A 115343-nucleotide genomic window follows, 5' to 3' on the forward strand; every position below is an offset into this window, starting at 1 on the left:
TAATTGCAAGAAACTTAGGGTACAACGATTATATGAAAATGAAGCAGTTTCCTATTTTCAAATTAGGTCCCTATAAAGGAGGTTTTATCACAGAGCAAAAAACAGTAAGAGTAAAACCAATCGGAAAAATTGCAGAAAGAACAATTGGTTATGATGATTATCGTGGTGGTGCAGGAATTGAAGGTGCTTTTGCAAAATATTTAGAAGGAGAAAATGGCTGGAGATTAAAACAAAAAATTGCACAAGGTCAATGGAAGCCCATTAATGATGTGAATGAAAAAGAACCTATAGATGGTAGAGATGTTATAACAACAATAGATGTTAATATTCAAGATATTACACACCATGCTTTGTTAAGGCAAATGGAGTTTTTTGAAGCTGAACACGGATCGGCTATTGTGATGGAAACTGAAACAGGTGAAATTAAAGCAATTGCAAACCTTGGAAGAACATCAAAAGGAACCTATTACGAGAAAAGAAATTATGCAGTTTGGGAATCTCATGAACCAGGATCAACTTTTAAACTAGCAAGTTTAATGGCTGCTTTAGATGATAAAGTGATTGATACATCTACAGTTGTTGATACTGGAAATGGAATTTTAATGTTGCACGGAAGTAAAGTTGAGGATTCTCATCGTGGTGGTTATGGAAAAATATCTGCTGCAAGAGTTTTTGAAGTTTCTTCAAATGTTGGAATCGTAAAATTGATTAGAAAACATTACGATGCTGATCCTTGGAAGTTTATCAATAAAATGAAGTCTTTTGGGTTGGATCAAAAATTAGGATTGCAAATTCAAGGAGAAGGAAAACCTTTTATTCCGTATCCAGGAAACACAAGAAACCCTTGGAATAAAATATCTTTAGAATGGATGGCTTGGGGTTATGGTGTTTCAATTACACCATTGCAAATGTTAACATTTTATAACGCTGTTGCAAATAATGGTGAAATGATAAAGCCAAGATTTATCAAAGAGTTGCGAACACAAAATAAAACCGAAAAAGTTTTTGAGAAAGTAATTATTAAAGAAAGAATTGCAAGCCAAGAAACCATAAATAAGATTAGAAAAGTAATGGAAAATGTTGTTGTAAAAGGAACAGCAGATAATATTTATTCTCCAAATTTTTCTATGGCTGGTAAAACAGGTACTGCAAAAAAATGGATTGATGCATATACAGATAAAGAAGGAGAGTTTATAAAAGAACATTATTCAAGTAAATATTATGTTGCGTCTTTTGCAGGTTTTTTTCCTGCGGATAAACCTAAATATTCTTGCATTGTTGTAATTCATGAACCAAACAAAAAGAAAGGTTATTACGGAGGTATAGTTGCTGCTCCTGTTTTTAAAGAAATTGCACAAAAAATTTATACAACTACACCAATTAATGTACAACAAGTAACAGATCAGCCAACAATAACAGGAATAGATACAAAGTATCAAAACTATTATAAAAATGTACAAAAAGAACATGATGTGGTTCCTGATGTAAACGGAATGTCTGGAATGGATGCTGTTTCATTATTAGAAAATTTAGGATTAAAAGTAAAATTTAATGGTGTTGGAAATGTTGTAACACAATCGATACAAAAAGGAACAAAATTTAAAAAAGGAGATACAATTCTCTTGAAATTATCATAAATATATTGAAGAATTTAAAAGACATATTATATAAAGTATCCATTGAAGAAGTTCTTGGGTCAACCGATATTGAAATTAATTCAATTCAATTTGATTCTCGTAAAGTGAAATCGAATGATATGTATGTTGCGCAAAAAGGTGTAACAGTTGATGGCCATTTGTTTATAGAAAAAGCCATTTTATTAGGAGCAACAGCAATTATTTGTGAAGAATTACCTGAAGTAATTTTAGAAAATGTTTCTTACATCAAAGTAAAAGATGCAAAAAGTGCGTTGGCAATTTCTGCTTCAAATTATTTTGAGAATCCTTCATCAAAATTAAAATTAATTGGTGTTACTGGAACAAATGGTAAAACCACAATTGCATCTTTATTATATCAATTATTTAAAAAAGCAGGTTTTAAAGTTGGATTGCTTTCTACCGTTAAAGTTGTTGTTAACGATAAAGAATACAGCGCAACACATACAACTCCAGATTCTATTACCATCAATTGGTATTTAAACGATATGATTAACGAAGGCGTTGAGTATTGTTTTATGGAAGTGAGTTCGCACGGAATTCATCAAAAAAGAACACACGGTTTACATTTTGAAGGCGGCATTTTCACAAACCTTTCTCACGATCATTTAGATTATCACAATTCGTTCGCAGCATATAGAGATGTAAAAAAAGCATTTTTTGATTCCTTGCCAAAAACAGCTTTTGCTTTGGTAAATATTGATGATAAAAACGGAACGGTAATGTTGCAAAACACCAAAGCAACAAAAAGAACGTATGCGTTAAAAACCATTGCAGATTTTAAAGGAAAAGTTTTAGAAAAAAGAATGTCTGGAACTTTATTAACGGTAAACGGAACAGAAATTTGGTCTAAACTCATTGGTACATTTAATGCCTATAATTTATTAGCAATTGTTGGAACTGCAGAATTATGTGGTTTAGAAAAGCTAGAAATCTTAAGATTGGTAAGTGAATTAGAAAGTGTAAGTGGTCGTTTTCAGTATATAATTTCTAAAACAGGAATCACAGCAATTGTAGATTATGCACACACGCCAGATGCATTAAAAAATGTATTAGAAACCATTTCTGATATTAAAACTGGTAAAGAAAAAGTAATCACAGTTGTTGGGTGTGGTGGAGATAGAGATAAAACAAAAAGACCAAAAATGGCAAGAATTGCTTCGCAGTTTAGCAATCAAGCAATTTTTACTTCTGATAATCCAAGAACAGAAAACGCGCAAACGATTATCGAAGAAATGGAAGTTGGAGTTAGCAAAGAAAATATTGCAAAAACCTTGTCGATTGTAGATAGAAAGCAAGCTATAAAAACGGCTTGTAAATTATCTGAAAGTGGAGATATTGTGCTGGTTGCAGGAAAAGGTCATGAAGCTTATCAAGAAATAAATGGAGAACGATTTCATTTTGATGATTTAGAAGTTGTTACCGAATGTTTAATTCAATTAAATAAGTAAGAATGTTATATTATTTATTCGAATATTTAGAAAGTCAATTTAGTTTACCAGGTGCAAGTGTGTTTCAATTTATCACATTTAGAGCTGCTTTGGCATTTATATTTTCGTTGTTATTTTCAACAATCTTTGGGAAAAGAATCATCAACTTTTTAAGAAATCAACAAGTTGGAGAAACGGTTAGAGATTTAGGTTTGGAAGGGCAAGCTCAGAAATCTGGAACTCCAACAATGGGAGGAATTATCATCATTTTGGCAACCTTAATTCCGGTAGTCTTATTAGCAAAACTAGACAACATTTATGTAATCATATTAATCATAACAACCATTTGGATGGGTTTTATTGGTTTTGTAGATGATTATATAAAAATATTTAAAAAAAATAAAGGTGGTTTAAGCGGTAAATTTAAAGTGTTAGGTCAAGTTGGTTTAGGATTAATTGTTGGTTCTATGCTTTATTTTCATCCAGAAGTAACCATCAAAGAACAATTGCCAGTAGAGCAACAAATTGTACAAGAAAACGGAAGAAAACAAGTTTTTGGTGATGCGCATAAATCTACTAAAACAACCATTCCATTTTTAAAAGACAACGAATTAGATTACTCAAAAGCATTGAGTTTTTTAGGTGATGGTTATGAAACCTATGCATGGATTATTTTCATTTTTGTAGTTGTTTTTATTGTAACAGGAGTTTCTAACGGAGCAAACTTAACAGACGGAATTGATGGATTGGCTGCAGGTTCATCCGCAATTATAGTCATAACATTAGCCGTTTTTGCGTGGGTTTCTGGTAATATCATTTTTGCAGATTATTTAGATGTAATGTACATACCAAATTCTGGAGAAATGACTGTTTTTATTTTGGCTTTTGCAGGTTCGTTAATCGGATTTCTTTGGTACAATACATTTCCGGCTCAAGTTTTTATGGGCGATACAGGAAGTTTAACAATTGGCGGAATTATCGCAGTAATTGCTATATCAATCCGAAAAGAATTGTTATTGATTTTTTTAGCAGGAATTTTTGTAGTAGAAAATATGTCGGTGATTTTACAAGTAGGATATTTTAAATATACCAGAAAGAAATTTGGAGAAGGAAGACGCATTTTTAAAATGTCGCCTTTACATCACCATTATCAAAAATCGGGATATCACGAAAGTAAAATTGTAACGCGTTTTTGGATTGTTGGAATTCTGTTAGCCGTATTTACAATTGCAACTTTGAAATTACGATAATGAAAAGGTTAGCGATTCTTGGTGGAGGAGAAAGTGGTGTTGGTACAGCCATTTTAGCAAAGCAAAAAAACTATGAGGTTTTTGTTTCTGACAAAGGAACAATTGCAGAGAAGTATATAAAAGTTCTTTTACTTAATGATATTGAATTTGAAGAAAATCAACATACAGAAGCGAAAATTTTAAATGCTGATTTGGTGATGAAAAGTCCGGGAATTCCTGAGAAAGTTGCGTTAGTTCAAAAATTGTTACAAAAGCAAATTTCTGTGATTTCAGAAATAGAGTTTGCGAGTCAATTTACAGATGCAACGATTATTGGGATTACAGGATCAAACGGAAAAACAACAACAACACTGTTAACGCATCATGTGTTAAAAAAAGCAGGTTTACATGTTGGAGTTGCAGGAAACATTGGAGACAGTTTTGCGCAACAAGTTGCAGAACAGAGCTTTGATAAATATGTGTTAGAGTTGAGTAGTTTTCAGTTAGATGGAATTGAAAAATTCAATTCACATATTGCAATCATTACCAACATAACACCAGATCATTTAGATAGATATGATTATGATTTTAAAAAGTATGTCGATTCAAAATTTAGAATTACAAAGAATCAAACAAAAGAAGATTATTTGATTTATGATGCTGATGATGAAGCTTCAAATCAATGGTTAAAAGAGAATAAAACGAAAGCGCAATTAATTCCTTTTTCAATAGAAAGAGAATTAGAATTTGGTGCTTTTATAAAAGAAAAAAATATAATAACGAAAATAAATACAGAAGAATTTACTATGCCACTATCAAACCTAACCTTACAAGGTAAACACAATGTAAAAAACGCGATGGCTTCTGCTATGGCAGCTCAATTACTAAAAGTAAGAAAGCAAACAATTAAAGAAAGTCTTTCAAACTTTGAAGGCGCAGAGCATCGTTTAGAAAACGTACAAAAAGTAAAAGAAGTACAATACATTAACGATTCTAAAGCAACAAATGTAAATGCTACTTTTTACGCATTAGAATGTATGAATAATCCAACAGTTTGGATTGTTGGCGGAGTTGATAAAGGAAATGATTATCACGATTTATTGCCTTTAGTAAGAGAAAAAGTAAAGGCAATTGTGTGTTTAGGAGTTGATAATAAAAAAATTATTGAAACTTTTAGCAATGTTGTTGATATTATAGTAGAAACTGCTGGAGCAGAAGAAGCTGTAAAAGTTGCAGCAAAACTAGCAACAAGAGGAGACAATGTATTACTGTCGCCAGCCTGTGCAAGTTTCGATTTGTTTGATAATTATGAAGATAGAGGAAGACAATTTAAAAAAGCAGTAAGATCAATTTTATAAATTAAAGTGATACACCTACTCAAACATATCAAAGGAGATAAAACCATTTGGACAATTGTTGCAATATTGGCGATTTTTTCGTTTATGCCAGTGTATAGCGCAAGTACAAATTTGGTATATGTTGTAGGTTCTGGCTCAACATTTGGATATTTAATAAAACATATGATTTTATTAATTATGGGCTTTGTAATTATTTATGGAGTTCATAAAATTCCGTACAGATATTTTAGTGGAGGTTCTGTACTAATGTTGCCAATTATTATCTTATTATTAATTTATACCTTATCTCAAGGAACTACAATTGGTGGCGCAAATGCAAGTAGATGGATTCGTATTCCGTTTGTTGGTGTAGGTTTTCAGACATCAACATTAGCAGGATTAATATTGATGGTGTATGTAGCAAGATATTTAGCAAAGAACAAAGAGAAAAAAATAGAATTTAAAGAAAGTTTATGGCAATTGTGGTTGCCTGTTGCTTGTATCTTAGTGTTGATTTTGCCAGCCAATTTTTCTACCACAGCAATCATTTTTACAATGGTCATTTTGTTGGCATTTATTGGTGGATATCCAGCAAAATATATTGGGTTTATATTAGGAATTGGAGTTGTTTTTCTAACACTATTTATTTTAACAGCAAAAGCCTTTCCTGATGCAATGCCCAACCGTGTTGCTACTTGGGAAAGTAGAATAGAAAACTTTTCAAAAACTGATGGTGTAGAAGGATATCAAGTAAACAAAGCAAAAATAGCAATTGCAACTGGCGGATTAACAGGAAATGGACCTGGAAAAAGTGTTCAGAAAAATTTTTTACCACAATCATCGTCAGATTTTATTTATGCAATTATTGTAGAAGAATACGGGCTTGTTGGAGCATTTTCAGTGCTTTTTATTTATTTTTTATTGCTGTTTAGAATTATGATTGCAGCAAAAAAAGCCAATACAATTTTCGCCTCTTTGTTGGTGATTGGAGTTGGTTTGCCAATTATTTTTCAAGCAATGATAAATATGGCTGTTGCAAGTAATTTATTTCCTGTAACCGGACAAACATTACCGCTTATTAGTAGCGGTGGAACATCGATTTGGATGACATGTTTTGCACTCGGAATGATTTTAAGTGTAAGCGCTTCAAAAGATGAAACAGAAGAAACAATTTTAGATGATAATCCTTTAGATATTTTACATGAAGCAATCGATTAACATCATAATAAGTGGCGGTGGAACAGGCGGACATATTTATCCGGCGATTGCGATTGCAAATGAATTAAAGTTGCGATATCCTGAAGCAGAATTTTTGTTTGTTGGTGCAAAAGATAAAATGGAAATGGAAAAAGTTCCGCAAGCTGGATACAAAATAGAAGGATTGTGGATTTCTGGAATTCAACGAAAATTGACATTCAAAAATCTGTCGTTTCTTTTTAAACTGATTAGTAGTTTATGGAAAGCAAATAGGATTATCAGAAAATTTAAACCAGATGTAGCAATCGGAACGGGTGGTTTTGCAAGCGGACCAACATTAATGGTTGCAAACAGAAAAGGAATTCCGACGTTGATTCAAGAACAAAATTCGTATCCAGGAATTACCAATAAATTATTAGGCAAAAAGGCAAAATCAATTTGTGTGGCTTATGATAATTTAGAGCGTTTTTTTCCTGCTGATAAAATTGTGAAAACAGGAAATCCTGTTAGACAAGATTTATTAACAATTCATAATAAAAAAGAAGAAGCGCTAACTTTTTTCAAGTTAGATGCAACTAAAAAAACAATATTGATTTTAGGTGGAAGTTTAGGCGCAAGAAGAATCAATCAATTAATTGAAGAACAATTAGCTTTTTTTAAAAATCAGGATGTACAAGTTATTTGGCAATGTGGAAAATTATACACTGATGAATATCAAAAATATAGTCAGAAAGAAAATGTACAAGTGCATCAATTTTTAAACAGAATGGATTTAGCTTATGCAGCTGCAGATGTTATTATTTCTAGAGCTGGCGCAAGTTCGGTTTCGGAATTATGTATTGTTGGAAAACCAACAATTTTTATTCCGTCGCCAAATGTTGCAGAAGATCATCAAACTAAAAATGCAAAATCAATTGCAGATAAACACGGAGCAATTTTGTTAAAAGAAAGTGAGTTAGAAACGTTTCCAATTGTTTTTGAAACGTTGATGAAAGATAAAGGGAAACAACAAAGTTTAAGTGAAAATATTAATGAACTGGCGTTACCAAATGCTACAGGTCATATTGTAAATGAAATTGAAAGATTATTAAATAAAGAATGATGTCTCCTCGATCAGACACGTAATATGAATTTAAATACTATACATAACGTTTATTTTATAGGTATCGGCGGAATCGGTATGAGTGCGCTTGCACGTTATTTTAAGGTAAATGGTAAAAACGTAGCAGGTTATGATAAGACGCAAACAAACATTACTGTTGGTTTAGAAGAATTAGGAATTGCTATTCATTTTGAAGATTCAGTAGAAAATATTCCAGCTAATTTTCTGTCAAAAGAAAAAACATTGGTTGTGTTTACGCCTGCAATTCCTAAAGATCATATAGAATATAATTATTTAAAAAATGCAGGTTTTACTATTTTAAAAAGAGCAGAAGTTTTAGGTAAAATAACAGAAAACACATTTTGTTTGGCAGTTGCAGGAACACATGGAAAGACGACAACATCGTCAATTTTGGGGCATATTATGCAACCGAGTAAAGCAACTTCTTTTTTAGGCGGAATTGCAGAAAATTACAACTCGAATTTAATCTTAGGAGAAGATAAGATTTCTGTTGTGGAAGCAGATGAGTTTGATCGTTCTTTTTTACAATTATCGCCAAATATTGCCTGTGTAATATCTATGGATGCAGATCATTTAGATATTTATGGCAGTCATAATGAGTTGATTAATACGTTCAATGATTTTTCAAATAAAGTGTCTGATAAATTAATTGTTGCAAAAGGATTGCCAATTGATGGATTGACGTACGCAATTGAAGAAGATGCAGATTACAAGGCTTTTAACCTTAAAATAGAAAGAGGTAAATATATTTTTGATGTACAAACGCCAACGGAAACTATAAAAAATATTGAATTTTATTTACCAGGAAAACACAATGTAATGAACGCATTGGCAGCATTGGCAATGGCAAATGAATATGGAATTCCGCTTGAATTAATCAAAGAGCAATTAAAAACGTTTAAAGGAGTTCAGCGTAGATTTTCATATAAGATAAACACACCAGAATTAGTGTTGATTGACGATTATGCGCATCATCCAACAGAGATAAAAGTAGTAGAGAATTCGGTTAGAGAAATGTATCCAAAAGAAAAAGTGTTGGCGGTTTTTCAACCACATTTATTTAGTAGAACTAAGGATTTTGCTGATGATTTTGCTACCGAACTTTCAAAATTTGACGAAGTATTGTTGTTGGATATTTATCCAGCAAGAGAATTGCCAATTGAAGGTGTAAATTCTGAATGGTTGTTGCGTAAAATAACTTCAAAAAATAAAAAGTTAGTAACAAAAATCGAAGTAATTTCTGAGATTCAAAAATCATCCGCAAAAGTAATTGTGATGATTGGAGCGGGAGATATTGGAGTTTTAATAAATGATGTGGTAAAAGAATTAAATCAAAAAGAAATATATTAATTGAAAAAAGCAACAACATATCTGTTTTTTGTACTATTAATAGCATCTTTGGTGTTTTTATATAGTTTTTCTTCGGTTAAAAATTCGAACAAAAAAATTAAAAAAATAACTATAGAATTTGCAGAAGGAAATAATGATTTTTTAACTCAAGAAATGGTTAATAAATTGTTAATACAAAATAGTAAAGAGCTTACAAATCAACCAAAATCTGTTATAGATTTACAAGAGTTAGAACATGCTGTGCTTTTAAATCCATATATAGAAAGTGCAACGGTTTTTTACACAATAGATGGTGAGTTAAAAACAATAGTAAAACAGCGTACGCCAATCGCAAGAGTTAATAGTGTTAATTCGTCTTACTACATTGATAAACATGGGTTTAAAGTCCCTTTATCAGATAATTATTCAGCAAGAGTAATACTGATAACAGGCAATATAAATAAAGAAAATTTACAAGAATTTACAAAGTTTGTAAATGTAATTTTAGCGGATGATTTTTTGAAAAAAGAAATTATTGGCATTGATAAAACGCAGAATAATGAATTTATTTTAAGCGTTAGAAGTGGGCAATATAAAATTGAGTTTGGTTTTTTAGAAGATATTAATGTAAAATTTAAAAAATTAAAGGCATTTTATAATAAAGCATTTGTTGATAAAACAATTGAGCAGTACAAAACAATAAATTTAAAATATCACAACCAAGTTGTGTGCGCAAAATAAAACAAGATGGAAAACAATAAAATAGCAGTAGGTCTTGATATTGGTACAACCAAAATTGTTGCCATGATTGGTAAGAAAAACGAATACAATAAATTAGAAATCTTAGGTATTGGTAAAGCTAAAAGTTTAGGTGTAAAAAGAGGTGTTGTAAGTAATATTACTCAGACAATTCAGTCTATTCAGCAAGCGGTAGAAGAAGCAGAAAGCGTTTCTGGACAAAAAATAGAAGAGGTTGTAGTAGGTATCGCTGGGCAACACATTAGAAGTTTACATCATAGTGATTATATCACTAGAAATAATGCTGAAGAAGTTATTGATGTAAATGATATCGATAATTTGGTAAACCAAGTTCATAAATTGGTAATGCTTCCTGGAGAAGAAATTATCCATGTATTGCCACAAGAATTTAAAGTAGATAGTCAAGGAGAAATTAAGGAGCCTATCGGAATGTATGGCGGAAGATTAGAAGCAAATTTTCATGTTGTTGTTGGGCAAGTTTCATCCATTAGAAATATTGGACGTTGTGTAAAAAGTGCAGGTTTAGATTTGTCTGATATTACTCTAGAACCTTTGGCATCTGCATCAGCAGTTTTGAGTCAAGAAGAAAAAGAAGCTGGAGTTGCTCTGATTGATATAGGAGGCGGAACTACTGATTTAGCAATTTTTAAAGATGGAATTATTCGTCATACAGCGGTGATTCCGTTTGGTGGAGGAGTAATTACGGAAGACATAAAAGAAGGTTGTTCAATAATTGAAAAACAAGCTGAATTATTAAAGATAAAATTTGGTTCTGCGTGGCCTGGAGAAAATAAAGAAACAGAAATTGTTTCAATTCCTGGTTTAAGAGGAAGAGAACCAAAAGAAATTACGCTAAAAAATTTATCTAAAATAATTCATGCAAGAGTTCAGGAAATTATTGAGCATGTGTATTTAGAAATTAAAAATTATGGACACGAAACTGCAAAAGGAAAATTAATTGCCGGAATTGTGTTAACAGGTGGTGGAGCACAATTGAAACATTTACGTCAGTTAGTAGAATATATCACAGGAATGGATGCAAGAATTGGGTATCCAAACGAGCATTTAGCTGGTGATTCTGATGAAGCACTTTCTAGTCCAGCTTACGCAACCGCTGTTGGTTTGTTAATGGAAGGTTTAGAAAAAGAAGGAAAAGAGTTTGTTGCAGAAAAAACTGAAGAAGAAATAGCAAACGCAGATGTAGATACTTCAGAAGAACCTGTAGTTGAGGAAAAACCGGTTGAAAAAAGAAAATCTTTTTTCGACAAGTTTACAGAGCGTTTCAAAGAGTTTTTAGACAACGCGGAATAAAAAATTAAAGAATAAAAAATAATATATAAACCCTATAAAATAGAAAAGTTATTATGAGCGATGAATTCGATAACATTTCATTTGAAATGCCAAAATCACAATCAAATACTATTAAAGTAATTGGTGTTGGTGGTGGTGGAAGTAATGCTGTAAACCACATGTTTCAGCAAGATATCAAAGGAGTAGATTTTGTAATCTGTAATACAGATGCACAGGCTTTAGAAAATAGTGCAATTCCAAATAAAATTCAACTTGGAGCAGACTTAACGTCTGGTTTAGGCGCTGGAGCAAATCCAGAGATTGGAGAAAAAGCAGCTCAAGAAAGTTTGGCTGAAATTCAGCAAATGTTAAGTACACAAACCAAAATGGTTTTTATAACTGCCGGAATGGGTGGTGGAACCGGAACAGGTGCTGCACCAATAATTGCTAAAATAGCCAAAGACATGGATATTTTAACAGTTGGTATTGTTACAATGCCTTTTCAATTTGAAGGAAGAATGCGCTCAAATCAAGCTCAAATTGGAATAGATACATTAAGAAATAATGTAGATTCTTTAATTGTAATCAACAATAATAAATTAAGAGAAGTTTACGGTAATTTAGGGTTTAAAGCTGGGTTCTCTAAAGCAGATGAAGTGTTGTCTACAGCTGCAAGAGGAATTGCAGAAGTAATTACACATCATTACAAACAAAACATCGATTTACATGATGCTAAAACCGTGCTTTCTAATAGTGGAACAGCAATTATGGGTTCTGCAAAAGAATCTGGTGTAAACAGAGGCAAAAATGCAATTGTTAAAGCATTAGATTCTCCGTTATTAAACGATAATAAAATTACTGGAGCAAAGAATGTGTTGTTATTGATTGTTTCTGGAGTTGATGAAGTTACTTTAGATGAAATTGGTGAAATAAACGATTACATTCAGATTGAAGCTGGTTATGATGCCAATATTATTATGGGAATTGGTGAAGATGAAGCGCTAGGAGATGCCATTTCTGTAACAATTGTAGCAACAGGTTTTGCAGCAGATCAACAAAGTACAATTACCAATACAGAAGTTAAAAAAATCATTCATACGTTAGAGGATGAGCAAAAGGCAACTTATGATTTCTCTGAAAAAACAGTTACAAAATCAAGTACTTTAGAAACGCCAATAACCAATAAACCAGAAGCTAAAATTGTACATGTTTTAGAAGAAGATGTTGTTGAAGAGAAAGCAACATTGACTCCAACAACAGAATTCATCAATAATATTGATGTAGTTTATGAAGAAATTGAAAACGAAACAGTTTCTGATGATGATTTTATCATTACAGATGCAACGCCCATTGTAGAAGAGTTCGTTGAAGAAATACCAGCTCCAATAAAAATGGAAACCTTGTTTGATTTGCCTTTAAATAGTTATGAAGAAATCAAGCCAGAACAAAAAGAAGTCCGTTTTGATTTATCAATTGATGATGTTAACGAAATTGAAGTAAAAGACGTAACAGAAATTGTTGCAGAAGCAAGTGAAGTTGTTGAAAAAAGATATGTTTTAGAAGATTTTAAAACAGAACCAACTATTGGTAAAAGCTCTTTGTTGAGTCAACAAAAGCAAAACGTTGTTGAAGAAGATGAAGAATTAGTGCTTACTATAAAAACAAAAAAAGTTGAAGATATTGAAACAATTTCAGAAGAAATTTCTCCGTTAAGCATCACAATTTCTGAATTAGAAAAAACGGCAGAATTACGTCGTCAAAAAATGAAAGGATTCAATTATAAATTTGCGGATCAAGTGAATAAAAATATTGATGAAATTGAAAAACAACCAGCTTACAAAAGGTTGGGTGTAGATTTAGATGAAGTAAATTCTGATTTAAGTAAATCTAAAACTACATTAAGCACAGATGCTAATGATGATGCACAATTGCGTTCTAATAATTCTTTTTTACATGATAATGTAGATTAATAATTTTCAAAAAAAAACAATCAACTATTCCCTAAATTATTTGATTATTTTTTAAAAATTCCTAAGAGATTAGGAATTTTTTTTATGCCTATATTTGTAGTCCCAAAAGCGAAAATATGAGTTTAGAGAAATTAATAATGGATCAAATGAAAGCAGCAATGAAATCGAAAGATACGGTTGCTTTACAAGCATTAAGAGCTGTAAAATCTGCTATTTTATTAGCAAAAACAGAAAATGGAGCAGGAAGTGAACTGCCAGAAGATTTAGAATTAAAAATTTTACAGAAACAAGTAAAACAACGTAAAGATAGTGCTGTAATTTTTTTAGAACAAGGAAGGCAAGATTTGGCTGATCCTGAATTGGCAGAAGCAGCAATAATTGAACAGTTTTTACCAGAAGCTTTATCAGAAGAAGAAATAGAAAAAGTTGTTGTAGCAACAATAGAAAAAATTGGTGCTGCAGGAATGAAAGATATGGGAAAAGTAATGGGAATGGTTTCTAAAGAATTAGCTGGACAAGCAGATGGAAAAACGATTTCTACTTTAGTGAAAAAGAATTTAGCGTAAAAAACAATAACGACTTCTTAATTCTAGTGAAGTTGAAGCAAGAAAAAGAGAGAAATACCTTAAATCTAGAATTTGTAGAGATTATTTAAAAGAAATATTAAAAAAGGCTCCATAGTTCAACTGGATAGAATATCAGGTTTCGGCCCTGACGGTTGAAGGTTCGAATCCTTCTGGAGTCACAAAAAAAAGCAAGTAAAATATCTTTACTTGCTTTTTTGTTTTAGATAAATTATGAATTATCTTTTTGTTTGTGTCATGTTATCAGCAACAACAATTGTATAATTTGCAATAGTTGCTTTTTCTTCATCCGTCATTTTATCCCATTCTGATTGCATAACTGTTGTAACTGATGTTATTTTTAATCCAGGTTTTATGTTGTTGATCCACCAAATAATTCCTTGATTGTAATTTGAGTGATAAGAACCTTCTATGTGAAATAAAAAATCTCCTTCATTAAAATTTTTCAAAGAAAAATACGCCATTGTTGCGTCTTTTGCTGCTTGCGCTGTTTGAATGTTTAACATGTTAGGAGGAACGTGTCCGCCCATCATTTTTGCCATTTCTGCATATGCTTTTACTGTTGGGTCAAATAGGTTTTCTAAATCTGGACCAATCATTGCTAAAGCCTGCGGACTTAATTCTTTTAATACTCCAATTCCTTTTTTATTTATCATAGAAGCATATCTTCTAGGAATATTAGTTGCTATAAAACGTAATTTTTTTTCTTTAGCAAACTCAACTAAAGGTTTGTAATCTGTTTGATAATTGCCCCACAATTGTGTAATTTCTGGAAGCATTTTTTTCTCATCATAAAATCCAGCTAAATATTCGTCGAGCACTAATTGGTTACCATTTTCGAACATTTCTGCGCCAAAAAATAATTTATCTCCTTTTTTTTCATAAAAACTTTTAGCCATTTCTATTTGTAACCAATGAGAAATTGGGTTTGTATGATATTCACCAAAAAACACCATATCGCTTTTTGCAAGATCTCTAATCATTTTCTTGTATTTAACAATTTTTCCTTTTTGATCGAATAATTGATATGCAGGTTTGTCTTGAGAAAACGATAAACTAATAAAAGAAATAAGAAAAAAACCTGTTGCTATTATGTGTTTCATATGAAAAATATTTAATTGATGCGTTCTTAATATAACTCAAATTTAAAGGAAATTATGTGATTTTTGTCATATTAAAACCATTTTTTTAGTTGGAAATTAGTACTAGAATTTAAAACCAATTAAAGATGAAAAGAAGAGAATTAGTATCAAAAATTATGTCGACCAACTTAATAACTGTTAATCATACAAACAATTTAGTTGAAGCAGAAAAGTTATTTAATGAGAATAGTATTCGTCACATTCCTGTTGTAAGTGGTGATGATATAATTGGAATGTTAAGTTTAACAGATTTATTGCGTGTTAGTTTTGTAGATGCTTATGGAACTGATGAAAATGAAGTTGATACAGCAGTTTATAATATGTTAACCATTGAGCAAGTTATGGCTAAAAATCTTGTTTCTGTGACTTCATCACAAACAATAAAAGAGGTTGCTGAGATTTTAGCAAAAAATGAGTTTCATGCTTTACCGGTTGTGGACAATAATAAATTGGTAGGTATTGTTACAACAACAGATTTATTAAATTATTTATTAGAGCAATATTAATTGCTTTAAAAAGAAAATCCGAAGCAATTGCTTCGGATTTTTTTTGGTTGTAAATTATAATTTATAAAGCTTTTAAATTAGCAATTGTTGCTGTCGGATTATCACTTTTAAAAACAAAACTTCCAGCAACCAAAACATTAGCCCCAGCTTCTATCAAAGCATTTGCGTTTTGATCTGTTACTCCGCCATCAATTTCAATTTGACAATTTGAATTAGAGAATTCAATTAAATGTTTTAGTTGAGTTACCTTTTTGTACGTATTTTCTATGAATGATTGTCCGCCAAAACCAGGATTTACACTCATAATACATACTAAATCTAAATCAGCAATTACATCTTCTAAAACCGCAATTGGCGTATGTGGGTTTAAGGCAACTCCAGCTTTCATTCCTGCTGCTTTTATTGCTTGAATTGTTCTGTGTAAATGTGTACATGCTTCGTAATGTACGGTTAATATATTGGCGCCTAAATCAGCAAAAGTTTGAATATATCTATCAGGATCTACAATCATTAAATGCACATCAATTGTTTTTGTAGCGTGTTTAGAAATTGCTTCTAGAACAGGCATTCCAAAAGAAATATTTGGCACAAAAACACCGTCCATAATATCAATATGAAACCAATCTGCTTCACTATTGTTTACCATTTCGATGTCGCGTTGTAAATTGGCAAAATCTGCCGCTAAAATTGAAGGTGCAATTAACTTGTTCATTTGTTTATTGTTGTGTTGTTATTTTGCAAAGGTAATTAATTTGTGATTGAAAAAAACGAAGCAACCTCTTAAAAATGGAGCAATAATTTCTAAAATAAATGCGATTAGATAGACAGATAGAAAAATTGACTTTTTTTCTATTTGATAAAGTAAAAAGTTTATTGAAAGGTTTAGCCCTGATTGAAGTGGCATCCTTTTTATAGCCTTTTTTAGTATGCGTGATTATGAGGAATGAAGTAACTTCATGCTTAATATAAGATTTCCGCAGTTTACAAAAAAGTAAACTTGGCAATGACTGCTATAAAAAGATACAATGAAAAGCAGGAAATTGCTTCAAAAAAAAACTCCCGAAATAAATTCGAGAGTTTTAAATTTTATAGTGAGAGTAATGATTAACCTAAGTAAGTCATTAAAATTTTACTTCTTGATGTGTGTTTTAATCTACGAATTGCTTTTTCTTTAATTTGTCGAACACGCTCGCGAGTTAAATCGAATGTTTCACCAATTTCTTCTAAAGTCATTGGTTGATGTTCTCCTAAACCAAAGTATAATTTTACTACATCTGCTTCTCTTGGAGTTAATGTTTCTAACGCTCTAGAAATTTCTACCCGTAAAGATTCGTGTAATAATGCTTTATCAGGATTTGGAGATTCTCCTGAGTTTAATACATCGTATAAGTTAGAATCTTCTCCTTCAATTAAAGGTGCATCCATAGATACGTGACGACCAGAATTTTTCATTGATTCCTTTACGTCATTTACAGTCATGTCTAATTTCTTAGCAATTTCTTCTGGACTTGGCGGACGCTCATTTTCTTGCTCTAAGAAAGCGTACATTTTATTAATCTTGTTAATAGAACCAATTTTGTTTAATGGTAAACGTACAATTCTAGATTGTTCTGCTAGCGCTTGTAAAATTGATTGACGAATCCACCAAACAGCATAAGAGATAAATTTAAATCCACGAGTTTCGTCAAAACGTTTAGCGGCTTTAATTAATCCTAAATTACCTTCATTAATTAAATCTGGTAAAGTTAATCCTTGATTTTGATATTGTTTAGCAACCGAAACAACAAAACGTAAATTTGCTTTTGTTAATTTCTCTAAAGCAATTTGATCACCAGCTTTAATGCGTTGTGCTAATTCTACTTCTTCATCAGCAGTAATTAAATCAACTTTTCCTATTTCTTGTAAATATTTATCTAATGATGCAGTTTCTCTATTAGTAACCTGCTTGGTAATTTTAAGTTGTCTCATTCTATTTTACTGGTTTTATTAAAGAGCAATAGTACTCTACATACCTTTATACGTTTAATTATTAATTTTTGTTACAAAAAATTACAGATATTTTTTTAATAAAGAATATTAACTTTGTTTTTACTGTTGCTCTATTGTGAGTTTTTTCAATTATTTTTTGTAAATTGCTCTCTGATAGGTATTGGGGGATGTCTATCAAAACACAAAAAAGCCATTTACGCTTGTAAATGGCTTTTATTTTTTAAACAGTTTGTTTTAAAATAATCCATTTATTTGAGCATCAATTCTATCAATAATATATCCTAAATCTTCTTGGTTGTCAACAAAATCTAGATTGTCAACATCAATAATTAATAGTTTTCCTTTTTTATAAGTAGAAACCCAAGCTTCATAACGCTCGTTTAATCTGCTTAAATAATCTATACTAATAGAGTTTTCGTAATCTCTTCCTCTTTTATGAATTTGTCCAACTAAATTTGGAATGCTAGAACGTAAGTAGATTAATAAATCTGGTGGAGTTACTAATTTTTCCATCAACTCAAATAAAGAACTGTAATTTTGAAAATCTCTATTTGTCATTAGTCCCATAGCATGAAGATTTGGTGCAAAAATATGTGCATCTTCATAAATGGTTCTGTCTTGAATTATTTTTTTACCAGTTTCTCTTAATTCTAAGATTTGTCTAAATCGACTATTTAAAAAGAAAACTTGTAAGTTAAAAGACCAGCGTTCCATTTCTGCGTAAAAATCATCTAAGTATGGATTTTCATCAACAGATTCAAAATGAGGTTTCCAGTTATAATGTTTGGCTAATAATTTGGTTAAAGTTGTTTTACCTGCTCCAATATTTCCTGCAATGGCTACATGCATAATTTATTTTTTCTATAAGGTTTGAAAAGGGTCGATAAAGTTAATCAAATTTTAGAATTAGCAATGCATTTAGCAAATCAATTTATACCTGAAGTTACTCAGGTTTTAACGTTTTTGTTTAAGTGTAGTTTTTTTAATTCGAATTTGTATGTATTTTTGCAGGATGAATTTTAGAATTGCAACCGCTTTGTTTTCTTCATTTTTTAAAACCTTAGGGTATTTATTTCTATTTATTGTTTTCGGACTTTTTTTAGATAGTACTTACATGTCAACTATTTTTCCACAAACACAACATTTGGCAACTTTTGTAATGTTAATTGGATTTGTAATTCTATATTTTCGTTCTGCTTCAAGATTAAGAGAACAAATGATTTATGCAGTAATTATTGGTTATATTGGTGAGCATTTATTTTCTATTGGGTTAGGAATGTACACATATAGATTAGGAAATATTCCGCATTATGTTCCGCCAGGACATGCAATAGTTTTGGTAGCAACCATCTATTTTTGTAAAGAAGCAATTGTTAAAACATATCGAAAATTACTTGAAAAGATATTTACCATATTCATTCTAATTTATGCCTTATTATTTTTAATTTTTGCTGGTGATGTCTTTGGATTTGTAATGTCTTTACTCGTAATTTTATTATTGAGAAATAAGCCAAGGGAACGTTTGTTTTATCTAACAATGTATATTTCTGTTGCATTTGTAGAAATTATTGGAACCAATTATGGTTGTTGGTATTGGCCAGAAACTGCTTATGATGTTATTCCGTTTTTAAAGAGTGCAAATCCACCAAGTGGAATTAGCTTGTTCTATTTTTTATTAGATTTAGGTAGTTTGTGGTTGTATAAAAAGCGTCATAAAGTAGCTTGGGCAAGAATGAAGAATATAAGAAAATTGAGGGAGAATTAAAGTGTTTCGCTAACTTAAATGATATCGATCGTTTCAATGTATTATATCAGCAGTTAGCGAAGTTATCTAAAGATAAATTTAGAAACAAACTATATTGTTATTTCATAAAAACAAAAAGCCTCAAACAAATTTGTTTGAGGCTTTACTAAATATTTTAAATAAAGAGTTTTAGAAACTAAAAGCTTCTTTAACTTTATCTACGTAATCTAATTTTTCCCAAGTAAAAGTTTCTACTTCTTGCGAAACGGTTTCTCCCATTGGGTTTGTAAAAGTTACTGTTTTTGTTTCTGGAGTTCTTCCCATATGTCCGTAAGCAGCTGTTTCAGAATAAATTGGCGTTCTTAATTTTAAACGTTGTTCAATAAAATAAGGACGCATATCAAAAATACTTTCTACAATTTTACTAATTTCTCCGTCTGTTAAATTTAAGGTTGATGTTCCATACGTTTCAACATTAATACTTGTTGGTTTTGCCACTCCAATTGCATAGGAAACTTGTACTAAAACTTCTTTACAAACTCCAGCAGCAACTAAATTTTTAGCAATATGTCTTGTTGCATACGCTCCAGATCTATCAACTTTAGAAGGATCTTTTCCAGAAAAAGCCCCACCACCGTGAGCGCCTTTTCCACCATAGGTATCAACAATAATTTTACGTCCTGTTAAACCAGTATCTCCATGTGGTCCACCGATAACAAATGTTCCGGTTGGATTGATATGATACGTAATTTTATCTGTAAATAATACTTGAATATTTGCTGGTAATTTTGAAATAACTCTCGGAATTAATATTTCTTTAATGTCTGCATTAATCTTTGCTAACATTTTATCATCATCTGCTTTTTTATTTCCTGTTTTTACAAAATCATCATGCTGTGTAGAAACTACAATGGCATCAATTCTTTGCGGAATATTATCATCAGAATATTCAATAGTTACTTGAGATTTTGCATCTGGACGTAAATAGGTAATGTCTTTATTTTCGCGTCTTAATTCTGCCAATTCAATCAATAAACGATGCGATAATTCTAACGCCAAAGGCATATAATTTTCGGTTTCGTCTGTTGCGTAACCAAACATCATTCCTTGATCTCCAGCGCCTTGCTCTTCTTTATTTGATCTGTCAACTCCTTGATTGATATCTGGAGATTGTTCGTGAATTGCAGAGAAAACTCCACAAGAACTTCCATCAAACATGTACGCACTTTTTGTGTAACCAATTTTGTTAATTACATCTCGTGCAATTTTCTGAACGTCTAAATACGTATTTGATTTTACTTCACCAGCCAACACAACTTGTCCGGTTGTAACTAAGGTTTCACAAGCAACTTTTGATGTTGGGTCAAAAGCTAAAAAATTATCAATTAATGCGTCAGAAATCTGATCTGCTACTTTATCTGGGTGTCCTTCTGAAACAGATTCAGAAGTAAATAAATATGACATAATTATATCTTTATTTTAAAAATTAAAACCTAGAAAAAAGAAAGGATTGCTCTGGTGGGCGAAAGTAGTAGAAATTACTGCTTTAGCTTTTTTTATAGAGGTTGCAATCAGTTCAAATTTTTCCTCGAAAATATTCTCAGCAAAGGTACGTCTTAAATTCAAACAAAAAAATAAAGTGCCTAAAAAATGTATATACGAAGTATATAAAAAAATAAATCAAAATAAATTTGGATATTAAGTTTTTCTTACTGAATATTTGCGCTCAGAAAGTTCATCACTTATTGACAATGTTATCAAGAAAGGCAGAGGGATTAGACCCATTGAAGCCTTAGCAACCCTTTACACTTAGTAATGAAGGTGCTAAATTCTACTCAATTTCAGATTCATTTATCGCGAAATTAGATAGATAACTCAAAAAACAATTACTGACGAGTACTTGTAATAATTCTTTATAACATTTTTCTAGTAAGTACATCAATTTATTGATGCATTTGACTTTTGATTTAATCATTTATTAACTCAAAAAACAAGAAAAATGAGTACACAAAAATTCGCAACCAATGCGTTGCACGCCGGACATGATGTTCAGCAAAACGGAGGAACAAGGGCAGTTCCAATTTATCAAACAACCTCGTATGTTTTTAACAATTCAGAACATGCAGCAAATCTTTTTTCGTTAAAAGAATTAGGGTTTATTTACACGCGATTAAACAATCCTACAAATCAAATTTTACAAGATCGTTTAGCGGCTTTAGAAGGCGGCGTTGGAGCAGTTGTTTTTGCTTCTGGAACCGCAGCAATTTCAACAGGTTTACTTACACTTTTAAAAGCTGGAGATCATATTGTGGCTTCAAGTAGTTTGTACGGTGGAACCTTTAATTTATTAAATGTAACGTTGCCAAGATTAGGTATTACAACCACTTTTGTTGATGCAGATAATCCAGATAATTTTGCAGCTGCTGTCCAGGAAAATACAAGAGCATTTTTTGTTGAATCTTTAGGAAACCCTAAGTTAGATGTGTTGGATTTAAAAGCAATTTCTGTACATGCAAAAGCAGCAAAAGTTCCTTTTATTGTAGATAATACAGTAGCAACTTCTGTGTTGGTAAAACCTATTGAACACGGAGCAGACATTGTCATTCACTCTTTAACAAAATATATTGGCGGACAAGGAACTTCGTTAGGAGGAGCAATTATTGATGCAGGGACTTTTAATTGGGCAAATGGAAAATTCCCAGAATTTACGGAGCCTTCTGCTGGTTATCATGGTTTAAAATACTATGAAACTTTAGGAGCTGCATCTTTTACTTTTAAATTGATTTTAGAAGGATTGCGTGATTTTGGAGCTGCAATAAGTCCAACAAACGCATTTAATATTATTCAGGGTCTAGAAACTTTACCAATTAGAATTCAACAACATTCTCAAAATGCATTAGCATTGGCAAAGTGGTTAGAAACGAAAGAAGAAGTTGCGTGGGTAAATTATCCTGGATTAGAAAGTAGCAAATATAAAACGTTGGCAGATAAATACCTGCCAAACGGACAAAGTGGATTGGTAACTTTTGGAGTTAAAGGTGGATTTGAATCAGCAAAAACAATTGCAGATAATACGAAGCTATTTTCATTATTAGCAAATATTGGCGATACCAAATCATTAATTATTCATCCTGCGAGCACAACACATCAGCAATTATCAGAAGAGGAGCAAAAAAATGCTGGAGTTTCTCAAGATTTAATAAGGCTTTCTGTGGGTATTGAAGATGTTGAAGATTTAAAACTTGATTTACAAGCAGCTTTTGCTAAAATTCAGGATGCAATTTTAGTATAAACTTTAAACCTCACAGGTGTTAAGCCTGTGAGGTTCTTACGAAGAAAGTGAAGATGACACATAACAATTTGCCCTTTATAAATATTCATAGTTATACCACATTAAGTGGAGCTCAGTTTTCAAACATTCCTTTGAGTTATCAATTGTTTGGAGAAAAGTTGGGTACCGCTCCTGTGGTATTGGTAAATCACGCACTAACAGGCAATAGTAATGTTGCAGGAAAAGACGGTTGGTGGATAGATTTAATTGGAGAAAATAAAACGATTGACACGAATAATTATTCCGTTTTAGCTTTTAACATTCCAGGAAATGGTTTTGATGGCTTTGTGATTGATGACTATAAAAGCTTCGTAGCAAAAGATATTGCTAAATTGTTTTTAATGGGGTTAAAGGAATTACAAATTGAGCAACTTTTTGGATTGATTGGAGGTTCTTTAGGCGGCGGAATTGCTTGGGAAATGGTCGTTGTAAATCCAAAAATCACTCAACATTTTATTCCCGTTGCAACCGATTGGAAATCTACCGATTGGTTGATTGCCAATTGTCAGATTCAAGAACAATTTTTAGTAAATTCTAGCAATCCAGTTCACGATGCACGCATGCATGCCATGTTGTGTTACAGAACTCCAACTTCTTTTAAAGAACGTTTTCAGCGATCAAAAAATGAAGATTTGGCAATTTTTAATGTAGAAAGTTGGCTGTTGCATCACGGAAAAAAATTACAAGAACGTTTTCAATTATCAGCTTATAAATTAATGAATCAACTCTTAAAAACAATTGATGTAACTAATAACGGTGAAAAAGGAATTGAAATTTTAGACAGTATTGAAGCTTCAATTCATATTGTTGGTGTGAATTCAGATTTGTTTTTTACTGCGGATGAAAATAAAGAAACACATCAAAAATTAGCAATTACAAAAGCAAATGTTACGTATAACGAAATTAATTCTGTGCACGGACACGATGCTTTTTTGATAGAATACAAACAATTAGAAAAAATTATTGAACCGATATTTAATAAAGGTTTGAACAAAAAGAACATGAAAGTATTAAAATTTGGAGGCAAATCCCTAGCAAATGGGCAAGGATTAGAAAATGCGATAAAAATAATTTCTAAAAAAGTAGCCTTAGGCGAAAATATAACGATTGTGGCATCAGCTAGAGGAAATTCTACTGATGAGTTAGAAGAAATTTTAGAAAAAGCAGCAACAAACAGCGCTTATAAAGAACAATTAGAGGCTTTTAAAAAGTATCAAGTTGAGCCTTTTAATAAGATTGATTTTTCTGAAGAGTTTTCAAAACTAGATAGCATTTTTGAAGGCGTAAAATTATTGGGAGATTATAGCCAAAAAAACAAAGATGAAGTTTTAGCTCAGGGAGAATTAATATCGGTAAAACTACTTGAAAAACTGTTAAATGAACAAGGCGTTAATGCATATGCAACCGATGCCAGAAAGTTAATTATCACTGATGATAATTTTGGAGATGCACAACCAATTTCATCGTTGTCTAAAGAAAATGTGATAGCTCATTTTCAGAAGCACAATGGAACAACTGTACATATTGTTACTGGGTTTATTTCATCAAATAAAAAAAATCAAACGACAACTTTAGGGAGAAATGGTAGTAATTATACAGCTTCACTATTGGCAAATTATTTAGATGCTGAAGAATTGCAGAATTTTACGCATGTAGATGGAATTTTCACTGCAAATCCAGATTTGGTAAGTGATGCCAAAAAAATTGAAGAATTATCTTTTTCTGAGGCTAATGAAATGGCAAATTTCGGTACATCAATTTTACATGCCAAAACCATCATTCCATTATTAGAAAAGAACATTAATTTACGGATTTTAAACACATTTAATAAAGACGATAAAGGAACTTTAATTACTGCGAAAAGCACTGAAAAAGGAATTAAAGCGATTTCGGTTTTAGAACATGTGGCACTCATTAACTTTGAAGGAAGGGGTTTGTTGGGAAAAGTTGGAGTTGATGCAAGAATCTTTAAAGCTTTGAGCGATAGAGATATTAATGTGAGTATTATTTCTCAAGGATCATCAGAAAGAGGAATTGGCTTAATTATTAATAAGAACAAAGCAACTGATGCTATTTTGGCATTAGAAAAAGAATTTGAAAATGATTTTTATTCGCAAGATGTTCATCAAATTTCTGTAATTGATGATGTTGCGGTGATTTCAATTATCGGACAAGATTTAAGTGAATTTCATCATCCTTATAATGCGTTGATAAAAAATCAAATTGTGCCATTATTATTTAACAATACAATCACAGGGAAAAACGTGAGTTTGGTCGTTAAAAAAGCAGAATTGCATAAAGCGGTAAATGTAATTCATGGGCAAGTTTTTGGTATTGCTAAAAAAATAAATATTGCTGTTTTCGGGAAAGGATTGGTTGGCGGAACGTTAATCAATCAAATTATTGAAAACACAAAATCGGTGTTAGAACGACAAAAAATTCAATTGAATATTTTTGCAATTGCAAATTCAACAAAAGTGTTGTTCAATGAAAATGGAGTTTCTGAAAATTGGGAAAACGAATTGTTAGAAAAAGGAGCAGAAAATAGTTCTATTGAATCGGTAATTCAGTTCGCAAAACAACATCATTTAGAAAATTTAATTGCTGTAGATAATACTGCAAATGCCGATTTTGTTTCCAATTATATTCCGTTAGTAGAAGCAGGGTTCGATTTGGTTTCTTCCAACAAAATAGCCAATACCATTTCTTTTTCTTTTTATAAAGAATTGAGAAAAAAATTAAAAGAACACAAAAAAGAATATTTATATGAAACCAATGTTGGTGCAGGATTACCGTTAATTGATACCATTAAATTATTACACGAATCAGGTGAAAATATTACAAGAATTAAAGGTGTTTTTTCGGGGTCGTTAAGCTATTTATTCAATCAATTTTCTTGGGACGACACGCCATTTTCAACTGTCTTACAGGAAGCAATTGATTTAGGATTTACTGAACCAGATCCAAGAGAAGATTTATGTGGAAACGATGTAGCTAGAAAGTTATTAATTCTGGCAAGAGAATTGGATTTAGAAAATGAATTTGAGGATATTGCAATAGAAAATTTAATTCCAACCGAGTTTAGAGAAATCTCTTCAAATGAATTTTTATCAAATTTAGATCGACTAAATAGCACTTTTCAAGAAAAGAAATTAGCGCAAAAAGAAAATCATGTATTGAGATATATTGGAGATTTGTCGGGAGATTTATTTCAAAATAAAGGGCAATTAGAGGTGAAATTAGTGTCGGTTTCTAAAAATTCTCCCTTAGGTTCTTTAAAAGGGTCAGATACTATTTTTGAGATTTACACAGAATCATACGGCGAACAACCCATTGTAATTCAGGGTGCTGGAGCCGGAGCAAACGTAACCGCTCGTGGTGTTTTTGGAGATGTTTTACGATTGGCGAAAAATAATAACTAAAATATTAAAGAATTCAAAAATTGAATCTTTTAATTATTTAAATTTTAAATAAAAATTTATGAATGATATCCATTTCGAAACACAAGCCATCAGAAATCAAACAGAAAAAACGCAATTTTCTGAACATTCTACTCCGTTATATCTAACCTCAAGTTTTGTGTTTGATGATGCAGAAGATATGAGAGCTTCGTTTGCAGAAGAAAAAGAAAAGAATATTTATAGTCGATTCTCAAACCCGAATACAACAGAATTTGTCAATAAAATTGTTGCGATGGAAAATGCAGAAGCAGGTTATGCTTTTGCTACAGGAATGGCTGCGGTGTTTTCAGCATTTGGCGCTTTATTAGATGCAGGAGATCACATTGTTTCTTGTCGCTCTGTTTTTGGGTCAACACATACGTTGTTTACTAAATACTTACCAAAATGGAATATAGAAACGAGTTATTTTAAAGTCAATGAAGTTGATGCAATTGAAAGCTTAATTCAGCCAAACACAAAAATTTTATATGCAGAAACGCCAACAAACCCAGCAGTGGATATTTTAGATTTAAAATTTCTTGGTCAACTTGCAAAAAAGCATAATTTATTGTTGGTTATTGACAATTGTTTTACAACGCCGTATTTACAAAAACCTATTAATTTTGGCGCAGATATTGTCATTCATTCAGCTACAAAATTAATTGACGGACAAGGAAGGGTTTTGGGCGGAATCGCCGTTGGAAAATCAGAATTGATTCGAGAAATTTATTTGTTTTCAAGAAATACAGGCCCAGCAATGTCTCCTTTTAATGCGTGGGTATTGTCAAAAAGTTTAGAAACCTTAGCGGTAAGGGTAGAAAAACATTGTGAAAATGCGTTAAAAATTGCAGAGTTTTTAGAAAGCCATCCAAAAGTAAATTTGGTAAAATATCCTTTTTTAAAATCGCATCCACAGTATAAAATCGCAAAAGTACAAATGCTTTTAGGTGGAAATATTATTGCTTTTGAAGTACAAGGCGGAATTGCAAAAGGAAGAAATTTTTTAAATGCAATAAAAATGTGTTCTTTGTCAGCAAATTTAGGAGACACAAGAACCATAGTTACACATCCTGCAAGTACAACACACAGTAAATTATCAATGGAAGATAGATTAGAGACTGACGGATTAGTTAGAGTTTCTGTTGGGTTAGAACATGTTAATGATATTATAAACGATTTAAAACAAGCTTTAGAAGATGCCTAATATTTATAAAGAACTCCAAAAAAGAATCCTTGTCTTAGATGGCGCCATGGGAACCATGTTACAAGAGTATAAATTCTCTGAAGAAGATTTTAGAGGTGAGCGATTTAGAGACTATCCAACACCTTTACAAGGAAATAACGATTTGCTTTCTATTACACAACCAGAAGCAATAAAAACAATTCACGCTAAATATTTTGAAGCAGGAGCAGATATTATTGAAACCAATACATTTTCTGGGACTACCATTGCAATGGCAGATTATCAACTAGAAGATTTGGTGTACGAATTGAATTACCAATCAGCTAAAATAGCCAAAGAAGTTGCAGTAGAATTTACAAAGAAAAATCCTAAAAAACCACGATTCGTTGCAGGTTCAATTGGTCCCACAAACCGAACAGCAAGTATGTCTCCAGATGTTAATGACCCAGGATTTAGAGCAGTAACTTTTGATGAACTACGAGTTGCATACAAACAACAGGTTGAGGCTTTAGTTGATGGCGGAGTTGATTTGTTGTTGGTAGAAACTGTGTTTGATACTTTAAATGCAAAAGCAGCTTTATTTGCAATTGAACAAGTAAAAGAAGAGAAAAACATAGACATTCCGATTATGTTAAGCGGAACAATTACAGATGCTTCTGGCAGAACTTTGTCTGGGCAAACTGCAGAGGCTTTTTTAATTTCGGTTTCTCATATTCCGTTATTATCTATAGGATTTAATTGCGCGTTAGGAGCAAATTTATTGCAACCGCATTTGGAAGCAATTGCTCATAAAACTGATTTTGCAATTTCTGCACATCCAAATGCAGGTTTACCAAATGCATTTGGTGAATATGATGAAACTCCGGAAGAAATGGGAGCGCAAATTGAAGAATATTTAAAGAAAAACTTAATCAATATTATTGGAGGATGTTGTGGTACTTCACCAGAGCATATTAAAGTTATTGCAAATATTGCAGCTAAGTACAAACCGAGATCCCATCCCTCAATCCCTTCCCAAAGGGAAGTTGGTTTAGGAAAATAAAAAGGAGACCTGTCAGGTTTTTAAAACCTTTCGAGTTTTAAATCATAAAAAAAATAACATCATTTTAAAATGAGCGATAAAGAGAAAAATAAGCAGTTTGAAAAAGCCTCTTACTCTTGGGGAGAGGTTGGAGAAGGGAGAAAATATATGAAATTATCTGGCTTAGAACCATTAGTTTTAAACGAAAATAGTAATTTCATCAACGTTGGTGAACGGACAAACGTAGCAGGTTCAAGAAAGTTTTTAAGATTGATAAAAAACGGTCAGTTTGATGAAGCATTAGACATTGCTCGTCATCAGGTTGATGGAGGAGCGCAAATTATCGACATTAATTTTGATGACGGTTTAATTGATGGAAAAGAAGCGATGGTTCGTTTTTTAAACCTGATTGCTGCAGAACCTGATATTTGTAGAGTTCCAATTATGATCGATAGTTCAAGATGGGAAATCATCGAAGCTGGATTGCAAGTTGTACAAGGTAAATGCGTTGTTAATTCTATTTCACTTAAAGAAGGTGAAGAAAAATTTATTTGGGAAGCAAAACAAATAAAACGATATGGAGCAGCTGTAATTGTAATGGCTTTTGATGAAGATGGGCAAGCAGATAATTACGAAAGAAGAATAGAAATAGTAAAACGTTCTTATAAAATATTGGTGGATATTGTCCATTTTCCTTCTGAAGACATCATTTTTGATTTAAACATTTTTCCTGTGGCTACCGGAATGGATGAACACAAAAGAAATGCAATCGATTTTATTGAAGCTACACGCTGGGTAAGACAAAATTTACCAAATGTTTCTGTAAGTGGAGGTGTTAGTAATGTATCGTTTTCGTTTAAAGGAAATGATGGAGTTAGAGAAGCCATGCATTCAGTTTTTTTATATCATGCTATTCAAGCAGGAATGAATATGGGAATTGTAAATCCGGCTCTATTAGAAGTTTATGATGATATTCCGAAAGATTTATTAGAACACGTTGAGGATGTTATTCTAGACAGAAGAGAGGATGCAACTGAGCGTTTATTAGATTTTGCCGAAACGGTAAAAGGTTCAAAGGAAGAAAAAGGAGTAGATTTATCTTGGAGAGAAAATGCGTTACAAGAAAGAATTACGCACGCATTGGTAAAAGGGATCGATGCTTTTATTATCGAAGACATTGAACAGGCAAGACAAGAAGCTGCAAAGCCAATTGATGTGATTGAAGGGCATTTAATGATTGGAATGAATGTGGTTGGAGATTTATTTGGAGCGGGAAAAATGTTTTTACCGCAAGTGGTAAAATCTGCCCGTGTAATGAAGAAAGCGGTAGGCTATTTAAATCCGTTTATAGAAGCAGAAAAAACAGATAAGCAAGAACCAGTAGGAAAAATTTTAATGGCAACTGTAAAAGGTGATGTACATGATATTGGTAAAAATATTGTAAGTGTAGTATTGGCTTGTAATAATTATGAAATCGTTGATTTAGGTGTCATGGTTCCGCCAGAAAAAATTATTGAAATGGCAATAAGCGAACGTGTTGACGCTATTGGTTTATCGGGATTAATTACACCCTCACTCGACGAAATGGTTTATTTGGCAAAAGAAATGCAACGTCAAAATTTTGAATTGCCATTATTAATTGGAGGAGCAACAACTTCAAGAGCCCACACAGCAGTTAAAATTGATACGCAATATAAAAACGCTGTTGTTCATGTTAATGACGCGTCAAGAGCAGTAACTGTTGTAGGTGATTTATTGAATAAAAAGTCATCAAAAGAATATGTTGCTAAATTGAAAAATGAGTATGATGAATTCAGAACTAAGTTTTTAAAACGAGGCAAAGAAAAATCATACATTTCTATTGATGAAGCAAGAAAAAGAAAATATAAAATTGATTGGAATTCATCAGAAATTAAAAAACCTAACGAATTAGGAATTCAGACTTTAGAGCAATTAAGTTTAAAAGAATTGTTGCCTTTTTTAGATTGGAGTCCATTTTTTAGAAGCTGGGAACTACACGGAAAATTCCCTGACATCTTATCAGATGAGGTTGTTGGAGAACAAGCCACCATCATGTATGATGAAGCACAGCAAATGATTCAAGAAATTATTGCAAAACAATTATTAAAACCTAAAGCTATCTTTGGTTTATTTGAAGCAAATTCTATAAATGATGATGATATTTCCATCCAAAAGAAAGGAAAAGAAATTGCTGTTTTTAGAACATTACGTCAGCAATTAAAAAAACGAGAGGGAGTTCCTAATCATGCGTTAGCAGATTTTATCGCTCCAAAAGAATCAAACAGACAAGATTATATGGGTGTATTTAGTGTTGGTATTTTTGGTGCGCAAGAATTGGCAGAAAGTTATAAAGCAAAAGGCGACGATTATAATGCAATTATGGCACAAGCAATTGCAGATAGATTTGCCGAAGCTTTAGCAGAATACTTACACAAGCAAATACGAACAAAACATTGGGGTTACGCAGCAAATGAAAACTTAACAAATGATGACTTAATTAAAGAAAGTTATAAAGGAATTCGCCCTGCACCTGGGTATCCTGCTTGTCCGGATCATTTAGAAAAAGTAACAATTTGGGAGTTGTTAAATGTAGAAGAAAAAATAGGGATTCAGCTTACAGAAGGGTTGGCAATGTGGCCAGCAGCAGCAGTATCTGGTTATTACTTTGCTAATGTGGAAGCTAAATATTTTGGTGTTGGCAAAATCACAAATTCTCAAGTTGAAGATTACGCACATAGAAAAGGAATTACAAAGGAGAAAGCTAGAAAATGGTTGCATGCAACCATAGCAGATAATTAATATAAAACTATGAAAGTAACAGAACACATAAAAAAAGCAAACGGAAAAACCTTATTTTCTTTTGAAATTGTACCGCCACAAAAGGGTAGAAATATTCAAGAATTGTATAGCAATATAGATCCATTAATGGAATTTAATCCGCCTTTTATTGATGTAACAACTTCAAGAGAAGAACAAATTTATGTAAATAAAGAAGGGTTATTCGATCGAAAAACTACAAGAATGCGTCCTGGAACTTTGGGTATTTGTGCTGCAATAAAGCACAAATATGATGTAGATACTGTTCCGCATGTATTGTGTGGAGGGTTCACAAAAGAAGAAACAGAATATTTATTGGTAGATTGTCATTATTTAGGAATAGATAATTTAATGGCGTTAAGAGGTGACGCCATGAGTCATCAAAAATATTTTGAAGCAACCAAAGGTGGGCATTTATTTGCAAAAGATTTGGTAAATCAGATTCAAAATCTAAACAATGGAAAATATTTGCATGACATGGCGGATGTAGAAGACAAATCAGATTTTTGTATTGGGGTTGCGGGTTATCCAGAGAAACACTTAGAAGCACCTTCAATGCAATCTGACTTAAAACGCTTAAAAGAAAAAGTTGATGCGGGCGCAGATTACGTGGTTACTCAAATGTTTTTTGACAATCAAAAGTATTTTAACTTTGTAGAGGCAGCTAGAGAAATCGGTATTCATGTTCCAATTATTCCAGGGATCAAACCAATTGCAGTAAAACGTCATTTACAACTATTACCACAAGTTTTTAGAATTGATTTGCCTGAAGATTTAATAAAATCAGTAGATGCTTGTAAAAACAATAACGAAGTTAGACAAGCAGGAATAGATTGGACCATTCAGCAATCTAAAGAATTACTGCAAGCAGGTGTGCCTGTTTTGCATTATTATTCTATGGGAAAATCAACTAATATTAAAGCAATTGCCAGCGCAATTTTTTAAAATAAGTTATGTTGATAGTTCTATTGTAAAAAGTAATTTTTTTATAAATGTAAAAGAAAAATATTTGATTACTTTTGTAAAGTACAATCGAATTAAGAACTTAAAAATAAATATAATGGCATTAGAAATTACAGATGCAAACTTTGAAGAAGTAGTATTAAAATCTGACAAACCAGTATTGGTTGATTTTTGGGCAGCTTGGTGTGGACCGTGTAGAATGGTTGGGCCAATTGTTGATGAAATTCATGCAGAATATGAAGGAAAAGCTGTTGTTGGTAAAGTAGATGTTGATGCAAATCAAGAATTTGCTGCAAAATATGGAGTACGTAATATTCCTACAGTTTTAGTATTTAAAAACGGAGAAGTTGTAGACAAGCAAGTTGGTGTAGCACCTAAAAATGTGTACACAAGTAAAATTGATGCAGCAATGTAAAAACAAATTGTTTTAACAATTTATATATAAGAAAAGGTTTGGCGTTAGTCAAACCTTTTTTTACTTTTAGAAATTAAACGAATTTAGATGAAACCAATTATTTCTGTTTTTTTGATTCTCTTTTTTTTTACTTCTTGTGAAAAAGAATCAAATCCGAGTGCTTTTTTAGAAAAAGGAATTTCTTTAGAACTAGCAACATATAGAAAGCAACAAGTCTCAAATGTTAAGTATCAACTAAAATTTGATATTCCAAAGACAAAAGCAGAAGCAATTCCAAGCCAGTTAAAAATTACTGCAACAATATCAGATTTAAAATATGATTTAATCTTAGATTTTAACGAAAAAAAATCAAATATAAAAGCAATTCGTGTAAACGGAAAAGGGACAGAAATAAAGCATGAAAATGAGCATATAATCATCTCTAAAAACTACTTATCTCAAGGAGAGAATAATATCGAAATTGATTTTATTGCAGGAGAATTATCATTGAATAGAAACGATGAGTTTTTATACACATTATTAGTTCCGGACAGAGCAAGTACGTTGTTTCCGTGTTTTGATCAGCCAGATATAAAAGCAAATTATACACTTACAATTGTTGCTCCAAAAGACTGGAAAGTGTTATGTGGCGCTTTTGAAAAAGAGCAAATACGTCAAGACGATTTTACAGAACATCGATTTAACGAAACAGATAAAATGAGTACGTATTTGTTTTCGTTTGTCGCAGGTAAATTTAGTGAAGCCATTCAGAACCCTGGAGCTTTTGATATGCGAATGCTGTTTAGAGAAAATAATGAAGAAAAAATCGCTGAAAGTGTAGATGAAATATTTAAAATTCATCAACAAGCATTAGAATATTTAGAAGATTATACGGCGTATAAATTCCCGTTTCAAAAAATGGATTTTGCTACAATTCCGCCTTTTCAATATGGCGGAATGGAACATGTTGGTGCTATTCAATATAGAGAATCTAGTTTGTTTTTAGATAAAAATGCAACACAAAACAGAAAGTTAGGAAGAGCAAAATTAATTGCTCACGAAACATCACATATGTGGTTTGGAGATTTGGTTACCATGAAGTGGTTTAACGATGTTTGGATGAAAGAAGTGTTTGCTAATTTTATGGCAGATAAAATAATGAATCCAGTTTTTCCGGATGTAAATCACGGATTGCAATTTGCAATGACACATTACCCGAGTGCTTATTCTGAAGACAGAACTCAAGGGACAAATGCGATAAGGCAAGACTTAGCAAACTTAAAAAACGCAGGTTCTTTGTACGGAAGAATCATTTACAACAAAGCGCCAATTATGATGCGTCAGTTAGAAAGTATTTTAGGAAAAGAAGCTTTTAAAAGTGGAATTCAAGAATACATAAAGACCTACGCAAACTCTAATGCAGATTGGAATGAATTGGTAACTATTTTGGATGAAAAATCTCCACAAAACATTAAAGAATGGAGCGAAGTTTGGGTAAATAGTTCTGGGAGACCAATTGTTTCTGATGAAATAAAGTACGAAAACGGAAAAATTACTTCTTTTAAAATTTATCAAAAAGCGGAAGATAGAACAGATAAATTATGGACGCAATCCTTTAAAATTGGATTTGTTTATGATAATGAAATTAAAATATTAGATGTTATAATTTCTGATAATGAGTTTGATTTTAAAGAAGCCATTGGGTTAGAGAAACCAATTCAAATTATTTATAATTATAATGGTTTTGGTTACGGAGTTTTTCCTTTAAATGTAAACACAATTGAAAACTATCAAACCATTAAAGATGATTTAGCAAGAGGTTATGCCTACATCAATTTATATGAAAGTTTTTTAAGTAAAAAAGTGGATGCAAATTCTACTTTTAATACGTTCTTAAATGGATTGTTAATCGAGAAAAACGAATTGATTTCTAATTATCTTTCAGCAAGAATAACAAGCATTTATTGGACATTTTTTACAGAACAACAACGTAAAGACAATCAAAAAATAGTAGAAGAAAGAGTTTTAAAACTTTTAGAATCTAATATTCCTGCAAACATGAAAAGAACTTTGTTTGGGTTGTATCGTTCTATTGCTGTTTCTGAAAACGGAAAAGAAGTTTTATATCAAATTTGGATAAAAAACAAAAAAATAAAGGACCTCTTTTTAAATGAAAATGATTTTGCTGGAATTGCATCGCAATTAGCAATTTATCAACACCCAAAATCAAAAGAAATTTTAACTAAACAATTAACTAGAATTAGCAATCCTGATAGGTTAGAACGCTTTAAATGGTTGTTGCCTTCTTTGTCAGAAGATGAAACTATTAGAGATAATTTTATGGTATCGCTTTTAAATAAAGAAAACAGAGAAAAAGAATCTTGGGTGCAATCAGCTTTAAGCAATATTCATCATCCGTTAAGACAAAAATCTGGACAAAAACATATTAATGCATGTTTAGCAATTTTAGAAGAAATTCAATTAACTGGAGATATTTTCTTTCCTAAAGGATGGTTGAGCAGTTCTGTTGGGCAATATAGTTCAAAAGAAGCTTATGATATTGTTCAAACTTTTTTGAATGAAAACCCAAATTACAATCCGATTTTAAAAATGAAATTGCTACAAACAGTAGATGATTTGTTTAGAGCGCAAGAAATTAAATAATGAATTTAGAAAATCAATTACAACAAAATGCTCTTGGCAACATTGAAATCCTTGCAAAACAAGTAGTTGAAGGTTTTATAACAGGAATGCACAAAAGCCCGTTTCATGGATTTTCTGTTGAATTTTCTGAACATAAATTATATAATAACGGAGAAAGTACACGTCATATTGATTGGAAATTGTTTGCCAAAACAGAAAAATTATATACTAAAAAGTACGAAGAAGAAACCAATCTCCGTTGCCATATTATTATTGACAATTCGGCATCGATGCATTATCCAATAGTAAAAAACCAAACATTAGGAAACTTAAATAAAATAGGCTTTGCTACAGTTGCAGCTGCTTCGTTATCAGAAATTTTAAAAAGACAACGAGACGCTGTTGGTTTAAGTATTTATTCTGATTCTTATGAGTATTATGCGCCAGAAAAAGGAAGTGATCGCCATAGAAAAATGATTTTGCATCAACTAGAAAAATTGTTGAATTCCAATCCAAAATCTACCACAGAAACCTATCGTTTTTTACATGAAATTGCTGAAAAAATTCACAGACGTTCGTTAATTTTTTTATTTACAGACATGTTTCAAACAAATACAGATAAAGATGCTTTATTTGACGCTTTACGACATTTAAAATACAATAAACACGAGGTTGTTTTGTTTCATACTTACGATAAACAGCACGAATTGGATTTTGATTTTGAGAATTCGCCCAAAAAATTTGTAGATGTAGAAACTGGTGATGCGCTTAATATCTATTCATCAAATATTAAAGAAGCTTATCAAAAATCGGTAAATAATTACTTTAATGAGTTGAAATTAAAATGCTTGCAATATCAAATAGATTATGTTGCTGTAAATAGTAACGATGGTTTTGAAACCGTTTTAACAAGCTACTTGATAAGCAGAAGAAAGTTTTTGTAATTTTTTTTCTTTTTCTTTTGCAAATATTAAAATCCGACTTATATTTGCATCCGCTAACAGCAACGGTCTGGTAGTTCAGCTGGTTAGAATACCTGCCTGTCACGCAGGGGGTCGCGGGTTCGAGTCCCGTCCAGACCGCTAAAAGCCTTGATAATCAATTGATTATCAAGGCTTTTTACTTTTTTAATATTTTTTTGTGTCGGTTTTTGTGTCGGTATTTATTGATGTTAATTTACCACTAGATTAGAATAATCAAGAAACAAATGATAAATAGAAAATAAATTATTGTTTATTTTTTGATGATTAGAAACATAAGAACCGTTAAATTTATTTTTTACAGAATAATTTCGAATATTTTTGGTAGTTACAATATTAGTATTTGAAGCTAAATTCTTTTTTACTTTATTACTAACATTTATATAACTCCAGTTTTTATTTTCTATAAACCCTAATTGTCCTTCAAAAGGTAATCTAAATTTAGAATAACTTCGTTTACTAGCCTTTATTGTATCATCAATATACCCAGATATTGAAGTTTTTAACCTTTTACACTCTATTGCAAAATAAGGCTTACTTCCCTGTGACCAAGCATTTTTCAAAGCATAATCAACAATATGAATATCAATTGGGTCATCGTGTAATTGTTTATCTACTAAATTTATATATTCTTCAGATGTCTCTTTATTAATAGTGAAATTATTTGTTCCATTATCAATAACTTCTAACTCATATTCAAGGTAATCATCAACTAAACGATTCCTTAAATAATCTTCCTTTTTTACTTTACCTTTTTTAGAGTAATCAAAAGTAACACCTTTGGCTATAATTTTTTCATAACTAATAATAACACAGGTTAAAATTTTATTAATTCTCTGTTGAGTAAACGAAATAGAATTTGTTCTATTCTTTATAAAAGTTGTTGCGTTTAAACTCATTAAGCAAACTTGTTTGATTCGTCTAATTCAGCTTCTTGAATTGCCTCTTTAAACTCTGCTACATCGTACCAAGCTATTGCTTTGTGCCAACATTTATATTCGTTTGGTTTTATAATGTAAAAAGAATTATCTTCAAATCCTTTTATATCCTTTTGAATAAATAAATTTTTAGTTGGGTCTTTTGTATCGGTAATTTGTGATATGCTTAAATTATTTGCCAATCGTTTTAAAACATCAGCTTCATTCTTTTTATCTTTTGGGTAATTAATTACTTTATTGACTTTAGTTTTTGAAAACACAAAGTTTAATGCAATAAAGTGTTCTAAAGGATAAACTTCAACTTGAATATATTCATCCTTATAAATTTCTTTAAATTCCTCAATATATACACTTGCATATTCATTTAAAACAAACTCTTTATTTCTATAATGATTTTTATTAGTGTAAGTAAAGTCAGAAACTAAAAATTGTTTACTTTCTTGAAACTGATAACGAGAAACATTTAAAGCATAGTTAATAAGGTCTTTTTCATAGCCTTTTACTTTGTATAAAGTATTAATTATATCATTTATTTTAGATAAGATAAACTTGTTTACAGGTAAATTTTGTTGACGAAACTCTTGTTCATAATGTAATTCGAAAGATTGTAAAAATTGATTAACTAGAGTAATTAATTCATTCTTTACCACTTGTTCAGGTTTTACTATTGGAAAAGATAAATACTCTTCTTTCCATCTAATTTGAGGTCTAGTTGATGTTCCCCAAGAACCTGAAACCATAAATATATAATACTCATATAAGTTAGAAATTAAAAAGCTATATATGTGACGAATATCATCAATATTAAAAGAATTAATTCCAAATATTCCTTTCTTAAAAACTACAGGGGAAGAAGTAATTGATATTACTAAATAGGATTCTTTTTCAGCTTGTTCCTTAAATAGTATTTGACTCCCATTATATAATCCATTTATCTTACCACTTTTTAAATGACAATCTTCTGCCTTTAGTAGTCCCAGGTTTTTATCATTAGAATAAAAATGTTTAACTTCTGAGTTTTTAATACATTTCTTTCCTACTATATCACTGTAGACAGGATAAACATCAGGATTACCTTTCATAATTCCAGCCCCCTTTATGTCAAATTCATTTTTTAAAATTGAACCTTTACTATTTATAATTTTGTTAAGCATCAAAAAGTCTAACGTATTACCATAAAGTGCAACTTTAAACATCCAATCGTTTTCTATAAAGAATTTTTGTAAAATATTTTTTTGATCGTACTTTTCAATTACTAAAATTTTAAAGTGCTTTAAAAAATGATTTGATTTTACTGACTGATGATTGATTATATTTTTCAGATAATCTTTTTCTTTTGATAAACTGAAGTAAACAATACTTGCTGGACTATTTTTCTTATCAAATATCAATCTTCTTACAGGAGATAAATCAAAAAACTTCTTAATGCAAAAACTTTTTAGAAAATCATCTTTAAATTCCTTTGTAGTTCCTGAAATATTATAAAAGAGAGTACTCGTTACTATTAATGCAGATTGTGTTTCTGCATTCATAAAATCTTTAGTCCTCAAAAGAAAAGATTGTGCAATTTCTAATTCACCTTTTATTTTTTTTGAATATGTTTTAGTCGAATTTACCCAATCTAAATGATTTTTAGATTTATCTTTTTTCCAAGGTGGATTACCTAATATAAATTTTGGTTTATCTTCTTGAATTAAATTATTAAAAGTGTGATTAGTATCAAAAAAATCAGCTTTAAATAGATTTTCGTTCAGCAAATTAGGAAACTCATAAACATCAATATCTTTTGGGTTTTGATAGTCTAATAATGCAATGTATATAGAAAAACAAGCTACTTTTAAAGCCTCTTCATTTATATCAATTCCAAATAAATTTCTTTTTGCAATATTTCTTATTCGTTCACTAAAATCTTTAGGAGATTGATTTGGATTTAATTCTAGTTCCTTATCAATCATTTTTCTTAAACTCTGTACAAGAAAAATTCCAGAACCAACCGCAACTTCAAAAATTTTACATTCCGAGTTGTTTTCTTTTTCTAAATATTTATCAACGGTATCATTTAAAACATACTCAACTAAAAAAGGCGGTGTATAAACTGCTGAATCTAATTTCCTTGTTTCTTCATCTATTAAAGATTCATAAATTCCTGAAATAACTTCAACAGGAATAATTGAAAAATCAAAAATTTCAAAAAAGAATCCTTCAAATAAATTATCTTCATCTTGCAACTCCCCTTTAAGAACATCAGCTAAAAAATTTGATTTAGTTTGAGTTATTAGAACATCTAATTCTTTGAATAATACTCCATTAAATTTAGTATTCAATTTTTGAAATAATAAATTTAGTTTTGATGGCTCTTTTATTAAATTTATAAAGCTTTTTCTTCTCTCATTTACATCATCTAATTCTCCTGATATAAAAGTTTTATCTATTTTTACTTTTCTATCTATTAAGTATCTTATAAAAATCAATCTTAATATTAGTGAGTTTGCATCATTTTCTGATAAAGGACTTTCAGAACTAATATTAGTTAAGTATTCTCTTACTTCTTTTATATTCTGAAATAATCTTTCATTGACTCTTTTACGAAGCTGTTTCTTTGAGCGATTTTCAAAATATTCATTTTGCAACCATTTCCAAGTAAAGCCACTTTGAAGTTCCCAAAAAGAAAATTTACTCTCTCTTTCTTCTTTGGTTAATTTAATTTCTTCTAAACTTTACTCTTTTTTTGAATAATTAAGAGCATTGTAAACTCTAATTTCATCTCCTTTAATAACAAAAATTACAGGTGAATTATCAAAAGACCAAACTTGTTTATGAATCTCTTTTTCTCTAACCTTATTCTTTTCATCTGTTAAATCAAAAAATAATATTAATGGCTGTTTATTGAAAACATAATAAGCATCAGGCTCAATAATTTCAATTTTTTTTTGAACTTCTGAAATAAAACCATCATAATTCTTTCCGTTTTCTTTAAAGAAAACAGCATCTAATAAATTTAGTTGCTTTAAAAAGTTTTTTAATGGTGTATTCATCTATACTGGCAAATTTAATCTTTTAATTTTGAAGTTGAAATCTTATTTTCATTGAAATTACTTTACCAACAATATTGTTGCAATATTGTTGCAATATTGTTGCAAAGTTGTTGCAAAGTTGTTGCAGTAGTATTTTTAGGCACTTAAACTTCAATGTTTACTGGCTATTTGTGATGTATCTGTAACTGCAACAAAGGTATTTATGTTTTGTTGCTAACTTGTTGCAAAGTTGTTGGTATTCTAGTTTAATTATTTTTTGTATTTTTGTTTTGGAGTTTAGTATCTCCGTTTGCAGATTTATCCTTTTTGGAACTAGCTAAAGATACTGAACTCTTTTTTTTAATATTACCGCAATAAATAATAAATGTTTATTACGGTAATATAAATTAAAAAGGTAAATCATCTGATTCTTCTTGAGTAATTTGCCTTGTTGAATCTCCCCAAATTTTACCATTTCCTAAAAATATTCTTTGAACCTTTTGTCCATTCTCTTTTTCCTTTAATTGATTTTCGGTCAATGGAAGTGATACTGAAAAATGATTTCCGAATTGATCTGGCTCATCGTGGTCATAAGTTGTTAGATTCAAATACATTTTACCATTTGAATGTTTTAAAATTCTGTCTTTAGGTAAATCTGAAAGACAAATCGATAGTGTTCTGCTTTTACTCATAATTGAAATATTTATAATTAAATTAATACTTACAGAATTATACATATATGTATAATTTTATCTGTTTTTTTTTACTCATTTTTTTTATTTGTCATTATACATATATGTATATGGAATCCCGAACATCATTGTTCGGGATTTTGCATTTTTGAAATCTTACAAATCGAGCCTTAAAACTCTCAACATTTGCATACTCTCTTTATTTGCAATTAATCGATGTTTATCGTCTACATTTTCTAATAGATTTATCAATTTTTTTTTCATTCTTGATTTTTCTTGAGGTATGTCAAAAATATTTAAGGATGTATAAATATTTGTTTTGTCAGAACCTCTTGAAATCAATCTATTTATCATTTCTAAAAGCAATCTATCAGTTGGAGATATCTCTTTATATTCTCTAATGATGTTTTTAGCCATTGTATATGCTTTTATACCATTAAAAAAGAAACGCTCTAATGTTTTATGTTGAATTTTAAGGAAATCATCTAAAGATTGATATTTAAGGCTTAAATAGCTTTTATGTTTGGCGTTTTTAATGGTGTATTCGAAACGTCCAAGATTTTGATAATTTATATTTTTGAGATAAGTTTTTGCAAATTCTTCTGATTTTGTTTCTAATTCTGTTGTTTTATGATAAATTTTACAATAAGGTTTTGAAGGTGTTGCTTTTGCTCTATCATTAAACTGTAAACCTGTATTATCTTTTCTTCCAAAAGGTTTGCCAACATATTTGCAACAATGTGGCAACACGCTTTCAAATATTTTTTGATTTGTTTCCTGCATACCTTTTCTAGTAATGTTATAATCATAGCAGATGTCGATATCTGATATTAAACCATTTAAAAATGCTGAATAGTCTAAATAAACTATATTGAAACCCATTAAATAATTGTAAACTGCTTTAATATTTTTTCTGTTAATTCCTTCAAAATATTTCTTTTTAAGTTGTTTAGCATTTATTTGAAACATTACATACTCACTGCCACCATCTGCATCCATAGAGTGTATAATTCCAATTCTTGATGTAATACCATTTTCAATTTTAACTTTATGATTATCTAAATTACTATCCTCGTCAATTTCTCCAGTTTCATATAATTTTTGATATTTTGTTGCAAATTTAGAATCGACAAATTCAACATATAATCGAGGAACTCGCAACTTGAAACTATCTATTTTAATTTTTTCTAAATTCAATTTATTTTTAGTATTTTTGTCATGTTGGCTATGCTGAAGAGCAACCAACAACCTTTTGAAAAAAAGATTAAAAAGAGTTTCTAAAAAGAGGCTCTTTTTTTATTTGAAAACATTTGTTTTAAATTTGATTCTTTCAGGGCTCTGCCCTAAAACCCGAAGTTTTCCTACCCTTTGAAGTCAAGATTTTATTAATTCAACCTTAAACTGAAAATTAATAATCTTAATAACGAATGTAGTTTTGGGAATTATATTTTTTATTGCAAATAGTTTATTTGAAGTAATAGTGTATTGTTTGATTTTACTATCTTGCACTTGATTTTTAACCGAATCAGAATTAAATTGGGTGCTACTTGTAGTGCCCTTTTCTTTTTTTGATTTATCCATAACTAATTTTCAATTTTAGTTAGTGCGTTTTCTACTTCAGTACGCTTAAATCTTTTTTTGTTGCCAATTCGATAGGCTGTAAGAATACCTTTTTTAGTCCAAGCATCAACAGAAACGAGAGAAATTGAAAGAATTTCTCCTACTTCTTTTCTGCTGATCCAAACGGTAGGTTTTTTAGGTTGAAAATTTTCTTTAAATGAGTTTAGCTTTTGTTCAACTCCAGATAAAAATGATTGTAGTAGATCCTCCTGGTTAATATGGTGGACTTGTGTGATTTTTTGATGTTCCATATTTTTTTTATTTAATATGGAACAATGATATTTATATTTTTATTTTTTGTTAGTTCATTGAGTATTCATCTTTCTTCACTCGTTTTTATGTTTGTTTAAAAAATCGTCAACATAGTCATTAAAATCGTCTGTTAGAGTGTTTTTATTTCCAATTTTAAAACCTTTTTTAATTTCTATATTTGCTCTATATTTTTTATTTAGGAATTCCGCAAAATCTGAATTTAAAACCCTTTTTTTTATTATCTGATATTTTAAGGAGTTTTTTATATTAAAAAAATTAGCACAAACATTTTTAAAACCAGTTAGTGCATTATTGTCAATATCAATTACATTTTCTCTGACAAGTAGCGAATGAAACATTGATTCGTAAACTTGAGAGACCCAAATTTTAGATAGGTAGTTATCGTTGTTATCTTTTTTTTGATTAGTCGAAGATTCCTTGTCGATTTTGATATTTATTTCTTCTAATCTTTTTATAAGTCTTTGATTAAAGTCAATTTCATAATATTCCTTGAATAGATCGTGTTCAAAGTAATTCATTTCGTAACCATGAGTTAAAAAATCAATAGCTATTTCTTGATCGAAATCTTGACTAATGCCCTTTTTTATTGTCTTTCTTGAGGAATCACTAATTAAATTAATTTGCTTTTCTTGATTAAATAAATGTTCTGCAAGGTCTGTTTTTGCTATTTTTTTAGCACTTTTTTTAAGGTGTTTTTCTACAATTTCTTTTTTTCTTTCTTGATTGTGTGCCAACTTTATTAACAGTCTAATATTTTTCATTTTGTTTTCGACAAAATCATCAATATATAATGTTTTTTCCCTTAAGAAGCTGTTATAAATTTCATCAATTAACACAGGATTGAGTTGGTATGTGTTTGTAATGATTGGTTTCCTAGCTTCCTCTTTTTGTTTTTCTGTCTCTTTCTTAGATAGAAATTGAGTTAAATTTTCATCGAATTCAATATAGGTTTCAAAAGAAAAGGGGGTGTAAACCTTAGTGTTAATGAATAATTTCTCTAGGTTCATACAGTTCTCAAGATCTTCTTTTGTGAAAAAATAAGCAAAAGATTTTTTTTTCATTTTTTCATTCTTTTTAATTAAGCATACTTTTAAGCCTAGCATTGGTTTCTTTCAATTCCCTTATCTTCGCTAATGCTTCATCATATTTTTTCTTATAGTCAACTTCTTTGATGTTTTCACTAACTTCTTTTATTAATGTGTTGGATCGTTTTTTATCCCAGTATAAATCATGCTCTTTTTCAATAGGTTTTAAGTTGGTTAAAATTTCTCTTAACGAAGTGTAAGTGTCAGAAATTGAAGCAACAACTTTATCTTCTCTATAAAGGTTATCATAGGTAAGCCAGTAAATCATTAATTCATGTAAATTATCTAAATGCTTTTCAATTGAATTATCAAGAAGAAATATAGGCTCAATTAATTTTTTTGGTATTGTGTTTTTTTCCATTTTTATATTATTTATAATTAAACAATTTCTAATTTAGATTTTGGTTGAAAAAAAGGGTTTTCTGCTATTTTTATAGCTCTTTCATCATCGGTTATTTTAATGTAATTTAAGAATGTTTTTTCTGAAGAATGCCCACTTATAGCCATAATATCTATTGTTGACATGCCTGCAATATATGCATTTGTACAAAAACTCCTTCTTGCTGTGTGATTTTTAATTAAATCATATTTTGATATTATTTTGGTAACTTTTTTACCTCCTTTTATGCTGTTGATAGTTATTTTTTCAGAAATTTTTGCTTTTTCCCCTATTTCACTTAAAGCATCATTTATTTTTTGCGAATGCATTTTTTTAGGAGGATGCCCATTGTTTTTTTCTAATATTTTTTCAACCTCTGGATGTAAAGGAATAGGTAAGTACTTTCCGGTTTTTTTAATTGTTAATTTAAAAATTCGTTGGTTTTTGTATGTAGAAATATTATCTTTTGTTAAACCATTAAAATCTGAAACTCTTAAACCAGTAAATGCACCAATTATAAATAAATCTCTTGCATTGTCTAAAATTGGTTCGTCTTTTAGGTCTAATTCTATTATTTGGTTAAGTTCTTTTAAGTTTAAATAAATTTGTTCTGATTTTGCAGTAGGCTTTACAAAGTGTTTGTTTTTAAAACTTAAATTAGTATTACAACCTTGTTCTGTTGCTCCGTTCATAAAAACTTTTAATACTTTTATGAATTTACCTATTGTGTTTACCGAAAAATCTAATTTTTCTAAATAGGTAACAAAAGCGTAATAGAATTCTAAATTTATGGTGTCAAAAGTAATTTCAAATTTTTTCTTTTTCTCAAAAGACTTAATTAGATCAAGAACTCTTTCGTAATCTTGTATAGTTCTTTCAGATATTTTTGCTCCAGTTTTTTCAATGATCCTATTTTTTGATTGTTCAATGAATTTTTGGGTAAATGTATAGAATGTTAATTTTTCTTCTACTTTAATTATTTTTTTACCAAAGAAAATATCTATATCATCTTTTAACAAATTTGCAATATTTTTGTTGCTGTATGTTTTATAGTCATTGATTTTCTCAAAAACGAAAGCATCAAATTCAGAAAGTTTATTATTGATGCTATCCTTTATTGTTGATGCAGCCGCAACACTTCTAACTTTTTGATTTGTTTCGTCCCAAAATTCAGGTAACAATTTAGATTTTGTAGCACCTCTTAACCTATCTGATGCAGATAAATGAATATCATAATAAATAGTTACAGGTTTTGTTGCTTTTTTATTTCGCAATAGAAATTTGACAGATGCCATAAGAAATGATTTTTAACCATTTCAAAGATATGAAATTATTTTTTTGTGTCGGTATTTGTGTCGGTATTTTCTTTGTTAAACTTTTTCTAACTTTCTTTATTTTACACTTAATGTCAATTAAATAAAGGCTTTTAGGCGTTTTTGCATAAAATTAGAATAGTTTGAAATAAATATAATGTAGTCCCGTCCAGACCGCTAAAAGCTTCTCAATTTTTTGAGAAGCTTTTTTTGTTTGTTGAAAACCTATAAACACGTTATTTCTTTTTTTTCTCTTTCTTTTTAGTTTTATCATAATGATTATAAACGGTATTGATAAAACTTAAAATAATTCCAATACCAATAACAATATAAAAAATAGTAAATAATTTACCTTCTGGTGTTGATGGAGTAAAATCACCAAAACCAATTGTGGTTAACGTTATTACAGAAAAGTAAACAGAATCTATCCAGCTCCAACCTTCAAGATAATGATATATTGTGCTGCCAAAAGCAATAATAATTATGGTTGTTAATAATAAATCTCGATATTGTTTGTCTTGAAAATATGCAAAAATGGTTTTAAAAAAGATCATAAAAGATTGATTAAAAATTCAAATATAATTATTTAGAAACAAAATAATCATTGATTTTTCTATTTAAAAATTAGTTATTCGCCTAATAAATTATAAGTTCCTTTTGTTAAAAATTGTGTATTGCTTGAAAAAGATTTTGCGTTTTCAATAATTTTATAACCATCATAACCATCTTTTAGTATTACTTCTTTTTGTTTAAAGTAATACGTATCATCTTTTATTTTATCTAATACAAGAACGTAAGAAACTTCATCAACCAAAACTATAGCTTCACTTGGTAACGCTTTTTCTAAAGATGTATCTGTTATGATCTCTGCATTTACAAACATTCCTGTTAAAAAATTAGCTTTAGACTCGTCTTCTAAATGCGCATGAACTTTAATAGTTCTATTTTCTTCGATCGCAGTTCCAATTAAATGAACTTCTGCTTTATAAATACTAGAAGAAGCTTCAGGGATTTTAAAATTTATTTTTTGCTCTTTTTTTATTTTTAAAATATCTTTTTCAAAAACAGAAAGCTCAAGATGAATATGGTTATTATCAATAATTTCCATAATAATTGTAGCAGGAGAAACATAAGATCCTCTATTTACAAAAACCTTAGTTATGCTTCCAGAAATTGGCGCAAAAATAGTTACTTTAGAAGTAAAATTTCCGTTTACTACATTTTTTGGAGAAATATGTAACATGGTTAATTGTTTTTCTAAACCATTGTACTTTGCTAATGCAGTTTTATAATCGCTTTCTGATTTTAAATAACTTTTTTGTGACGTAATTTTTTCTGCATACATTGTTTTTTGCCTGTTGTAATCAGATTTTAAATACGAAAGTTGTCCATGAATTTCCATATAATTTTGTTGCAACTTAATAAATTCAGGATTTTCTAAAGTAACTAAAACCTGACCTTTGGTAACTTTATCACCGATTAACAAAGGTGTAGTTTTAATATATCCGCCCATTGTTGCATTAACAATTGCCTTTCCTTCTGGCGGAACATCTATCATTCCGTTAACATTTACAATAGTTGGAAAAGATTTTTCTTCTAGTTTTCCTAAAGTCATTTTGGTGTTTTCAAATTGAACTTTTGTAACTTCAATTAGATTTTTTGTAGTGTTTTCTTCTATTGATTCTTTTGGTGTTGCTTTTTCTGAATCAGCACAACTAAATAGAGAAATAATAATACTTAGACTTATAATTTTATATGATATACGTTTCATAACGATGTGTTTAAAGTGTTAAATAATTGATAGCAATTACGGTTTGGTTGTACTCATTTAGCTTGTCTAGATAATCCAATTGAATTTCATAAACACTTTCTAAACTTTGTATGTATTGGTAGAAATTTATTTCTCCGTTTTTAAAACTTCCGTTTGCAGTTTTTAAAATCTCTTCAGAAAGTAGTTTGCCATTTTTCTCATAATAAGCAACAGTTTTTTCTAGTTGTTTTAATTTTAATTTTAGAGAATTATATTTAGAATTTAATAAAATTGAATACTCTTTAGATTCTGATTCGGCAACTTCTTTAGCAATTTTTGCTGCTTTAATTTTTGCTGATTTTCCTCCAAATAAAATCGGAATTTTTAATCCAATTTGATACCCATTTAAATTGCCGTTTAAAGCCGAATTAGTTCCTTGAAAATAATGAAGACTAATATCTGGCAGCAATTGTTGTTTTTCAAAATTTTGTTGAGCTTCAAATAAAGAAACTCTGTTTTGATAGTATTTAATTTCTGAACTAGTATCAATATTTAAAGAAGCTAGCGAAACTTTTACAGTAATTTCATCAGCAATAATAACAGAATCTTTAGATTGAATAATTTGCATCAAATCTTTATACGCCAAAGAAACATTTTGGTTTGCTTGGCTGTATTTTAAATGAATTTGTTGTTGCTTAGAAGCCGCTGTAATTTTTTCTAAATAATTGGTTTCGCCAAGCTCAAAACGTCTATTTGCAGTTGTTGTAAAATTTTGATATAGACTATCTAATTTTTTAAATAATAACTGTTTTTTTCTGCTAATTTGATATTGATAATAACTTGCAGTTAATTTTCTTTCCAATCCTTTTTTCTGAATTTCATAATCGCTCGAATTCATATTAAAACGAGCTTTAAGAACTTTCTTTTCTGAAAAATATGCAGTTGGAAAACGAAAGTCTTGTTGAATTCCAAAAACTTTTAAAGGTAAATTATTAGGTGCTAAATTGTTTTCATTAAAATCGTAATACACGTGTGTTTTATCAAACAACAAAGCGCTATTTATTAAAGCATCAGCTTCTAAAACTTTTAATTTGTAAGCTTTTAAATTAGCATTATTATGTATTGCAACTGGAATTAAATCAGCAAGATTCATTTCCTTTTTTTCTTGACTAAAAACACTTAAAGAAGAAATTATGAAGAGAACACTCAATACACCTTTAGAAGATAATTTTATTTTCTTTTTCTTCTCTTCTTTTGGTTGATTAAAAAGAGCATAAAGCACCGGAAGCACAATTAAAGTTAATAAAGTTGCCGTTACCAAACCGCCAATAACTACAGTTGCTAAAGGTCTTTGAACTTCTGCGCCTGCGTTGGTAGAAATTGCCATTGGTAAAAATCCTAATGCAGCAGCAGATGCTGTTAATAAAACAGCTCTTAAACGATCTTTTGTGCCTTGTTTTATTAATTCTTCCATGCTTTCAAAACCTTTACTTTTTAATTCTTTAAAATGTTCTATTAATACAATTCCGTTTAAAACGGCAATTCCAAATAATGCAACAAAACCAACTCCGGCAGAAATGCTAAAAGGCAAATCTCTAAACCATAATAATAAAACTCCACCAACAGCCGCAAGCGGAATTGCAGAGTAAATCATTAATGCTTCTTTTATAGAATTAAAAGCAAAATACAATAAGATAAAAATTAAAATTAGTGCAACCGGAACTGCAATTAACAATCTAGATTTTGCACTTTGTAGATTTTCAAATTGTCCGCCATAAGTTATCGAATACCCAGTTGGAAGCTTAACATTATCATTAATTAGTTTTTGAACATCATCAACTACAGATTGTAAATCTCTATTTCTAACATTTACACCAACCACAATTCTCCTTCTTGTATTGTCTCTAGAAATTTTTGCTGCACCTTTTTTATAGCTAATTGTTGCTAATTCGCTTAATGGAATTTTTTCTCCATTGGGAACATCTATATATAAATTTTTAAGATTATCAATATCTAGTCGTTTATCTTTTTCTAATCTTAAAACTAAATCAAAACGTTTTTCTCCTTCAAAAACACTTCCTGCAGTTTTACCAGCAAATCCCATAGATATCATATCGTTTAAATCTTCAATATTTAAACCATAACGAGCAATTTTAGCACGATTATATTGAACACTCATTTCAGGTAATCCTGCAATTTTTTCTAATGAAATATCTGCAGCTCCCGGAACATTTTTAATCAACTCACTAATTTCACTTCCTTTTTTAGCAAGTACATCTAAGTTGTCTCCAAAAATTTTAATTGCGATGTCTGCTCTTACTCCAGTAATTAATTCATTAAAACGCATTTCTATCGGTTGTGTAAATTCTACTTCCATACCTGGAATTATTGATAGCGCTTCTTTGAATTTATCAGCTAATTCATCTTTAGAATTTGCAGAAGTCCATTCTTTTTTAGGTTTCAGAATAATAATTACATCACTTTCTTCCATAGACATCGGATCTGTAGGAACTTCCGCAGCACCAATTCTTGTAACTACTTGCTTTACTTCAGGAAAATTATCTAATAATATTTTTTCAATTTCTGTTGTTATTTTTACCGTGTTTGTAAGTGAAGTTCCTGTTTTTAAAACGGGCTGAATAACAAAATCACCTTCGTCTAACGTAGGAACAAATTCGCCACCCATTGTACTAAATAAATACACAGAAAAAGTTAAAAGAGTAATTGCAATTGTAAGTACTAGTTTTTTACTTTTTAATGCCCAAACAATAATTGGTTCGTATTTTTTATTTAACCATTTCATTAATCGAACAGAAATGTTTTTATCCGTTGTGTCCGATGGCTTTAAAAACATTGAAGCCACAACAGGAACATAGGTAAAACAAAAAAGCATTGCGCCAATTAATGCAAAGCTAAATGTTAACGCCATCGGTTTAAACATTTTTCCTTCAACTCCGCTTAGCGATAATATTGGAATAAAAACAATAAGAATAATTAGCTGACCAAAAATGGCAGAATTCATCATTTTTGATGCTCCTTTAAACGTAATTTCATCTTTAAGAGTTTGTTGTTCTTCTTTGTTTGCCTTATTAATTTCTACATGTTTTTTTGTGATTTGAAAAGCAATATATTCAACAATAATTACTGCTCCGTCTATAATTATTCCGAAATCAATTGCGCCTAAACTCATTAAGTTGGCATCTACACCAAAAATGTACATTAAAGAAAGTGCAAACAATAAACAAAGCGGAATTACAGAAGCTACAACTAATCCAGAGCGAAAATTTCCTAATAATAAAACCACCACAAAAATTACAATTAAACAACCTAAAATTAAGTTTTCTGTTACTGTGTAAGTTGTTTTAGCAATTAAATCGCTTCGATCTAAAAAAGCATTTATATAAACTCCTTCTGGTAATGATTTTGAAATAATTGCAACTCTTTCTTTAACAGCATCAATTACTTTTTTAGAGTTTGCATCTTTTAACATCATTACTTGACCAAGTACTTTTTCTCCTTCGCCATTTCCAGTAATTGCGCCAAAACGAGTAGCACTTCCAAAGCCTACATTTGCAACATCTTTTACAAGAATCGGAACATTATCTACACTTTTTACAACAATGTTTTCTATATCATCTAAAGAAGAAATGAGTCCTTCTCCTCTAATAAAAAATGCTTGATTTACTTTTTCAATATATCCGCCTCCAGAAATACTATTATTTTTTTCTAATGCAGTAAATACTTCACTAGCTGTAATGTTCATTGCATTTAGCTTTTCGGTATTAATTGCAACTTCATACTGTTTAAGAAAACCTCCCCAAGTATTAACTTCAACAACTCCAGGTATTCCAGAAAGTTGTCTTTTTACAATCCAATCTTGAATAGTACGTAAATTTTGCGGCGAATATTTGTGTTTAAACTCTGGCTTTACATCTAGAATATATTGATAAATTTCTCCTAAACCTGTAGTTATTGGTCCCATTTCTGGAGTTCCAAAACCTTCAGGAATTTTTTCTGAAGCAGATTTAATTTTTTCAGCAATAAGTTGTCTTGGTAAATAAGTGCCCATATCGTCTTCAAAAACAATAGTAACCACAGAAAGTCCAAATTTAGAAACAGATCTAATTTCTTTTACACCAGGTAAATTTGCCATTTCTAACTCAACAGGATATGTAATAAACTGTTCCATATCTTGAGTAGAAAGATTTCTAGATGTAGTTATAACTTGTACCTGATTGTTTGTAACATCTGGTACGGCTCCAATAGGAATTTGAGCTAATGAGTATAACCCAAAACCAATAATAAAGGTTGTAAATAATAGAACAATAAACTTGTTCTTTATACTAAAATTTATAATTCGTGATAGCATTCTTTCATAAAATAATCAATATTAATATTTTCCAAAGTCATAAAAATGATTTGGAACGTACTTTAATAACTAAAACTATTTATGAAAAGCGTGGTGGTTGTAGTATTTTTTCTGAATGTGAAGTAGAAAAAGTATCTTGGTAATAAAAATTTGAAGGAGAATAATCTACAAACTCTAAAGTATTAATCTCTAACTGATTTGTATCTAAAGTAAATACCGTTATTGTAGTCGGAGATTGTTCTTGAAAAGGTAATTTTTTGTGCTCGTTTTTTTCATCTTGATGTTTTTCATCGTGATCTTCTTTAAGTTCGCCGTAATGTTTAGAAATAAAAACAAACACATTATCTCCATGTTGTTCATTATGAAAAATGGCATGCTCAATAAATTCGTCTATTTGAGCAATGTCATTAAAGTTTAATCCTAAACTTTGTAAGAGGATTATTAATGATAACGATATAGAAAATAATTTATTCACCACTGTAAATATAATAATTATAATATTATTTGTTTATTAAAATTTAATTTTTAGATTTGTCACGTACAACAAAAACTACAATGAAGTTACAAAACGTTTGGCAAGGTTTCTATTTTTACTTTTATTTTTTTTATAAGAGTTGAGACTTTGTACCATATTGTTAACACAAATAATATATTATAAAGTCTCGAAATTCGAGACTTTTTTTTATGCTTAAAATGAAAGAAATAATCGCCATACAAGGAGCCGAAGGTTCAAATCACCATAAAATAGCTAGAGATTTCTACGGAGAAACCATCAAGTTAAAAGAATGTTTGTCTTTCGATGCTTTGGTTGATAGCTTGCTAGACGCAACGGCTGATAAAGGAATTATGGCAATAGAAAATACAATTGCAGGTTCAATCATCCCTAATTATGCTTTAATTGATGCCAATAATTTACATATTTGTGGCGAGCAATATTTAAACATTCATCATCATTTAATGGCGTTATCTGGTCAAAAAATTGAAGATATTAAAGAAGTATGTTCACATCCAATGGCACTATTACAGTGTAAGAAGTTTTTTAAAAAATATCCGCATATAAAATTAGTAGAAGATGTTGATACTGCAGAAGTTGCTAAGAGAATTTCAAAAAATCAATTAAAAGGAATTGCTGCAATTGCGCCAAAATTAGCCGCTGAAATTTTTGGATTGGAAGTTTTGGAAGATAGTATTCAAACCATGAAAGACAATGCAACTCGATTTGTAATTGTGCAAACTGAAAAACCAAATAACGGAATTGATGAAATAAATAAAGCATCATTAAAATTTCAGTTAGATCATAAAAGGGGAAGCTTGGCAGCAATTTTAAATGTGCTGAGCGATTGTAAAATGAACTTAACTAAAATCCAATCGTTGCCAGTGATAGAAACACCTTGGAAATATTCTTTTTTTGTTGATGTAACTTTTGATGAGTATAAAGATTATGAAAAAGCAATTGCAATTATAGAAATTATGGCTGAAGAATTTAAAGTTTTAGGAGCTTATAAAAACGGAAGAAAATGATTGAAGCAGCGAAAAGATTAAATACTGTTGAAGAGTACTATTTTTCAACAAAACTTAGAGAAGTTAGAGAATTGGCTGTATCTGGAAAACCGATTATTAATATCGGAATTGGAAGTCCAGATTTATTACCACCAACAAAAGTAATCGATGCTATTCAACAAAGCTTTAACGATGCTTCTGCACATAAATATCAGAGTTACCAAGGTTTGCCAGAATTGCGAAGTGCAATTTCAAAATTTTACAAGCATAAATTTAAAGTTACTTTAAATCCAGAAAATGAAGTGTTGCCTTTAATGGGAAGTAAAGAAGGCGTAATGCATATTTCAATGGCTTTTTTAAATGAAGGTGATAAAGTGTTAATTCCAAACCCTGGATATCCAACCTACAGTTCAGTTACAAAATTAGTTGGAGCAACACCTGTTTTTTATAATTTGGATGAAGCGCATCATTGGCAACCGAATTTTGATGAATTAGAACAACAAGATTTATCGAAAGTAAAAATTATGTGGATTAATTATCCGCACATGCCAACAGGAACAAATGCACTAAAAGAAACTTTTGAAAAGTTAATAGCATTCGGTAAAAAACATCAAATTCTCATTGTAAATGACAATCCGTATAGCTTTATTTTAAACGAAAATCCAATTAGTATTTTAGAGGTTGACGGTGCAAAAGACATTGCGTTAGAGTTAAATTCGTTGAGTAAAACTTTTAATATGGCTGGTTGGCGAGTTGGAATGGTTTTGGGAAACTCTAATTATATAAATCAGATTTTAAAAGTAAAAAGCAATATGGATTCTGGTATGTTTTACGGAATTCAAAAAGGTGCCATTGAAGCATTACATTTATCCGATGATTGGTTTAATAATCAAAATATTGAATATAAAGAACGTAGAGATTTAATTTGGGAATTAGCGGATAAGTTGCAATGTACTTATGATAAAAATTCAACAGGATTGTTTGTTTGGGCAAAAATTCCTAAAGGAAAAACATCCGAAGAAATTACCGACAACATTTTATATAATAACGATATTTTTATTGCGCCAGGAACTGTTTTTGGATCAAACGGTGAAGGTTATATTCGATTCTCATTATGTGTGTCAAAAGAAATAATTAAAGAAGCTATTAGTAGGTTTACTTAAAAGTAGGCAGTAAGCAGTTGCAGTTTGCAGCTGGTTTGGTTAAAAATAAATTAACAAATTCCCTTTCCTTTGGAAAGGGTTAGGGATAGGAAAAAATGAATGTATTTGTAATAGGAATCGGATTAATTGGCGGTAGCATGGTGTTGGATATAAAATCTAAATATCCAGAAGCAATTATTTACGGAATTGACAATAACGAAAGTCATTTAGACAAAGCGTTAGAACTTGGTGTAATTGAAGAAAAATCAAATTTTAATGCGCTTGAAAATGCAGATATTGTTGTTGTTTCAATTCCGGTTGATGTACAATTACAGGTAATTCCGAAAGTATTAGATGCAATTAATGAGGATTGTTTATTGATGGATGTTGGTTCTACAAAAGAACAAATTTGTAAAGTGTTAGAAAAGCATCCGAAAAGAAGAAATTACTTAGCAACACATCCAATTGCAGGAACAGAATTTTCTGGTCCAACTGCTGCACATTTAGGATTGTTTCATCAAAAAACAAATATTATTTGCGAAGTAGAAAAAACAGCTTTTAAATTACAAGAAAAAGCGTTGGAAATTTTTGCTAAATTAGGAATGCGTATTCGGTATATGGATCCAAAATCGCACGATAAACACATTGCTTATGTTTCGCATTTATCACATATCAGTGCATTTATGTTAGGAAAAACAGTCATCAATAAAGAGAAAAATGAACGTGATATTTTTGACATGGCTGGTTCTGGATTTGCATCAACAGTTCGTTTGGCAAAAAGTTCGCCAGCAATGTGGGCACCTATATTTGAGCAAAATAAAATAAATGTTATTGAAACATTAGATGAATATATTAACAACCTTCAACAATTTAAAACGTTGATGGAACAAAACGATTTTACCGAAATTTATAACGAAATGGAAAGTACAAATCACATTAAACAAATATTAAACGGCATAAAATAACGCCAAAACAAGTAGAAAAATGGAAAATACAAAAGAATTAAAAACATGGTTGGATGATATGAAGCTTACGCATCCACTAGTAATAGCAGGGCCTTGTAGTGCAGAAACCGAAGAACAGGTTTTAAAAATTGCACATGAGTTAAAAGATTCTGATGTAAATTATTTCCGTGCGGGAATTTGGAAACCAAGAACAAGACCAGGAATGTTTGAAGGTGTTGGAGCAATCGGATTAAAATGGTTGCAAAAAGTAAAAGAAGAAACAGGAATGAAAACCTGTACAGAAGTTGCAAATGCTGCTCATGTAAAATTAGCATTAGAATACGATATAGATTTGTTATGGATTGGTGCACGATCTGCGGTTTCGCCTTTTATTATGCAAGAAATTGCAGATGCATTGCAGGGAACAGACAAAATTGTGTTGGTTAAAAATCCTGTAAATCCAGATTTAGCATTGTGGTTAGGCGGAATTGAAAGATTATATACTGCTGGAATTAAAAATTTAGGAGCAATTCACAGAGGTTTTTCTACATACGAGAAATCAAAATATAGAAATATCCCAGAATGGCAATTAACAATTGAGTTTCAAAACAGATTTCCAGACTTGCCTTTAATTTGTGATCCGTCGCATATTACCGGAAAAAGAGATATGGTTTTTGATGTTTCTCAAACAGCTTTAGATTTAAACTTTGATGGTTTAATGATTGAAACACATACAGATCCAGAAAATGCATGGAGCGATGCAGCACAACAAGTAACTCCAACTGCTTTAATACAAATGATGGAAGATTTAAAAATTAGAAAAATTACCGATAACGAATCTGATTATAGAGAATCTTTGGATAATTTACGTGCTCAAATAAATGTTGTAGATGGTCAACTAATTGAAATGTTAGGAAGAAGAATGAAAGTTGCTGATAAAATAGGAGAACTTAAAAAAGAGAAAAACGTAGCGGTTTTACAATCGAGACGTTGGAACGAAATTTTAGGAAACATGATTTTAGAAGGAGAAAGCAAAGGCTTAAGTGAAGAATTTGTTTTAAAAATGTTTAAAGCAATTCACCAAGAATCTATTAATCATCAAGAAAAGATTATTAAAGGATAATTTTTTAAATAAACTATTTAGCCACAAATTCACGAATAATTAGTGAAACTGTGGCTATTTTTTTTTAATCATTTTTTTATTCTCATCTTTGTAGCAATGACAGGAATAGTGTACAAATCTACAGGAAGTTGGTATCTGATTAAAGCAGAAAATGGATCGTTTTACGAATGTAGAATGAAAGGTAAATTTAGGATTCAAGGAATTAAAAGCACCAATCCGGTTGCTGTTGGCGATGTGGTAGATTTTGAAATAGAAACCAAAAATGATACGGAAACTGGAGTGATTTCTTCAATTCACGAACGTAAAAATTACATCATCCGTAAGTCTGTAAATTTATCGAAACAAACACATATAATTGCGGCGAATTTAGATTTGGTGTTTCTACTAATTACGATTGATAATCCGCCAACTTTTACAACATTTATAGATCGGTTTTTAGTAACTGCAGAAGCGTATTCTGTTAACACTGTTTTAGTTTTTAATAAGATAGATTCTTACGAGCTAGAACAAAGAGCTGAAGTGATGTATCTGAAAGATATTTATGAAAAAATTGGATATACTTGCATAGAAGTATCTGCAACAAAAAACAAAAATGTAGACCTTGTAAAAGAAATGATGACTGATAAAATAAGCATGTTTATTGGTCATTCTGGTGTTGGAAAAACAACATTAGTAAATGCAATTGAACCAACTTTAGATTTAAAAACCAAAGAAATATCAAATCAACATAAGCAAGGACAACACACTACAACATTTGCAGAAATGTTTGATTTAAGTTTTAATGCATCCATTATTGATACACCAGGAATTAAAGGTTTTGGTGTTGTAGATATGGAAAAAGAAGAAGTTGATGATTATTTTCCTGAGTTTTTAGCAGTTAAAAATGATTGTAAATTTAACAATTGTTTACATGTTGAAGAACCAAAATGCGCTGTAAAAGACGCTGTTGAAAACGAAGAAATCTCTTTTTCTCGTTATAAAAGTTATTTGCAAATTATTGCCGGAGAAGAAGAACATTATAGAACCGATTTTTGGGAAAATGAAGATTAACTTCATGTTTTTAAATGAACAAAACTAAAAGACAAAGTAGATTAGCAATAATCTTCCTTTCCTTTGGAAAAGATTAAAGATAAGAATATGAAAGCTGTAATTCAAAGAGTAAAACATGCAAGTGTAACTGTAGATAATATTAAAATTTCTGAAATTAAAAATGGAATTTTATTATTATTAGGAGTTGCAGAAAATGATTCATCTGAAGATATTAATTGGTTATCAAAAAAAATTGCAAATCTTAGAATTTTTAATGATGAAAATGACGTGATGAATAAATCTCTTATAGATATTAAAGGAGAAGCAATTGTTGTAAGTCAGTTTACATTACAAGCAAGTACCAAAAAAGGAAACAGACCAAGTTATTTAAAAGCTGCAAAACCTGAAATTGCAACTCCGCTTTACAAACAATTTGTTCATCAATTTGAAAAAGAAATTGAAAAAAAGGTGCAAACTGGTAAGTTTGGAGCAGAAATGAAAGTAGAATTATTAAACGATGGTCCTGTTACAATCATTATAGATACCGAAAATAAAATTTAGGTTTTTAGCTTTTATTTTTTATGAAAATTTTAAGTAAAAAATAAAATATTTTCCATGGGAAATAAATTTAAAAAACTTATATTTGCACCTCATTAAAAATAACATAATAAAACAACCAAAAATGAAAAAATTATTAATTTTAGCAATTGCGTTTTCTACAGTATTGGTTTCTTGTAAAGAAAATAAAAAAGTAGAGGTAAAAGAAGAAGTTGAGGTAGTTAAAACTATTTCAGATTTAAATAATGTAGATTTAACTACATCAGTATTAAACTGGAAAGGAGCAAAGCCAACAGGAGAGCACAACGGAACAGTTGCGTTAAAAAGCGGTGGAATCTTAATTGAAGACGGTGTAATAACTGCAGGAGAATTTGTAATTGATATGAACTCAATTATAGATTTAGATATGAAAGGTCAAGAAGGAGCTGCAAAATTAGAAGGTCATTTAAAATCTGCAGATTTCTTTGATGTTGCAGAATATCCAACAGCAAAATTTGTAATTACAAAAGTTGAAGAGAACGAAGGTAAATTATCTGTAACTGGAAACTTAAACATTAAAGATGTAACAAAAAGCATTACAATTCCGGCAACACTTTCTGAGGTTGATGGAGTACATGTTTTTAAAAGTGAAGACTTTAATATCAATAGAGCTGATTTTAACGTTAAGTATGGTTCAAAATCTTTCTTTGACAACTTAAAAGATAAGTTTATTAACGATTTAGTAGAAATGTCTTTCGAGGTAAAAACTACAAAATAGTTTCATAAAAAAAATCTTTAAAAGCCGTAAATTATATTTGATTTACGGCTTTTTTTTATAACTTGCATTTTGGTTTATAGAATGCTATGAAAAAATCCTCCCCAAAAATTTCAGTACTTTTTTTACTGTGTATTGTGCAGCTTACTTTTGCACAGAAAATTGAACATTCTTCAATATTAATTCCGGCTGAATTATTAAAAAACGCAAATGCAGTTGTTAGAAACAATGCAACAGCAATTGATGTTTACTCTACAGATGAAATGACTGTTAAAGTAGATAGAGTTGTTACTGTGTTAAATAAACTTGGTAATGGTAAAGTTGGAGCCTATGTGGGTTATGATGACAATTCTAAAATAACAAAATTATCAGCAAAGATTTATGATGCAGCTGGTAGAGAAATAAAAAAAGTATCTAAGAATAAGTTTGTAGATGTAAGTGCTTTTGATGGCGGAACATTATATTCAGACTCGCGGGTAAAGTATTTAGATTATACGCCAATTACATATCCTTATACGGTTCATCTTCAATATGAATACAATACATCCTCGACTGGGTTTTTACAAAACTGGAGCCCTTTAGAAGGATATTTAGTAAGTATAGAAAATAACTCTTATGTAGTAAATTTAAACAACGGAAAAATTAGAGTAAAAGAACTCAATTTTGATGGATATGAAATAGAAAAAACGGTTTCAGATTCTAAAGTTTACTACTCCGTTAAAAATATTTCAGCTATTAGGAACGAAAGTTTGAGTCCTTCTTTAACAGATTATAAACCAAAAGCATTGGTGGCGTTAAATAATTTTAAAACAGATGGCGTTGATGGATATTATACCAATTGGGATGAATTTGGAAGATGGATGTACAGTTCATTATTAGACGGAAGAGGAATTGTTGATGGTGCTACAAAAATTAAAATTTTAGATTTAGTAAAAGGAGTTGAAGATCCAATAGAGAAAGCAAAAATTGTCTATAATTTTATGCAAAATAAAACCCGCTATATAAGTGTACAAGTTGGTATCGGTGGCATTCAACCAATTCCGGCAAACGAAGTAGATAATGTTGGTTATGGCGATTGTAAAGGGTTAACTAATTACACAAAAGCATTATTAGATATTGTTGGCGTAACCTCATATTATACACATGTAGAAGCAAATAGTTTTGAACCTGTTTCTTTTGAAAAAGATTTTGCTTCCTTAGAACAAGGCAATCATGTGATTTTAAATATCCCTAATAATGGAAATGATATTTGGTTAGAATGTACAAGTCAAGTTACACCTTTTGGGTTTTTAGGCGATTTTACAGATGATAGAGATGTGCTTGTTATTACACCAGAAGGCGGAGTTTTAAAGCGTACAACTTCTTATAAAAACGAACAAAATTTACAAAAAACAAAAGCAACTATTGTTTTAAATGCAAACGGATCTTTAAAGGCTGATGTTTTAATAAAATCAGAAGGAACTCAATACGGAAGTAAATACGAATTAGAAACTTTAAATCTAAAAGAGCAAAAAAACTTCTATAAATCTAATTTGTGGAGCTATAATAACAATACAACAATAGATGAAATAGAATTTACAAACGATAAAGATAGTGTTGTTTTTACTGAAAAAATTGCTGCTACAATAAAAGATTACAGTTCAATATCTTCTGATAAAATTTTGTTTAGAGTAAATGTATTTAATAGAAATAATAACACACCTAAAAGGTATAGAAATAGAGTTTTGCCTTTAAAAATTAGACGCGGTTATAAAGATGTAGATGAATATACAATAACGTTGCCGGTTGGTTTTAAGATAGATGGAGTGTTGATGAACGAAAAAAAGATTGAAAATAGATTTGGGTTTTATTCTATCTCAATAGAAAAAATAAACGAAACGCAAATTAGATACAAACGAACTTTATTAATAAAAGAAGGAACACATCCAAAGGAAGATTACAAAAAATACAGAACTTTTAGAAGAAATGTTTCTAAAAACGATAACTTAAGAATTGCACTCGCAAAAACTAACTAAACCCCTAAAAAAATGAAAAATCAATTGCTAATACTATTATTGTGTTTTTACGCAACAACAATTTTTTCTCAAGATTTTAAATTCGGAAAAGTATCTGTTCAAGAATTACAAGAAAAAGTACATCCATTAGATTCTACTGCAGATGCTTCTTATTTGTATAAGTATAGAAAAACAGCATTTAATTATACAGAAAGTCAAGGTTTTACCGTTGTTACAGAAATTCATGAAAGAATTAAAATTTATACAAAAGCTGGTTTTGAAAAAGCAACACAAAGTATTAAATATTATAAACCAGATTCTGGAAGTAAAGAAAAAGTAATTGCAATTAGTGGCTATACTTTTAATCTGGAAAAAGGGAGAGTAAAAAAAGAAAAATTAGCTAAGAAAAATATCTTTGACGAAAAAACCAGCAAGTTTAGAAGTGTCAAAAAAATTACGATGCCTAAAATAAAAGTAGGAAGCGTAATAGACTTAAAATACAAAATTGTTTCTCCTTATTTTGATATTAAGGATTTAGAATTTCAAAAAGATGTTCCTATTAAGGAATTATCTTATTCCGTTTCAATTCCTGAATATTTTAAATTTAAAAGTAGTCCCAAAGGATATTATTACATTACCCCAATAATTGAAAAAGGGAAAGGTGTTATTACAAGTACAGTAAAAATTCGTGAAAATAATGATACAAGTTATTATGGAAGCAGTAATAACAAAACTGTCGTAAATAAAAACAGAATGGAGTATTTAACGGCTATAACTAATTACAATGCTAAAAATATTCCAGGATTAAAAAACTCAGAGCCTTATGTTAGTAATATTAATAATTATAAAGGTGGCTTAAAGTTTGAATTAACTGCAATTCAATATCCGAATTCTATGCCTAAATATTATTCTACAACTTGGCCAGATGTAGCACGTAGAATTTATGATTCTTCTAATTTTGGTGAAGAATTAAAAAGAACAAGTTATTTTAAAAATGATTTAAAAGCTATTCTTTCTAAAGCAACAACTCCATCACAAAAGATAGCCTCTATTTTTAATTTTGTAAAAATGAAAGTAAAATGGAATGGTTATTATGGTTTGTATTCAGATATTGGTGTTAGAAAAGCGTATAGAGAAGGATCTGGAAACACTGCAGATATCAATTTAATGTTAATTGCTATGTTAAATGAAGCTGGTATAGAAGCGAATCCGGTTTTAGTAAGTACAAGAGACCATGGAGTTCCATTTTTTCCAACAATTGATGGTTTTAATTATGTTATTGCGGCTGTTAATTTACCAAATGGATATATTCTTTTAGACGCAACAGAATTTTATAGCATGCCAAATGTATTACCCTTAAGAGCATTAAATTGGAAAGGTAGATTAGTTAAAAAGGATAAAACATCGAGTTGGTTAGAGTTAACTTCGAAAGCACATTCTGTAGAAGATAATTTTATGTCTATAAAGATAAACGAAGATTTTACAGTAAATGGAAGGCTAAGAACTACATATAAAAACCTAGATGCAATAAATTTCCGCTCTAGAAATAATCATTTAAAAGAGGAAGGTGTTATCACTTCTTTAGAAGATAGGTTTGGTGTAGAAATAGAAGATTATAAAGTTGTAAATAAAACAGAGATTTATAAACCAGCAATTAGAAATATCTCTTTTGTAGGAGAAGATTTTATTGAGGTTATAAACGATAAAGTATATATTTCGCCGTTACTTTTTTTAACATCTAGAGTAAATCCATTTAAACTAGAAGATAGAAAATTTCCTGTAGATTTTGGTGCGCCTTTTAAGAATAAGAATTCAGTTTTTATGCAAATACCTGAAGGATATAAAGTAGAGACAATTCCAGAATCATCAACAATCGGAATTAGAGATAACTTAGGTGTTTATGGTTATAAAGTTGTTGTTTCTGAGAGTAAAATCAATATTATTTCTCAACTACAAATTAATTCTGGGCTGATTACACCAGAATATTATAAAGAATTAAAAGAGTTTTATAACCTAATGGTTAAAAAACAAACTGAAAAAATAGTTTTAGTTAAAGAATAAATCTAAAAACCCAAAACGAAAGTTTTGGGTTTTTATTTATAAGCTAATTGCAGTTGTGTTTTTTACTTCGCCAATTGTAAAAATGCTGTGCGTACTTCCAATATGTTTAATTGCGGTTAGTTTGGTAATCATAAAATCTCTGTAAGATTCCATATCTTTTACATAAATTTTAAGAATGTAATCATAATCTCCACTTACATGAAAACATTCCGATACTTCGGGTAATTTTAAAACTTCAGACTCAAAATTGCTTACATATTCTTTGGTATGTTGAATCAATTTTATGTGGCAAAAAACTAAAAAGGAACGTTCAATTTTGTTTTTGTTGATAATTGCTACATAATGCTTAATTACATTTTCTTTTTCCAGTTTTTTAATTCGTTCGTAAACGGCTGTTACAGATAAATTTAACTGTAAAGAAAGTTGTTTTGTAGTCTGTTTACTGTCTTTTTGTAAAAGGTGAATCAGTTTTTTATCTATTGTGTCTAAAGTCATTCCGAAAATTTTTCTAGTTGATGTTGATAAGAACACCAATTATAGTTTTAAAATTTATTTTATAATGTAAATATAGAATAATAATCTATATATGATGAAATCAGTTGATTAATAATCGGTGATGTTGTTCCTTTGTGTAACAAAATAAATATATCATGAAATTTAAACCTGCAAACAATATTCAAGATTTACAATATTTCGGAGAATTCGGAGGCGTAAATCCATCAATTTCAGATTCATCAACCTATACCTTTTTATCTGCAAAAACAATGTTCGATACTTTTGAAGGAAATACTGATGGATGTTATTTATATTCTCGCCATTCAACACCAAGTAATTTATATTTAGGTGAAGCATTGGCTGCAATGGAAGGAACAGAAACAGCAAATGTTGCAGCTTCTGGAATGGGCGCAATTACACCAACAATTTTACAGATTTGTGGCAATGGAGATCACATAGTTTCTAGTAGAACAATTTATGGAGGAACGTACGCATTTTTAAAGAATTTTACGCCAAGAATGGGCATTGAAACATCGTTTGTAGACATTACAAAAATTGATGTGGTTGAAGCAGCAATTACTAAAAATACAAAGATGATTTATTGCGAATCTGTAAGCAATCCTTTATTAGAAGTTGCAGACATAAAAGCATTATCCGTTTTAGCGAAAAAACACAATTTACAATTGGTAGTTGATAATACGTTTTCTCCTTTGTCAATTTCTCCTGCGCAATTAGGCGCAGATATCGTTTTACATAGTTTAACAAAATTCATCAATGGATCTTCAGATACAATGGGCGGCGTTGTTTGTGGTACAAAAGAATTTGTAAACTCTCAAAAAAGTGTGATTGACGGAGCAAGTATGTTATTAGGAGCTTCTATGGATTCTTTGCGTTCTGCATCGATTTTAAAGAATATGAGAACCTTGCACATCAGAATGAAACAGCACAGTAAAAACGCAAGTTTTTTAGCTGAAAAATTTGAAGCAGACGGATTAAAAACAGTATACCCAGGATTAAAATCGCATCCTTCTCACGAAGTTTTTAAATCAATGATGAACGAAGAATATGGTTTTGGAGGAATGTTAACAATTGATGTTGATTCTTTAGAAAAAGCAAATACATTAATGGAATTAATGCAAGAAAAAAATCTTGGTTATTTAGCGGTAAGTTTAGGTTTTTATAAAACGTTGTTTTCTGCACCAGGAACTTCTACGTCATCAGAAATTCCGTTAGAAGAACAAAAAGAAATGGGATTAACAGATGGATTAATTCGTTTTTCAATAGGATTAGATAATGATATTGAAAGAACGTATGAAACAATGAAAGCTTGTATGAAACAAGTTGGAGTTTTGTAGCTAACATTTCTTTATTTCGAGTCTAAAATGAATTAAAAATTATTTGAAGGACTAACATTATTTATGGGTTTCGTTTAAAAACGAAACCCATTTTTGTTGTTTGCTGTTTTTTTATCGAGATAATTTATTCATAAGTAGCACTTAAATCAATCGTGAAATAACAAATCAATGATAACAATTGTTGTAAACGAAATTGATTTGCATAGCTTCTTCTAAAATCGTAACATTACAACACAAAAATTTTACATAATGCAAGACGATAAAAATATTTCTGAAATTAAGATTGAAGACCAGAAAATAATTGAAAACAAAGAACTGAATATTTGGGAAGCTATTTTTCCTGTGTTGATATTAATTGGAATGTTAGCGTACAATGTTTTTATTTTTGGTGACGATTCTTTAAGTGGTTCTAATCAATTTATTTTATTGATGGGTGGAGCAGTAGCTGCAGTTGTTGGTTTTAGAAATAAAGTTTCTTTTGATAGAATGATTGAAGAAGTTTCGGAGAATATTAAATCTACAGCTGGCGCAATTTTAATTTTATTATTAGTTGGTGCTTTGGCAGGAACTTGGTTGATAAGCGGAATTATTCCTGCAATGATTTATTACGGATTGCAAGTATTAAATCCAACGATATTTTTAGCTGCTTGTTTAATTATTTGTGCTGTAATTTCTATTGCAACAGGAAGTTCTTGGACAACTTCTGCAACAGTTGGTATTGCATTAATTGGAATCGGTGAAGCCTTAGGAATATCTTTAGGAATGACAGCTGGAGCAGTTTTATCTGGAGCATATTTTGGAGATAAAATGTCTCCAATGTCAGATACAACAAATCTTGCGCCAGCAATGGCAGGAACAGATTTATTCACACATATTAGATATATGGCATACACAACAGTGCCAACAATTATTGTTGCGTTAATTGTATTTATCATTCTGGGGTTTACTCAAAACACAACAGGACAAGCAGATACAAATTCGCTTTTAGTTGATATTGATAAAGCATTTAATATTACACCTTGGTTATTTTTAGTTCCGGTTGGTGTAATTGTTTTAATTGTGAAAAAAACGCCACCTTTAATTGCATTATTAATTGGTACTTTATTAGCAGCAGTTTTTGCGTTGATATTTCAACCAGAAGTGGTTGCGCAAGTTGCAGGAGTTAAAGAATTAGATTTAAATTCTGCTTATAAAGGAATTATGCAATCGATAACCGTTGAAACTTCTGTAGCAACAGAAAATAAAGCTTTAGCAGATTTATTTACCGCTGGCGGAATGGCAAAAATGCTTGGAACTATTTGGTTAATTATTTGTGCTATGGTTTTTGGTGGAATTATGGATGCAATTGGTGCATTGGCAAGAATTAGTAGTTTTATGCTAAGCCTTTTTGATTCAGTTTTTGGATTGTTTGCAAGTACAGTAGCTACATGTATTGGATTAAACTTTACAGCATCAGATCAATATTTAGCAATTGTAGTTCCAGGAAAAATGTATGCAAAAGCATACGCAGATAAAGGATTAGCTCCAGAGAATTTAAGTAGAACTTTAGAAGATTCTGGAACCGTAACTTCAGTTTTAATTCCTTGGAACACTTGTGGTGCATATCATTCTGGTGTATTAGGCGTTTCGGTGATAGACTATGCTTTTTACGCAATTTTTAACTGGTTAAGTCCGTTTATGACATTGTTATTTGCAGCCTTTAATATTAAAATAAAACAATTAGTTAAAAAATAAATGATTGTTAATGCTGTTCCTTCTGATGCCAAAACTCTAACACAAATTGCGTTAGAATCAAAAGCATATTGGGGTTATTCTTCAGAACAAATAGAAAGTTGGAAATCAGATTTAACAATTCTTCCAGAAACCTTTAAAGACTGGAGAGGTTGTAAATTTATGATGGATACTGAAATTGCAGGTTTTTATATATTAAATAGAGTAAACTCAAGAACTTGTTTTTTAGAATTCTTATTTGTAAAACCAAAATTTATAGGAAAAAATATCGGCGGACAATTAGTAGAACATGCAATTACAAATTGTAGAACAAATAGTTGTGAAGTATTAAATGTGCTTTCAGATCCAAATGCAGCTTCTTTTTATGAGAAGTATGGATTTAAAACAATCTCTTTAAAAGAAAGTTCTGTTCCGGGCAGATTTTTACCTGAAATGGAAATTGAATTTCCAGAAAATATGTAAATTATTTTTTTTTCGTAAGATGTAAAACTCCAGAAACAAGTAAAAGAACCCAAGGAGAGCCATGCATTAAAACATCAAAATAATCTTGAAACTGCATTGCATTTTCTCCGAAAAAAGCATTTCCACCAGCAATCCATTGAATTTTACCCCAAATATGTGGCGGATTAAATGGTGCTAAGCCTAAAGTTAAACTTGCTATTAAAAAGAGTTTCCAGTTGTTTCGTAATTTTTGTTTCATTTTTTTGTTTAGGTGTAATTACATCTCGACTCCGCTCGATGTGACAGTAAAACTGGCCTATGCTTATTTGCCACATTGTGGCTATATAAACCAATTCCAAACCAAACCAAATCGGATTACAAAATCTCTGTATGGATAATTTGGAGCAGAAAAATAATTCTTCTTTAAAAACATCGAACTTAAGTTATCTGCTTTTAAATAAATACGTGTTCTTCTAATTTGTGCATTTACAAAAACATCAAAAGTTGGATACCCAATTTCTGATGAATTCTGAATTGTAAATTCGTTTAATAACGGATTAAATGCATTTGCTTTGTACTTCGAAAAAAAGTTAAATGTAATTCCAGTTTGTAAAAATAATGGCTTTTTTTCAAAGAAAAAATCTGAATAATATAAGGTATTTCTAGAGACCAAATTCGGAACTCTAAATGCGTCTTTTCCGCTACTTACTTGTTGATAAAGTATTGTGTTGTTCAACGCAAATTTCCCAAATTTGAATTCATTATTCGCTTTTACTTTTAAATATGTAACGTTTTCTCCAGATTGTTGCGGTTTGGAGTTGTCATCAAAATAGGTGTAGTTTTCAATGTTTGTGATGCTAGCGTTTAGGTTTATCAATTTAGATTGTAAACCAAAAGCAATATTTCTTGTATTGATGTTTTTAAACGAATCATTCTGCCAATTGTACTCGTCGTATGCACTTTGATATAAAATGGTATTAAAGTTTGGCGATTTAGAATTGATAGAAATACTTCCTTTAAAAGTAGTTACACTATCCTTTTTGAAAATGGCTTCACTATAAAAATTTGAACCAGAAATCCGTCCAGATCCTGGTCTAAGATTTACATCTGTATTTAATTGAAAGTTTTTAATTGTTGCATTCCAGTTTCCGCCAAAAGAAATAGCAGAACCTTTAATTTCTGGATTTGTTATGGTGTTTATTGTTGAATTTAAAACTGCATTATATCCGTAATTATAGTTTGTTAAACTTGTTTTAAACCTAAAAGTTCCTAAAATATATTTCGAATTAAATTCTAAAAATAATTGATTGTTAATGATTTTGTTTTCAACCGCATCTGTAAATCCAGAACTCACATTTGCATTTCCGAAAAAAGCAGTGTTTAAACTGGTTTCTGTAAACTCGTAAGTCTTAACTTCGTGAGTAAATACATGTCCGAATTTTAAATTGGTAAAGTTGTTTTTAATGCTGTCTTTAGTTGAAAATAATTTATAATCGTGTTCAACAAAAAATCGATTTCCTTCTAAAATTGTTTCTGTTCCTTCTAAATTTACATCCAATCTTCCTCTGTCAGAAAAATTAGGATCATCAGTTGTAAAAGCAGTTAAAGAAGTTGTGGTTAATCCGCCATTTTCTTGATTCATCAAATCTTGCGTTGCAATATGTCCTCTAATTTCGTATCGATTATTTTTAGTTTGATAACTAAAAACGGTTCTAAAATTTCCTTGAGAAGCCAATGAATTTCTGTAGTTTCCTAAAGAACGCAATCCTTTGTAAAGAACCCCAACATTAAATCGCTCAGAAAAATTTAGTGTAAATAATGTTTCTAAAACTTGACCTTGTTGTAAACCGGTTCTGTATAAAATTTCTGAAGTTGGTGTCGGAACTTTATAATAATCAATGTCTTCTTTTGACAAATAATTAAAATGTTTTGCATTCATTCCGATTATTGGAAGTGAACTTTGATGTGTAAAATCGTATCCTAAATTATTAAAAGTTTGTCCTTGATTGTGAAAAGCAAGCAATTCAAAATTATCTTTTCGCAAAAAATTATAGGTGTATTCTTTTAAAATTGTTAAGGTTGTATCAATATAAGTGGTGTCTTTTTTAAAAGAAATAATCTTGTAATCTTTGTAATTGGTTTTACCGTTTAATTTTACAATCGTTGTTGTTTTATTGATAAATGTAGAGTCTAATTGGTTTCTTCCATCCGAAGTACTAATTTGAGAATGGATTAAATGCACGCTAAAAAGCATGATTAGCAAGAAACTAAAAAAACGGTTTTTCATGTAAAATGATTGATACAGCAAATGTAAAATTTTTAAACGGAAATAAAGATGAATAATTTCTTCTAAAACTGTTAATTTGTAGTGATGTTAAAAAGTAATTACAGCGGAAAAATTTTAGAAGCAGGAACAGATGAAGCCGGAAGAGGTTGTTTGTGTGGTCCGGTTGTAGCTGCTGCTGTTATTCTGCCAGCAGATTTTGAACATCCGTTTTTAAATGATTCTAAACAATTATCAGAAAAACAGCGGAAAGAATTAAAACCAATTATAGAACAAAAAGCAATCGCTTTTGGTGTTTGTTTTGTGGATGAAAAAGAAGTGGATACAATCAACGTGTTACAAGCTTCAATTACAGGAATGCAACGTTCTATTGCGCAATTAAACCCGCAACCAGAGTTTATAATTGTTGATGGAAATAAGTTTAAAACCTATAAAGAGATTCCGCACAAAACCATTGTAAAAGGCGATTCGAAATACTTAAGTATTGCCGCAGCTTCTGTGTTAGCAAAAACATACAGAGATGAGTTTATGGAGAAAATTCATCAAGAATTTCCGATGTATCATTGGAAACAAAACAAAGGGTATCCAACAAAACAACACAGAAACGCCATACGGGAATTCGGAATTACGAAGTATCACAGAAAAACATTTCGTTTGCTTCCAGAGCAATTAAAGTTGGAGTTGTAATTGTTAATAATCAACAAGAATATTCTTGCTTACTTTTAAAAACTTCAACTATTTTAGCCACTCTAATTTTACAAGATGATAAAAAGAACACGTGCAGAAATTACCAAATGTATCATTCATAAAGTAGCGAATAAATACAATAGTGGACAAAATGTTTTTTCAGAAAGCGTCATCCGATTTGATGAAGATAGTTACAATTTAATGGTTCCTTTTTTACTAAAACCATTTGTAAATCTGTCGCAAAGTTTTCGTTTTAGCCATCATGCAGATATTCGTTTAAACGAAATTAATAATTATGCAACAAACGTTTTTAAAGAGGAAAGTACTTTTATAGAAAATTCTAAAAACATTGTCAATCATTTGTACGAGCAATCAAATTCTGCTCAAATTAAAAAAGGTGATGTTATTATCGCGTTGATTGAAGGCATAGAATATCAAGATGTGTTAACCGAAGCAATTGGTATTTTTAAAGTTGAAAATAAAACAGATTTTTTTCAAACCTATTTAGAAGAAAATAGTTTTGATGTTGCTGTTCAGCAAGGAATTAGCACCAAAAAAATCGACAAAGGCTGTTTAATTTTAAATACAACAGACGCAGAAGGGACGGTTGTTTTGAGTGTAGATAATAATCAATACGATGCGCAATATTGGATTAAAAATTTCTTGTCGGTAAAATATGCAGATGATAGAAATCAACATACACAGAGCTATTTAGAATTGTGTAAAGAGTTTTCAGAAGAAGTGATAAAACCTGAATTTGGCAAACAAGAGCAGAGTCAGTTTTTAGCAAATACCGTAGATTATTTTAAAGAAAATGAATCGGTAGATTATCATGCATTTAAAGAAGAACTGTTTGAAGAAGACAAGCAAAAAGGCATGTTTGATGATTATAAAAAGCATTTCGAAACTTTGAATGACGTGTTAATTAGAAATAATTTTGAAGTTTCTGATGTGGTATTAAAGAAAGAAAAAAGCAAGATTAAAAACATTATTAAATTAGATACCAATATCGAAATTAAACTAGATGTTGATGCGCCAGATGCTGCTTCAGAATACTTAGAACGTGGTTATGACGAAGAGAAGAAAATGAAATATTACAAAATATATTTTAACGAAGAAAAATAGTATCTTTACGTAAACCAATTTTTACGACAGACATGAAAAAAATACTACTAACAAGTGTTTTGCTGTTTTTTGGACTTCATTTAGTAGCGCAAGAAAAGGCACAAACATACACATCAGAATTAGGTAAATTTTCTATGATTTCTTACGGAGAAGTTACAGAAGATGTTAAAGAAGATAAAGCCAGCACTATTTATAGAGCAGCATACAGACATAACGAAATGCTTTTTGCTATTTCTAGTAGTTTACAAGAAAATAAACCGAATAAAGTTTCAGATTTGTTAAACGCCTCTGTTATAACTTTTAAAACAGCGCTGAAAGGAACAGTAGTTGAGCAAAAAAAAATCAAAGAAAATAACCTCAATGGTATTTATGCATCATTAACGATGAGTAATGACGTTAAGGTTGAATACAAGGTTTTTTCTAAAGGATTGTATCTCTATCAAGTAATGGTGTTTGCAAAAAAAGACAAATATAAAAACGAAGTTGCGGAGGCATTTTTTAAATCGTTTGCAATTACAAAGTAAAAACTTATAGAAAAGTTTTTACTTCAAATAATTCGGTAAAATGTTTTAAAATTTTTTGTTGAACTTCTTCAATTAGAATTTTTTTACCCAATTCAACTTCCATTGAAGCAACAGCTTTTCCTCTGATTCCGCATGGAATAATATTATCAAAATAACCCAAGTTTACATTTACATTCAATGCAAAACCGTGCATAGTAACCCAACGTGTAGATCGAATTCCCATTGCGCAAATTTTACGTGCAAAAGGTGTTCCAACATCAAGCCAAACTCCAGTTTCACCATCGCTTCTTTCAGCTTTTAACCCATATTCTGCCAACGTTAAAATAATAACCTCTTCTAAGAAACGTAAGTATTTATGAATGTCTGTAAAGAAATTTTCTAAATCTAAAATAGGATAACCAACAATTTGTCCTGGTCCGTGATAGGTAATATCTCCACCACGATTTATTTTATAAAAAGTAGCACCTTTTTCTTTTAACTGTTTTTCATTCAGTAATAAATTACTCAAGTCTCCACTTTTTCCTAAGGTGTAAACATGCGGATGCTCAACAAAAAGAAAATGGTTTTTGGTCTCTTTTTCTTCATTATTTTTTCTGTTGCTAATTTTTTGATCAACAATTTCTTGTAATAATTCGGTTTGATAATCCCAAGTTTCCTTGTAGTCTTTAACCCCTAAGTTTTTAAGTAGAATGTTTTTATTCATAATTGTAGAGAACAAAGATAAATATTTAATTACATTTGTTAGAGATATTTATAAATATCACTAACTAATTTTAGATAGATTTAATGATGAAAAAGTACTGTAAAATTTACTTGTTATTTTTCTTTTTTGTTTCAGTTTCTATGTTTTCGCAAAACATTTGGACTAAGCAAGATTCTAAATCAAGAGTAATTGGAGAAGAATTAGAATATAGAGAAACACCACCAACATCTTACGAGTTGTATACTCTTAATAGAATAGAAGTTGATAATAAACTAACGATTTCTAAAAATCAAGAAACTATTATGGAGTTGCCAACTCCAAACGGAATTCAACGTTTTTTAGTAAAAGAAGCATCAGTTTTTTCAGATGAATTAGCGCTAAAATATCCTTCAATAAAATCTTATGTTGGTGTTGGAATTGATGATGCAACAGCAAGAGTTCGTTTAAGTAAATCTAACGTTGGTTTTCATGCTATGATTACATCCGGAAAGTATCCAATGTATTTAATTGATCCGTATACAAAAGATAAAAAAACAGCGATTGCCTACTTTAAAAATAAGGTCGTAAAATCTAATTTTGAATGTTTGGTTGAAGAAAATGTATCTAAAGTGCATCAAAAAAGTTTTCAGAAAACCACAAATGCAAACGATGGAAAATTAAGAACGTACAGACTCGCAGTTGTTGCAACAGGCGAGTATTCTCAATTTCATATAAACAATCAAAACATTTCTGCCACTGCAACAGATGCAGAAAAGAAAGCTGCAGTTTTAGCAGCTATAAATACAACTATGACACGTGTAAACGGAATTTTCGAAAGAGATTTAGGAGTTACAATGAAACTTGTTAGCAACAATGAAAATATTATTTTTTTAGACGGAGTTACTGATGGTTTAGCAGATGATGATGCAGATACTTTAATTGGTCAAACACAAGCACTTTGCGATAATACTATTGGTGCGCCTTCGTACGATATTGGTCATGCATTTAGTACAGGCGGAGGAAGTGGAGCAGGATTAGCAGGCGGAGGAGTGGTTTGTCTTCCAGGAGAAAAAGCACAAGGAGTAACAGGTTCTGCATCGCCAATTAATGACACTTATGATATTGATTTTGTTGCTCATGAAATGGGGCATCAATTTGGTGCAAATCATACACAAAATAATGACTGTAATAGGTATAATGCTACTGCTGTAGAGCCCGGAAGTGCTTCTTCCATTATGGGTTATGCAGGAATTTGTGACCCAAATGTACAATCTAATAGTGATGCATATTTTCATTCAGTAAGTATTGCAGAAATGTGGGCAATTGTAACTTCAACAGCAACTTGTGGAGTAGAAACACCAACTAATAATAATGCTCCAGTTGCAAATGCTGGTAACGATTTTTCAATTCCGAAATCAACTCCATTTGTGTTAAAAGGTGCTGCAACAGATGTAGATGCTGGAAATAATTTGACATATAATTGGGAGCAAATAGATAACGCAACTGCAACAATGCCGCCAGTTTCTACAAATACTGTGGGGCCAATGTTTAGAACGTTACCTTCTTCAACTTCACCAAATAGATATATGCCTGTAATTGCAACAGTTTTAGCGGGAACTACTTCATCAACTTGGGAAGTTGTACCATCTGTTGCTAGATCAATGAGTTTTTCTTTAACCGTTAGAGATAATGTTTTAAATGGTGGAGCAACAAGTAGAGATGATGTTAAAATTACAGTTGATGGTAATTCAGGACCTTTTGTTGTAACTTCTCAAAACACAGCAACTACATTAAATGGAAATTCAACTCAAACCATTACTTGGGATGTGGCAAATACAACTGCATCACCAGTAAATGCAGCTAATGTAAATATTTTACTTTCTACTGATGGCGGAATGACTTTTCCGAATGTATTAATTTCAAATACTCCAAATGACGGAACTGAAGATGTTGTAATAACGAATAGTACAACAACACAAGCAAGAATAAAAGTTGAAGCTGCTGATCATATTTTTTATGCAGTAAATAGCACTAATTTTTCTATTGATAAAGTGGCATCTGTAAATGATGAATTGTTTACAAATTTTAATTTGTATCCAAATCCTTCAAAAGGAATTATTACAGTGAGTTTTGATTTGCAATCTTCTGATAAAGTACTTGTTGAATTGTTTGATATTAGAGGAAGAAAAATCAACGGAACAGTATATGAAGCATCTGGATCAACATTTACCAAAACATTAAATTATCAATCGGTTGCGAAAGGTTTGTACATTTTAAAAATTGAAAATGGCCAAAATCATATTTCTAAAAAAATTGTGATTGATTAATTATTTTTCTCAACAACTAAATCAGTAATTTGTTCGTTATTTTAAAAAAGATTCAATTAAAATTATGTCGATAGAAGTTTCTTCAGTAACAAAAAAATATGATTCTCAAAAAGCGGTAAACAACATCAGTTTTTCTGTAGAAAAAGGTTCTATTGTTGGTTTTTTAGGCCCAAATGGCGCCGGAAAATCGACCATGATGAAAATCTTAACAGGTTATATCAACCCTACAGAAGGAGTTGTTTTAGTCAACGGAATAAATGTGTTAGAAAATCCGATTGAAGCGCAAAAAAACATTGGTTATTTACCAGAAAACAATCCGTTATATACAGAAATGTATGTGAAAGAATATTTGCAATTTCAAGCATCAATTTATAAAGTAGCAAAAGAAAATGTTGCGGAAATTATTGAAAAAGTTGGTTTAACTCCAGAAGTTCATAAAAAAATTGGGCAATTATCTAAAGGATATCAACAAAGGGTTGGTTTGGCTGCTGCGTTATTGCACAATCCTGATGTGTTAATTTTAGACGAACCAACAACAGGTTTAGATCCAAATCAATTGGTAGCCATTAGAACGTTAATCAAAGAAATTGGAAAGGATAAAACCGTGTTATTTTCAACTCACATTATGCAAGAAGTAGAAGCGGTTTGCGATCGTGTTATTATCATCAAAAAAGGAGAAATAGTTGTCGATAAATTATTGAAAGATGTTCGTTCTAATCAACAGCAAGTCATAGAAGTTACGTTTGATTTTAAACTAGAAGAACAATTTATTAAAAAATTACCCAACTTAGTTTCCTATAAAAATAACTTTGACAATACGTGGTTTTTAACTTTTAATTCAGACAAAGATATGCGTTCAGAGGTTTTTGATTTCGCACAAGAAAACGGACTCAAAATTCTAGGATTGAACACACAGAATCAAAATTTAGAAGTGCTTTTTAGAGAAAGTACAAATTAATTTTCTTTGTGGTATACATCTTTCCAAAAAATTGTTTTTCTAAATTCTCCTGGTTTTTTATTGTTTAATAATTCAAGTTTTCCTTTTTCTTTTATCAATTCATCAAAGTGTTTTTCTCTAGCTTCAAACTGAGTTTTATTTTTATATGTTGTAATTAACATAAAACTAAAAGGTGCTTCTTTATTTGGAGTTGTTTCTAACAACTGATAAGAATCTATGTAGCTTTTTTTAATTGCCATTTTGCGTAACACCTCCCAATTGTTTTCGTAATAATAAACAACCTCTTTTTTGTTGTTGTTAAGGATCTGAACAAAATCTATCGTTGAAATTTTTGTGTTTTGTTGAGAAAAAATTGTTGAGTAAAAACAGTATAAAATGATTGAGAAAAAATAATTTTTCATTTGAAATTATGCTTTAGAATTCGAAAAATTGGCGGCTAATAATGCCATTGGAATATAAGCAAAAATAAGATCCACTGCATTAAACCACATTGGTGCAGGTAATACAAATACATTTATAGTTCCGAAAACTAGAAAGATACAACCAACAATTAAAGCCATTGTTTTTTTCTTGTTTGCAGCAATCTTATAAGCAACAATTGCTCCAACTAAAGTGCCTAATGCATGTGCTAAAAACGGAAACAAAAAATGTTTTGGCTCAAATAAATGCAACGATTCTTTTTAGCCTTCCATCGTTGTAGCATCTGCTCCGTTTGGAGGTGGAATTACAGAGCCACTTATCATAATAATTCCCATATTCACAATACTTCCTATAACCAAACCTGCAATAACTGCAAGTATATTTCTTAACGTAGAATTCATAATCAAAAAATTTAATGAATGATAAATATACTAAATATATCAAAAAGCAATTTTTGTAAAGAATTGAAAGACTGCGTATAAATAAGTATATTTGATTGTGAGAATAGATTTGAACGTAACTATAAAAAACAAACTAATGGAAAATTTATCAGAACAACAAGGTACTACGACAATGTCTTATAAAGAATGGGCATTAACCATATTTTTAGCTTCATTGCCGATTATAGGATTGATTTTGGTTCTTATATGGGCATTTGATTCTAATACAAGAATCAACAAGAAAAACTGGGCAAAAGGAACATTACTCTTAATGGTAATTTACTTTATCATAACAATGATTTTTTTATTTATGTTTGGTGGTTTGGCATTATTAGCCGGATTGACTAGTTAATTCAACTTAAAAGTAATTTGCTCTTTTTCTAATTGAGTTAGCAACTCATTTGTGATTTTTATTTTTGGTATTCTACTTGGTAAACTCAGTTCTATTTTTTCATTTTTATCCCAAATTGTAAAATACAGACTTTGTTTACCAGGATTTGTTACTAATAATTGCTGCAAGTTGTTAATTCTGTTTTCTGTAATTTCTTCAACAGGAATTTGAATGGTAATTTTTTTACACATTTCATCCATTGTATCGTGCAATAATTTGAATTCTGTAAACTGTAACCTTGGCTCACCAACGATTCCTGTATTTTTATTTGCCCAACCTGCTTTGATAACTGTTTTTACATACAAAAACGAATTTGGAACTAAAAAATGTCTAAATTTTAAATATTCTTCTCCAAAAATTCTAAACTCATTATTATTGTTGTAATCTTCTATAATAAAAGTAGCCCAACCTTTTCCAGCTTTAGAAACGCGATGTTGAACATCGGTAACAATTCCTGCAAAAGATAGATTCATGCCCACATATTTAGTTAGATCTTCTTTAAAATGAGATAAATTAGCATTACAAAAAGATAATTCATTTTTAAAATCATCTAAAGGATGCGCAGAAATGTAAATTCCGACTACTTCTTTTTCTTTCCCAAGTGTTTCCATAGTACCCCAAGTTTCACATTCTGGGATAATAGGTTCTGGTAGCTGGATATCAGAAGCTTCTCCAAACAAAGAAACTTGCGAAGAATTTTCTCCTTCTTGATATTTATTTCCGTAACGCAAAGCTTTCTCAATAAAAGTTTGTCCTTTTTCATCTTTAGTAAAATATTGTGCTCTGTGAGAATCTTTAAAAGAATCAAATCCGCCAGCTAAAATCAATCCGTCAAACGCTTTTTTATTGGCAACACGTAAATCTACACGTTTTGCAACATCAAAAATCGACACAAAATGTCCATTTTTTTTACGTTCGTCAATAATTGCTTTTACAGCAGAACTACCAACGCCTTTAATTGCCGCCATTCCAAAACGGATATTTCCTTCTTTATTTACAGAAAACTTAGAATACGATTCGTTAATATCTGGACCTAAAACTGTGATTCCAGAACGTTTGCATTCTTCCATAAAAAATGAAACAGATTTAATATCGTTCATATTATTAGACAACACCGAAGCCATATATTCTGCTGGATAATGTGCTTTTAAATAAGCAGTTTGATACGCAATCCAAGCATAACAAGTAGAGTGAGATTTGTTAAAAGCATAACTTGCAAACGCTTCCCAATCTTTCCATATTTTTTCTAATTTTTCTGCATCATGACCATTTTTACTCGCTTGCTCAATAAATTTTGGTTTCATTTTAGCAAGCACAGAAGCTTGTTTTTTTCCCATCGCTTTACGCAATACATCAGCTTCACCTTTTGTAAAATCTGCTAACTTTTGCGATAACAACATTACTTGCTCTTGATAAACCGTAATTCCGTAAGTTTCTGCCAAGTATTCTTCCATCGCTGGTAAATCGTACTCAATGTCTTCTGTACCGTGTTTTCTGTTGATAAACGACGGAATATATTCCATTGGTCCAGGTCTATACAACGCGTTCATTGCAATTAAATCTGCAAAAACAGTTGGTTTTAATGCGCGCATATGTTTTTGCATTCCGGGTGATTCGTATTGAAAAATCCCAACCGTTTCTCCACGTTGAAACAATTCGTATGTTTGTTCATCATCCAACGGAAAATTTTCTGGATCTAATTCAATTCCGTGTTTTGCTTTTACAATTTTTACGGTATGTTTAATTAGGGTTAACGTTTTTAACCCTAAGAAATCCATTTTCAGCAAACCAGCACTTTCTACAACCGAGTTGTCGAACTGCGTAACATACATGTCAGAATCTTTGGCAAGTGTTACGGGAACAAAGTTTGTAATATCTGATGGCGTAATAATTACACCACAAGCATGTATTCCGGTATTACGAACAGAGCCTTCTAAAACTCTTGCTTTGTTGATGGTTTCTGCGCTTAAATCATTTCCATCAGATAATTTTTTAAGTTCGTTTACGAGTTCAATTTCTTCAGAACGCAGTTTTTCTTTTAGCTCTTTTTCATCTAATGAAAAGATTTTACTTAGTTTCATCCCTGGAATTAACTTTGCAATTCTGTCGGCTTCAAAAAGTGGTAAATCTAACACTCTAGCTGTATCTCTAATAGAAGATTTTGCAGCCATCGTTCCGATAGTAATAATCTGCGCAACCTGATTGGCTCCGTATTTATTGATTACATAATCCATTACTTTTCCACGTCCTTCATCGTCAAAATCGATATCGATATCTGGCATCGAAACACGTTCTGGATTTAAGAAACGCTCAAAAAGTAAGTCATATTTAATTGGATCTAAATTGGTAATCCACAAGCAATACGCAACAACAGAACCGGCAGCAGAACCACGACCAGGACCAACTGCAACATCCATATTTCTGGCTTCTCTAATAAAATCTTCTACAATTAAAAAATATCCAGGATAACCCGTTTTTTCAATTACAGATAATTCAAAATCTAAGCGTTCTCCAATAGTTTCCGTTATTTCTCCGTAGCGTTTTTTTGCGCCTTCGTATGTTAAATGGCGTAAGTAATTATTTTCTCCTCTTTTTCCGCCATCTTCGGCATCTTTTTCGTCTTGAAATTTTTCAGGAATATCAAAGGCAGGTAATAAGACATCTCTTGCCAACGTGTAAGATTCTACTTTATCAACAACTTCTTGAATGTTCGAAATTGCTTCTGGTAAATCTGCAAATAATTGCTTCATTTCATCCGAAGATTTAAAGAAGTATTCATCGTTTGGTAAACCATAACGGTAACCTCTTCCTCGACCTTTAGGGGTTGCTTGTTTTTCTCCATCTTTTACACATAGTAAAATATCATGTGCATTGGCATCTCCTTTTTCTAAATAAAAAGTGTTGTTTGTGGCAACGGTTTTTATGTTGTGTTTTTTAGAGAATTTTAATAAGGTTTCATTAACAATTTTTTCATCTTCTTGTCCATGACGCATTAACTCGATGTAGAAATCATCTTTAAAAACAGATTTCCACCAAATCAAGGCTTCTTCTGCTTGTTTTTCTCCGATATTTAGAATTTTACTTGGAACTTCTCCATATAAATTTCCAGTAAGTACAATAATATCTTCTTTGTATTTTTCTACGATAGCTTTATCTATTCTAGGAACATAATAGAAACCATCTACAAATGCGATGGAAGACATTTTAGCTAAATTGTGATATCCTTTTTTGTTTTTCGCTAATAAAACAACTTGATATCCGTTGTCTTTTTTACTTTTATCTAAATGATTTTCGCAAATATTAAATTCGCAACCAACAATGGGTTTTAAAATAGTTTCGGTAGGTGTTTTTCCTTCAGTTTCTAATTCTTTATTTTTTGCTTTTGCAGTTTTATTATGATTTAAAACAGCGCTTACAAAATGAAAAGCTGCCATCATATTTCCTGTGTCTGTTAAAGCAATCGCAGACATATTGTCTTTTGCAGCAGTTTTAACAATGTTGCTAATTTGCATCGTAGATTGCAGTACAGAAAATTGTGTGTGATTATGTAAATGTGCAAATTGAACACCTTCTAAAGAAGCAATATTTTTAGTAGAAATAGCTGTAGTTTCGACATCTTTTTTAGCTTCATCACGTTTTCTAATTTTTTTGCTTTCCTTTTTTAGATTGATGTGTTTTAAACCAATTATTTGAATTGGCTTTGGATTTGCTTCAGAGAAATTTTGAAAATAACTTTCATCTACATCTAATTCTTCTTTGGTAAATTCTCGTAAACGAATCAATTCTAAAAAACAACGTGTAGTTGCTTCAACATCGGCAGTTGCGTTGTGTGCTTCTGCAAAATCTTGTCCAAATAAATGTTTGTGCAATTCTGTTAACGTTGGCAATTTAAACTTACCATATCTTCCGCCAGGAAGTTGACACATTAAAGCAGTTTTTTCAGTACACGTGTCTAAAAGCGGTAGTTTGGTTAAATTATTATTAATACCTAAACGATGAAATTCACAACCCATAATATTGATATCGAAACCAACATTTTGACCAACAATAAATTTTGTTTTTTGTAAAGCCTCATTAAATAATTGCAAACTTTCTGCTAAAGAAATTCCTTGTTCTTGTGCTAGCTCAGTAGAAATTCCGTGAATTCTTTCTGCATCATACGGAATATTAAATCCGTCTGGTTTTATTAAGAAATCGTTATGCTCAATTAAATGACCAAGTTCATCATGCAACTGCCAGGCAATCTGAATGCATCTTGGCCAATTATCTGTATCAGTAATTGGTGCATTCCAGCTTTTAGGTAAACCAGTTGTTTCGGTATCAAAAATTAAGTACATAAAGTGAAATTTCTTTGTTGAGTTAAGAACCTTAAAAGTATAAAAAACTCCTCAATTTAACAGTAAGAGTTAGCCTTGTTTTATCAACAATTAAATTCTTGTTTTTATGGATTTTAAATCCTTTATTTTTAATTATTTTTCTAATTTATTTTGAAAAAGATTTTTGTATATTTGCACCCGCTTATTACGAGATAATAAGAATTTTAATAATCAAGGTCGAGAACCTTAAAAAATTAACAATAAATGTCAGTAAAAATTAGATTACAAAGACACGGTAAAAAAGGAAAACCATTTTATTCAATCGTAGCAGCAGATGCTCGTGCAAAAAGAGATGGTAAATTTTTAGAAAAATTAGGAACTTATAATCCTAATGTAAACCCAGCAGCTATTGAATTAGATGTTGATGGTGCTGTAAAATGGTTACAAAACGGAGCACAACCTACAGATACTGCGAGAGCAATTTTATCTTACAAAGGTGTAATGTTAAAAAACCATTTAGCTGGTGGAGTTCGTAAAGGAGCTTTAACTGAAGAGCAAGCAGAAGCTAAATTTACTGCTTGGTTAGAAGAAAAAGCAAATAGGATTACTGCTAAAAAAGAAGGATTAACAAAAGAGCAAGAAGAAGCAAAAGCTTCTGCATTAGCAGCAGAAAAAGCTGTAAACGAAGCTCGTGTAAATGCTGTTAAAGAAGCTGAAGCTGCAGTTATTGCAGAAAAAGAAGCTGCTGAAGCTGCATTAGAGGCAGAAAAAGCTGCTGCAGAAACTGCAACAGAAGAAACTACAACAGAAGAAACTACTGAAGAGAAATCTGCAGAGTAATTCAAAAAAATAACGATTTATGATGCGTAAAGAAGATTGTTTTTATTTAGGCAAAATCGTTAGAAAACATAGTTTTAAAGGTGAAGTGGTTATCAAGTTAGATACCGACGAACCAGAACTGTACCAAGAAATGGAATCAATTTTTGTCGATTTAGGCAATAATCTGATTCCATTTTTTATTGAAAAAAGTTTACTTCAAAAAGGAAATCAATTACGTGTTCAGTTTGAAGATGTGTACACCGAAGAAGAAGCTGACAGCATTTTAAAAGCAGATGTATATTTGCCGTTGGATTTATTACCAAAATTAACAGGAAATAAGTTTTATTTTCATGAAGTAATTGGCTTTAAAGCTGTTGATATAAACTACGGATTGGTTGGAGTTATTGAAGGAATCAACGATAAAACTGCACAACCTTTATTTGAGATCAAGAATGGAGATAAAGAAGCTTTTATTCCGATGATTGATGATTTTATCAAAAAAGTTGATAGAGAAAATAAAGTTATTGAAGTTGAAACTCCAAAAGGGTTGATTGAACTTTATTTAGAAAATTAATTTTAGAGAGGTGGCCGAGTGGTCGAAGGCGCACGCCTGGAAAGTGTGTATGCGGCAACGTATCGAGGGTTCGAATCCCTTCCTCTCTGCGAGAAAGTAAAAAAAAATTAAAAGTTCTGCGTAAATTTTCGCAGAATTTTTGTTTTAAAATTAAAATTATTTTGAATAAACCATTTCAATTTAAAAAATTTACAATTCATCAAGATAAAACTGCTATGAAAGTTGGAACTGACGCGGTGTTACTTGGCGCATGGTGTTCTTTAAAAAAACTTCCAAATACAATTTTAGATATTGGTGCAGGAACTGGAATTATTGCGCTAATGTTTGCACAACGTTCTGATGCATCTACAATTGATGCGATTGAAATTGATGAGGATGGTTATGAGCAATGTGTCGAAAATTTTGAACAAAGCGATTGGGCAGATAGATTGTTTTGTTACAATTCTTCTTTTGAAGAGTTTGCAAAGGAAATGGAAGCTGAAGAAGAAACATATGATTTGATTGTTTCCAATCCGCCATTTTATACTGATGCATTTGAAACCAATAATGAATCAAGAAACAAAGCACGATTTACATCATCGCTTACTTTTGATAATTTAATTAAAGGTGTTTCAAAAACACTTTCAGAATCAGGTGAGTTTTCTGTGATAATTCCGTTTAAAGAAGAAGAAAGCTTTATCCAAATTGCACATCAAAACAACTTATTTTTGAATAGAGTTTGTCATGTAAAAGGAACAGCTAGCTCAGAATTAAAAAGAAGTTTGTTAACTTTTTCTTTCGAAAAAAAAGAACTACAAAAAGAAACTTTAGTAATTGAAAAAGAAAGACACCAATACACTGATGAATACATCAATTTAACAAAAGATTTTTATTTAAAAATGTAATGAATTTTTGATACTCATTGCGGGTTTATTAGTTGAAAAGCTCGCAATGATAATACTTTACCCAATTACATTCTCAGGATTATATCCCAAATACGTAACTTCTTTTTCAGTAAAAGAAACACCGAAGCTTTCTAACTCTTTTAAAATAGGTTCATACACTTCTTTAGAAATTGGTCTTAAAACACCTGGAGTTTTTATTTCTCCGTTTAGTATTTTTAATGCTGCAATTGCAACAGGCAAACCAACAGTTTTAGCCATTGCAGTATACGTTTGGTTTTCGCCAAGTGTAACCATGCTACTTTCTATTTGTTGCTTTTTACCATTTAATTCGTATCCAAATTTATGATGCATTACAATCATATCTTTATCATCCTCAGAAAGTGTCCATTTGTCCATTAATATTTTCTGTAGAATTTGAGCTGGAGTAGCATTCTTTAATCCGATTATTTTCTTTGGATTAAAAAGATCTAATTCAATTAATTTTTCCCACATTACATCATCTTGATCAATTTTTAAATAAGAACGCAACTTTAATTCTACAGAATCTGTTGGGCTATACGCTAAAAATAAATTAACAAAATCACGGTAACTCATGTTTTCTGAGTTTTCAATTGTGTATGTATCATCAGTCATTCCTAATTGAATAAAAATATTCCAAGCTCTAGAAAAACCAACTTTTCTAATGGTTCCTCTGTACATTGTTGGAATGTCTTCTAAACCGTAAATAGATCTATATTTTAATGAATCTCTGTTAGCGTATGCTTCAAATTTTCCGCTTCCATTTATTTGCAAAAATTCTGTTCTTCTAAATAGTTTATGATACGGAATGTATTTGTAAGTTCCTTCTTGGATAAACATTGCTGCACCGCCTTGACCAGCAGTTACAACATTTCTAGGGTTCCAAGTAAATTTATAATTCCATAAATTAGTATCACTTTCTGGAGCAACTAATCCGCCAGTAAAAGACTCAAATAATAACATTTTCCCTCCTTTTGCATGAATCTTATCAATAACCTGCATGGCGCTCATATGATCAATTCCTGGATCTACACCAATCTCGTTCATAAAAACCAACCCATTCTTTTTAACTTCTGCATCCAATGCTTTCATTTCGTCTGAAATGTAAGAGGCAGTTACCATGTTTTTTTGAAATTGAATACAATCTTTTGCAACTTCTAAATGAAATCTTGCGGGCAACATAGAAATCACAATATCTGCCTTTTTTATTGCGGTTTCTCTTTCAGCTTTATTAAAGACATCAAGCTGAATAACAGTTAGATTTTGGTGTCTTTTAATTCTTTTATTGATGTCTTCTATAGAAATATCTCCAATAGTTATGTGTAAATTTTCTTCGGTAGAAGTATCAAGCAAATATTTTATAAGTGAAGAACTAGATTTACCAGCTCCAATAATTAATAGGTTTCTCATTTTGGTATTTTATAACTAATTTTACGAATGTTAATCGTGTAAATATTGTTTAGCTAAAATACACAATTCAAAGCAAAAAGTTTAAAATAAAACAAAAATCAAGCAAATGAATAAAAATCTAACAATTACTTCAGTATTAGGAATCTTAACAATCGTTTTAGGTGCTTTTGGAGCGCACGCTTTGTCAGAAATATTAACAGTAGACGGAATGAATAGTTTTGAAACTGCAGTTCGTTATCAGATGTATCATATAATTGTACTATTGTTTGTAAACACTTATCATGGCTTTACTATAAAGCAAAAGAATCGAATAAGCTGGCTATTTTTTATTGGAATTTTGTTCTTTTCTGGTTCTATTTATGCAATCCAATTATTAGATGTTTCTGCTAAAAGCATTTGGTTTATTACTCCGGTAGGAGGTTTCCTTTTCATGTTAGGCTGGTTGTTAATGGCAATTAGTTTTGCTAAAAGTAATGAACAATAAAAAGTTGATAAAAATTTGAAAAGAATAAATCATTGTGAAAATAATCAGTATTTTTGTTCTTTATTATTTAACACAACTAAATAAATAACTTAAAATTTAAACATGGTAAATTTTGATTCAAAATCAATTTCACTAGATAGTTTAGGAATTAAAAATGCAACAACTCATTACAATTTAACTTCTGATGAATTACATGCATCAACTATTGAAAAAGGACAAGGAGTAGAGGCTTCTTCTGGAGCTTTAGCCGTTAACACTGGAGAATTTACAGGAAGATCACCAAAAGATCGCTTTATAGTAAAAGACGATATAACAAAAGATGAAGTTTGGTGGGGAAATATCAATATCCCTTTTGAAACAGACAAATTTGATAAATTATATAAAAGAGTAACAGATTATTTATCTGGAAAAGAAATTTTTGTTAGAGATAGCTACGCTTGTGCTGATGAAAATTACAAACTCAATATTAGAGTTGTAAACGAATATCCTTGGAGTAATATGTTTGCTCACAATATGTTTTTAAGACCAACAGCTGAAGAATTAAAAACGTTTTCTCCAGAATGGACTGTAATTAATGCGCCAGGTTTTATGGCAGATCCAGCAATTGATGGAACAAGACAACATAATTTTGCGATTCTTAATTTTTCAAAAAAAGTAGCTTTAATTGGTGGAACTGGTTATACTGGAGAAATTAAAAAAGGTATTTTTTCTGCTTTAAACTTTATTTTACCAGTTGATAAAAATACGTTACCAATGCACTGTTCTGCAAATGTTGGTAAAGACGGAGATACCGCTATTTTCTTTGGATTATCTGGGACAGGAAAAACAACTTTATCTGCAGATCCAGACAGAAGATTAATTGGAGATGATGAACATGGTTGGACAAATGAAAATACGGTCTTTAATTTTGAGGGCGGCTGTTACGCAAAAGTAATTGACCTTACTGAAGAAAAAGAACCAGACATTTTTAAAGCAATTAAAAAAGGAGCAATTCTAGAAAACGTTGTTTTTAAAGAAAATGGAGAAGTAGATTTTGAAGATACTTCAATTACACAAAACACTAGAGTTAGTTACCCAATTTATCATATAGATAATATTCAACCAGGATCAATTGGAAAAAATCCAAAGAATATATTTTTCTTAACAGCAGATGCATTTGGTGTGTTACCTCCAATTTCAAAATTAACGCCAGGTCAAGCTGCGTATCATTTTATTTCAGGTTATACAGCAAAAGTTGCAGGAACTGAAGCAGGAATCGATGAGCCAACACCAAGTTTTTCAGCGTGTTTTGGTGCACCATTTATGCCATTACATCCAACACGTTATGCAGAAATGTTAAGTAAAAAAATGAAGGATGCTAACGTAAATGTTTGGTTGATAAATACTGGTTGGACTGGTGGTTCTTACGGAACAGGAAGTAGAATGAAATTGAAGCATACGCGTGCAATGATTACTGAAGCTTTAGAAGGGAAGTTAGACAATGTTGAGTTTATTCAGCATCCAATCTTTGGATTAGCTATGCCAACAAATTGTGAAGATGTACCAAATGAAGTTTTAAATCCAAAAGATACTTGGGCAGATAAAGCTTCTTATGATAAAAAAGCATTAGAGCTTGCAAATTCATTTAGAAAAAACTTTGCGCAATTTGAAGACTACGCAAATGAAGAAATTATGGCTGGTGGACCACTAGTATAATTTTAAAAATAATAAGTAAATAGAAAGCATCTCAACTGAGGTGCTTTTTTTATGGATTGTTTTTCCTATTTTTATAGAGCATCAACTAGACTACTTATATGATTAAAAATTGGTTTAAAAATATTGGTCCAGGAACTTTAATTGCAGCAGCTTTTATTGGTCCAGGAACGGTTACACTTTGTACAATTGCAGGAGTTAATTTCGGATTTAGTTTATTATGGGCAATGGCACTTTCTATTTTTGCAACCATAGTTTTACAAGAAATGGCAGCGCGATTAGGAATTATTTCTCAAAAAGGTTTGTCAGAAATTATACGAGAAGAAATTAAAAATCCGTTTTTTAAACAATTTGTAACACTATTAATTTTAGCAGCAATTGTAGTTGGTAATGCATCTTATGAAGCTGGTAATATTAGTGGTGGTGTTTTAGGTTTAGAAACTATTTTAGGCGAAACATATTTTAATGTTGGTTCATTTTCTATCAATGGTATTAGCATCCTTATTGGTATTATTGCATTTACTTTATTGTTCTTTGGTACTTATAAAATGCTTGAAAAAGCATTGGTTTCGTTAGTTTTATTAATGAGTGTATCATTTATAATAACAGCAATTATTACCAAACCAAATCTTGCAGAAATCTTTAAAGGAGCTTTTATTCCTAGTTTTCCTAATGATAGTTTATGGACAATCATTGGATTAATAGGTACAACTGTTGTTCCGTACAATTTGTTTTTACATGCTTCATTAGTAAAAGAAAGATGGAAGAAAAAAGAAGACCTTTCGTTTGCTAAAAAAGATACTATTATTTCGATTATTTTAGGAGGATTGGTTTCTATGGCAATTATTGTTTCTGCTGCAGGAATACAAACGAGCACAATTTCCAACGCATCAGATTTAGCGAAAGGGCTAGCCCCGTTGTACGGAGAATTTTCAAAATATTTTCTTTCAATCGGTTTATTTGCAGCAGGAATTACTTCTGCTATTACCGCTCCGTTAGCCGCAGCTTATGTTGCTAAAGGATGTTTGGGTTGGAAAGTTGGATTAAAATCTAAACAGTTTAGAGCTGTTTGGATTATTGTTTTAGTATTAGGAATTTTCTTTTCATCACTTGGAATAAAACCTATAGAAATTATCAAATTTGCGCAAGTTGCAAACGGAATGTTATTACCAATTATAGCTGGAATCTTATTGTGGATAATGAATAAAAAAGCAGTTCTTGGTACTTTTGTAAATTCAAGACTTCAAAATATTTTTGGGCTTATTATTGTTATCGGGACTGTTTTTCTTGGATTAAAAGGAATCCTTAAAGTTTTTAATTTGTTGTAAATGAAAATTGTTGATTTTAATTGTGATGTTGGAGAAGGAGTAGAGAATGAGCGTTTATTAATGCCCTATATTTCGTCTTGTAATATTGCTTGTGGAGGTCATTTTGGAGATAAACAAACAATTGATAAATCCATACAATTAGCAATTGACAATCAGGTTAAAATTGGTGCACATCCTTCATTTCCAGATAAAGAGAATTTTGGTAGAAAAACAATGAACATTTCCGATAAAGAATTGCAAAAAAGTATTGTTTTTCAAATGAAATTGTTTCAAGAAAGATTGCAAAAAAAGAATACCAAATTGCATCATGTTAAAGCGCATGGAGCTTTATATAATTTGATTGCTAGAGATAAAAAAGCGGCAATAGTTTTTATCAATGCGATTAAAAAATACGTTGAAGGAGCATATTTGTTTGTTCCTTATAATTCGGAAATTGAAAAAGTAGCTATTAAAAATAATATCAATATTAAATATGAAGCTTTTGCAGATAGAAATTATAATGACGATTTGTCTTTAGTTTCTAGAACTAAATCAAATGCAATTATTACAAATTCAACAGAAGTTTATCAGCATGTTTTACTTATGATTGGACAGAAGCAAGTTAAAACAATCTCAAATTCAACAATCAAAATAAAAGCAGAAACGTTTTGTGTTCATGGCGATAATTTAAATGCGCTCGAAATTTTAAAAGATGTAACATTCTTGTTAAAAACTCAAAATATACACGTTGCCTAATTTTAAACTTTCATATAAAACCTTCGGAGAAAATGCTATTTTAATTGAATGGCCTTCTGAGATTAGTGAAATTATTTTAAATGATATATTAGATTTTAAAAATAAAATTGATAATGAATTAGACCTGAAAGATTGTATTGTTGGTTATAATTCAATATTACTTGTGTATCGTTTTATACTTCAAAATTCAGATTTTAAAATTGAATTCTTAAAAGAATTATATCATCAAAAATCTATTGAAAAAAATCAAAAAATAACGCATTGGAAAATTCCTGTTTGCTACGATTTAAGTTTTGGAATTGATTTAGAAGACATTTCTAAAACCATAAAAATAAGTCCAAAAGAAATTATCCAACTACATACAAAAGCAATTTATACCGTTTATTTTATTGGTTTTTTACCAGGTTTTTTATACTTGGGTGGATTGGATGATCAGATTGCAATTCCAAGAAAAGCAACTCCTAGATTAAAAGTTGCAAAAGGTGCAGTAGCAATTGGTGGAAACCAAACTGGTATTTATCCAAATGAAAGTTCTGGCGGATGGAATATTATTGGCAATTCGCCAATTTCATTTTTTGATGTAAAAAATCAACATCCTTGTTTTGCTAAAACTGGAGATAAAATTACTTTCGAACCAATTTCGCTAGAAGAATATACAAATATTAAAAATCAAGCAGAAAGTAATGCTTATCAAATAAAAATGATAGAATGATTACAGTTTTAAATCCAGGAATATATAGTACAATTCAAGATCTAGGAAGATCAGGTTTTGCACATATTGGCGTTCCTGTTTCTGGAGTTATGGATTCTTATGCTGCTAAAATTGGGAATCAATTATTACATAATAATTTAGATGAAGCTGTAATAGAAATTACTTTTGGTGGTTGTAAATTTTTGTTTGAAGAGAATTTGGAAATATGTATAACTGGCGCAAACTTCACTCCAACAATTGATGGTAAAGAAATGCAAATGAATTCAGTTTTAGAAATTGAAAAAGGTGCAGTTTTATCATTTGGTAAAAAAACTTTTGGTATTAGAACTTATCTATGTATTAAAGGCGGAATTTCATCAGAAGTTGTTCTAAAAAGCAAAAGTTTTTATAAAGGAATAACTGCTAATTTTGTGCTTAAGAAAGGAGATCAATTTAAAATAAATTCAATTACCTCAGAAAATAAAAGGACTTTATCAAAAATTAAAATTGATGAAGAATATTTTAAAGCAAATACCATTGAATGCTGCAAAGGATCAGAATTTGAGTTGTTGCCTAAACAACAACAAGAGAAATTATTACAAGGCAAATACACTATTTCTAATGATAATAATAGAGTAGGTTATCGGTTAGAAGAATCTTTTGAAAATCAATTAAAACCGATTTTAACATCTGGAGTTTTACCAGGAACAGTGCAATTAACTCCATCAGGAAAAATAATTGTGTTAATGAAAGATTGTCAAGTAACTGGAGGTTATCCAAGAGTATTGCAACTTACAGAAAACGCTTTAAATATATTGGCTCAAAAAAGTACCAAAGATAAATTACAGTTTAGATTAAAATAAAAAAGCATCTCAATTGAGATGCTTTTTTATGAATTGAATTCAAGAATTAATTATCACGTTTTTCTTTATGAATTTCTTTCTTGATAATTTTTTTCATTTTTGTATGGTTTTCAGATTTCTCTCCATATAATTCATCAATCTTAGCTTTAACTTCAGATTCTGTTCCTTTAATATTTTGAGTTGTCTTAACTTTTTTTCCTTCAACAGTAGTAATAACTGAAACGGTAGCAGTAACTAAGTTGCCTTCACCTTTTTTCATTTCTACTTTAACTTCTTTAGAGTTGTGATTTGCATCATTATTAGCAATAAAAGTTGCATTGTTTTTTATTTCATGTTTAGCACCATCTTTGTCAATCCAAATTTTAACATTTACATCAGAATGATCTGTATCAGAAGTGTGTCCTCCTAAAATCGGAGCGATTACCAATCCAATTAAACAAGTTAATTTAATTAAGATGTTCATTGATGGTCCAGAAGTATCTTTAAAAGGATCTCCAACTGTATCACCAGTTACGGCAGCTTTGTGCGCTTCAGAACCTTTGTATGTCATTTCTCCATTAATTTCAACTCCAGCCTCAAAAGATTTCTTAGCGTTATCCCAAGCTCCACCTGCATTGTTTTGGAAGATTGCCCAAAGTACACCAGAAACCGTAACTCCAGCCATATAGCCACCTAACATTTCTGCAATTGCTAAATTATCCATTCCAAAGATCATTGGAACAAAAGCTATAATTAATGGAAATCCAATTGTTAATAAACCTGGCAGCATCATTTCTCTTAAAGAAGCTTCAGTAGAAATAGCCACACATTTATCATATTCTGGTTTTCCAGTTCCTTCCATAATTCCAGGAATATCTCTAAACTGACGACGCACTTCTTGTACCATTTCCATCGCAGCTTTACCAACAGCATTCATTGCCAAAGCAGAAAATACTACAGGAACCATTCCACCAACAAATAACATTGCTAAAACTGGAGCTTTAAAAATGTTAATTCCGTCAATTCCAGTAAAAGTAACATAGGCAGCAAATAATGCTAAAGAAGTCAATGCAGCAGAAGCAATTGCGAAACCTTTTCCAGTTGCTGCAGTTGTATTACCAACTGAATCTAAAATATCTGTACGTTCTCTAACGATTGGTTCTTGTTCGCTCATTTCAGCGATTCCGCCAGCGTTATCAGAAATTGGTCCGAAAGCATCAATTGCTAATTGCATAGCAGTTGTTGCCATCATTGCAGAAGCAGCTAAAGCAACTCCGTAAAACCCTGCAAAAGCATAAGAAGCCCAAATTGCACCAGCAAATAATAATACTGAAGGGAAAGTTGAAATCATTCCAGTCGCTAAACCAGCGATAATGTTTGTTCCTGCTCCAGTTGAAGATTGTTGTACAATTTTTAAGATTGGAGCTTTTCCTAATCCTGTATAATATTCTGTTACCGATGAAATAACTGCACCAACAACTAATCCTACTAAAGTAGCGTAGAAAACACTCATTCTAGAAACTTCTTGTAATCCTTCACCGAAGAATTCCATATTCATTGTTTCTGGCAACATATAATAACACAATGCAAAACAAGAAATAGCAACTAAAACAATAGATGTCCAGTTACCAATATTTAAAGCTCCCATTACTTGAGATTCTTTAGCATCGTTACTTTTAATTTTTACCAACATTGTACCGATGATAGAGATAATAATTCCTGCACCAGCAATTGCCATTGGAAGTAAAATTGGTCCAATTCCTCCGAAAGCATCTTCAATACTTCCGCCCATATCTTTAATTACATAATTTCCTAAAACCATTGCAGCTAAAACTGTTGCTACATAAGATCCAAATAAATCTGCTCCCATTCCAGCAACATCTCCAACATTATCTCCAACATTATCTGCAATTGTTGCAGGATTTCGAGGATCATCTTCTGGGATTCCAGCTTCTACTTTACCAACTAAATCAGCTCCAACATCTGCAGCTTTTGTGTAAATTCCTCCACCAACTCTTGCAAATAATGCGATTGATTCAGCTCCTAAAGAGAATCCAGCTAAAGTTTCTAGAACAATAGTCATTTTATCTGTTGAAACCCATTCGCCTCCCATAAAATAATTATAAAAGATGATAAAAAAACCAGTTAACCCTAAAACTGCTAAACCAGCAACACCTAATCCCATTACGGTTCCACCACCAAAAGAGATTTTTAATGCGTTTGGTAAACTAGTTCTTGCTGCTTGTGTTGTTCTAACATTTGTTTTGGTTGCTATTTTCATTCCAATATTTCCTGCGAAAGCAGAAAAGATTGCTCCAAAAATAAATGCAACTACAATTAGCCAATGTGTAGTTGGTACTATAAAGGATACTGCGGCTAATAAAATACTTACGATTAATACAAAGATTGCTAAAAGTCTATATTCAGCATTTAAAAAAGCGAGAGCTCCTTCGTAGATGTGGTCAGAAATTTCTTTCATTTTTCCATCACCAGCATCTTGTTTCATTACCCAAGATTTTTTGATTAACATGTAAATTAATCCTAATGCAGCCAATGCTATTGGCATGTAAATCATCATTGATCCCATATTTTAAATTGTTTTGATTAGTTTTTAACGGGCGTAAAGATAACAAAATCAAATAGAAAGAAAAAGCCTTACAAATAGATTGTAAGGCTTTTTAATTTTATGGTAAAATGGATTGATTTAAATAGTAAAATTTCCATTTTTTTTATGCTCGCTATTTTCATAACGTTCAATACATTTGTCAACAATATCGAAAGCTTCAGAAGCATTACCCCAACCGCCAACATCAACTTTTTTCTTTTCTAAATCTTTGTAAACTTGGAAAAAATGTGTAATTTCTTTTACTTGATGTGGATTCATGTCAGATAAATCGCTTAGTTCATTCCAAATTGGATCAGAAACAGGAACACAAATAATTTTTTCATCTGGTCCTTTTTCATCAGCCATATGAAAAACTCCAATTGGTTTTACTTCCATGACACACATTGGAAAAGTTGGCTCTGAGCCTAAAACTAATACATCTAAAGGATCACCATCTAAAGCAAGAGTTTCTGGAATAAATCCATAATCTGCAGGATACATCATTGAAGAAAACAACATTCTATCGAAACGAATTTTATGTAATTCAAAATCGTATTCGTATTTATTTCTACTTCCTTTAGGTATTTCGATTAATACATCAAATGTTTTTTTTTCTTTTGCAGTCATATCTAGGTATTTCTATGTTTTTTTCGGACGACAAAAGTAGTAATATTTTAAGGTTTTTAAACTATAAAATAATGCTTATTTTTTATTAAAACCCAGCTTTTATACCAATACGAACAGCAAAACTCGGAGAAGGTAATCCGTTTACACTTGTATGTTTTCCACGCCAAATAAAATCTACTCTTAAAGGACGGATGTCTTTATAACCAATATTTTCTAATCCAACACCATATTCGTAATATAGTTTATCTGTTGGAGCAGCATAAGTAATATTCGATTTGTTGATAGCAATATTTTCATCAGAAATGGTTCCGTAAACTGTTTTAAAAGTAATTAAACTTCTGATTTTCAAATGCTTAATTAATGGCATTCTATTTAAAATAAATCCGTTAAAATGATGTTCGAAATGTCCAGAAATATATGTGTCTGTTACAAAATCGTAATAATTCATTAACGAAAAAGTGTTTTTAGTTAACCAATAGGTTTGATTTGCAGGAATTGGACTTAATAATGTAATAGGAACTTTTCCGAAAGTTTTTCCACCGTCAACCGTTGCAATTAGCATTCCTATTTTACCTAAAAGTATTGGCTGACTGTATTTAAATTGAATTTTATCATAATTAAAATCACCATTTAAAAAGCCTTTGTAGCCTCTGTGATAATTTACAACTAATGAAGGAAAAAGGTTTTTCCCCATTTTTTGTTCTACGCCAAATCCGTATTCATATCTACCTGGAGTATAAGCAATATAAACATCTGTGCTTACATCTGTAACTTCAGACTGAATGTTATTATTATCGTCTAAGTAATCTATTGTAAAATATGCAGGCGAAGCACTTTTTATGACATTGTGTGCAGCAGAAATTCCGAAATGAAGATTTTTCTTAATTTCAATGTCAAACTTTAATGCAGTTCTGTTTACATCAGACAAGAAATAATTGTCTCCTCTAGAAAATAATGCATTTGGATCAAAAACATTTGCATTTAATCCGTTAGTATTTAGTAATTTACCTCCTAATTGCTCTATGTCTTTTAAGTAAGAAACGCCAACTGCAATTCTTGGTTTATAATTGACTAAATATTTTACTTCTGTACCAAATTTATACCTTTTATCTTTTGTTCCGTAACCAACAAATCCACTTACTCTAAAACGATCATCGGTGGTTGTAAAAGTTCTGTAGCCTAATTTTATTTTTAATCCTTCTACACTGTTTTTTACGATGGTATTCCAATATTGACCAAACTGTAATGTTGGTCCAATATTAATATATCCGGTAGAAAGAGTGTTTAAAACTCCGCTTATTTGCTTTATTTTCTTTTTGTTTTTTACAGAACTAATCAGATCATAAGTGCTTTTTTTATTGGTAGTTTTATTAATGCTATCCCAATAAATTTCGTTTTTACTAAACTGTTTTGGCTTAAAGCGGATGATTTTTTCTGAATAAAAATTGTCTGATAATTTTTGATCAAAAATGTAATCGGAATACAAGCTTGTTTTCTTTATGGTTAAGCCTTTATTGTCATCACTTTTATCAGTAAGTGTAAAATCGCCAGTATAAATATCTTTTTTGGGTAGATAAATACTATCATCTTTAATTGTAAATTCTTTTTCAAAAGATAGTCTTCTAACAAAATTAAGATTGATGTCTTTATGAACTTTCATTTTAATTTTTGTAACAGAAAAATTCTTGTCTGCAACCCATAAAAATCCTTCAAAAGCTAAATCTCCATTTCTTCTTGGAAAAAAATAAATAGCATAAGTTTTTTTATTATTTACAGAAATACTATCGTGTAAAACATAATCGTAGGTTTCAAAACCAGTTGTAGAAATCGGACTAACAAATGATTTTTTTAAAACTTCAATATTGTTTTTATGAATGTCTATCTCATTAAAAGTGTTAGACATTCTTTCGAAAACAAAACCATCTTTATTTACACCATCATTTTTTTCGGCTTCAATATCTTCTCGTTCTAGATTTAAAGAATTATTTCCGTAAATATTTTTTACAGTTTCACTTAAAAAAAGCGGAATATAATAATTGATTCCATCATGATTTGGTGGTAATTCTTTTAAAACTTCTTTGTATTCTTTTTTAAAAATATTTTTTAAAAAAAGCGAGTCTAAGTTGTTTAAGCCAACTTCTGTAGTTTGTATTTTTTTATACTGATACGCTTTTACAAGCTTTAAACCATTTTTCTTTTTACGACTCCACACTTCTTTTAAAATTCTGTATGCCGGGTTTTCTTTCTTTTTAAGTCGTTTTTTTGGTTTAGAAACAATTACAACTTCATCAAGAACATTGCTTGATTCTTTTAAAATAATTTTAAAATATGTTTTTTTTGGATTGTATTTTAAAGAAAGTGTCTCAAAACCTACAGAAGAAATTTCTAAACTGCCACGTTTTTTAGAGGAAGTTAATTGAAATCTACCATCAAAATCTGTAACAACACCATTTGTTGTGTTTTTAAAATAAACATTAACGTAAGGTATTGGCTCGTTATTGATATCAACTATTTGTCCAGAAATTTTTAATTGTGCATTACAGACAAAACACGTAAATAATAATAAAATTTGGACAAGTATTTTCATGGCAAAAAAAAATCCTTTTTATCAAATTGTATTAAAAAGGATTTTAAAAGTGATTAATTTTTTTCTAAATATACAAAACTTCTTTTACTGCTTTAATAACATCGTTAGAATTTGGCAACCAAGCTTCTAATAATACTGGCGAATACGGTGCAGGTGCATCTGCAGTTGTAATTCTTTTTATTGGAGCATCTAAATAATCAAATGCTTCATCTTGAATTCTATATGTTATTTCTGAAGCAACACTTGCAAATGGCCAAGCTTCTTCTAAAACAACCAATCTGTTAGTTTTCTTTACAGATTTAATAATTGTATCGTGATCCATCGGACGAACAGTTCTTAAATCGATAATTTCTACAGAAATATTTTCTTTTGCTAACTCTTCAGCAGCTTTGTATGCTTCTTTAATAATTTTTCCGAAAGAAACAATTGTTACGTCTGTTCCTTCTCTTTTTATTTCTGCAACTCCAATAGGTAAAATATATTCTCCTTCAGGAATCTCCATTTTATCACCATACATTTGTTCAGATTCCATAAAAATTACAGGATCATCATCTCTAATTGCAGCTTTTAATAAACCTTTTGCATCATAAGGATTTGAAGGAACAATTACTTTTAAACCTGGTGTATTTGCAAACCAATTTTCAAAAGCTTGAGAATGTGTTGCGCCTAACTGACCAGCAGAACCAGTTGGTCCACGAAAAACAATCGGGCAATTAAATTGTCCGCCAGACATTTGTCTAATTTTTGCAGCGTTATTTATTATTTGATCAATTCCAACTAAAGAAAAGTTAAACGTCATGTATTCTACAATTGGTCTGTTTCCGTTCATGGCAGAACCAATAGCGATTCCTGCAAAACCAAGTTCAGCAATTGGAGTATCAATAACTCTTTTAGCACCAAACTCATCTAGCATTCCTTTACTAGCCTTATAAGCTCCATTATATTCTGCAACTTCTTCACCCATTAAATAAATGCTTTCATCTCTGCGCATTTCTTCGCTCATTGCTTCGCAAATGGCTTCTCTAAACTGAACTGTTTTCATTTTATTGTTTGCTTCTTAAAATAATTGAAAAGCAAAAATATGAAAATTTAAAAGAAATAAATCAGTAATTTTACTTCAAAAGAAAAATCATTGATTGTTATTTTAGAAAAATTTAAAAAAAAGAAACTATTTTTTGTGTTAGCACTAATAGTTTTTCTTTTAATAAACACTCTTTTTGTTTTAAAATATACTGAAAGACAGAGCTTTGTGTCAGCTAATTTATTGCTTTTCACCTATTTGTTAATTGTGTGCTTTGGGCTTTTTGTTTTATCTAAAGCGAAAACTTTTTTAAACAAGATGAAGTATTTTAATTACTACTTCTTAGTAGGTTCTTTTTTAGTGTTTCTTATTTTTATTTTTGTCAATATTTATGTTGATGGTAATTCTTTAAATACCGATAGATGGTCTGCAATGGATGTAACTATTCAGGCTATATTAAACTCAGAATATCCATACGTAATAGAAGATCATTTGGGGCAAACTTCTTCAAATTTACCAGGATTATTTTATGTTGGCTTACCTTTTTATTTGCTGGGCGATGTCGGTTTTTTACAACCGTTTGTTTTTTTAATTTCTTGTGTTTTTCTTTCTAAAATAAAAATACAGCAAAGTTCTAAGCTTTTAATTCTGTTTTTATTTTTGACATCTCCTGCTTATTTGTGGGAAATATTTGCAAAAAGTGATTTGATGAGTAACCTTATTTTATTGATACTTTTTATCTTTTTTTGGAAGTCTAAATTTCAAGGAAATTATTTTAAGAGAATAATATTATTATCATTTATTTGTGCTTTCTTTTTTTTAACACGCGGAATTGTTGTTATTCCTTTGATCTTATTTTTATTTAGCGGTTTTATGAAAATAGATATAAAACTTCAGTTAAAATTTGTATTATTTTTCTTGCTTTCAATTTTGTTAATTTCTTTTCCTGTTTTAATAACGGTACCTGATATTAACACTTTAATTAAGTTTAACCCTTTCAGTCATCAAACAAGGTATGCTCCAAAAATCTTGCAAATTTTAGTTATAGTTGTAACTTTTGGTATTGCTTTTAAAGTTAAATCGTTTGGTATAGCTATTAAAAGCACATTCATATTATTTTCATTACTACTTTTTATAACTTTTATTTTAAATAGTATTGAAGAAGGTTTTGTTGATAATTTATATGGAAACCTCTTTGATATTTCTTATTTGAGTATGATTTTACCTTTTGCTATCATTTTAATTGCAGATTCATTAAAAATAAATACTATGCATGCATAATAAATTGAAAAAATTGTCATAAATTCGTAGCGTTAAATAATGAAATAATTTTCAAAAATATAATTAGATGAAGATATTAGTTTGTATCAGTCATGTACCTGATACCACATCCAAAATTAACTTTACAGATAATGATACAAAGTTTGATACAAACGGAGTACAATTTGTAATAAACCCGTATGATGAATTTAGTTTAACGCGTGCCATGTGGTTTAAAGAAAAACAAGGAGCAACTGTTACAGTTGTAAATGTAGGAAACGCAACTACAGAGCCAACATTACGTAAAGCTTTAGCAATCGGAGCAGATGATGCAATTAGAGTAAATGCAGATGCTACAGATGGATTTTTTGTTGCAAAACAATTGGCAGAAGTTGTGAAAAACGGAAAATATGATTTGATTCTAGCAGGAAGAGAATCTATTGATTATAACGGCGGAATGGTTCCAGGAATGTTGGCAGCAATCTTAGATTTTAATTTTGTAAACGGTTGTACTGGTTTAGAAATTGAAGGAAATACAGCAACTGCTGTAAGAGAAATTGATGGTGGAAGTGAAAAAGTTTCTGCAGATTTACCTTTAGTTGTTGCAGGTCAAAAAGGATTGGTTGAAGAAAAAGATTTAAGAATTCCGAATATGAGAGGAATTATGATGGCGCGTAAAAAACCATTATCAGTTGTTGAGGCAACAGATGTTACAGTGCAAACATCTACAACTTCATTTGAAAAACCAGCAGCAAAAGGAGCTGTTAAATTAGTAGATGCAGATAATATTGATGAGTTAATCAATTTATTGCATAATGAAGCTAAAGTAATTTAATAACGCTTAAACAAACAAAAAATATGTCAGTTTTAGTATTTGCCGATTCGTCGGAAGGAAAATTTAAAAAATCTGCTTTTGAAGTCGTTTCTTACGGTAAAAAAGTAGCAGAACAATTAGGTTCTAATATAGTAGCTGTAACTATTAATGTTGCAGATGCATCAGAATTATATAAATATGGAGCAGAAAAAGTAGTTGCTGTTTCTAATGATCAATTAACAACTTTTAATGCAAAAGCTTTTGCTTCTGTTTTAGAACAAGTGGCATCAAAAGAAAATGCAAACGTTGTAATTATAGATTCTAGCGTAAACGGATTGTATTTAGCGCCAATTGCAGCAGTACATTTAAATGCAGGTTATGCATCAAATGTTGTTGCATTACCAAGTTCTACAAGTCCATTTACAGTTAAAAGAAAAGCGTTTTCTAATAAAGCTTTTTCTAACACATCAATTGTAACAGAAACTAAAGTTATTGGTTTGGCAAAGAATTCTTTCGGAATTCATGAGAATGCTGTAAGCGGAACAACAGAAAATTTTGATGTTCAGATTTCTGATGCTGATTTAGGAGTAAAATCTGTAAGTATAGATAAAGCTTCTGGGAAAGTAACCATTGCAGATGCAGATATTGTTGTTTCTGCCGGACGTGGATTAAAAGGTCCAGAAAACTGGGGAATGATTGAAGAATTAGCAGAAGTTTTAGGGGCAGCAACAGCGTGCTCTAAACCTGTTTCTGATTTAGGTTGGAGACCACACGGAGAACATGTTGGTCAAACAGGAAAACCAGTTGCGTCTAATTTATATATTGCAATCGGAATTTCTGGAGCAATTCAGCATTTAGCAGGAATTAACGCATCTAAAGTAAAAGTGGTAATCAATACAGATCCAGAAGCACCATTTTTTAAGGCTGCAGATTACGGAATTGTAGGAGATGCTTTTGAAGTTGTACCAGCTTTAATAGAAAAATTAAAAGTTTTTAAGCAATCATAAATAACTACTATTTAATAAAAATCGAGTTGTATTTTTTTCTTTTAAAATAAATTAGAAGTCAACTCAATATTTTTAGTAAATTGTGCCCATAAAAGGGCTGTCTAAAATTAGGTTTTGCCAATTTAGACAGCCCTTTTTCTTTTAATGAAGATTGAAATTAAATGAGTTTGATAAAACTAACAATTAAAGGAATTTCTTATAGTCAGACACAAACCGGAGCTTATGCTTTGGTTTTGAGTGAAATAGATGGAAGTAGAACCTTGCCAATAATTATTGGTGCTTTTGAAGCACAATCTATCGCAATCGCTTTAGAAAAAGAGATTAGACCTCCAAGGCCATTAACACACGACTTATTTAAAACTTTTGCCGACAGATATTTAATCAATATCAAGCAAGTAATCATCCATAAATTAGTTGATGGTGTTTTCTTTTCTAGTTTAATTTCAGAAAAAGATGGCGTTGAAGAAATTATTGATGCAAGAACTTCAGATGCAATTGCAATTGCAGTAAGATTTAATGCACCAATTTATACTTATGAAACTATTTTAGATAAAGCAGGAATTTATTTAAAAGTAGAAGAAGAGTTGGCTTTAGATGAGCCAGAATTAGATACTGATGATTTTATGGCGGATATTATTTCAGAAACCACCGAAGAAGAATCAACTCAAAAAACCCTAAAAGAATTATATAAAGAATTAGATGCTGCTGTAGCAAATGAGAACTACGAACTTGCAGCAAAAATTAGAGATGAAATAAGTAAACGCTCTTAAAAAAAATCAACCCATTATGAAAAAAATATTATTTATCATTTTTTGCTTTGTTTCAGTTTCAATGTTTTCTCAAACAACACCAGAAATAGCATCAGAAATAATACCAAGCCAAGGATTTTCATTTAATAACTTATGGCGAGGTATTTTAGGAATGATTTCTTTAATAGTAATTGCATTTTTGTTTTCAAGTAATAAGAAAAATATCGATTGGAAAACAGTTGGAATTGGTTTGTCGGCACAATTATTAATTGCTATTGGAGTATTAAAAGTAACTTTTATACAGAATATATTTGAATGGGTTGGCGGTTTATTTGTTAGCGTTCTAGATTTTACAAGAGCAGGAAGTAAATTTTTGTTTGAAGGTTTGGTGGTTGATATGGATAAATTTGGATACATTTTCGCTTTTCAAGTATTACCAACTATTATCTTTTTCTCTGCTTTAACATCCGTTTTGTTTTATTTAGGTTGGATTCAGAAAATTGTAAAAGTATTGGCTTGGTCTTTAGCAAAAGTGTTAAAAATATCTGGAGCAGAAAGTTTGTCTGTTGCAGGGAATATTTTTCTTGGTCAAACTGAAGCACCATTATTGATTAAAGCGTATTTAGAAAAAATGAATAAGTCAGAAATGCTGTTGGTGATGATAGGTGGAATGGCTACAGTTGCAGGAGCAGTTTTGGCTGCTTACATTGGGTTTTTAGGAGGAGATGATCCGGTGTTAAGATTGCAATTTGCAAAACATTTATTAGCCGCATCTGTAATGGCAGCGCCAGGAGCAATTGTGATTTCAAAAATATTATTTCCGCAGGTTGAAGAAGTAAATACTGATGTAAAAGTTTCTAGCGAAAAAATTGGTTCAAACATTTTAGATTCTATTGCAAACGGAACAACAGAAGGATTAAAACTGGCAGTAAATGTCGGTGCAATGTTATTAGTTTTTGTTGCATTTATAGCAATGATGAACGGAATTTTAGGCTGGATTGGAGATATTACTTCTTTGAACGATTGGGTTGCAGGAAACACTTCCTATAAAAGTTTTTCTTTAGAGTTTATGTTAGGATATCTTTTTGCACCTTTAATGTGGTTAATTGGTGTTGCAACTGATGATATGGCAATGATGGGACAATTACTTGGAATTAAATTAGTAGCAAGTGAATTTGTTGGTTATATACAATTGGCAGAATTAAAAAATGCGGCGAACGTAGTTCATTTGAATTACGAAAAGTCAATTATTATGGCAACTTATATGTTGTGTGGTTTTGCAAACTTTGCATCTATCGGAATCCAAATTGGTGGAATAGGTTCTTTAGCGCCAGGTCAAAGAAAAGTGTTGTCAGAATTTGGAATGAAAGCGTTAATTGGTGGAACAATAGCTTCTTTAATGTCAGCTACAATTGCAGGAATGATTATTGGGTAAAATTATCATCTGTTTAAACGTATATACGTTTAAACAGATTAACAAATAAACGAATAAACAATGCGTCAATATTTAGATTTGGTGAAGCACGTTTTAGAAAACGGGAACGAAAAAGGAGATAGAACAGGAACAGGAACTAAAAGTGTTTTTGGACATCAAATGCGTTTTGATTTAGGTGAAGGCTTTCCGATGGTAACAACCAAAAAATTACATTTAAAATCGATTATTTATGAATTATTATGGTTTATAAATGGAGATACAAACATTAAGTATTTACAAGAAAACGGCGTTAAAATTTGGAACGATTGGGCTGATGAAAACGGAGATTTAGGTCCAGTTTACGGACATCAATGGCGTAATTGGAATAGCGATGATATAGATCAATTGCAAGATGTAATTACTACGTTAAAAAAGAATCCTAATTCTAGAAGAATGATGGTTTCTGCTTGGAATCCATCCGTTTTACCAGATACTTCTGTTTCATTTTCAGAAAATGTAGCCAATGGAAAAGCAGCTTTGCCGCCGTGTCATGCATTTTTTCAATTTTATGTTGCAGACGGAAAATTATCTTGTCAGTTATATCAACGTAGCGCAGATATCTTTTTAGGTGTTCCGTTTAATATTGCAAGTTATGCCTTGTTTACAATGATGATGGCGCAAGTTTGCGGTTACGAAGCAGGAGAATTTATTCATACTTTTGGTGATGCTCATATCTATAATAATCATGTTGAGCAATTAGAATTGCAATTATCAAGAGAATTACGAACGTTACCTAAAATGAAAATCAACCCAGAAGTTACATCAATTTTTGATTTTAAATTTGAAGATTTTGAATTGGTAGATTACAATCCGCATCCGCATATTAAAGGAAAAGTTGCCGTTTAAAATTAAAAGCTATGAAAAACTTAATTTTAATTGCTGTTTTATTTTTTGGTGTATTAAATATTCAGTCACAAGAGAAAATTTATACGTTAACAGAAGTTGATGTTGCTCCTGAAATTTTGAAATATCCAATTATTGATTCTTTAACTTCTAAGCAAAATTTTAAAAAGAATTTAAAAAGGTTTATTGCAATGAACCTTAATCTTATGGAGTATTTTGAGACTAACAAAGAAAAAACAAGGGTGTTTGTTGAATTTGTTGTGCAAAGGAACGGAAAAATTAAAGTCTTAAGAACTAAAGGAAAATCAAAGAAGGCTAAATCTTTAGCGGCAAACGTTATTAAAAAAATTAAAAAGATGAAACCAGCAAAAGTGATGGATAACAATGTTGACATGAAATTTATTATCCCAATTACTTTTGGAGGAGTAATCCTTATAGACACAACACAGAAAAACAGATGATAACAATCATTGCTGCAATTGCAAATAACAACGCATTAGGAAAAGACAACGATTTAATATGGCATTTACCGGCCGATTTAAAACGCTTTAAAAAAGTAACTACTGGTCATCATATTTTAATGGGAAGAAACACGTTTGAATCTATCGGAAAACCATTACCAAATAGAACAACAGTTATTATTACGAGAAACAAAAATTACAAAGCAGAAGGTTGTATTATTGTTGATAGTATTGAAAAAGCAATTGAAGTTGCTAAAGAAGATGAACATATCTTTATTATTGGAGGAGCGCAAATTTACAAACAAGCAATCGCTTCTAATTTAGTAGATCAATTAGATATTACACAAGTACATTATTCTTTTGATGCCGATGTTTTTTTTCCAGAAATTGATGCTAAAATTTGGCAAGAAATTTCTAGAGAAGATTTTTCTCCTGATGAAAAAAATAAATATAAGTATAGTTTTATCAGCTATAAAAAGAGAACATCTTAGTGATTAAGTTTCATTCTATATTTTTCTTCTGCAAATTTAAAATACCAAAAAAGCTTATAGTTTACATCTAAACCGTAATCAACATTTGTTTGATAATCAATTATGTTTTCATAAATACTAGAATCAAATCTTTGCGGGTTTCTAACTCTACTATTCCAAACATTTACATACACTCTGTTTTTATTTTTTAAATAAGATTCAGAATAATATTCTTTTGGTCTGGCTTGGGTATTTAAAAAAGAGGTAAAGCCCGGGTCTATAATAATTATTTCGTATTCTAAAGTTTCATTAGAAATTACTACAGGTTGTTCCTTTACATTTGTATTGTATTTTGTTGGATAAGATCCACAACTAACAATAAAAAAGGTAAAAGTAAAAAAATACACATAAAATTTTAGTTGTTTCATAATCAGTAATTTATTTAGTGAAGGTCGAAAAAATAATTTAAAAAACATAGATTTATTCGAGTTTTAACATTAATTTTCAGCATCAAACTTATATACCATGCGTAAAATTATTTTCCAATTATTTATAGTATCAGTATTTATTTCCTGTAATCAACCAGAAATAAAAAAATCTAACTACAATATCTTAGACGAAAAAGATAGAGCAATATTACGAGACGAAATTATTGAAGATAGGTTTAATAACTTGCTTCCAAAATTAATGGACGAAACCGATATTGATATGTGGGTTGTAATTTCTAGAGAATACAACGAAGATCCAGTAATTAAAACCATGTTGCCTTCGGTTTGGTTAAATGCACGTAGAAGAACCATTTTAGTTTTTTATCGAAATAAAGAAAACAATACTATTGAAAAATTGGCTGTTGCAAGATATGATGTTGGTAAAAACATAAAATCTGCTTGGAATAAAGAGAAGGAACCAAATCAATGGAAAGCATTAAATAGGATTATTGAAGAAAGAAATCCGACTAAAATAGGTATCAATATTTCTAAACATTTTGCATTGGCAGACGGTTTGGTAAAAACTGATTATGATGAGTTTGTAGAAAATTTATCGAAAGCAAATCAGCAAAAAATTGTATCTGCAGAAAAATTAGCCATTGGTTGGGTAGAAACTAGAACTCCAAAAGAAATGGAGTTGTTTAGAAAACTAGTAAAAATTACACACGATATTATTGATGAAGCTTTTACAAATAATGTGATAAAACCAGGAGAAACTACAACGGATGATGTTGTTTGGTGGATGCGTCAAAAAGTTACAGATTTAGGATTAGAAACATGGTTTCATCCAACAATAGATGTTCAGAGAAGTAAAGAACCTTTAAAATCACATATTTATTCGTTTTCAAAAACCAAAGACAATCAGGTAATTTTTCCAGGAGATTTGTTGCATTGCGATTTCGGAATAAGTTATATTGGATTAAATACAGATTGCCAACAACACGCTTATGTTTTAGGAAAAGATGAAACTGAAGTTCCGGCTTTTTTAGCGGATGCTTTTGCAAAAGGAAATCGTTTGCAAGACATTTTAACAACAAATATGCAAACAGGAAAAACTGGAAACGAAATTTTGGCAGCATCATTACAACAAGCAAAAAAAGAAGGATTACAACCATCCATTTATTCCCATCCTTTAGGACTTTTTGGTCATAGTGCCGGAACAACAATTGGAATGTGGGATTCTCAAGGTGGTGTTCCTGTTCGTGGAGATTATCCGTTGCATAACAATACGGTATATGCAATAGAATTAAATGTTACAGTACCAATTAAAGAATGGCAAAAAGATATTAGAATTATGTTAGAAGAAGCAGGTTTTTTTGGTGATGGAAAACATGAATATGTAAATGAAAGACAAGAAGCAATTAAGCCAATAAAAATTAACTATTAATGCAAAAAAGATGCTTTTGGGTAAATAACGATCCGTTATATATAGAATATCATGATAATGAATGGGGAAAACCTGTATTTGATGATGAAACCTTGTTTGAGTTTTTAATTTTAGAATCTTTTCAAGCGGGCTTAAGTTGGATAACCATTTTAAAAAAGCGAGAAAACTTTAGAAAAGCATTTGATAATTTCGATTATAAAAAAATAGCCAATTACCAACAAGATAAATTTGATGAATTGCTAGTAAATGAAGGAATTATTAGAAATAAGTTAAAAATAAAATCTGCCATTACAAATGCGCAATTGTTTCTAGAAATTCAGAAAGAATTTGGCTCGTTTTCTAAATTTATTTGGAAGTATGTTGATGGAAAACCAATCAAAAATTCTTTTAAAACAAGAGAAGAGGTTCCAGCTAAAACAGCCCTTTCTGATGCCATTTCTAAAGAGTTGAAAAAACGCGGATTCAAGTTTGTCGGTTCAACCATTATCTACGCTTTTATGCAAGCAACTGGAATTGTTAATGATCATACAACAGATTGTTTTTGTTATTAAGCCACTTGTAAATTAACTTTTACTATAAATACGAATCGCACTAAAAATAGCAACGGCAATAAATATCCAAAAACCAACTTTTAACGCTGTGTTTTTATAGTATTTTTTATGGTTGGCAATGTCTTTTCTGTAACTCCAAACCATTAGAATAATAAAAGAAAAAGCAAAAACGCCAGCAAAAATTAATTGACCTTTGGTAAACATAAAATCGTATTTTTAAGCAAAAATACAAATTAAACTAAGACTGTATTTCTTTTTAAGATAACATCTGTAAATAAATGTCATTTCAACAGAACGACAATTGGTGAGACGAGAAATCGCGTAATTTTTCACTAAAATATTTTTCAATTATATCTTATTTAGAAAAGACAATCTTTAATACATATAAAGTTAAAAAATAAATAAACTCATGAAAAAAAGAATCGCAGCAGTACACAAATTTCACACAGCATTTAAATTAGGAATAAATAATTCGCCGACAGCAAATATAGGAGCAGACAGAAACCTATTGCGTTTTAATTTAATGAAAGAAGAAAATGAAGAATATTTTGAAGCTGCTCAGAACAATGATTTAGTTGAGGTTGCAGATGCACTTGGAGATATGTTGTACATTTTATGTGGAACAATTATAGAACACGGAATGCAAGATAAAATTGAAGAAGTTTTTAATGAAATTCAAAGATCTAATATGAGCAAATTAGGTGAAGATGGAAAACCAATTTATCGCGAAGACGGAAAAGTATTAAAAGGGCCAAATTATTTTAAACCAAATATTGCTGAGATTTTAGAAAGTTAAATCTAGTATTTTTTAAAAATGGTAACCAACTTTCATTCCGCCAGAATACAATAAGCCAAAAGATTGTAATTCCATTTCAAAACGGATTGTAAATCCATCATGATTTAAGTATTGAAACCCAAACGGAATATAAGCTCCACTTTTTTTATAAGGAAGCTCACCTTGGTCATTCAAATAAGGATATTCTTTAAATTTATGACCAAGAAAAAAACCTAAATATGGAGTCCATTTTTTATCTGCTTTATCTCCTGAGAAATGATATGCACCGCCTAAAGTAACTCCAGACATACCAATTCCAGCTTCTAAATTTATTTTTGGAGTAATAAAATAATCAAGAGTTAATCCCAAAATAGAAGGACTTGCTAAATCAAAATTTAATCCCATCGGTCTACTTATTCTTGAGTTTTTACTTGTTATAATTGTTTCTTGTGCAATTACTTGATTAGAAATAATAAGTAATACTATAAATAGTAATTTTTTCATGTTTTTTTAATCAAAAATGATAACCAAATTTAAGACCGCCATATAATTTAATAATAGTTCCTGTAGCTAGTTCAATTCTAAAAGTTATTCCATCTTCATTTAGATATTGTAATCCTAAGGGAATATATATTCCATTTCTAATATCATCATTAGTAGAGTTTTCATTACTGAAACCAATTTCAAATACATGCTGTGCAAAAAGACCAACATAAGTAGTCCATTTATAGTTATTAGATTCTTTAAAATGATAAGTTCCACCACCAAATAAGCCAAATAATCCTATTCCTAACTCAATATTTGTTTTTGGATTAACATAATAATCCGCAGATAAACCAAGAATTGATGGGCCGAAAAAATTTAAATTTAATCCAAACGGATGATTTGTTCTTGGATTGTAGTTTTCGGTATTGTTTTCTTGAGAATAAGCCTGACAAGAAATAACACAGCAAACTATTAGCAGTATTTTTTTCATTTTCTTTTTTAGCAATTTATAAGTATCTAATATAAGGATAATAAAATTACAACTCATAATTCTGTCCTTCAGAAGCAAATCTAAAACCTAATTTTTCTATTTCTTTTCGCTCTTTGCTATTTTCTTGTAATGTAGGATTTGTGTGATTAAAATGGATAAAAATAACTTTATTTTTTGTTGCTAAAGTTTCATTTTTAAATAAAGCAACGGTTTCAGAAGTAAACGGATGTGGAATTTCAGACATCGGTCTGCTTAATTCTCCATCTTTTAAAAAGGAAGCATCTAAAAAAGCGTAATCTACTTTTTTTACTTCTTCAATAATACTTTTTTTCCATTTGTGCCATTTATCAATATCTGGAATAAACAACGCAGTTTTGTTTTTTCCTTCAATTTTATAACCAACTGTTTCAGAAAATTCATCTCTATGCGGAACTAAAAATGGCGTAACTTTTAAACTATTATTTAACACGATAGTAGAATCGTTTTGTAATTTTTTCAATGCAATATTTTGTAAAGAAACCAATTGACTCCACGGTCCGTTTGTTTCTAAATAGTTTTTCATTTTTGGCATTACAAAAACAGTAATGTCCTTTTTTCCAAATGCTTCTCTACCAAAATACATCAACCCAGTATAATGTCCAATATGTGCGTGAGTAAGAAAAACACCATCAATAATATTCTCTTTCTTTAAATGATTTTGCTCTAAATCTGCTAATTGTGTGTGCATATCTGGAGTTGCCTCAAAGATCCATTTTTGCTTGTTTTGTTGATCAACCAAGCCTAAAGAAACAACACTTTTTCTTTTATTTGTTCCGTTGTAATAATTTGCACAACATTCTTTTTGACAACCAATATGAGGATAACCACCATCTTGAGCAATTCCCAAAACAGTAATGTACTGTTGTACTTTTTTTGGTTCAATTATTTCTGTTGATTTGTTTTCTATTTTACAGCCAAAAGCAAATACAATAAAAAACAATAAGAATATTTTTAATTTCATTTAAAGTGAATTTTAAAAATTGAAAGCTACAAAAAAAGCATCAATCTAAGATTGATGCTTTTTACTATTTTTAAGAAACTATCAACTATAATTGAACTCTCCATCCGTAAGGATCTGCTGTTTTATTAGTTTGTATGTCTGTGATTTTCTTTTTTAATTGAGCAGCGTAACTATTTTCTAATTCTGGCAACTCAAAATCTTCTCCTTTAAAACCGAAACCAGAAATTGGTGAAATTACAGCTGCAGTTCCTGCTCCAAATAATTCTTTTAAGCTACCGTTTTTTGCAGCTTCTACAACTTCAGTTACTGTAATTTTACGAACTTCAACATTAATTTCGCTGTCTTCAGCAATTTGTAAAATACTTTTTCGTGTAATTCCGTCTAAAATTCTATCAGAAGTTGGGCTAGTAATTAAGGTGTCGTTTATTCGAATAAAGATATTCATTGCTCCAGCTTCTTCAATATATTCATGACTGGTATCATCTGTCCAAATAACTTGATTGTAGCCTTTTTCTATTGCTAATTGAGTTGGATAAAATTGCGCAGCATAATTTCCGCCAGCTTTTGCAAATCCAACGCCACCATTTGCAGCTCTTGCGTATTTTTCTTCAATTAAAACTTTTACTTTTCCAGCAAAATAAGCGCCAGAAGGAGCTGTTGCAATAATGAATTTATATTCTGTTGATGGAGAAGCATGAAAGCCGTTTCCTGATGCAAAAATAAAAGGTCTTATGTATAAAGAGCTTCCGTCATTAGTTGGAATCCAAGCGTTATCAATCTCTAATAATTTTTTTAAACCATCCATAAAGATATCTTCTGGTAACTGCGGAATTACCATTCTTTCTGCTGATTTATTTAAGCGTTTACAATTGTCTAAAGGTCTAAATAACAACGTATTTTTATCAGCGTCTTTGTAGGCTTTCATTCCTTCAAAAATTGATTGTCCGTAATGAAAAATCTTTGCTGATGGATCTAAAGAAATTGTAGCGTAAGGCTGAATTGTTGGGTTTTGCCATTTTCCATCTTTATAATCACATACAAACATGTGATCAGAAAATACAGAACCAAAAGGTAAATTGTTAAAATCTACTGAATCTATTTTAGAGTTTTTAGTGAGCTCTATTTTTATATTTGAATTCATTTTAAGTCAGAAATTTAATGGCGCAAAGGTACATAATTTATCACATTGTTATCTTAGAAAATAGTGAATATTATTGTTTAAATTCTTACATTTGTGATAAATACATTAAAATTAAAACAATGAAAAATTTATTAAAAGTATGTGTTGTTTTCTTATTAGTTTTTACAGCTTGTAAAGAAAATTCAACAGAAAAAAAAGACAAAAATACTACAGAAGCGGCAACAAAATTTGATTCTTTTGGTGCAATGATTTCAAATGATGGCGCTATTGATTCTAAAGCGATGTTAAATAAGTTTAAATCATTAAAAGCTGGTGATACAATCAATGTAAAATTTGCATCAAAAATTGATGAGGTGTGTTCTAAAAAAGGTTGCTGGATGAAGTTAGATTTAACAGACGAAACACAAACTATGGTTCGTTTTAAAGACTACGGATTTTTTATGCCGCTAGATGCTAAAGACAGAGAAGTAATTGTAAATGGAAAAGCATTTGTACAAGAAACTTCTGTTGCAGATTTAAAACATTATGCTGAAGATGCTGGAAAATCGAAAGAAGAAATTGCTAAAATTACAATGCCTAAATTAGAGTTTGTATTTGAAGCAGACGGAGTTTTAATGAAGAAATAATGAGAAAAATTATTTTTATATGTTCTCTTTTTCTTTTTATTGGATGCAATTCTAAAAAAGAGGAAAAAGTAGAAATTACTCCAAAAGGAAACTTTTATAAGCAGTCAGAAATGGCTGCTTTAATGTTATTGATGTATGAAACAAATGCACAAAACAAGCAATTAATTTTAGACGGAAAACAACCAAAAGAGTTTCCTGAAGAATTTTTAAAAATTCATACGGCAGAATTAACTGATTCAACAGATAGAACAGCAGATTTTAAAACGTTTTCGAATTTCTATTTAAATAATATGAAATTAGTTTTTGAAACTTCTGAAGAGTCCTTAATTTCTAAACACAACAACACAATTAATAGTTGTATTACTTGTCATCAAACAACGTGTATTGGTCCAATTCCGAAAATAAAAAAACTATTGATTCAGTAATTTGAAAAGAGAAATCGTGATTACTTCAGATGGTTCTACAACGATCCATTTACCAGATTGGAATGAAAATTACCATTCAACTCACGGTGCAATTCAAGAATCAAAACATGTATTTATTTCTAAAGGATTTGATGTGATTTCTGCATCAGAAATTTCAATTTTAGAAATCGGTTTTGGAACAGGTTTAAATTGCTTTATCACTTTTTTAGAAGCGCAAGCAAAAGAAAAATCAATCAACTATGTTGGAGTAGAAGCGTTTCCTGTAACAAAAGAAGAAGTTTCTAAACTCAATTATGTTTCAGAATTAAAAGTGGATAATCTACAACTGGTTTTTGATAAAATACATAATTGCACTTGGGAAGAAAAACATCAGATTCAGTCTAATTTTTGGTTGACAAAAAGGAAACAATTTTTTAAAAATATTATTGATATAAATCAGTTTGATGTTGTTTATTTTGATGCTTTCGCAGCAGAATATCAACCAGAATTATGGACAGTTGCTATTTTTAAAAAAATGTATAAAGCTTTAAAAGTAAACGGAATTTTAGTAACTTATTCCGCCAAAGGAAGCGTTCGAAGAGCGATGCAAGAAGTTGGTTTTTCTGTAGAACGACTCGATGGCCCGCCAGGAAAAAGAGAAATGTTGAGGGCAACAAAACGCTAAAAATAAATCATATGGAAGAAAAAAGAATAAAATTTAGAAGAATAAGAGGAAGAAAAAAACCAAACCCTAAGAGAGGAGTTATCTTCGTTATTTTATTAATAATTATGGTGTATTTATGGATGAACGCAGAAGCAATCCTTTCAAAAGTATTGCCGTAAATTATTTTTTAAAAGTCCGTTCTTTCCATTGATAATTGCTGAATATTGATTTCAAAAAAACCAACAAAGTAAAATACGGATACACAAAACTACTTTTAAGATAAGTTTTAAAATATATTTTCTTGTTTTCAAAAATCGCCATTCTTTCTAGCAATAAATAGTCAAACAAAAACTTTAAGAAAAAGTAGAAAATTAAAGTTTCAAACCTCATTATTTTTGATATAACCAATACAGGAGTAATTGCTATTATTACATTTGCTGACAAAACAAAAATTCCAATTAATTTGCCAATTAATAATTTATAACTTGAGGTTTTTGAAGCCCAACGAATACGCTGTTCTATCAATTCTTGTAAAGAATTTTCAGGAAATGTTTTTACAATTACATCTTCAGATTTTAAATATTGTACTTTTTCTTTATAAAACGCAATAAATTTTTCTAATAAAAAAACATCATCTCCACTTGCAATATTGGTGTTTCCATCAAAGCCATTTAGCTTTTCAAAAACATCTTTTCTGTACATAAAATTCGCTCCATTTGATAAAAACGGAATTCCAGCACCAAAACTACCAATAGTTGTGGCTTGTAAACTCATAAAATCTAGCTCCTGAAATTGATGTAAAAAGGTTGAGTTTCCTTCATAAGAAACCGGCGCAACAATCATGTTGCAATTGTTTAGTTGGATGAAATTATCGATGGTTTTTAACCAGTTTTCAGGTAAAACACAATCTGCATCTGTAGTAATAATCCAATTGCTTTTTGCGCTTTTTAAGGCTGTAATAATGGCGTCTTTTTTTGGCGAATTAGAAGCTCTACTATTTCTTAAAATTCGAATATCTGGTAGAACATAGTCGAAATTTATCTGTGAGATTTCTCGGCTACGCTCGAAATGACAATTGATAATGTCAACAGAATTGTCAGTTGAATCATCATCAACAAAAATAAACTCTACCAACTCTTTTGAATATTTTAATTGTTGAATTGAGTCCAATAATTTTGGTAAATTTTTAGCTTCATTTCTAAACGGAATAATCACAGAAAAAGCGATCTTTTCTGAAGTATTTGTGCTTTTGAATTCTTTCACTTTATAAAAACCAATTACAAAAATAAATATGAAAATGATGTAGCTATAAAATAAAATACTAATGAGAATCATTCTTTTTTCTGAATTAATTTATTGGTATTAAAAGTAAGCACAAAATAGCTTCCAACAATACTTGGAAGTACAAAATTGAAAATCCACATGAGTAATACAATTGCTAAAATACTTGTTTCATTAACTTGAAATAATGAAAAAATAAATAACGCAACAGAGCCTTTTAAAACGACATCAAATAAAGACAACATCGGAATAATTGATGCAATTACATACATTGAAAAAATACACATCATTGCGTCTAAATAAAGAATATCAACATTAAAAATAAGTGCTAAAAAATAAAATTGATGTGAAAAAATAAGATACCGAAGTACAGAAAGTAGCATGACTTTTTGCAATGTCTTTTTAGAAAAATTAGTTGCTTTTAATTTAAAATACTGTATTGAATACCCTTTAATTGTAACATTGTTTTTATCAATAAACCAGAAAATGATACATAATAGAATTAAAAAAATTACAACGAAAATTACATTCGTAAAATCAAATTGAATCTTAAAATTGAAAAACAAATACAAGCAACCAATAATTCCAAAAGCAATAGTGATAATTAATTGAGATACATTTCCAACGATATTTAATGCTACAATTTTTTTTCGCAATGCTTTTTTAAAATACAAAGCTTTTGCTCCGTATTCTCCAATTCTGTTCGGAGTAATTAACGACGTAGTTAAAGAAGCTAAACTTTGAATTGCAGCTTCAGAAAATGAAGTTTTTTGTGCCTGATTTGCTAATATTTTCCATTTTGATATTTCTAGAAACCAATTAAAAAAGGTGAAAATCAATAAAAAAAGTGCATTTTTTAATGAAAAAACATCATTTTTTGTCAATATTGATAAAAAATTAGAAATTGACTGTTGTTGGTTTGTGAAGATTTTATCATAAATATAATATCCACAACCAATAACAATAAAAAGTTTTACGACTAGCGCTAAGAATTGCTTAGATTTGTATGAAACTGATTTGAACATTATAACAAAGAACGTTAAAATTTGATGGTAGAAAAAATCATATTAGGAATTGACCCAGGAACCACGATTATGGGTTTTGGTGTGATTAAAATTATGGGCAAGAAAATGGAATTCATTCAAATGAACGAATTGATTTTAACTAAATACACGGATCATTACCTAAAACTAAAACTAATTTTTGAAAGAACTATCGAATTGATTGATACTTACAACCCAGATGAAATTGCAATTGAAGCGCCTTTTTTTGGAAAAAATGTACAATCAATGTTGAAATTGGGAAGAGCTCAAGGAGTTGCAATGGCAGCAGGTTTATCGAGAGAAATTCCTATAACAGAATATCTACCAAAGAAAATTAAAATGGCAATCACCGGAAACGGAAACGCCAGCAAAGAACAAGTAGCATTGATGTTAAAATCCTTATTAGACTTAAAAACATTACCAAAAAATTTGGATGCTACAGACGGATTAGCAGCAGCAGTTTGTCATTTTTACAATGCAGGAAAAGTTGTTGGCGGAAAAAGTTATACAGGCTGGAGTGCCTTTGTAAAGCAGAATGAAAAACGAGTGAAGAATTAGTGTTCAGTTGGCAGTAGCAGTATTCAGTAGCAGTTGCATTTGTAGTATTTTAAAAATAAATAATTATGGGGTTTAAAGAATTATTGGCTTTTAAAAAATCTTTTGATTTGGCAATGCGAATTTTTGAAATATCTAAATCATTTCCAAAAGAAGAAAAGTACTCATTAACAGATCAAATTAGAAGATCATCAAGAAGTGTTTCTGTAAATATATCTGAAGCGTATAGAAAAAGATTGTATCCCAAACATTTTGTAAGTAAATTA

105 protein-coding genes, 3 tRNA genes and 1 riboswitch (2 of these 109 cut by a window edge) are annotated in these 115343 nt (G+C 30.4%); of the genes, 69 read left to right on the top strand and 39 right to left on the bottom strand.

Features of this window, described 5'->3' with window-relative positions; all coding sequences use genetic code 11:
- The 12 genes from ABDX67_RS03690 to ABDX67_RS03745 form a co-directional block, all read left to right on the top strand.
- Window positions 1-1637, top strand: partial view of a penicillin-binding protein gene (locus ABDX67_RS03690; protein ID WP_430438036.1) — the 3' portion only. Its footprint begins 385 nt before the window's first position; 1637 of the gene's 2022 nt are visible here — the last part of the coding sequence; its start codon lies off the left edge, out of view; its stop codon occupies window positions 1635-1637.
- 5 nt (window positions 1638-1642) lie between these two features.
- On the top strand, window positions 1643-3106 hold the full coding sequence (locus ABDX67_RS03695) for a UDP-N-acetylmuramoyl-L-alanyl-D-glutamate--2,6-diaminopimelate ligase (RefSeq protein WP_347173607.1): 1464 nt from the start codon (window positions 1643-1645) through the stop codon (window positions 3104-3106).
- 2 nt (window positions 3107-3108) lie between these two features.
- The gene (mraY, locus tag ABDX67_RS03700) at window positions 3109-4335 is read left to right on the top strand and encodes a phospho-N-acetylmuramoyl-pentapeptide-transferase (protein ID WP_347173608.1); all 1227 of its coding nucleotides are present in this window, start codon (window positions 3109-3111) and stop codon (window positions 4333-4335) included.
- Window positions 4335-5672, top strand: a complete 1338-nt coding sequence (gene murD / locus ABDX67_RS03705; RefSeq protein WP_347173609.1) for a UDP-N-acetylmuramoyl-L-alanine--D-glutamate ligase — start codon at window positions 4335-4337, stop codon at window positions 5670-5672. Before mraY ends, murD begins: the two co-directional genes overlap by 1 nt.
- A 6-nt stretch (window positions 5673-5678) precedes the next feature.
- The gene (locus ABDX67_RS03710; protein ID WP_347173610.1) at window positions 5679-6869 is read left to right on the top strand and encodes an FtsW/RodA/SpoVE family cell cycle protein; all 1191 of its coding nucleotides are present in this window, start codon (window positions 5679-5681) and stop codon (window positions 6867-6869) included.
- Window positions 6853-7950: an undecaprenyldiphospho-muramoylpentapeptide beta-N-acetylglucosaminyltransferase gene (gene murG / locus ABDX67_RS03715; protein WP_347173611.1), complete on the top strand. Its 1098-nt coding sequence runs from the start codon at window positions 6853-6855 to the stop codon at window positions 7948-7950. The genes ABDX67_RS03710 and murG overlap by 17 nt, the downstream gene beginning before the upstream one ends.
- A 24-nt stretch (window positions 7951-7974) precedes the next feature.
- Entirely contained in the window at window positions 7975-9321 is a 1347-nt protein-coding gene (gene murC / locus ABDX67_RS03720; RefSeq protein ID WP_347173612.1) for a UDP-N-acetylmuramate--L-alanine ligase, read from the top strand.
- Window positions 9322-10041, top strand: coding sequence for a cell division protein FtsQ/DivIB (locus ABDX67_RS03725; protein WP_347173613.1), 720 nt, complete (start codon window positions 9322-9324; stop codon window positions 10039-10041).
- Between the two features lie 6 nt (window positions 10042-10047).
- On the top strand, window positions 10048-11370 hold the full coding sequence (ftsA, locus tag ABDX67_RS03730; protein ID WP_347173614.1) for a cell division protein FtsA: 1323 nt from the start codon (window positions 10048-10050) through the stop codon (window positions 11368-11370).
- Between the two features lie 53 nt (window positions 11371-11423).
- A complete protein-coding gene (gene ftsZ / locus ABDX67_RS03735) occupies window positions 11424-13319 on the top strand; it encodes a cell division protein FtsZ (protein ID WP_347173615.1) in 1896 nt (631 codons plus the stop codon).
- Between the two features lie 116 nt (window positions 13320-13435).
- Window positions 13436-13885: a GatB/YqeY domain-containing protein gene (locus ABDX67_RS03740; protein WP_347173616.1), complete on the top strand. Its 450-nt coding sequence runs from the start codon at window positions 13436-13438 to the stop codon at window positions 13883-13885.
- 105 nt (window positions 13886-13990) lie between these two features.
- Window positions 13991-14064, top strand: a tRNA-Arg gene (locus ABDX67_RS03745).
- Window positions 14065-14121: 57 nt separating this feature from the next.
- Here the strand turns inward: ABDX67_RS03745 and ABDX67_RS03750 are convergent.
- Complete coding sequence (locus ABDX67_RS03750; RefSeq protein ID WP_347173617.1) at window positions 14122-15006, bottom strand: ChaN family lipoprotein; 885 nt, start codon at window positions 15004-15006, stop codon at window positions 14122-14124.
- Between the two features lie 125 nt (window positions 15007-15131).
- On the opposite strand from ABDX67_RS03750, the gene ABDX67_RS03755 reads away from it, so the two are divergent.
- Window positions 15132-15551 (top strand): CBS domain-containing protein, encoded by a 420-nt coding sequence (locus tag ABDX67_RS03755; protein ID WP_347173618.1) that lies wholly within the window; start codon window positions 15132-15134, stop codon window positions 15549-15551.
- Window positions 15552-15612: 61 nt separating this feature from the next.
- Here the strand turns inward: ABDX67_RS03755 and rpe are convergent, their stop codons facing one another.
- The 3 genes from rpe to ABDX67_RS03770 all read right to left on the bottom strand — a co-directional run bounded on the left by rpe (window position 15613) and on the right by ABDX67_RS03770 (window position 18389).
- Complete coding sequence (gene rpe / locus ABDX67_RS03760; protein ID WP_347173619.1) at window positions 15613-16263, bottom strand: ribulose-phosphate 3-epimerase; 651 nt, start codon at window positions 16261-16263, stop codon at window positions 15613-15615.
- Window positions 16264-16655: 392 nt separating this feature from the next.
- Window positions 16656-17519, bottom strand: coding sequence for a sigma-70 family RNA polymerase sigma factor (locus ABDX67_RS03765; protein WP_347173620.1), 864 nt, complete (start codon window positions 17517-17519; stop codon window positions 16656-16658).
- 255 nt (window positions 17520-17774) lie between these two features.
- A complete protein-coding gene (locus tag ABDX67_RS03770; protein ID WP_347173621.1) occupies window positions 17775-18389 on the bottom strand; it encodes a deoxynucleoside kinase in 615 nt (204 codons plus the stop codon).
- A gap of 163 nt (window positions 18390-18552) precedes the next feature.
- Between ABDX67_RS03770 and ABDX67_RS03775 the strand changes: the two genes are divergently transcribed.
- Window positions 18553-19305, top strand: a complete 753-nt coding sequence (locus ABDX67_RS03775; RefSeq protein ID WP_347173622.1) for a hypothetical protein — start codon at window positions 18553-18555, stop codon at window positions 19303-19305.
- A 168-nt stretch (window positions 19306-19473) separates the two neighbouring features.
- On the opposite strand, the gene metK is transcribed toward ABDX67_RS03775, so the two are convergent.
- Window positions 19474-20748, bottom strand: coding sequence for a methionine adenosyltransferase (metK, locus tag ABDX67_RS03780; protein ID WP_347173623.1), 1275 nt, complete (start codon window positions 20746-20748; stop codon window positions 19474-19476).
- 287 nt (window positions 20749-21035) lie between these two features.
- Window positions 21036-21161, top strand: a riboswitch (SAM riboswitch).
- A 122-nt stretch (window positions 21162-21283) separates the two neighbouring features.
- On the opposite strand from metK, the gene ABDX67_RS03785 reads away from it, so the two are divergent.
- The 10 genes from ABDX67_RS03785 (at window position 21284) to ABDX67_RS03830 (ending at window position 36179) form a co-directional block, all read left to right on the top strand.
- Window positions 21284-22576, top strand: coding sequence for an O-acetylhomoserine aminocarboxypropyltransferase/cysteine synthase family protein (locus ABDX67_RS03785; RefSeq protein WP_347173624.1), 1293 nt, complete (start codon window positions 21284-21286; stop codon window positions 22574-22576).
- A gap of 53 nt (window positions 22577-22629) precedes the next feature.
- Entirely contained in the window at window positions 22630-26037 is a 3408-nt protein-coding gene (gene thrA, locus ABDX67_RS03790; protein ID WP_347173625.1) for a bifunctional aspartate kinase/homoserine dehydrogenase I, read from the top strand.
- 58 nt (window positions 26038-26095) lie between these two features.
- Window positions 26096-27259, top strand: a complete 1164-nt coding sequence (locus ABDX67_RS03795; protein WP_347173626.1) for a trans-sulfuration enzyme family protein — start codon at window positions 26096-26098, stop codon at window positions 27257-27259.
- The gene (locus tag ABDX67_RS03800) at window positions 27252-28280 is read left to right on the top strand and encodes a homocysteine S-methyltransferase family protein (protein ID WP_347173627.1); all 1029 of its coding nucleotides are present in this window, start codon (window positions 27252-27254) and stop codon (window positions 28278-28280) included. Before ABDX67_RS03795 ends, ABDX67_RS03800 begins: the two co-directional genes overlap by 8 nt.
- Before the next feature lie 147 nt (window positions 28281-28427).
- Window positions 28428-31079 (top strand): methionine synthase, encoded by a 2652-nt coding sequence (gene metH, locus ABDX67_RS03805; RefSeq protein WP_347173726.1) that lies wholly within the window; start codon window positions 28428-28430, stop codon window positions 31077-31079.
- A gap of 9 nt (window positions 31080-31088) precedes the next feature.
- Entirely contained in the window at window positions 31089-32042 is a 954-nt protein-coding gene (gene metF / locus ABDX67_RS03810) for a methylenetetrahydrofolate reductase [NAD(P)H] (protein WP_347173628.1), read from the top strand.
- A gap of 115 nt (window positions 32043-32157) precedes the next feature.
- Window positions 32158-32475 carry a thioredoxin gene (trxA, locus tag ABDX67_RS03815; protein ID WP_347173629.1) on the top strand — a complete coding sequence of 106 codons (318 nt, stop codon included), beginning with the start codon at window positions 32158-32160 and terminating at the stop codon, window positions 32473-32475.
- 87 nt (window positions 32476-32562) lie between these two features.
- A complete protein-coding gene (locus ABDX67_RS03820) occupies window positions 32563-35118 on the top strand; it encodes a M1 family metallopeptidase (RefSeq protein WP_347173630.1) in 2556 nt (851 codons plus the stop codon).
- Window positions 35118-36041, top strand: a complete 924-nt coding sequence (locus tag ABDX67_RS03825; protein WP_347173631.1) for a DUF58 domain-containing protein — start codon at window positions 35118-35120, stop codon at window positions 36039-36041. Before ABDX67_RS03820 ends, ABDX67_RS03825 begins: the two co-directional genes overlap by 1 nt.
- 64 nt (window positions 36042-36105) lie before the next feature.
- Window positions 36106-36179 (top strand) — tRNA-Asp (locus ABDX67_RS03830).
- A gap of 89 nt (window positions 36180-36268) precedes the next feature.
- Here ABDX67_RS03830 and ABDX67_RS03835 read toward each other — a convergent pair.
- The 13 genes from ABDX67_RS03835 to ABDX67_RS03895 all read right to left on the bottom strand — a co-directional run bounded on the left by ABDX67_RS03835 (window position 36269) and on the right by ABDX67_RS03895 (window position 51985).
- On the bottom strand, window positions 36269-36976 hold the full coding sequence (locus ABDX67_RS03835; protein WP_347173632.1) for a hypothetical protein: 708 nt from the start codon (window positions 36974-36976) through the stop codon (window positions 36269-36271).
- Window positions 36976-39645 (bottom strand): Eco57I restriction-modification methylase domain-containing protein, encoded by a 2670-nt coding sequence (locus tag ABDX67_RS03840; protein WP_347173633.1) that lies wholly within the window; start codon window positions 39643-39645, stop codon window positions 36976-36978. Before ABDX67_RS03840 ends, ABDX67_RS03835 begins: the two co-directional genes overlap by 1 nt.
- Window positions 39646-39732: 87 nt before the next feature.
- On the bottom strand, window positions 39733-40050 hold the full coding sequence (locus tag ABDX67_RS03845) for a hypothetical protein (RefSeq protein WP_347173634.1): 318 nt from the start codon (window positions 40048-40050) through the stop codon (window positions 39733-39735).
- A 386-nt stretch (window positions 40051-40436) separates the two neighbouring features.
- Complete coding sequence (locus ABDX67_RS03850) at window positions 40437-40721, bottom strand: hypothetical protein (protein ID WP_347173635.1); 285 nt, start codon at window positions 40719-40721, stop codon at window positions 40437-40439.
- A 156-nt stretch (window positions 40722-40877) separates the two neighbouring features.
- The gene (locus tag ABDX67_RS03855; RefSeq protein WP_347173636.1) at window positions 40878-41918 is read right to left on the bottom strand and encodes a hypothetical protein; all 1041 of its coding nucleotides are present in this window, start codon (window positions 41916-41918) and stop codon (window positions 40878-40880) included.
- Between the two features lie 386 nt (window positions 41919-42304).
- Window positions 42305-42592, bottom strand: a complete 288-nt coding sequence (locus ABDX67_RS03860) for a helix-turn-helix domain-containing protein (protein ID WP_347173637.1) — start codon at window positions 42590-42592, stop codon at window positions 42305-42307.
- Between the two features lie 75 nt (window positions 42593-42667).
- The gene (locus ABDX67_RS03865) at window positions 42668-43675 is read right to left on the bottom strand and encodes a hypothetical protein (RefSeq protein WP_347173638.1); all 1008 of its coding nucleotides are present in this window, start codon (window positions 43673-43675) and stop codon (window positions 42668-42670) included.
- Window positions 43676-43688: 13 nt separating this feature from the next.
- On the bottom strand, window positions 43689-44060 hold the full coding sequence (locus ABDX67_RS03870) for a hypothetical protein (protein WP_347173639.1): 372 nt from the start codon (window positions 44058-44060) through the stop codon (window positions 43689-43691).
- A gap of 17 nt (window positions 44061-44077) precedes the next feature.
- Window positions 44078-45373 (bottom strand): site-specific integrase, encoded by a 1296-nt coding sequence (locus tag ABDX67_RS03875; RefSeq protein WP_347173640.1) that lies wholly within the window; start codon window positions 45371-45373, stop codon window positions 44078-44080.
- 254 nt (window positions 45374-45627) lie between these two features.
- A complete protein-coding gene (locus tag ABDX67_RS03880; protein WP_347173641.1) occupies window positions 45628-45945 on the bottom strand; it encodes a potassium channel family protein in 318 nt (105 codons plus the stop codon).
- A 74-nt stretch (window positions 45946-46019) separates the two neighbouring features.
- Window positions 46020-47162, bottom strand: coding sequence for an efflux RND transporter periplasmic adaptor subunit (locus ABDX67_RS03885; protein WP_347173642.1), 1143 nt, complete (start codon window positions 47160-47162; stop codon window positions 46020-46022).
- Between the two features lie 10 nt (window positions 47163-47172).
- A complete protein-coding gene (locus ABDX67_RS03890) occupies window positions 47173-51510 on the bottom strand; it encodes a CusA/CzcA family heavy metal efflux RND transporter (protein ID WP_347173643.1) in 4338 nt (1445 codons plus the stop codon).
- A 79-nt stretch (window positions 51511-51589) separates the two neighbouring features.
- Window positions 51590-51985, bottom strand: a complete 396-nt coding sequence (locus tag ABDX67_RS03895) for a hypothetical protein (protein ID WP_347173644.1) — start codon at window positions 51983-51985, stop codon at window positions 51590-51592.
- A 218-nt stretch (window positions 51986-52203) separates the two neighbouring features.
- Here ABDX67_RS03895 and ABDX67_RS03900 point away from each other — a divergent pair, with 218 nt between their 5' ends.
- The 9 genes from ABDX67_RS03900 (at window position 52204) to ABDX67_RS03940 (ending at window position 62615) form a co-directional block, all read left to right on the top strand.
- The gene (locus ABDX67_RS03900) at window positions 52204-53031 is read left to right on the top strand and encodes a prephenate dehydratase (protein WP_347173645.1); all 828 of its coding nucleotides are present in this window, start codon (window positions 52204-52206) and stop codon (window positions 53029-53031) included.
- The gene (locus ABDX67_RS03905; protein ID WP_347173646.1) at window positions 53028-54173 is read left to right on the top strand and encodes a pyridoxal phosphate-dependent aminotransferase; all 1146 of its coding nucleotides are present in this window, start codon (window positions 53028-53030) and stop codon (window positions 54171-54173) included. The genes ABDX67_RS03900 and ABDX67_RS03905 overlap by 4 nt, the downstream gene beginning before the upstream one ends.
- Before the next feature lie 95 nt (window positions 54174-54268).
- On the top strand, window positions 54269-55117 hold the full coding sequence (locus ABDX67_RS03910) for a prephenate dehydrogenase (protein ID WP_347173647.1): 849 nt from the start codon (window positions 54269-54271) through the stop codon (window positions 55115-55117).
- A gap of 19 nt (window positions 55118-55136) precedes the next feature.
- Entirely contained in the window at window positions 55137-56219 is a 1083-nt protein-coding gene (locus ABDX67_RS03915; RefSeq protein ID WP_347173648.1) for a chorismate mutase, read from the top strand.
- 96 nt (window positions 56220-56315) lie between these two features.
- Window positions 56316-57269, top strand: a complete 954-nt coding sequence (gene rsgA / locus ABDX67_RS03920) for a ribosome small subunit-dependent GTPase A (RefSeq protein ID WP_347173649.1) — start codon at window positions 56316-56318, stop codon at window positions 57267-57269.
- A gap of 87 nt (window positions 57270-57356) precedes the next feature.
- Entirely contained in the window at window positions 57357-57809 is a 453-nt protein-coding gene (dtd, locus tag ABDX67_RS03925) for a D-aminoacyl-tRNA deacylase (protein WP_347173650.1), read from the top strand.
- Between the two features lie 121 nt (window positions 57810-57930).
- A complete protein-coding gene (locus ABDX67_RS03930; protein WP_347173651.1) occupies window positions 57931-58563 on the top strand; it encodes a YceI family protein in 633 nt (210 codons plus the stop codon).
- Window positions 58564-58649: 86 nt separating this feature from the next.
- Window positions 58650-60575, top strand: a complete 1926-nt coding sequence (locus tag ABDX67_RS03935) for a DUF3857 domain-containing protein (RefSeq protein ID WP_347173652.1) — start codon at window positions 58650-58652, stop codon at window positions 60573-60575.
- A 12-nt stretch (window positions 60576-60587) separates the two neighbouring features.
- Complete coding sequence (locus ABDX67_RS03940) at window positions 60588-62615, top strand: transglutaminase family protein (RefSeq protein WP_347173653.1); 2028 nt, start codon at window positions 60588-60590, stop codon at window positions 62613-62615.
- A 36-nt stretch (window positions 62616-62651) separates the two neighbouring features.
- On the opposite strand, the gene ABDX67_RS03945 is transcribed toward ABDX67_RS03940, so the two are convergent.
- The gene (locus ABDX67_RS03945; protein ID WP_347173654.1) at window positions 62652-63110 is read right to left on the bottom strand and encodes an Lrp/AsnC family transcriptional regulator; all 459 of its coding nucleotides are present in this window, start codon (window positions 63108-63110) and stop codon (window positions 62652-62654) included.
- A 155-nt stretch (window positions 63111-63265) separates the two neighbouring features.
- Here ABDX67_RS03945 and ABDX67_RS03950 point away from each other — a divergent pair, with 155 nt between their 5' ends.
- The 3 genes from ABDX67_RS03950 to ABDX67_RS03960 all read left to right on the top strand — a co-directional run bounded on the left by ABDX67_RS03950 (window position 63266) and on the right by ABDX67_RS03960 (window position 66658).
- On the top strand, window positions 63266-64465 hold the full coding sequence (locus ABDX67_RS03950) for an aminotransferase class I/II-fold pyridoxal phosphate-dependent enzyme (RefSeq protein ID WP_347173655.1): 1200 nt from the start codon (window positions 63266-63268) through the stop codon (window positions 64463-64465).
- 249 nt (window positions 64466-64714) lie between these two features.
- On the top strand, window positions 64715-66199 hold the full coding sequence (gene nhaC, locus ABDX67_RS03955) for a Na+/H+ antiporter NhaC (protein ID WP_347173656.1): 1485 nt from the start codon (window positions 64715-64717) through the stop codon (window positions 66197-66199).
- Window positions 66200-66658, top strand: a complete 459-nt coding sequence (locus ABDX67_RS03960; RefSeq protein ID WP_347173657.1) for a GNAT family N-acetyltransferase — start codon at window positions 66200-66202, stop codon at window positions 66656-66658.
- Between the two features lies 1 nt (window position 66659).
- Here the strand turns inward: ABDX67_RS03960 and ABDX67_RS03965 are convergent, their stop codons facing one another.
- The gene (locus ABDX67_RS03965; protein WP_347173658.1) at window positions 66660-66896 is read right to left on the bottom strand and encodes a hypothetical protein; all 237 of its coding nucleotides are present in this window, start codon (window positions 66894-66896) and stop codon (window positions 66660-66662) included.
- Window positions 66897-66977: 81 nt separating this feature from the next.
- Window positions 66978-68924 carry a putative porin gene (locus ABDX67_RS03970; protein ID WP_347173659.1) on the bottom strand — a complete coding sequence of 649 codons (1947 nt, stop codon included), beginning with the start codon at window positions 68922-68924 and terminating at the stop codon, window positions 66978-66980.
- An 84-nt stretch (window positions 68925-69008) separates the two neighbouring features.
- On the opposite strand from ABDX67_RS03970, the gene rnhB reads away from it, so the two are divergent.
- From rnhB to ABDX67_RS03985, 3 genes are all read left to right on the top strand, one after another.
- The gene (gene rnhB, locus ABDX67_RS03975; RefSeq protein ID WP_347173660.1) at window positions 69009-69608 is read left to right on the top strand and encodes a ribonuclease HII; all 600 of its coding nucleotides are present in this window, start codon (window positions 69009-69011) and stop codon (window positions 69606-69608) included.
- A gap of 75 nt (window positions 69609-69683) precedes the next feature.
- On the top strand, window positions 69684-70733 hold the full coding sequence (locus ABDX67_RS03980; RefSeq protein WP_347173661.1) for a nucleoid-associated protein: 1050 nt from the start codon (window positions 69684-69686) through the stop codon (window positions 70731-70733).
- A 32-nt stretch (window positions 70734-70765) separates the two neighbouring features.
- Window positions 70766-71257: a hypothetical protein gene (locus tag ABDX67_RS03985; protein WP_347173662.1), complete on the top strand. Its 492-nt coding sequence runs from the start codon at window positions 70766-70768 to the stop codon at window positions 71255-71257.
- A gap of 4 nt (window positions 71258-71261) precedes the next feature.
- Here the strand turns inward: ABDX67_RS03985 and lipB are convergent, their stop codons facing one another.
- Window positions 71262-71960 carry a lipoyl(octanoyl) transferase LipB gene (gene lipB, locus ABDX67_RS03990; RefSeq protein WP_347173663.1) on the bottom strand — a complete coding sequence of 233 codons (699 nt, stop codon included), beginning with the start codon at window positions 71958-71960 and terminating at the stop codon, window positions 71262-71264.
- Window positions 71961-72043: 83 nt separating this feature from the next.
- On the opposite strand from lipB, the gene ABDX67_RS03995 reads away from it, so the two are divergent.
- Both ABDX67_RS03995 and gldA read left to right on the top strand, forming a co-directional pair.
- Window positions 72044-74266: a zinc-dependent metalloprotease gene (locus ABDX67_RS03995; protein WP_347173664.1), complete on the top strand. Its 2223-nt coding sequence runs from the start codon at window positions 72044-72046 to the stop codon at window positions 74264-74266.
- A gap of 64 nt (window positions 74267-74330) precedes the next feature.
- A complete protein-coding gene (gene gldA, locus ABDX67_RS04000; protein ID WP_347173665.1) occupies window positions 74331-75224 on the top strand; it encodes a gliding motility-associated ABC transporter ATP-binding subunit GldA in 894 nt (297 codons plus the stop codon).
- Here gldA and ABDX67_RS04005 read toward each other — a convergent pair.
- From ABDX67_RS04005 to ABDX67_RS04015, 3 genes are all read right to left on the bottom strand, one after another.
- Window positions 75221-75463, bottom strand: coding sequence for a hypothetical protein (locus ABDX67_RS04005; RefSeq protein WP_347173666.1), 243 nt, complete (start codon window positions 75461-75463; stop codon window positions 75221-75223). The two genes, gldA and ABDX67_RS04005, sit on opposite strands and share 4 nt — an antisense overlap.
- A 168-nt stretch (window positions 75464-75631) precedes the next feature.
- Window positions 75632-75895: a hypothetical protein gene (locus tag ABDX67_RS04010; protein WP_347173667.1), complete on the bottom strand. Its 264-nt coding sequence runs from the start codon at window positions 75893-75895 to the stop codon at window positions 75632-75634.
- Window positions 75896-75904: 9 nt separating this feature from the next.
- Window positions 75905-76045, bottom strand: coding sequence for a hypothetical protein (locus ABDX67_RS04015; RefSeq protein ID WP_347173668.1), 141 nt, complete (start codon window positions 76043-76045; stop codon window positions 75905-75907).
- A 97-nt stretch (window positions 76046-76142) separates the two neighbouring features.
- On the opposite strand from ABDX67_RS04015, the gene ABDX67_RS04020 reads away from it, so the two are divergent.
- A complete protein-coding gene (locus tag ABDX67_RS04020; RefSeq protein WP_347173669.1) occupies window positions 76143-76436 on the top strand; it encodes a hypothetical protein in 294 nt (97 codons plus the stop codon).
- Here the strand turns inward: ABDX67_RS04020 and dnaE are convergent.
- On the bottom strand, window positions 76433-80812 hold the full coding sequence (gene dnaE / locus ABDX67_RS04025; protein WP_347173670.1) for a DNA polymerase III subunit alpha: 4380 nt from the start codon (window positions 80810-80812) through the stop codon (window positions 76433-76435). The genes ABDX67_RS04020 and dnaE overlap by 4 nt on opposite strands.
- A 243-nt stretch (window positions 80813-81055) precedes the next feature.
- Here dnaE and ABDX67_RS04030 point away from each other — a divergent pair, with 243 nt between their 5' ends.
- The 4 genes from ABDX67_RS04030 to ABDX67_RS04045 all read left to right on the top strand — a co-directional run bounded on the left by ABDX67_RS04030 (window position 81056) and on the right by ABDX67_RS04045 (window position 83068).
- Window positions 81056-81631, top strand: coding sequence for a 30S ribosomal protein S16 (locus ABDX67_RS04030; protein ID WP_347173671.1), 576 nt, complete (start codon window positions 81056-81058; stop codon window positions 81629-81631).
- A gap of 22 nt (window positions 81632-81653) precedes the next feature.
- On the top strand, window positions 81654-82184 hold the full coding sequence (rimM, locus tag ABDX67_RS04035) for a ribosome maturation factor RimM (protein ID WP_347173727.1): 531 nt from the start codon (window positions 81654-81656) through the stop codon (window positions 82182-82184).
- Window positions 82185-82188: 4 nt separating this feature from the next.
- Window positions 82189-82273 (top strand) — tRNA-Ser (locus tag ABDX67_RS04040).
- A gap of 72 nt (window positions 82274-82345) precedes the next feature.
- Window positions 82346-83068 (top strand): tRNA1(Val) (adenine(37)-N6)-methyltransferase, encoded by a 723-nt coding sequence (locus ABDX67_RS04045; RefSeq protein ID WP_347173672.1) that lies wholly within the window; start codon window positions 82346-82348, stop codon window positions 83066-83068.
- A gap of 57 nt (window positions 83069-83125) precedes the next feature.
- On the opposite strand, the gene ABDX67_RS04050 is transcribed toward ABDX67_RS04045, so the two are convergent.
- The gene (locus ABDX67_RS04050; protein WP_347173673.1) at window positions 83126-84496 is read right to left on the bottom strand and encodes a saccharopine dehydrogenase family protein; all 1371 of its coding nucleotides are present in this window, start codon (window positions 84494-84496) and stop codon (window positions 83126-83128) included.
- A 106-nt stretch (window positions 84497-84602) separates the two neighbouring features.
- On the opposite strand from ABDX67_RS04050, the gene ABDX67_RS04055 reads away from it, so the two are divergent.
- The 6 genes from ABDX67_RS04055 to ABDX67_RS04080 all read left to right on the top strand — a co-directional run bounded on the left by ABDX67_RS04055 (window position 84603) and on the right by ABDX67_RS04080 (window position 90289).
- Entirely contained in the window at window positions 84603-84980 is a 378-nt protein-coding gene (locus ABDX67_RS04055) for a DUF423 domain-containing protein (protein WP_347173674.1), read from the top strand.
- A gap of 102 nt (window positions 84981-85082) precedes the next feature.
- Window positions 85083-86675 (top strand): phosphoenolpyruvate carboxykinase (ATP), encoded by a 1593-nt coding sequence (pckA, locus tag ABDX67_RS04060; protein ID WP_347173675.1) that lies wholly within the window; start codon window positions 85083-85085, stop codon window positions 86673-86675.
- A gap of 98 nt (window positions 86676-86773) precedes the next feature.
- Window positions 86774-88000: an Nramp family divalent metal transporter gene (locus tag ABDX67_RS04065; RefSeq protein WP_347173676.1), complete on the top strand. Its 1227-nt coding sequence runs from the start codon at window positions 86774-86776 to the stop codon at window positions 87998-88000.
- Window positions 88001-88735, top strand: coding sequence for a 5-oxoprolinase subunit PxpA (pxpA, locus tag ABDX67_RS04070; protein ID WP_347173677.1), 735 nt, complete (start codon window positions 88001-88003; stop codon window positions 88733-88735).
- Entirely contained in the window at window positions 88728-89447 is a 720-nt protein-coding gene (pxpB, locus tag ABDX67_RS04075; protein ID WP_347173678.1) for a 5-oxoprolinase subunit PxpB, read from the top strand. The genes pxpA and pxpB overlap by 8 nt, the downstream gene beginning before the upstream one ends.
- Window positions 89444-90289 carry a 5-oxoprolinase subunit C family protein gene (locus ABDX67_RS04080; protein WP_347173679.1) on the top strand — a complete coding sequence of 282 codons (846 nt, stop codon included), beginning with the start codon at window positions 89444-89446 and terminating at the stop codon, window positions 90287-90289. The genes pxpB and ABDX67_RS04080 overlap by 4 nt, the downstream gene beginning before the upstream one ends.
- 46 nt (window positions 90290-90335) lie before the next feature.
- Here the strand turns inward: ABDX67_RS04080 and ABDX67_RS04085 are convergent, their stop codons facing one another.
- The 4 genes from ABDX67_RS04085 to ABDX67_RS04100 form a co-directional block, all read right to left on the bottom strand.
- Window positions 90336-92855 (bottom strand): sodium-translocating pyrophosphatase, encoded by a 2520-nt coding sequence (locus tag ABDX67_RS04085; protein WP_347173680.1) that lies wholly within the window; start codon window positions 92853-92855, stop codon window positions 90336-90338.
- 117 nt (window positions 92856-92972) lie between these two features.
- On the bottom strand, window positions 92973-93500 hold the full coding sequence (locus tag ABDX67_RS04090; protein WP_347173681.1) for an inorganic diphosphatase: 528 nt from the start codon (window positions 93498-93500) through the stop codon (window positions 92973-92975).
- Between the two features lie 85 nt (window positions 93501-93585).
- Window positions 93586-96087: a DUF5686 family protein gene (locus tag ABDX67_RS04095; RefSeq protein ID WP_347173682.1), complete on the bottom strand. Its 2502-nt coding sequence runs from the start codon at window positions 96085-96087 to the stop codon at window positions 93586-93588.
- 64 nt (window positions 96088-96151) lie between these two features.
- Window positions 96152-97129 carry a pyruvate dehydrogenase complex E1 component subunit beta gene (locus ABDX67_RS04100; protein ID WP_347173683.1) on the bottom strand — a complete coding sequence of 326 codons (978 nt, stop codon included), beginning with the start codon at window positions 97127-97129 and terminating at the stop codon, window positions 96152-96154.
- Between the two features lie 90 nt (window positions 97130-97219).
- On the opposite strand from ABDX67_RS04100, the gene ABDX67_RS04105 reads away from it, so the two are divergent.
- The 8 genes from ABDX67_RS04105 to ABDX67_RS04140 all read left to right on the top strand — a co-directional run bounded on the left by ABDX67_RS04105 (window position 97220) and on the right by ABDX67_RS04140 (window position 104207).
- Window positions 97220-98389 carry a hypothetical protein gene (locus ABDX67_RS04105; protein WP_347173684.1) on the top strand — a complete coding sequence of 390 codons (1170 nt, stop codon included), beginning with the start codon at window positions 97220-97222 and terminating at the stop codon, window positions 98387-98389.
- Between the two features lie 67 nt (window positions 98390-98456).
- Window positions 98457-99203 (top strand): electron transfer flavoprotein subunit beta/FixA family protein, encoded by a 747-nt coding sequence (locus tag ABDX67_RS04110; RefSeq protein ID WP_347173685.1) that lies wholly within the window; start codon window positions 98457-98459, stop codon window positions 99201-99203.
- A gap of 23 nt (window positions 99204-99226) precedes the next feature.
- Window positions 99227-100189, top strand: coding sequence for an electron transfer flavoprotein subunit alpha/FixB family protein (locus ABDX67_RS04115; RefSeq protein ID WP_347173686.1), 963 nt, complete (start codon window positions 99227-99229; stop codon window positions 100187-100189).
- A 161-nt stretch (window positions 100190-100350) separates the two neighbouring features.
- Entirely contained in the window at window positions 100351-100959 is a 609-nt protein-coding gene (locus ABDX67_RS04120) for a bifunctional nuclease family protein (RefSeq protein ID WP_347173687.1), read from the top strand.
- 61 nt (window positions 100960-101020) lie between these two features.
- Window positions 101021-102373: a NupC/NupG family nucleoside CNT transporter gene (locus ABDX67_RS04125; protein ID WP_347173728.1), complete on the top strand. Its 1353-nt coding sequence runs from the start codon at window positions 101021-101023 to the stop codon at window positions 102371-102373.
- Between the two features lie 60 nt (window positions 102374-102433).
- Window positions 102434-103258, top strand: a complete 825-nt coding sequence (locus ABDX67_RS04130) for a thymidylate synthase (protein ID WP_347173688.1) — start codon at window positions 102434-102436, stop codon at window positions 103256-103258.
- Between the two features lie 11 nt (window positions 103259-103269).
- Window positions 103270-103716, top strand: coding sequence for a hypothetical protein (locus ABDX67_RS04135; RefSeq protein ID WP_347173689.1), 447 nt, complete (start codon window positions 103270-103272; stop codon window positions 103714-103716).
- Window positions 103713-104207, top strand: a complete 495-nt coding sequence (locus ABDX67_RS04140; protein WP_347173690.1) for a dihydrofolate reductase — start codon at window positions 103713-103715, stop codon at window positions 104205-104207. Before ABDX67_RS04135 ends, ABDX67_RS04140 begins: the two co-directional genes overlap by 4 nt.
- Here the strand turns inward: ABDX67_RS04140 and ABDX67_RS04145 are convergent.
- Window positions 104204-104614, bottom strand: coding sequence for a DUF6146 family protein (locus tag ABDX67_RS04145; protein ID WP_347173691.1), 411 nt, complete (start codon window positions 104612-104614; stop codon window positions 104204-104206). The two genes, ABDX67_RS04140 and ABDX67_RS04145, sit on opposite strands and share 4 nt — an antisense overlap.
- 97 nt (window positions 104615-104711) lie before the next feature.
- Here ABDX67_RS04145 and ABDX67_RS04150 point away from each other — a divergent pair, with 97 nt between their 5' ends.
- Together ABDX67_RS04150 and ABDX67_RS04155 are read left to right on the top strand one after the other, a co-directional pair.
- Window positions 104712-106061 (top strand): M24 family metallopeptidase, encoded by a 1350-nt coding sequence (locus ABDX67_RS04150; protein WP_347173692.1) that lies wholly within the window; start codon window positions 104712-104714, stop codon window positions 106059-106061.
- Window positions 106061-106612 carry a DNA-3-methyladenine glycosylase I gene (locus ABDX67_RS04155; protein ID WP_347173693.1) on the top strand — a complete coding sequence of 184 codons (552 nt, stop codon included), beginning with the start codon at window positions 106061-106063 and terminating at the stop codon, window positions 106610-106612. Before ABDX67_RS04150 ends, ABDX67_RS04155 begins: the two co-directional genes overlap by 1 nt.
- Window positions 106613-106624: 12 nt before the next feature.
- On the opposite strand, the gene ABDX67_RS04160 is transcribed toward ABDX67_RS04155, so the two are convergent.
- The gene (locus ABDX67_RS04160) at window positions 106625-106816 is read right to left on the bottom strand and encodes a hypothetical protein (protein WP_347173694.1); all 192 of its coding nucleotides are present in this window, start codon (window positions 106814-106816) and stop codon (window positions 106625-106627) included.
- Between the two features lie 205 nt (window positions 106817-107021).
- On the opposite strand from ABDX67_RS04160, the gene ABDX67_RS04165 reads away from it, so the two are divergent.
- Window positions 107022-107408, top strand: coding sequence for a pyrophosphohydrolase domain-containing protein (locus ABDX67_RS04165; RefSeq protein ID WP_347173695.1), 387 nt, complete (start codon window positions 107022-107024; stop codon window positions 107406-107408).
- A gap of 12 nt (window positions 107409-107420) precedes the next feature.
- On the opposite strand, the gene ABDX67_RS04170 is transcribed toward ABDX67_RS04165, so the two are convergent.
- From ABDX67_RS04170 to ABDX67_RS04185, 4 genes are all read right to left on the bottom strand, one after another.
- A complete protein-coding gene (locus tag ABDX67_RS04170; RefSeq protein ID WP_347173696.1) occupies window positions 107421-107891 on the bottom strand; it encodes a hypothetical protein in 471 nt (156 codons plus the stop codon).
- Between the two features lie 10 nt (window positions 107892-107901).
- The gene (locus ABDX67_RS04175) at window positions 107902-108363 is read right to left on the bottom strand and encodes a hypothetical protein (protein ID WP_347173697.1); all 462 of its coding nucleotides are present in this window, start codon (window positions 108361-108363) and stop codon (window positions 107902-107904) included.
- 46 nt (window positions 108364-108409) lie between these two features.
- Window positions 108410-109363 (bottom strand): MBL fold metallo-hydrolase, encoded by a 954-nt coding sequence (locus tag ABDX67_RS04180; RefSeq protein WP_347173698.1) that lies wholly within the window; start codon window positions 109361-109363, stop codon window positions 108410-108412.
- 85 nt (window positions 109364-109448) lie between these two features.
- Complete coding sequence (locus tag ABDX67_RS04185) at window positions 109449-110504, bottom strand: branched-chain amino acid aminotransferase (RefSeq protein WP_347173699.1); 1056 nt, start codon at window positions 110502-110504, stop codon at window positions 109449-109451.
- 119 nt (window positions 110505-110623) lie between these two features.
- On the opposite strand from ABDX67_RS04185, the gene ABDX67_RS04190 reads away from it, so the two are divergent.
- Genes ABDX67_RS04190 through ABDX67_RS04205 form a run of 4 tightly spaced genes read left to right on the top strand, consistent with a single transcriptional unit; the run spans window position 110624 to window position 112377 of the window.
- Window positions 110624-111130: a DUF4920 domain-containing protein gene (locus ABDX67_RS04190; RefSeq protein ID WP_347173700.1), complete on the top strand. Its 507-nt coding sequence runs from the start codon at window positions 110624-110626 to the stop codon at window positions 111128-111130.
- Window positions 111130-111555 (top strand): hypothetical protein, encoded by a 426-nt coding sequence (locus ABDX67_RS04195; RefSeq protein WP_347173701.1) that lies wholly within the window; start codon window positions 111130-111132, stop codon window positions 111553-111555. Before ABDX67_RS04190 ends, ABDX67_RS04195 begins: the two co-directional genes overlap by 1 nt.
- Window position 111556: 1 nt before the next feature.
- The gene (mnmC2, locus tag ABDX67_RS04200) at window positions 111557-112219 is read left to right on the top strand and encodes a tRNA (5-methylaminomethyl-2-thiouridine)(34)-methyltransferase MnmC2 (RefSeq protein ID WP_347173702.1); all 663 of its coding nucleotides are present in this window, start codon (window positions 111557-111559) and stop codon (window positions 112217-112219) included.
- Between the two features lie 11 nt (window positions 112220-112230).
- On the top strand, window positions 112231-112377 hold the full coding sequence (locus ABDX67_RS04205; RefSeq protein ID WP_347173703.1) for a hypothetical protein: 147 nt from the start codon (window positions 112231-112233) through the stop codon (window positions 112375-112377).
- Between the two features lies 1 nt (window position 112378).
- Here ABDX67_RS04205 and ABDX67_RS04210 read toward each other — a convergent pair whose 3' ends face one another.
- A complete protein-coding gene (locus tag ABDX67_RS04210; protein WP_347173704.1) occupies window positions 112379-113533 on the bottom strand; it encodes a glycosyltransferase family 2 protein in 1155 nt (384 codons plus the stop codon).
- Window positions 113530-114504, bottom strand: a complete 975-nt coding sequence (locus tag ABDX67_RS04215) for a lysylphosphatidylglycerol synthase domain-containing protein (protein ID WP_347173705.1) — start codon at window positions 114502-114504, stop codon at window positions 113530-113532. Before ABDX67_RS04215 ends, ABDX67_RS04210 begins: the two co-directional genes overlap by 4 nt.
- Before the next feature lie 21 nt (window positions 114505-114525).
- On the opposite strand from ABDX67_RS04215, the gene ruvC reads away from it, so the two are divergent.
- Complete coding sequence (ruvC, locus tag ABDX67_RS04220; protein WP_347173706.1) at window positions 114526-115080, top strand: crossover junction endodeoxyribonuclease RuvC; 555 nt, start codon at window positions 114526-114528, stop codon at window positions 115078-115080.
- Window positions 115081-115145: 65 nt separating this feature from the next.
- Window positions 115146-115343, top strand: partial view of a four helix bundle protein gene (locus ABDX67_RS04225; protein ID WP_347173707.1) — the 5' portion only. 168 nt of this gene lie beyond the right edge of the window; 198 of the gene's 366 nt are visible here — the first part of the coding sequence; the start codon lies at window positions 115146-115148; its stop codon lies beyond the right edge, outside the window.

It is taken from the genome of Polaribacter uvawellassae (genome assembly GCF_039748955.1).
Classification (GTDB): Bacteria; Bacteroidota; Bacteroidia; order Flavobacteriales; family Flavobacteriaceae; genus Polaribacter; species Polaribacter uvawellassae.

Bases quoted from the DNA above. Each gene is read 5' to 3' on its own strand.
- mraY (WP_347173608.1), top strand. From the start codon at position 3,109: ATGTTATATTATTTATTCGAATATTTAGAAAGTCAATTTAGTTTACCA.
- murD (WP_347173609.1), top strand. From the start codon at position 4,335: ATGAAAAGGTTAGCGATTCTTGGTGGAGGAGAAAGTGGTGTTGGTACA.
- murG (WP_347173611.1), top strand. From the start codon at position 6,853: ATGAAGCAATCGATTAACATCATAATAAGTGGCGGTGGAACAGGCGGA.
- murC (WP_347173612.1), top strand. From the start codon at position 7,975: ATGAATTTAAATACTATACATAACGTTTATTTTATAGGTATCGGCGGA.
- ftsA (WP_347173614.1), top strand. From the start codon at position 10,048: ATGGAAAACAATAAAATAGCAGTAGGTCTTGATATTGGTACAACCAAA.
- ftsZ (WP_347173615.1), top strand. From the start codon at position 11,424: ATGAGCGATGAATTCGATAACATTTCATTTGAAATGCCAAAATCACAA.
- ABDX67_RS03740 (WP_347173616.1), top strand. From the start codon at position 13,436: ATGAGTTTAGAGAAATTAATAATGGATCAAATGAAAGCAGCAATGAAA.
- ABDX67_RS03750 (WP_347173617.1), bottom strand. From the start codon at position 15,006: ATGAAACACATAATAGCAACAGGTTTTTTTCTTATTTCTTTTATTAGT.
- ABDX67_RS03755 (WP_347173618.1), top strand. From the start codon at position 15,132: ATGAAAAGAAGAGAATTAGTATCAAAAATTATGTCGACCAACTTAATA.
- rpe (WP_347173619.1), bottom strand. From the start codon at position 16,263: ATGAACAAGTTAATTGCACCTTCAATTTTAGCGGCAGATTTTGCCAAT.
- ABDX67_RS03765 (WP_347173620.1), bottom strand. From the start codon at position 17,519: ATGAGACAACTTAAAATTACCAAGCAGGTTACTAATAGAGAAACTGCA.
- ABDX67_RS03770 (WP_347173621.1), bottom strand. From the start codon at position 18,389: ATGCATGTAGCCATTGCAGGAAATATTGGAGCAGGTAAAACAACTTTA.
- ABDX67_RS03775 (WP_347173622.1), top strand. From the start codon at position 18,553: ATGAATTTTAGAATTGCAACCGCTTTGTTTTCTTCATTTTTTAAAACC.
- metK (WP_347173623.1), bottom strand. From the start codon at position 20,748: ATGTCATATTTATTTACTTCTGAATCTGTTTCAGAAGGACACCCAGAT.
- ABDX67_RS03785 (WP_347173624.1), top strand. From the start codon at position 21,284: ATGAGTACACAAAAATTCGCAACCAATGCGTTGCACGCCGGACATGAT.
- thrA (WP_347173625.1), top strand. From the start codon at position 22,630: ATGACACATAACAATTTGCCCTTTATAAATATTCATAGTTATACCACA.
- ABDX67_RS03795 (WP_347173626.1), top strand. From the start codon at position 26,096: ATGAATGATATCCATTTCGAAACACAAGCCATCAGAAATCAAACAGAA.
- ABDX67_RS03800 (WP_347173627.1), top strand. From the start codon at position 27,252: ATGCCTAATATTTATAAAGAACTCCAAAAAAGAATCCTTGTCTTAGAT.
- metH (WP_347173726.1), top strand. From the start codon at position 28,428: ATGAAATTATCTGGCTTAGAACCATTAGTTTTAAACGAAAATAGTAAT.
- metF (WP_347173628.1), top strand. From the start codon at position 31,089: ATGAAAGTAACAGAACACATAAAAAAAGCAAACGGAAAAACCTTATTT.
- trxA (WP_347173629.1), top strand. From the start codon at position 32,158: ATGGCATTAGAAATTACAGATGCAAACTTTGAAGAAGTAGTATTAAAA.
- ABDX67_RS03820 (WP_347173630.1), top strand. From the start codon at position 32,563: ATGAAACCAATTATTTCTGTTTTTTTGATTCTCTTTTTTTTTACTTCT.
- ABDX67_RS03825 (WP_347173631.1), top strand. From the start codon at position 35,118: ATGAATTTAGAAAATCAATTACAACAAAATGCTCTTGGCAACATTGAA.
- ABDX67_RS03835 (WP_347173632.1), bottom strand. From the start codon at position 36,976: ATGAGTTTAAACGCAACAACTTTTATAAAGAATAGAACAAATTCTATT.
- ABDX67_RS03845 (WP_347173634.1), bottom strand. From the start codon at position 40,050: ATGAATACACCATTAAAAAACTTTTTAAAGCAACTAAATTTATTAGAT.
- ABDX67_RS03850 (WP_347173635.1), bottom strand. From the start codon at position 40,721: ATGAGTAAAAGCAGAACACTATCGATTTGTCTTTCAGATTTACCTAAA.
- ABDX67_RS03860 (WP_347173637.1), bottom strand. From the start codon at position 42,592: ATGGAACATCAAAAAATCACACAAGTCCACCATATTAACCAGGAGGAT.
- ABDX67_RS03865 (WP_347173638.1), bottom strand. From the start codon at position 43,675: ATGAAAAAAAAATCTTTTGCTTATTTTTTCACAAAAGAAGATCTTGAG.
- ABDX67_RS03870 (WP_347173639.1), bottom strand. From the start codon at position 44,060: ATGGAAAAAAACACAATACCAAAAAAATTAATTGAGCCTATATTTCTT.
- ABDX67_RS03875 (WP_347173640.1), bottom strand. From the start codon at position 45,373: ATGGCATCTGTCAAATTTCTATTGCGAAATAAAAAAGCAACAAAACCT.
- ABDX67_RS03880 (WP_347173641.1), bottom strand. From the start codon at position 45,945: ATGATCTTTTTTAAAACCATTTTTGCATATTTTCAAGACAAACAATAT.
- ABDX67_RS03885 (WP_347173642.1), bottom strand. From the start codon at position 47,162: ATGAAACGTATATCATATAAAATTATAAGTCTAAGTATTATTATTTCT.
- ABDX67_RS03890 (WP_347173643.1), bottom strand. From the start codon at position 51,510: ATGCTATCACGAATTATAAATTTTAGTATAAAGAACAAGTTTATTGTT.
- ABDX67_RS03900 (WP_347173645.1), top strand. From the start codon at position 52,204: ATGAAAGAAATAATCGCCATACAAGGAGCCGAAGGTTCAAATCACCAT.
- ABDX67_RS03905 (WP_347173646.1), top strand. From the start codon at position 53,028: ATGATTGAAGCAGCGAAAAGATTAAATACTGTTGAAGAGTACTATTTT.
- ABDX67_RS03910 (WP_347173647.1), top strand. From the start codon at position 54,269: ATGAATGTATTTGTAATAGGAATCGGATTAATTGGCGGTAGCATGGTG.
- ABDX67_RS03915 (WP_347173648.1), top strand. From the start codon at position 55,137: ATGGAAAATACAAAAGAATTAAAAACATGGTTGGATGATATGAAGCTT.
- rsgA (WP_347173649.1), top strand. From the start codon at position 56,316: ATGACAGGAATAGTGTACAAATCTACAGGAAGTTGGTATCTGATTAAA.
- dtd (WP_347173650.1), top strand. From the start codon at position 57,357: ATGAAAGCTGTAATTCAAAGAGTAAAACATGCAAGTGTAACTGTAGAT.
- ABDX67_RS03930 (WP_347173651.1), top strand. From the start codon at position 57,931: ATGAAAAAATTATTAATTTTAGCAATTGCGTTTTCTACAGTATTGGTT.
- ABDX67_RS03935 (WP_347173652.1), top strand. From the start codon at position 58,650: ATGAAAAAATCCTCCCCAAAAATTTCAGTACTTTTTTTACTGTGTATT.
- ABDX67_RS03940 (WP_347173653.1), top strand. From the start codon at position 60,588: ATGAAAAATCAATTGCTAATACTATTATTGTGTTTTTACGCAACAACA.
- ABDX67_RS03945 (WP_347173654.1), bottom strand. From the start codon at position 63,110: ATGACTTTAGACACAATAGATAAAAAACTGATTCACCTTTTACAAAAA.
- ABDX67_RS03950 (WP_347173655.1), top strand. From the start codon at position 63,266: ATGAAATTTAAACCTGCAAACAATATTCAAGATTTACAATATTTCGGA.
- nhaC (WP_347173656.1), top strand. From the start codon at position 64,715: ATGCAAGACGATAAAAATATTTCTGAAATTAAGATTGAAGACCAGAAA.
- ABDX67_RS03960 (WP_347173657.1), top strand. From the start codon at position 66,200: ATGATTGTTAATGCTGTTCCTTCTGATGCCAAAACTCTAACACAAATT.
- ABDX67_RS03965 (WP_347173658.1), bottom strand. From the start codon at position 66,896: ATGAAACAAAAATTACGAAACAACTGGAAACTCTTTTTAATAGCAAGT.
- ABDX67_RS03970 (WP_347173659.1), bottom strand. From the start codon at position 68,924: ATGAAAAACCGTTTTTTTAGTTTCTTGCTAATCATGCTTTTTAGCGTG.
- rnhB (WP_347173660.1), top strand. From the start codon at position 69,009: ATGTTAAAAAGTAATTACAGCGGAAAAATTTTAGAAGCAGGAACAGAT.
- ABDX67_RS03980 (WP_347173661.1), top strand. From the start codon at position 69,684: ATGATAAAAAGAACACGTGCAGAAATTACCAAATGTATCATTCATAAA.
- ABDX67_RS03985 (WP_347173662.1), top strand. From the start codon at position 70,766: ATGAAAAAAATACTACTAACAAGTGTTTTGCTGTTTTTTGGACTTCAT.
- lipB (WP_347173663.1), bottom strand. From the start codon at position 71,960: ATGAATAAAAACATTCTACTTAAAAACTTAGGGGTTAAAGACTACAAG.
- ABDX67_RS03995 (WP_347173664.1), top strand. From the start codon at position 72,044: ATGATGAAAAAGTACTGTAAAATTTACTTGTTATTTTTCTTTTTTGTT.
- gldA (WP_347173665.1), top strand. From the start codon at position 74,331: ATGTCGATAGAAGTTTCTTCAGTAACAAAAAAATATGATTCTCAAAAA.
- ABDX67_RS04005 (WP_347173666.1), bottom strand. From the start codon at position 75,463: ATGGCAATTAAAAAAAGCTACATAGATTCTTATCAGTTGTTAGAAACA.
- ABDX67_RS04015 (WP_347173668.1), bottom strand. From the start codon at position 76,045: ATGAATTCTACGTTAAGAAATATACTTGCAGTTATTGCAGGTTTGGTT.
- dnaE (WP_347173670.1), bottom strand. From the start codon at position 80,812: ATGTACTTAATTTTTGATACCGAAACAACTGGTTTACCTAAAAGCTGG.
- ABDX67_RS04030 (WP_347173671.1), top strand. From the start codon at position 81,056: ATGTCAGTAAAAATTAGATTACAAAGACACGGTAAAAAAGGAAAACCA.
- rimM (WP_347173727.1), top strand. From the start codon at position 81,654: ATGCGTAAAGAAGATTGTTTTTATTTAGGCAAAATCGTTAGAAAACAT.
- ABDX67_RS04050 (WP_347173673.1), bottom strand. From the start codon at position 84,496: ATGAGAAACCTATTAATTATTGGAGCTGGTAAATCTAGTTCTTCACTT.
- ABDX67_RS04055 (WP_347173674.1), top strand. From the start codon at position 84,603: ATGAATAAAAATCTAACAATTACTTCAGTATTAGGAATCTTAACAATC.
- pckA (WP_347173675.1), top strand. From the start codon at position 85,083: ATGGTAAATTTTGATTCAAAATCAATTTCACTAGATAGTTTAGGAATT.
- ABDX67_RS04065 (WP_347173676.1), top strand. From the start codon at position 86,774: ATGATTAAAAATTGGTTTAAAAATATTGGTCCAGGAACTTTAATTGCA.
- pxpA (WP_347173677.1), top strand. From the start codon at position 88,001: ATGAAAATTGTTGATTTTAATTGTGATGTTGGAGAAGGAGTAGAGAAT.
- ABDX67_RS04080 (WP_347173679.1), top strand. From the start codon at position 89,444: ATGATTACAGTTTTAAATCCAGGAATATATAGTACAATTCAAGATCTA.
- ABDX67_RS04085 (WP_347173680.1), bottom strand. From the start codon at position 92,855: ATGGGATCAATGATGATTTACATGCCAATAGCATTGGCTGCATTAGGA.
- ABDX67_RS04090 (WP_347173681.1), bottom strand. From the start codon at position 93,500: ATGACTGCAAAAGAAAAAAAAACATTTGATGTATTAATCGAAATACCT.
- ABDX67_RS04095 (WP_347173682.1), bottom strand. From the start codon at position 96,087: ATGAAAATACTTGTCCAAATTTTATTATTATTTACGTGTTTTGTCTGT.
- ABDX67_RS04100 (WP_347173683.1), bottom strand. From the start codon at position 97,129: ATGAAAACAGTTCAGTTTAGAGAAGCCATTTGCGAAGCAATGAGCGAA.
- ABDX67_RS04110 (WP_347173685.1), top strand. From the start codon at position 98,457: ATGAAGATATTAGTTTGTATCAGTCATGTACCTGATACCACATCCAAA.
- ABDX67_RS04115 (WP_347173686.1), top strand. From the start codon at position 99,227: ATGTCAGTTTTAGTATTTGCCGATTCGTCGGAAGGAAAATTTAAAAAA.
- ABDX67_RS04120 (WP_347173687.1), top strand. From the start codon at position 100,351: ATGAGTTTGATAAAACTAACAATTAAAGGAATTTCTTATAGTCAGACA.
- ABDX67_RS04125 (WP_347173728.1), top strand. From the start codon at position 101,021: ATGTTTTCTCAAACAACACCAGAAATAGCATCAGAAATAATACCAAGC.
- ABDX67_RS04130 (WP_347173688.1), top strand. From the start codon at position 102,434: ATGCGTCAATATTTAGATTTGGTGAAGCACGTTTTAGAAAACGGGAAC.
- ABDX67_RS04135 (WP_347173689.1), top strand. From the start codon at position 103,270: ATGAAAAACTTAATTTTAATTGCTGTTTTATTTTTTGGTGTATTAAAT.
- ABDX67_RS04140 (WP_347173690.1), top strand. From the start codon at position 103,713: ATGATAACAATCATTGCTGCAATTGCAAATAACAACGCATTAGGAAAA.
- ABDX67_RS04145 (WP_347173691.1), bottom strand. From the start codon at position 104,614: ATGAAACAACTAAAATTTTATGTGTATTTTTTTACTTTTACCTTTTTT.
- ABDX67_RS04150 (WP_347173692.1), top strand. From the start codon at position 104,712: ATGCGTAAAATTATTTTCCAATTATTTATAGTATCAGTATTTATTTCC.
- ABDX67_RS04155 (WP_347173693.1), top strand. From the start codon at position 106,061: ATGCAAAAAAGATGCTTTTGGGTAAATAACGATCCGTTATATATAGAA.
- ABDX67_RS04160 (WP_347173694.1), bottom strand. From the start codon at position 106,816: ATGTTTACCAAAGGTCAATTAATTTTTGCTGGCGTTTTTGCTTTTTCT.
- ABDX67_RS04165 (WP_347173695.1), top strand. From the start codon at position 107,022: ATGAAAAAAAGAATCGCAGCAGTACACAAATTTCACACAGCATTTAAA.
- ABDX67_RS04170 (WP_347173696.1), bottom strand. From the start codon at position 107,891: ATGAAAAAATTACTATTTATAGTATTACTTATTATTTCTAATCAAGTA.
- ABDX67_RS04175 (WP_347173697.1), bottom strand. From the start codon at position 108,363: ATGAAAAAAATACTGCTAATAGTTTGCTGTGTTATTTCTTGTCAGGCT.
- ABDX67_RS04180 (WP_347173698.1), bottom strand. From the start codon at position 109,363: ATGAAATTAAAAATATTCTTATTGTTTTTTATTGTATTTGCTTTTGGC.
- ABDX67_RS04185 (WP_347173699.1), bottom strand. From the start codon at position 110,504: ATGAATTCAAATATAAAAATAGAGCTCACTAAAAACTCTAAAATAGAT.
- ABDX67_RS04190 (WP_347173700.1), top strand. From the start codon at position 110,624: ATGAAAAATTTATTAAAAGTATGTGTTGTTTTCTTATTAGTTTTTACA.
- ABDX67_RS04195 (WP_347173701.1), top strand. From the start codon at position 111,130: ATGAGAAAAATTATTTTTATATGTTCTCTTTTTCTTTTTATTGGATGC.
- ABDX67_RS04205 (WP_347173703.1), top strand. From the start codon at position 112,231: ATGGAAGAAAAAAGAATAAAATTTAGAAGAATAAGAGGAAGAAAAAAA.
- ABDX67_RS04210 (WP_347173704.1), bottom strand. From the start codon at position 113,533: ATGATTCTCATTAGTATTTTATTTTATAGCTACATCATTTTCATATTT.
- ABDX67_RS04215 (WP_347173705.1), bottom strand. From the start codon at position 114,504: ATGTTCAAATCAGTTTCATACAAATCTAAGCAATTCTTAGCGCTAGTC.